At 65.3% G+C, this 113,188-nt stretch carries 99 protein-coding genes and 1 tRNA gene (2 of these 100 cut by a window edge); 56 read left to right on the top strand and 44 right to left on the bottom strand.

Annotated features, from left to right (window positions below; all coding sequences use genetic code 11):
- Positions 1–1,177: the 5' portion of a DNA recombination protein RmuC gene (locus tag ACYX4S_RS14525; protein WP_476360707.1), read on the bottom strand. 14 nt of this gene lie to the left of the window's left edge; 1,177 of the gene's 1,191 nt are visible here — the first part of the coding sequence; the start codon lies at positions 1,175–1,177; its stop codon lies off the left edge, out of view.
- Between the two features lie 81 nt (positions 1,178–1,258).
- On the opposite strand from ACYX4S_RS14525, the gene def reads away from it, so the two are divergent.
- The 4 genes from def to truA all read left to right on the top strand — a co-directional run bounded on the left by def (position 1,259) and on the right by truA (position 4,356).
- Positions 1,259–1,777 (top strand): peptide deformylase, encoded by a 519-nt coding sequence (gene def / locus ACYX4S_RS14520; protein ID WP_293721631.1) that lies wholly within the window; start codon positions 1,259–1,261, stop codon positions 1,775–1,777.
- A 147-nt stretch (positions 1,778–1,924) separates the two neighbouring features.
- Positions 1,925–2,881 (top strand): methionyl-tRNA formyltransferase, encoded by a 957-nt coding sequence (gene fmt, locus ACYX4S_RS14515; protein WP_476360706.1) that lies wholly within the window; start codon positions 1,925–1,927, stop codon positions 2,879–2,881.
- A 103-nt stretch (positions 2,882–2,984) separates the two neighbouring features.
- Entirely contained in the window at positions 2,985–3,512 is a 528-nt protein-coding gene (locus tag ACYX4S_RS14510; RefSeq protein ID WP_422067904.1) for a GNAT family N-acetyltransferase, read from the top strand.
- A gap of 31 nt (positions 3,513–3,543) precedes the next feature.
- Complete coding sequence (gene truA / locus ACYX4S_RS14505) at positions 3,544–4,356, top strand: tRNA pseudouridine(38-40) synthase TruA (RefSeq protein WP_476360705.1); 813 nt, start codon at positions 3,544–3,546, stop codon at positions 4,354–4,356.
- Between the two features lie 9 nt (positions 4,357–4,365).
- Here the strand turns inward: truA and ACYX4S_RS14500 are convergent, their stop codons facing one another.
- A complete protein-coding gene (locus ACYX4S_RS14500) occupies positions 4,366–5,199 on the bottom strand; it encodes a DUF2189 domain-containing protein (protein ID WP_476360704.1) in 834 nt (277 codons plus the stop codon).
- Between the two features lie 522 nt (positions 5,200–5,721).
- Between ACYX4S_RS14500 and ACYX4S_RS14495 the strand changes: the two genes are divergently transcribed.
- Positions 5,722–6,921, top strand: a complete 1,200-nt coding sequence (locus ACYX4S_RS14495) for an ABC transporter substrate-binding protein (protein WP_476360703.1) — start codon at positions 5,722–5,724, stop codon at positions 6,919–6,921.
- Between the two features lie 142 nt (positions 6,922–7,063).
- On the opposite strand, the gene ACYX4S_RS14490 is transcribed toward ACYX4S_RS14495, so the two are convergent.
- Together ACYX4S_RS14490 and ACYX4S_RS14485 are read right to left on the bottom strand one after the other, a co-directional pair.
- Positions 7,064–7,561 (bottom strand): Rrf2 family transcriptional regulator, encoded by a 498-nt coding sequence (locus tag ACYX4S_RS14490; RefSeq protein WP_476360702.1) that lies wholly within the window; start codon positions 7,559–7,561, stop codon positions 7,064–7,066.
- A 59-nt stretch (positions 7,562–7,620) separates the two neighbouring features.
- Positions 7,621–8,577: a LysR family transcriptional regulator gene (locus ACYX4S_RS14485; protein WP_476360701.1), complete on the bottom strand. Its 957-nt coding sequence runs from the start codon at positions 8,575–8,577 to the stop codon at positions 7,621–7,623.
- 164 nt (positions 8,578–8,741) lie between these two features.
- Here ACYX4S_RS14485 and ACYX4S_RS14480 point away from each other — a divergent pair, with 164 nt between their 5' ends.
- The 6 genes from ACYX4S_RS14480 to ACYX4S_RS14455 all read left to right on the top strand — a co-directional run bounded on the left by ACYX4S_RS14480 (position 8,742) and on the right by ACYX4S_RS14455 (position 13,454).
- Positions 8,742–9,392, top strand: a complete 651-nt coding sequence (locus ACYX4S_RS14480) for a pyridoxamine 5'-phosphate oxidase family protein (protein ID WP_476360700.1) — start codon at positions 8,742–8,744, stop codon at positions 9,390–9,392.
- A 262-nt stretch (positions 9,393–9,654) separates the two neighbouring features.
- Positions 9,655–10,263, top strand: coding sequence for a TetR/AcrR family transcriptional regulator (locus tag ACYX4S_RS14475; RefSeq protein ID WP_476360699.1), 609 nt, complete (start codon positions 9,655–9,657; stop codon positions 10,261–10,263).
- On the top strand, positions 10,256–11,047 hold the full coding sequence (locus tag ACYX4S_RS14470; RefSeq protein WP_476360698.1) for an enoyl-CoA hydratase/isomerase family protein: 792 nt from the start codon (positions 10,256–10,258) through the stop codon (positions 11,045–11,047). The genes ACYX4S_RS14475 and ACYX4S_RS14470 overlap by 8 nt, the downstream gene beginning before the upstream one ends.
- A 51-nt stretch (positions 11,048–11,098) precedes the next feature.
- Entirely contained in the window at positions 11,099–12,667 is a 1,569-nt protein-coding gene (locus tag ACYX4S_RS14465) for an AMP-binding protein (RefSeq protein ID WP_476360697.1), read from the top strand.
- Positions 12,664–13,077 carry a MaoC family dehydratase gene (locus tag ACYX4S_RS14460; RefSeq protein WP_476360696.1) on the top strand — a complete coding sequence of 138 codons (414 nt, stop codon included), beginning with the start codon at positions 12,664–12,666 and terminating at the stop codon, positions 13,075–13,077. The genes ACYX4S_RS14465 and ACYX4S_RS14460 overlap by 4 nt, the downstream gene beginning before the upstream one ends.
- Positions 13,074–13,454 (top strand): hotdog family protein, encoded by a 381-nt coding sequence (locus ACYX4S_RS14455; RefSeq protein WP_476360695.1) that lies wholly within the window; start codon positions 13,074–13,076, stop codon positions 13,452–13,454. Before ACYX4S_RS14460 ends, ACYX4S_RS14455 begins: the two co-directional genes overlap by 4 nt.
- 85 nt (positions 13,455–13,539) lie before the next feature.
- On the opposite strand, the gene ACYX4S_RS14450 is transcribed toward ACYX4S_RS14455, so the two are convergent.
- From ACYX4S_RS14450 to ACYX4S_RS14420, 7 genes are all read right to left on the bottom strand, one after another.
- The gene (locus ACYX4S_RS14450; RefSeq protein ID WP_293721664.1) at positions 13,540–13,752 is read right to left on the bottom strand and encodes a cold-shock protein; all 213 of its coding nucleotides are present in this window, start codon (positions 13,750–13,752) and stop codon (positions 13,540–13,542) included.
- A gap of 253 nt (positions 13,753–14,005) precedes the next feature.
- Entirely contained in the window at positions 14,006–14,752 is a 747-nt protein-coding gene (locus tag ACYX4S_RS14445; RefSeq protein WP_476362875.1) for an alpha/beta fold hydrolase, read from the bottom strand.
- A gap of 62 nt (positions 14,753–14,814) precedes the next feature.
- A complete protein-coding gene (locus tag ACYX4S_RS14440) occupies positions 14,815–15,873 on the bottom strand; it encodes a branched-chain amino acid ABC transporter permease (RefSeq protein ID WP_476360694.1) in 1,059 nt (352 codons plus the stop codon).
- A gap of 10 nt (positions 15,874–15,883) precedes the next feature.
- Positions 15,884–16,912 (bottom strand): branched-chain amino acid ABC transporter permease, encoded by a 1,029-nt coding sequence (locus ACYX4S_RS14435; protein ID WP_476360693.1) that lies wholly within the window; start codon positions 16,910–16,912, stop codon positions 15,884–15,886.
- Complete coding sequence (locus tag ACYX4S_RS14430) at positions 16,909–17,634, bottom strand: ABC transporter ATP-binding protein (RefSeq protein ID WP_476360692.1); 726 nt, start codon at positions 17,632–17,634, stop codon at positions 16,909–16,911. Before ACYX4S_RS14430 ends, ACYX4S_RS14435 begins: the two co-directional genes overlap by 4 nt.
- Positions 17,631–18,416, bottom strand: a complete 786-nt coding sequence (locus ACYX4S_RS14425) for an ABC transporter ATP-binding protein (RefSeq protein WP_476360691.1) — start codon at positions 18,414–18,416, stop codon at positions 17,631–17,633. Before ACYX4S_RS14425 ends, ACYX4S_RS14430 begins: the two co-directional genes overlap by 4 nt.
- A 99-nt stretch (positions 18,417–18,515) precedes the next feature.
- On the bottom strand, positions 18,516–19,697 hold the full coding sequence (locus ACYX4S_RS14420) for a substrate-binding domain-containing protein (protein WP_476360690.1): 1,182 nt from the start codon (positions 19,695–19,697) through the stop codon (positions 18,516–18,518).
- A gap of 470 nt (positions 19,698–20,167) precedes the next feature.
- On the opposite strand from ACYX4S_RS14420, the gene ACYX4S_RS14415 reads away from it, so the two are divergent.
- Positions 20,168–20,509, top strand: a complete 342-nt coding sequence (locus tag ACYX4S_RS14415) for a BA14K family protein (RefSeq protein WP_476360689.1) — start codon at positions 20,168–20,170, stop codon at positions 20,507–20,509.
- A gap of 62 nt (positions 20,510–20,571) precedes the next feature.
- Here the strand turns inward: ACYX4S_RS14415 and ACYX4S_RS14410 are convergent, their stop codons facing one another.
- Together ACYX4S_RS14410 and ACYX4S_RS14405 are read right to left on the bottom strand one after the other, a co-directional pair.
- Entirely contained in the window at positions 20,572–21,795 is a 1,224-nt protein-coding gene (locus ACYX4S_RS14410) for a BaiN/RdsA family NAD(P)/FAD-dependent oxidoreductase (protein ID WP_476360688.1), read from the bottom strand.
- Positions 21,792–22,589: a glycosyltransferase family 2 protein gene (locus tag ACYX4S_RS14405; protein WP_476360687.1), complete on the bottom strand. Its 798-nt coding sequence runs from the start codon at positions 22,587–22,589 to the stop codon at positions 21,792–21,794. The genes ACYX4S_RS14410 and ACYX4S_RS14405 overlap by 4 nt, the downstream gene beginning before the upstream one ends.
- 434 nt (positions 22,590–23,023) lie before the next feature.
- Between ACYX4S_RS14405 and ACYX4S_RS14400 the strand changes: the two genes are divergently transcribed.
- The gene (locus ACYX4S_RS14400; RefSeq protein WP_476360686.1) at positions 23,024–24,295 is read left to right on the top strand and encodes a porin; all 1,272 of its coding nucleotides are present in this window, start codon (positions 23,024–23,026) and stop codon (positions 24,293–24,295) included.
- Positions 24,296–24,587: 292 nt separating this feature from the next.
- On the opposite strand, the gene ACYX4S_RS14395 is transcribed toward ACYX4S_RS14400, so the two are convergent.
- Complete coding sequence (locus ACYX4S_RS14395; RefSeq protein ID WP_476360685.1) at positions 24,588–25,880, bottom strand: ABC transporter substrate-binding protein; 1,293 nt, start codon at positions 25,878–25,880, stop codon at positions 24,588–24,590.
- 471 nt (positions 25,881–26,351) lie between these two features.
- On the opposite strand from ACYX4S_RS14395, the gene ACYX4S_RS14390 reads away from it, so the two are divergent.
- Entirely contained in the window at positions 26,352–27,518 is a 1,167-nt protein-coding gene (locus ACYX4S_RS14390) for an acetyl-CoA acetyltransferase (RefSeq protein ID WP_476360684.1), read from the top strand.
- 109 nt (positions 27,519–27,627) lie between these two features.
- On the opposite strand, the gene ACYX4S_RS14385 is transcribed toward ACYX4S_RS14390, so the two are convergent.
- On the bottom strand, positions 27,628–28,626 hold the full coding sequence (locus ACYX4S_RS14385) for an HAD family hydrolase (RefSeq protein WP_476360683.1): 999 nt from the start codon (positions 28,624–28,626) through the stop codon (positions 27,628–27,630).
- Here ACYX4S_RS14385 and cysG point away from each other — a divergent pair.
- The 9 genes from cysG to ACYX4S_RS14340 all read left to right on the top strand — a co-directional run bounded on the left by cysG (position 28,591) and on the right by ACYX4S_RS14340 (position 37,485).
- A complete protein-coding gene (gene cysG, locus ACYX4S_RS14380; protein ID WP_476360682.1) occupies positions 28,591–30,063 on the top strand; it encodes a siroheme synthase CysG in 1,473 nt (490 codons plus the stop codon). The two genes, ACYX4S_RS14385 and cysG, sit on opposite strands and share 36 nt — an antisense overlap.
- A 29-nt stretch (positions 30,064–30,092) precedes the next feature.
- Positions 30,093–30,401: a DUF2849 domain-containing protein gene (locus ACYX4S_RS14375; protein ID WP_476360681.1), complete on the top strand. Its 309-nt coding sequence runs from the start codon at positions 30,093–30,095 to the stop codon at positions 30,399–30,401.
- A gap of 89 nt (positions 30,402–30,490) precedes the next feature.
- The gene (locus tag ACYX4S_RS14370; RefSeq protein ID WP_476360680.1) at positions 30,491–32,146 is read left to right on the top strand and encodes a nitrite/sulfite reductase; all 1,656 of its coding nucleotides are present in this window, start codon (positions 30,491–30,493) and stop codon (positions 32,144–32,146) included.
- Entirely contained in the window at positions 32,133–32,882 is a 750-nt protein-coding gene (locus ACYX4S_RS14365) for a phosphoadenylyl-sulfate reductase (protein ID WP_476360679.1), read from the top strand. The genes ACYX4S_RS14370 and ACYX4S_RS14365 overlap by 14 nt, the downstream gene beginning before the upstream one ends.
- 2 nt (positions 32,883–32,884) lie before the next feature.
- A complete protein-coding gene (locus ACYX4S_RS14360) occupies positions 32,885–33,415 on the top strand; it encodes a DUF934 domain-containing protein (protein WP_476360678.1) in 531 nt (176 codons plus the stop codon).
- Between the two features lie 98 nt (positions 33,416–33,513).
- On the top strand, positions 33,514–34,326 hold the full coding sequence (locus ACYX4S_RS14355; RefSeq protein WP_293721695.1) for a ferredoxin--NADP reductase: 813 nt from the start codon (positions 33,514–33,516) through the stop codon (positions 34,324–34,326).
- Between the two features lie 183 nt (positions 34,327–34,509).
- Entirely contained in the window at positions 34,510–35,112 is a 603-nt protein-coding gene (locus ACYX4S_RS14350) for an NUDIX domain-containing protein (protein ID WP_476360677.1), read from the top strand.
- Positions 35,113–35,148: 36 nt separating this feature from the next.
- Positions 35,149–36,153 (top strand): NADP-dependent oxidoreductase, encoded by a 1,005-nt coding sequence (locus tag ACYX4S_RS14345; protein WP_476360676.1) that lies wholly within the window; start codon positions 35,149–35,151, stop codon positions 36,151–36,153.
- 105 nt (positions 36,154–36,258) lie between these two features.
- Positions 36,259–37,485, top strand: coding sequence for a lytic murein transglycosylase (locus tag ACYX4S_RS14340; RefSeq protein ID WP_476360675.1), 1,227 nt, complete (start codon positions 36,259–36,261; stop codon positions 37,483–37,485).
- Positions 37,486–37,495: 10 nt separating this feature from the next.
- On the opposite strand, the gene ACYX4S_RS14335 is transcribed toward ACYX4S_RS14340, so the two are convergent.
- The 3 genes from ACYX4S_RS14335 to ACYX4S_RS14325 all read right to left on the bottom strand — a co-directional run bounded on the left by ACYX4S_RS14335 (position 37,496) and on the right by ACYX4S_RS14325 (position 40,440).
- Positions 37,496–38,785, bottom strand: a complete 1,290-nt coding sequence (locus tag ACYX4S_RS14335; RefSeq protein WP_422067931.1) for a diguanylate cyclase domain-containing protein — start codon at positions 38,783–38,785, stop codon at positions 37,496–37,498.
- A gap of 204 nt (positions 38,786–38,989) precedes the next feature.
- Entirely contained in the window at positions 38,990–39,625 is a 636-nt protein-coding gene (locus tag ACYX4S_RS14330) for a CoA transferase subunit B (RefSeq protein ID WP_293721702.1), read from the bottom strand.
- A 119-nt stretch (positions 39,626–39,744) separates the two neighbouring features.
- Entirely contained in the window at positions 39,745–40,440 is a 696-nt protein-coding gene (locus ACYX4S_RS14325) for a CoA transferase subunit A (protein WP_422067932.1), read from the bottom strand.
- Positions 40,441–40,691: 251 nt separating this feature from the next.
- On the opposite strand from ACYX4S_RS14325, the gene ACYX4S_RS14320 reads away from it, so the two are divergent.
- Positions 40,692–42,527, top strand: a complete 1,836-nt coding sequence (locus ACYX4S_RS14320) for an AsmA family protein (RefSeq protein WP_476360674.1) — start codon at positions 40,692–40,694, stop codon at positions 42,525–42,527.
- 11 nt (positions 42,528–42,538) lie between these two features.
- On the opposite strand, the gene ACYX4S_RS14315 is transcribed toward ACYX4S_RS14320, so the two are convergent.
- The 5 genes from ACYX4S_RS14315 to ACYX4S_RS14295 form a co-directional block, all read right to left on the bottom strand.
- Positions 42,539–43,360 carry an ABC transporter permease gene (locus ACYX4S_RS14315; protein ID WP_476360673.1) on the bottom strand — a complete coding sequence of 274 codons (822 nt, stop codon included), beginning with the start codon at positions 43,358–43,360 and terminating at the stop codon, positions 42,539–42,541.
- 23 nt (positions 43,361–43,383) lie between these two features.
- A complete protein-coding gene (locus ACYX4S_RS14310) occupies positions 43,384–44,376 on the bottom strand; it encodes an ABC transporter permease subunit (protein WP_476360672.1) in 993 nt (330 codons plus the stop codon).
- Between the two features lie 33 nt (positions 44,377–44,409).
- Positions 44,410–45,558 carry an ABC transporter ATP-binding protein gene (locus tag ACYX4S_RS14305; protein ID WP_476360671.1) on the bottom strand — a complete coding sequence of 383 codons (1,149 nt, stop codon included), beginning with the start codon at positions 45,556–45,558 and terminating at the stop codon, positions 44,410–44,412.
- Between the two features lie 128 nt (positions 45,559–45,686).
- Positions 45,687–46,778: a polyamine ABC transporter substrate-binding protein gene (locus ACYX4S_RS14300; RefSeq protein ID WP_293721713.1), complete on the bottom strand. Its 1,092-nt coding sequence runs from the start codon at positions 46,776–46,778 to the stop codon at positions 45,687–45,689.
- A 178-nt stretch (positions 46,779–46,956) separates the two neighbouring features.
- Entirely contained in the window at positions 46,957–48,348 is a 1,392-nt protein-coding gene (locus ACYX4S_RS14295; RefSeq protein ID WP_476360670.1) for a glutamine synthetase family protein, read from the bottom strand.
- Positions 48,349–48,497: 149 nt separating this feature from the next.
- Here ACYX4S_RS14295 and ACYX4S_RS14290 point away from each other — a divergent pair, with 149 nt between their 5' ends.
- From ACYX4S_RS14290 to ACYX4S_RS14275, 4 genes are all read left to right on the top strand, one after another.
- Entirely contained in the window at positions 48,498–49,214 is a 717-nt protein-coding gene (locus ACYX4S_RS14290) for a GntR family transcriptional regulator (RefSeq protein ID WP_476360669.1), read from the top strand.
- 119 nt (positions 49,215–49,333) lie between these two features.
- Positions 49,334–50,731, top strand: coding sequence for a glutamine synthetase family protein (locus tag ACYX4S_RS14285; protein ID WP_476360668.1), 1,398 nt, complete (start codon positions 49,334–49,336; stop codon positions 50,729–50,731).
- Positions 50,732–50,829: 98 nt separating this feature from the next.
- Positions 50,830–52,227, top strand: a complete 1,398-nt coding sequence (locus tag ACYX4S_RS14280; RefSeq protein ID WP_476360667.1) for an aspartate aminotransferase family protein — start codon at positions 50,830–50,832, stop codon at positions 52,225–52,227.
- 35 nt (positions 52,228–52,262) lie between these two features.
- A complete protein-coding gene (locus ACYX4S_RS14275; RefSeq protein ID WP_476360666.1) occupies positions 52,263–53,558 on the top strand; it encodes an NAD(P)/FAD-dependent oxidoreductase in 1,296 nt (431 codons plus the stop codon).
- A 9-nt stretch (positions 53,559–53,567) separates the two neighbouring features.
- On the opposite strand, the gene ACYX4S_RS14270 is transcribed toward ACYX4S_RS14275, so the two are convergent.
- From ACYX4S_RS14270 to ACYX4S_RS14255, 4 genes are all read right to left on the bottom strand, one after another.
- Positions 53,568–55,283 (bottom strand): ABC transporter permease, encoded by a 1,716-nt coding sequence (locus ACYX4S_RS14270; RefSeq protein ID WP_476360665.1) that lies wholly within the window; start codon positions 55,281–55,283, stop codon positions 53,568–53,570.
- 151 nt (positions 55,284–55,434) lie between these two features.
- Positions 55,435–56,484 (bottom strand): Fe(3+) ABC transporter substrate-binding protein, encoded by a 1,050-nt coding sequence (locus ACYX4S_RS14265; protein ID WP_476360664.1) that lies wholly within the window; start codon positions 56,482–56,484, stop codon positions 55,435–55,437.
- A 238-nt stretch (positions 56,485–56,722) separates the two neighbouring features.
- Positions 56,723–57,685 (bottom strand): threonine dehydratase, encoded by a 963-nt coding sequence (locus tag ACYX4S_RS14260; protein WP_476360663.1) that lies wholly within the window; start codon positions 57,683–57,685, stop codon positions 56,723–56,725.
- A 126-nt stretch (positions 57,686–57,811) separates the two neighbouring features.
- The gene (locus tag ACYX4S_RS14255) at positions 57,812–62,050 is read right to left on the bottom strand and encodes an ATP-binding protein (protein WP_476360662.1); all 4,239 of its coding nucleotides are present in this window, start codon (positions 62,048–62,050) and stop codon (positions 57,812–57,814) included.
- Positions 62,051–62,511: 461 nt separating this feature from the next.
- On the opposite strand from ACYX4S_RS14255, the gene ACYX4S_RS14250 reads away from it, so the two are divergent.
- From ACYX4S_RS14250 to ACYX4S_RS14215, 8 genes are all read left to right on the top strand, one after another.
- Positions 62,512–62,928 carry a phasin gene (locus tag ACYX4S_RS14250; RefSeq protein ID WP_293721732.1) on the top strand — a complete coding sequence of 139 codons (417 nt, stop codon included), beginning with the start codon at positions 62,512–62,514 and terminating at the stop codon, positions 62,926–62,928.
- Positions 62,929–63,168: 240 nt separating this feature from the next.
- Positions 63,169–63,684 carry a phasin gene (locus tag ACYX4S_RS14245; RefSeq protein WP_293721735.1) on the top strand — a complete coding sequence of 172 codons (516 nt, stop codon included), beginning with the start codon at positions 63,169–63,171 and terminating at the stop codon, positions 63,682–63,684.
- Between the two features lie 184 nt (positions 63,685–63,868).
- Positions 63,869–63,945 (top strand) — tRNA-His (locus ACYX4S_RS14240).
- Between the two features lie 182 nt (positions 63,946–64,127).
- Positions 64,128–64,541, top strand: coding sequence for a hypothetical protein (locus ACYX4S_RS14235; RefSeq protein ID WP_476360661.1), 414 nt, complete (start codon positions 64,128–64,130; stop codon positions 64,539–64,541).
- Between the two features lie 170 nt (positions 64,542–64,711).
- On the top strand, positions 64,712–65,134 hold the full coding sequence (locus ACYX4S_RS14230) for a helix-turn-helix domain-containing protein (protein ID WP_476360660.1): 423 nt from the start codon (positions 64,712–64,714) through the stop codon (positions 65,132–65,134).
- A gap of 255 nt (positions 65,135–65,389) precedes the next feature.
- On the top strand, positions 65,390–65,932 hold the full coding sequence (locus ACYX4S_RS14225) for a GcrA family cell cycle regulator (RefSeq protein ID WP_476360659.1): 543 nt from the start codon (positions 65,390–65,392) through the stop codon (positions 65,930–65,932).
- A 405-nt stretch (positions 65,933–66,337) separates the two neighbouring features.
- A complete protein-coding gene (locus ACYX4S_RS14220) occupies positions 66,338–66,718 on the top strand; it encodes a hypothetical protein (RefSeq protein ID WP_293721743.1) in 381 nt (126 codons plus the stop codon).
- 138 nt (positions 66,719–66,856) lie between these two features.
- Positions 66,857–68,527 carry a thiamine pyrophosphate-binding protein gene (locus tag ACYX4S_RS14215; protein WP_476360658.1) on the top strand — a complete coding sequence of 557 codons (1,671 nt, stop codon included), beginning with the start codon at positions 66,857–66,859 and terminating at the stop codon, positions 68,525–68,527.
- A 49-nt stretch (positions 68,528–68,576) separates the two neighbouring features.
- Here ACYX4S_RS14215 and ACYX4S_RS14210 read toward each other — a convergent pair whose 3' ends face one another.
- The 3 genes from ACYX4S_RS14210 to ACYX4S_RS14200 form a co-directional block, all read right to left on the bottom strand.
- Entirely contained in the window at positions 68,577–71,306 is a 2,730-nt protein-coding gene (locus tag ACYX4S_RS14210) for a bifunctional acetate--CoA ligase family protein/GNAT family N-acetyltransferase (RefSeq protein ID WP_476360657.1), read from the bottom strand.
- Between the two features lie 221 nt (positions 71,307–71,527).
- Positions 71,528–72,355: a universal stress protein gene (locus tag ACYX4S_RS14205; RefSeq protein ID WP_293721749.1), complete on the bottom strand. Its 828-nt coding sequence runs from the start codon at positions 72,353–72,355 to the stop codon at positions 71,528–71,530.
- 212 nt (positions 72,356–72,567) lie between these two features.
- Positions 72,568–73,722 (bottom strand): acyl-CoA dehydrogenase family protein, encoded by a 1,155-nt coding sequence (locus tag ACYX4S_RS14200; protein ID WP_476360656.1) that lies wholly within the window; start codon positions 73,720–73,722, stop codon positions 72,568–72,570.
- A gap of 53 nt (positions 73,723–73,775) precedes the next feature.
- Here ACYX4S_RS14200 and ACYX4S_RS14195 point away from each other — a divergent pair, with 53 nt between their 5' ends.
- The 5 genes from ACYX4S_RS14195 (at position 73,776) to ACYX4S_RS14175 (ending at position 80,593) form a co-directional block, all read left to right on the top strand.
- Positions 73,776–75,653 carry a sensor histidine kinase gene (locus ACYX4S_RS14195; RefSeq protein ID WP_476360655.1) on the top strand — a complete coding sequence of 626 codons (1,878 nt, stop codon included), beginning with the start codon at positions 73,776–73,778 and terminating at the stop codon, positions 75,651–75,653.
- Positions 75,650–77,074: a sigma-54-dependent transcriptional regulator gene (locus ACYX4S_RS14190; RefSeq protein WP_476360654.1), complete on the top strand. Its 1,425-nt coding sequence runs from the start codon at positions 75,650–75,652 to the stop codon at positions 77,072–77,074. The genes ACYX4S_RS14195 and ACYX4S_RS14190 overlap by 4 nt, the downstream gene beginning before the upstream one ends.
- Before the next feature lie 271 nt (positions 77,075–77,345).
- Positions 77,346–78,356 (top strand): C4-dicarboxylate TRAP transporter substrate-binding protein, encoded by a 1,011-nt coding sequence (locus tag ACYX4S_RS14185; RefSeq protein ID WP_476360653.1) that lies wholly within the window; start codon positions 77,346–77,348, stop codon positions 78,354–78,356.
- 195 nt (positions 78,357–78,551) lie between these two features.
- Positions 78,552–79,229: a TRAP transporter small permease subunit gene (locus ACYX4S_RS14180; protein WP_422067951.1), complete on the top strand. Its 678-nt coding sequence runs from the start codon at positions 78,552–78,554 to the stop codon at positions 79,227–79,229.
- Entirely contained in the window at positions 79,226–80,593 is a 1,368-nt protein-coding gene (locus ACYX4S_RS14175; RefSeq protein WP_422067952.1) for a TRAP transporter large permease, read from the top strand. Before ACYX4S_RS14180 ends, ACYX4S_RS14175 begins: the two co-directional genes overlap by 4 nt.
- A 321-nt stretch (positions 80,594–80,914) precedes the next feature.
- On the opposite strand, the gene xseA is transcribed toward ACYX4S_RS14175, so the two are convergent.
- Positions 80,915–82,348: an exodeoxyribonuclease VII large subunit gene (gene xseA, locus ACYX4S_RS14170; protein ID WP_476360652.1), complete on the bottom strand. Its 1,434-nt coding sequence runs from the start codon at positions 82,346–82,348 to the stop codon at positions 80,915–80,917.
- 153 nt (positions 82,349–82,501) lie between these two features.
- Between xseA and ACYX4S_RS14165 the strand changes: the two genes are divergently transcribed.
- The 3 genes from ACYX4S_RS14165 (at position 82,502) to ACYX4S_RS14155 (ending at position 85,648) form a co-directional block, all read left to right on the top strand.
- The gene (locus ACYX4S_RS14165; RefSeq protein ID WP_476360651.1) at positions 82,502–83,251 is read left to right on the top strand and encodes a 16S rRNA (uracil(1498)-N(3))-methyltransferase; all 750 of its coding nucleotides are present in this window, start codon (positions 82,502–82,504) and stop codon (positions 83,249–83,251) included.
- 134 nt (positions 83,252–83,385) lie between these two features.
- Positions 83,386–84,759, top strand: coding sequence for a glutamate--cysteine ligase (locus ACYX4S_RS14160; protein ID WP_476360650.1), 1,374 nt, complete (start codon positions 83,386–83,388; stop codon positions 84,757–84,759).
- A gap of 136 nt (positions 84,760–84,895) precedes the next feature.
- Positions 84,896–85,648 carry a DUF937 domain-containing protein gene (locus ACYX4S_RS14155; protein WP_476360649.1) on the top strand — a complete coding sequence of 251 codons (753 nt, stop codon included), beginning with the start codon at positions 84,896–84,898 and terminating at the stop codon, positions 85,646–85,648.
- Positions 85,649–85,782: 134 nt separating this feature from the next.
- Here the strand turns inward: ACYX4S_RS14155 and ACYX4S_RS14150 are convergent, their stop codons facing one another.
- The gene (locus tag ACYX4S_RS14150) at positions 85,783–86,088 is read right to left on the bottom strand and encodes a YjiS-like domain-containing protein (RefSeq protein ID WP_476360648.1); all 306 of its coding nucleotides are present in this window, start codon (positions 86,086–86,088) and stop codon (positions 85,783–85,785) included.
- 253 nt (positions 86,089–86,341) lie between these two features.
- Here ACYX4S_RS14150 and ACYX4S_RS14145 point away from each other — a divergent pair, with 253 nt between their 5' ends.
- On the top strand, positions 86,342–87,226 hold the full coding sequence (locus ACYX4S_RS14145) for a LysR substrate-binding domain-containing protein (RefSeq protein WP_476360647.1): 885 nt from the start codon (positions 86,342–86,344) through the stop codon (positions 87,224–87,226).
- A gap of 40 nt (positions 87,227–87,266) precedes the next feature.
- Here ACYX4S_RS14145 and ACYX4S_RS14140 read toward each other — a convergent pair whose 3' ends face one another.
- The 4 genes from ACYX4S_RS14140 to ACYX4S_RS14125 all read right to left on the bottom strand — a co-directional run bounded on the left by ACYX4S_RS14140 (position 87,267) and on the right by ACYX4S_RS14125 (position 90,502).
- A complete protein-coding gene (locus ACYX4S_RS14140) occupies positions 87,267–88,220 on the bottom strand; it encodes a DMT family transporter (protein ID WP_476360646.1) in 954 nt (317 codons plus the stop codon).
- Between the two features lie 146 nt (positions 88,221–88,366).
- Positions 88,367–88,987, bottom strand: a complete 621-nt coding sequence (locus ACYX4S_RS14135) for a hypothetical protein (protein ID WP_476360645.1) — start codon at positions 88,985–88,987, stop codon at positions 88,367–88,369.
- An 18-nt stretch (positions 88,988–89,005) separates the two neighbouring features.
- Complete coding sequence (locus ACYX4S_RS14130) at positions 89,006–89,626, bottom strand: thioredoxin family protein (protein ID WP_476360644.1); 621 nt, start codon at positions 89,624–89,626, stop codon at positions 89,006–89,008.
- A gap of 153 nt (positions 89,627–89,779) precedes the next feature.
- The gene (locus tag ACYX4S_RS14125) at positions 89,780–90,502 is read right to left on the bottom strand and encodes a protein phosphatase CheZ (protein ID WP_476360643.1); all 723 of its coding nucleotides are present in this window, start codon (positions 90,500–90,502) and stop codon (positions 89,780–89,782) included.
- 275 nt (positions 90,503–90,777) lie between these two features.
- On the opposite strand from ACYX4S_RS14125, the gene ACYX4S_RS14120 reads away from it, so the two are divergent.
- Positions 90,778–91,509, top strand: coding sequence for a DUF2927 domain-containing protein (locus ACYX4S_RS14120; protein ID WP_476360642.1), 732 nt, complete (start codon positions 90,778–90,780; stop codon positions 91,507–91,509).
- Between the two features lie 191 nt (positions 91,510–91,700).
- Entirely contained in the window at positions 91,701–92,438 is a 738-nt protein-coding gene (locus ACYX4S_RS14115; protein ID WP_293721789.1) for a L,D-transpeptidase, read from the top strand.
- A 97-nt stretch (positions 92,439–92,535) separates the two neighbouring features.
- Here the strand turns inward: ACYX4S_RS14115 and glcF are convergent, their stop codons facing one another.
- From glcF to ACYX4S_RS14100, 3 genes are read right to left on the bottom strand one after another with little or no spacing between them, the layout of a single operon-like run.
- The gene (gene glcF / locus ACYX4S_RS14110; RefSeq protein ID WP_476360641.1) at positions 92,536–93,864 is read right to left on the bottom strand and encodes a glycolate oxidase subunit GlcF; all 1,329 of its coding nucleotides are present in this window, start codon (positions 93,862–93,864) and stop codon (positions 92,536–92,538) included.
- A 4-nt stretch (positions 93,865–93,868) separates the two neighbouring features.
- Positions 93,869–95,080, bottom strand: coding sequence for an FAD-binding protein (locus ACYX4S_RS14105; protein ID WP_476360640.1), 1,212 nt, complete (start codon positions 95,078–95,080; stop codon positions 93,869–93,871).
- 29 nt (positions 95,081–95,109) lie between these two features.
- On the bottom strand, positions 95,110–96,606 hold the full coding sequence (locus ACYX4S_RS14100) for an FAD-linked oxidase C-terminal domain-containing protein (protein ID WP_293721795.1): 1,497 nt from the start codon (positions 96,604–96,606) through the stop codon (positions 95,110–95,112).
- 132 nt (positions 96,607–96,738) lie between these two features.
- Between ACYX4S_RS14100 and ACYX4S_RS14095 the strand changes: the two genes are divergently transcribed.
- Positions 96,739–97,686 (top strand): LysR family transcriptional regulator, encoded by a 948-nt coding sequence (locus tag ACYX4S_RS14095; protein WP_476360639.1) that lies wholly within the window; start codon positions 96,739–96,741, stop codon positions 97,684–97,686.
- A 131-nt stretch (positions 97,687–97,817) separates the two neighbouring features.
- A complete protein-coding gene (locus tag ACYX4S_RS14090; protein WP_476360638.1) occupies positions 97,818–98,222 on the top strand; it encodes a c-type cytochrome in 405 nt (134 codons plus the stop codon).
- A gap of 94 nt (positions 98,223–98,316) precedes the next feature.
- On the opposite strand, the gene ACYX4S_RS14085 is transcribed toward ACYX4S_RS14090, so the two are convergent.
- The 4 genes from ACYX4S_RS14085 to ACYX4S_RS14070 form a co-directional block, all read right to left on the bottom strand.
- Positions 98,317–99,609, bottom strand: a complete 1,293-nt coding sequence (locus tag ACYX4S_RS14085; RefSeq protein WP_476360637.1) for a DUF3422 family protein — start codon at positions 99,607–99,609, stop codon at positions 98,317–98,319.
- Between the two features lie 197 nt (positions 99,610–99,806).
- Positions 99,807–101,186: a TRAP transporter large permease gene (locus tag ACYX4S_RS14080; protein WP_422067968.1), complete on the bottom strand. Its 1,380-nt coding sequence runs from the start codon at positions 101,184–101,186 to the stop codon at positions 99,807–99,809.
- Between the two features lie 16 nt (positions 101,187–101,202).
- Entirely contained in the window at positions 101,203–102,165 is a 963-nt protein-coding gene (locus ACYX4S_RS14075; RefSeq protein ID WP_476360636.1) for a TRAP transporter small permease subunit, read from the bottom strand.
- 150 nt (positions 102,166–102,315) lie between these two features.
- Positions 102,316–103,359, bottom strand: coding sequence for a TRAP transporter substrate-binding protein (locus tag ACYX4S_RS14070; RefSeq protein ID WP_293721805.1), 1,044 nt, complete (start codon positions 103,357–103,359; stop codon positions 102,316–102,318).
- Between the two features lie 445 nt (positions 103,360–103,804).
- On the opposite strand from ACYX4S_RS14070, the gene ACYX4S_RS14065 reads away from it, so the two are divergent.
- From ACYX4S_RS14065 to ACYX4S_RS14050, 4 genes are read left to right on the top strand one after another with little or no spacing between them, the layout of a single operon-like run.
- On the top strand, positions 103,805–104,698 hold the full coding sequence (locus tag ACYX4S_RS14065; protein WP_476360635.1) for an FCD domain-containing protein: 894 nt from the start codon (positions 103,805–103,807) through the stop codon (positions 104,696–104,698).
- Complete coding sequence (locus ACYX4S_RS14060) at positions 104,695–105,498, top strand: (Fe-S)-binding protein (RefSeq protein WP_476360634.1); 804 nt, start codon at positions 104,695–104,697, stop codon at positions 105,496–105,498. The genes ACYX4S_RS14065 and ACYX4S_RS14060 overlap by 4 nt, the downstream gene beginning before the upstream one ends.
- A 21-nt stretch (positions 105,499–105,519) precedes the next feature.
- Positions 105,520–106,956 carry a LutB/LldF family L-lactate oxidation iron-sulfur protein gene (locus ACYX4S_RS14055; RefSeq protein ID WP_476360633.1) on the top strand — a complete coding sequence of 479 codons (1,437 nt, stop codon included), beginning with the start codon at positions 105,520–105,522 and terminating at the stop codon, positions 106,954–106,956.
- Positions 106,956–107,651 (top strand): LutC/YkgG family protein, encoded by a 696-nt coding sequence (locus ACYX4S_RS14050; RefSeq protein WP_293721812.1) that lies wholly within the window; start codon positions 106,956–106,958, stop codon positions 107,649–107,651. Before ACYX4S_RS14055 ends, ACYX4S_RS14050 begins: the two co-directional genes overlap by 1 nt.
- An 84-nt stretch (positions 107,652–107,735) precedes the next feature.
- Here the strand turns inward: ACYX4S_RS14050 and ACYX4S_RS14045 are convergent, their stop codons facing one another.
- The gene (locus ACYX4S_RS14045) at positions 107,736–109,412 is read right to left on the bottom strand and encodes a pilus assembly protein TadG-related protein (protein ID WP_476360632.1); all 1,677 of its coding nucleotides are present in this window, start codon (positions 109,410–109,412) and stop codon (positions 107,736–107,738) included.
- Between the two features lie 271 nt (positions 109,413–109,683).
- Between ACYX4S_RS14045 and groES the strand changes: the two genes are divergently transcribed.
- The 3 genes from groES to ACYX4S_RS14030 form a co-directional block, all read left to right on the top strand.
- Positions 109,684–109,971 carry a co-chaperone GroES gene (gene groES / locus ACYX4S_RS14040; protein ID WP_293721817.1) on the top strand — a complete coding sequence of 96 codons (288 nt, stop codon included), beginning with the start codon at positions 109,684–109,686 and terminating at the stop codon, positions 109,969–109,971.
- 145 nt (positions 109,972–110,116) lie between these two features.
- Complete coding sequence (gene groL / locus ACYX4S_RS14035; protein ID WP_293721820.1) at positions 110,117–111,760, top strand: chaperonin GroEL; 1,644 nt, start codon at positions 110,117–110,119, stop codon at positions 111,758–111,760.
- A gap of 275 nt (positions 111,761–112,035) precedes the next feature.
- Positions 112,036–113,188: the 5' portion of an efflux RND transporter periplasmic adaptor subunit gene (locus tag ACYX4S_RS14030; protein ID WP_422067978.1), read on the top strand. The gene runs 20 nt beyond the window's last position; the window shows 1,153 of its 1,173 coding nt (coding positions 1–1,153); the start codon lies at positions 112,036–112,038; its stop codon lies off the right edge, out of view.

Genomic DNA, 113,188 nt, shown 5'->3' with positions numbered 1-113,188 from the left:
CCGCGCCATTGGCGTCCGGCGCTGCCCGGGCTTCGTTCGGGCCGGTTCCGGACACCTCGTCAAGATCGAGTTCGCCGATATTGCGACCTCGCCGGGTGATCTTCTCACTCGAGATCAGGATTTGCTCGATGTCGCGCTCAGCTTGCCCGAAGTGCGTTTGGAGCTTGCGCACCCGCTCGTCGAGCCGGGATACATCGTCAACCAGATGTGCGACTTCGATCTGGATGCGGTGGGCTTCCTCTCGCATTCGCGCATCGCGCAGTACCGATTGCACCACCTGTATCGACAGCAGCAAAAGCGAGGGCGACACGATCACCACCCTTGCACGGTGCGCGCGCTGGACCAGATCGTCGAAACGCTCGTGGATTTCGGCAAAAACACTTTCCGAAGGCACGAAGAGGAAGGCTGTGTCGAGTGTCTCTCCGGGAAGAAGATAGCGGTCGTGAATGTCCGAGATGTGCTTCGCGATGTCGCGGCGAAAGCGTGCCTGCGCCTGCTTCAGGCTTTCGGCATCGCCCGCCGCCCGCAAGGCTGTGTGCGCTTCCAGGGGAAACTTGGCGTCGATGACGAGCGGAGGTGCTCCGCCGGGCAGGTGGATCAGGCAGTCCGGCCGCGAGCCGCTGGAGAGCGTGGCCTGGAACGAATAGGAGCTTTCCGGCAAGGCATCCTTCACGATGGCTTCCATCCGGCCCTGACCGAAGGCGCCGCGCGTCTGCTTGTTGTCCAGAATTGCCTGAAGCTGACCGACCTGTCCCGACAAGGAGGAAATGGTGGATTGCGCCCGGTCGATGACTGCCAGACGCTCGTGCAGATGGCGAAGGCCATCGTGGGTGCGCCGCGTCGTCTCGGCAAGCGACTGGCCGAGCTTGTGGCTCATGCCGTCGAGGCGGTCGTTGAGTGCTCGCGCGAGATCTCCCTGCCGTGAGCCGAAGATTTCGGCCATTGTCTGCATTCGACCGGTCATCTCGGCCTGCACCTTGAGCAGATCGGCGACACGTTCCTCCAGTTCCCAGGCCTGTTCCGCACTGCGAGCATCCGCCGCACGGCGCGCCCGCGCCTGTCCGGCCGCGATGAGAACGAGCACGAGAAGAAGGGCTGTGATGGCGATGCCTGCGCCCGCCAGAGCTTCGGCGACGGTGAGCGGGTGACCCGCGATCGTGACAAGAATCGTCGTCATGGAAACAAATATAGAACATCCGGCTGTGTCACGAAACGAGCGTGCGTTGACGCCCGCGCGCCTTTCACATATCTCAGCGGCATGACGAAGCGCGATATCATTATCCTCCCCGATCCCCGGCTCCGGCTTGTGAGCGAGCCCGTCGCGACGGTCGATGCGGAGGTCCGCCAGCTTGCCGACGACATGCTGGAAACCATGTACGAGGCTCCCGGCATCGGCCTGGCCGCGATTCAGATCGGCGTGCCGAAGCGCATGCTGGTGCTCGATGTCGCACGCGAGGGGGAAGAGCCTGATCCCCTGGTCGTCATCAATCCCGAGGTGGTGTGGGAATCGCCCGAGCTGTCCGCGTATCAGGAGGGATGCCTGTCGATCCCGGACTACTACGAGGACGTTGAGCGCCCGCAGCGTATCGGTCTGCGTTTCCTGGACCGCGAAGGCGCGGCGCGCGAGATCGAGGCCGACGGATTGCTCGCCACCTGCCTGCAGCACGAGATCGATCACCTGAATGGTGTTCTCTTCATCGATCACATCTCGCGACTGAAGCGGGATCGGGTCATGAAGAAATTTCAGAAACAGGCTCGCTTCGCGGAGAAGGGCTGAGGTCCGGACGCCCACCGCACCACGATCACGGTTCGTCGAACGCGTCGCGAGAGACCTGCGTGCGAGATTGTACGGTGACCTTGTCCGTTGTGGCGGTTCGCACGGAGCGGCGCGATTGGACTTCGAATACGAAAGGGACGGCACCAGATGAGCCTTCGCATCGTCTTCATGGGGACGCCCGACTTCGCGGTTCCCACGCTGATGGAGATCGTCGGGCAGGGCCACGATGTCGTCGCCTGCTATAGCCAGCCGCCGCGCCGGGCGGGACGCGGGATGGAGGAACGCCGACAGGCGGTACACCAGGCAGCGGACACGCTTGGCATAGAGGTACGCACCCCGCTCACCCTGAAGGATGCGGACGAGCAGGCCCGCTTCGCCGAACTCGAGGCGGATGTCGCCGTCGTGGTCGCCTACGGGTTGATCCTGCCGCGTCCCGTTCTCGAGGCACCTGCCTTCGGTTGCCTCAACCTTCATGCCTCTCTTCTTCCGCGCTGGCGCGGGGCAGCTCCCATCAATCGGGCGATCATGGCCGGTGATGCGGAGACGGGCGTCGAGGTGATGCGCATGGAGGCCGGCCTCGACACGGGGCCAGTGTACATGGCTGAGAAGGTCGCGATCGACGATGCCATGACCGTTGGTGACCTGCATGACCGTCTTGCGGTGCTCGGTGCCGACCTGATGGCTCGTGCGCTTGCCGCTTTGCCGCGTGGCGGCCTTGCGGCCACGCCCCAGGCGGAGGACGGCGTGACCTATGCCCGCAAGATAGAAAAGGGCGAGACCCGGATCGACTGGACGCGGCCCGCCCGCGAAGTCCACAATCACATCCGCGGCCTGTCCCCTTTTCCCGGTGCATGGTGCGAGATGCCACTCGGCTCTTCTCCCGAGCGGGTAAAGGTACTGCGCTCGGCGATTGCTGCGCAGGACGTTGCAGGTGATGCGGCGCCGGGAAGTGTCCTTGTCGCCAATGCTGACGGTGGCGTTGTGATTGCCTGCGGGAGCGGAGCAGTGCGTCTCATGCAGGTTCAGCGGGCGGGGCGCAAGCCCATGGGCGTGGGAGACTTCCTGCGCGGTGCCCAGCTTGCGCCGGGTGCGACGTTGGCCTGATCCGATGTTTGGTGCCGGTCGGCAAGAGAACAAAAGCAGCGTTGCGAGAGAAAAGCCAGATGCGGGATATGCCGCCAGTGAGCACGAGGAACCGGACCCAGTCATGACCCATCCTGCTCTCGAGCCCGTGTTGAGGCCTTTCGCGTCCGCTGACGCTGAAGCCGTCTCGACGCTTCTTGGCGCCGCCTTCGGTCAGGATGCCGAGGCACGTCTGGTCCACGACCTCAGGGGATGCGGTGCCTTCCTGTGTGAGCTGGTTGCCGTTGACCCCGACGGTCGCATCGTCGGGTATGTCGGGTTCTCGCGCGTCACGGGGGCCGGAGCTGCCCATCGCATTTCCATTGCCTGCTTGGCGCCGGTTGCGGTTTCTCCTGATCGGCAGAAGAGCGGGATCGGAGAAGCCCTCATTCGCGCCGGTCTCAAGGAGCTTGGCGAACAGGGCATCGATCTCGTGCTTGTTCTGGGGCCACCGTCCTACTATCCGCGCTTTGGTTTTGATGCCGGGCTCGCTCGCCAGGTCACCGCGCCCTATGCCGGAGCAGCCTTTCAGGCACTCGCCCTGACGCCTGCGGCTCGCGCCGCGCTGCCCATCGAGGTGACTTTCGCCACGCCTTTCGAAGCCTTCGAGTAAAGGGCCACCCAAAGGTCGCGACGGACAGGACATGCCCCGCTACAAGCTCGTTATCGACTACGACGGTCGCCCTTTCGTTGGCTGGCAGCGCCAGGACAACGGTCCCTCCGTCCAGGCGGTGATCGAACGTGCCGTCAAGGCGTTCTCGGGTGAGAGCGTGACAATCGGCGGCGCCGGACGCACGGACGCCGGCGTGCACGCGACCGGGCAGGTCGCCCATGTCGACCTCGCCAGGGAATGGCCCGAGTCGACGATCTACGGGGCGCTTAACTTTCATTGCCAACCCGACCCCGTGGCGATCCTGTCGGTCGCGAAGATGCACGAGGGCTTTGACGCGCGGTTTTCGGCGATCCGTCGTCACTATCGCTTCCGGATTGCCAATCGCCTGCCGCCGCTCACCCACGAGCGCGGTCTCGCCTGGCATGTGAAGAAGCCACTCGACGCCAGTGCCATGCACGAAGCCGCGCAGGCTTTTGTCGGCCACCACGATTTCACCACCTTCCGGCACTCGCGCTGCCAGGCGAAGAGCCCGTGGAAGACCCTTGAGGCCTTCTCCGTGCGCCGTGAGGGCGAGATCGTCATCGCCGAATGCTCCTCACGTTCCTTTCTGCACAATCAGGTTCGCTCGATGGTTGGAACCTTGCGGCTTGTGGGCGAGGGGCGCTGGTCGGCCGCCGACGTCGCGAATGCGCTTGCCGCGTGCGACCGCGAGGCCTGCGGTCCGGTGGCGCCACCGGACGGGCTGTATCTGACCCAGGTCGATTATCGCTCCGCGGAAGAGGACCTCGCCTCGCGCGCCGCCTATCTGGCGGAGGTCGCCGAAACCACTGGCAAGCCTGTCTAGGGCGGCACCCTAGCTGACCTCGCTCGTGTCGGCCTCTGGTACGATCGCGCGGTAGAGGTGCCATGTCGTATGGCCGAGCACGGGAAGTGTCGCCAGCAGACCGATGAAGAACGGCAGCATGGAGACGAGAAGCGTGACGGTAACGACCAGGGCCCAGCCGATCATGGGCACGGGGCTGGTCACGACGGCGCGAACGCTGGTGATCATGGCGGTGATGAAGTCCACCTCCCGGTCAAGGAGCATTGGGAAGGAAACAACGGTCAGGGAAAACAGCACGACCGAGAGCACCGCGCCGACCACGTGACCGATCAGAAGGAACATGAGCCCCTCCGGCGTGGAGACGATTACCTCCACGAACTCACCGAAGCTCGCGAACGACTGAAATCCAAGGAAGAGGGCCAGCAGGAGCCGAACCTGGTACATCCACATGATCTGCACAAACAGGACGACGAACGCCATCCAGGCGATTTCGCGACTGCGCTGCGCCCAGATGACGCCGAGCACGCCACTCCAGGTCAGGGGACGGTCCGCTTCAAGGCGCCGGCTGACCTCATAGAGGCCAACCGCGATAAAGGGGCCGATGAGGCAGAAGCCGACTGCGAGGGGGTAGCTTAGGTAGCTCATCTGGAGCGCGGAAGCCGTCAGCAGCACGAGGTTGCCCCCAAGCGCGAAGACCGCTCCGAAGAACAGGCCGAAAGCCGGGGCCTTGCGAAAATCGCGCATCCCGGCGGCGAGCGCGTCAACGATGTCGCTGACCGTGATTGCGTTTACGCGCGTGGGATCCGGCGGGCGCACGAAAGTGTCCGCATCGCTCTCAGCCGCAGGTGTCGTATTGGACGCCATGATTTCCTCCCTGAACCGGTCCTCCGATCCCAGTGAAGCAAGAACAGCCGTGGACGTCACCTCCGGAAAGCTACGGGCTGGGTCATCTCCCCACAAACGGGACGCTTTGGTGCGGAAACGGCTTTTGATCCGCAGCGTCGCAGCCTCCGGTCGGACAAGATCTTCAGGTCCTGAAGAGCAAACCGGATGTGCCTTGCCTGCAAGGGTGCCGGTTGGCGCACATCGGAGACGCGGTCGTCCGCAGTGCATCTTGTCGGAGAACATGAGGGGCTTTCGGGGGACAGCAGAGCCTGCTTGAGACGGCGGGCTTGAAGGGTCTCACGTTTCGGTTGAAACTGGCGATCAGACGGGGCTGACATCCCGCGAAAGCATGGTTGGGCAAGGCCTTCGGGCATCCCGGCCAGAACCGCAAGGCTTGGCGACGTGCGAGAGGTACGCGACGTCCGACGGCTTTGCGCGCCAGTCATGACACGTGGCAATCCAGCCACGGAAAATGGCGATCATGATTAGTGGAGGTGAGTGATGACCAAGTTTTCTGCCGCCCTCGCGGCTGTGCTGCTCGGAGCGACCGCGCTCGCGGCGCCGGCAAAGGCCGACGTCAAGATCGGTCTCGTCGGTGGCGTGTCCGGTCCGATCGCGGCAATGGCTCCGGCCATGATCGATGCGGCCAACCTGGCGATCAAGCAGGTCAACGACAATGGCGGCATTCTGGATGGCGAGAAGCTCGTGGCGTCTGTGGGTGACAGCGCGTGCAACCCGCAGAACGGTACGGATGCTGCCACCAAGGCGGTCAACATCGAGAACGTGGTTGCCATCGTCGGTCCGCATTGCTCGGGCGCCGTTCTCGCCGCTGCCAACTCGGTGACCATTCCGGCCGGCGTCACCATTGTCTCGCCGTCCGGCACGTCCCCGGAGATCACCGCCCTGAAGGACAACGACACCGTTTTCCGGACCGTGCCTTCCGATGACTATCAGGGGCGTGCCCTGGCCCGCACCCTGCTCGACCGTGGAACCAAGAAGGTGGCGGTGGCCTACCTCAACAACGACTATGGCAAGGGGCTCGCGGAGTCCTTCAAGGCCGAGTTCGAGGAGAAGGGCGGCGAGATCGCCGGCTTCGCGGCACATGAGGGCGAGAAAGCCAGCTACCGTTCGAACCTCGCCGAGCTTGCCTTCGGCGGTGCCGACACGCTCGTCATCTTCGACTATGGCGACGGTTCGGGTCTGACCATGCTGCGTCAGTCCCTGGAAAACGGCTTCTTCGAGAACTTCGTGGGCGGTGACGGCATGAAGTCCGACGCTCCGATCAAGGAGCTGGGCGCGGAAAACCTGACCACGTTCCTTGCCTCGGCTCCGGTCGGCGAGCAGTCCGATGCGCTGGAGATGTTCAACAAGGCCTTCTCCGACGTGGGCGGTGACCCGAGTGCGATCTTCGTGACCACGTCCTATGACGCTGCCTTCATGCTGGCGCTTGCCATCGAGAAGGCCGGTGGCGACAAGGCCAAGGTGCACGAGGCGTTGCGCGAGATTTCCAACGGTGACGGCGAGCCGATCCGTCCGGGTGAGTGGGCCAAGGCCAAGGAGTTGATCGCGGCCGGAAAGGCCATCGACTACAAGGGCGCGGCCGGTGATCACAACTTCGATGAAAACGGCGATGTCCCGGGGAACTATTCGTTGTTCAAGGTGTCTGGTGACGCTTTCGAGGTTGTCTCCGAGATGAAGTAAAAACAGTCCGGCGCGCGGTTGCTTTTCCGCGCGTCGGACACGTCGTCCCCGTTGGGGCGCCTGATCCCGGCGCGCCGAAATAAAAAGGGCCGATCCTGCAAGGAACGGCCCTTCTGTCTTGAACCTGGGAAAACCGGAGACGCTACTGCTGGATCGCGGCGGCCTGTGACGGTGTCTTGGCCGCGCTCGTGCCGGGCGCTGTCACGTCATCCATCTTGAGAAGGAAGCGGATCTCGCTGCGTTGTTCGGCAAGTTCGGCAATCGTGTGGGCATCCAGTACGTTCATGAACGCCTCGAGCGCCTCGTGGAGTAGGCCGTTGAAGCCGCAGGACGTGATAAGCGGACAGTCGCGCCTGCCGGAGTCGAAGCACTCCGCAAGAAGAAAGCTCTCCTCGGCGGCGCGAACCACTTCCCCAACGGTGATGCGTTCAGCCGGGCGTGCCAGCATGATGCCACCGTTGCGTCCTCGAAGCGTTCGGACGAAGTTGTTGCTGACGAGCACCTTCAGGATCTTGAAGAGATGTGCTTCCGACATCTCGAAACTGGCAGCCACATCGGCAACACGGCTCGGGCTGTCCGGGTTTGCCGCACAGTAGATGAGGGTGCGGACCGCGTAGTTGGTTTGCTGTGTCAGGCGCATGAGAACCTATATGCGTCCTGTCGCGCGTTACGTCAACCGGCCCGTACAATAAACTTGCGTCATTCACTCATGTTTTTGTGAGCCGGGTGTACATTTCCGTCGAGTCTGTGTCTCTGCCGTGCAAGAGCGGCGGTGGTGAAGTCGATGAATGTTCGCACCCGCGCCGGCGTGCGTTGTCCGTATCTGTGCACCAGATTCACCGGCTGTCGGCGCGTCTCGAAGGAGGCGAGCAACTCCATCAGCTCGCCCGACATCAGCGGGTCGGCCACCTGATAGGACAGCACGCGCGCAATGCCGAAGCCGGCGCGTGCCGCATCGATGGCGGATCGGATGGATGAGACCGTAAGCCTGGGCATGAGGAGGGCGGTTTCGCGATCGCTTTCGTTCTCGAATGACCATGATAGCGGCCCGGTCGCGCCTGGAAGATCGCCTCCGGTTTCGGTTGCGACAATGCGGTGGCGGGAGAGATCAGCGGGTGTCTCGGGCAACCCGAAACGGGCTAGGTAGTCGGGAGATGCCACAACGACAGCTCTCACGCTGCCGACTTTGCGTGCGGTGAGCCCCGCTTGCGAAAGCGTGCCGATGCGCAGTGCCAGGTCGACCCCCTCTTCAAGCATGTCCACGACACGGTCGGTGAGGACCAGTTTTGCTCGGACGTCGGGCCAGCGCTCAAGATAGTCACGCAGAAGGGGGGCAACGAACATTTCGCCGAAGAGCACCGGCGCGGTGAGCGTGAAGTTCCCGGCTATCCGGCCGGACGCTCCACGAGCTGCATCTTCCGCTTCCATCATGGCGGTGAGTACCCGTCGTGCCTCGCCGACGAAACGTTCGCCCGGCTCGGTGAGGGCCACGCGACGTGTCGAGCGCGCGACGAGGCTCAGATCGAGACGCGCTTCCAGACTGGCGATGAGCCGGGTCATGGTCGCGGGAGAGCGGTTCAGTTGGCGGGCGGCGGCGCTGAAACTGCCTGTCTCCGCAAGCGCTACAAGCGCTTCAAGTTCGGTTATTCGATCCATTATTGCATTATAAGGAATTATATTTTTCAAATAATCATTATTATCAAAATATGTGAAATAATTATATCGGGATCAGGATGTCGTCAGTGGTCTGATCCGGGATGTTACGGCAGGAATTGGCCCTGCTCCCGATGTCGACAGGATCCCCTCAAGGAGTGGTTGTCTTGGCCCGTGCCTTTGCCGAAATCGCTTTCACGCCCTCCGTGCTTGCCGCTCAGGCGGTCAATGGATCACGTTCCGCCTACGCGCGTCTGCTGCAGCCCGAGACCGGGCGTGGTGATCGGCTCGGCGAGATCGAAGCGGCTTTCATCTCCCTGCGGGATGGCTTTTACCAGGCAAGCGTCAGCGAGACTGGCTGGCCCTATGTTCAGTTTCGCGGCGGCCCGTGCGGTTTCTTGAAGGTGCTCGATGCGACCCGCATCGCCTATGCGGACTATCGCGGCAACCGGCAGTACCTGAGCGCCGGAAACATCGCATCTGATGGCCGGGTGGCCTTGATCCTCGTGGACTATCCCAACCGCAGACGGTTGAAGATATGGGGGAGGGCGAGCCTTGTGGAGGCGGCGCAGGACCCGGGCCTGCTCACCAGGCTCATGCCGCGGGAGTATCCGGCCCGCCCCGAGCGGGCCGTGGTGATCGATGTCGAGGCTTTCGACTGGAACTGTCCGGCGCATATCCCTGAACGGTTTACCCTAGAGGAGTTGGAAACGGTGATTGCGCCTGTGCGGGAGGAAATGGAGACACTTCGTACCGAGAATGACCGGCTGAAGCGGGAAGTCGCCAGGCTGTCCTCCGGCGTCGAAGGGGGCGGCTGATCCGGTTGGGGCTGGCGGAGGCAAAACCCGAGGTCGCCTCACTTTCCGTCTCGCCTCTTGCAAATACACCTCGAACATGAATTATGATTCATAATTCATGTTCGAGGGAGGATGCGACGTGAAGAAGCCTTCGAGGCGACACGGCGGCACAAGCGGTGACACGCCTGTGAAAGCGGCGGGCAAGGCAGCCGGAAGGGTGGCCCGCCAGACAGGCAAAGCGTCTGCGAAAGCGACCGCCTCTGCAAGGGGGCAGTCTGATCCTTTGCGGCCCAAGACCGCGCGAGGAGAGGCCACGCGACGCGCCATCCTTGGCGCTGCGGAGATCGTCATCGGCCGTCAGGGCTACAGCGAGGCTTCCATCGGGTCGATCACGCGCCAGGCGGGGGTGGCTCAGGGGACTTTCTACATCTATTTCGCCGGCAAGGACGAGGTGTTCTCCGAGCTTGTCGCGGAGATGGGGCGGATGTTGCGCCATGTGATCGCCGAAGCGACGTCCGGTTTCGACGATCGCCTGGAGGCCGAACGGGAGGGATTGCGCGCTTTTCTCACTTTCGTTTCCGCTCATCCCGAGTTGTACAGGATCGTGCAGGAGGCGCAGTTCGTCGATCCGGAAGCCTATCGCGCCTACTTCAGCACGTTTGCGCAAGGTTATCGCGAGGGCCTGGAAAAGGCCGCGCGGGAGGAAACGATCAGTGCCGGTGATGCGGAGATCCGCGCCTGGGCACTGATGGGGGTCGCCCGCGCTCTCGGCGAGCTTCAGGTCGTCTTCAACGGAGGCCATTCCATCGATGCGCTGGTGGAAACGGCGCACGACCTGATCGAGAACGGTTTGCGTGCCGGGACACCGTCCGGCGGGGGTGGTCGTGGCTGAGCGGGAGGATTCGTTTGTCGCGGTCGAGCGCGTTGGAAACGCCGTGCGCCTGGTTCTCGACCGGCCCGGCCGTGGCAATGCGCTCGTGCCGGAACTGCTGCGTGACTTGCGCGAGGCAATTGAGCGGGCGTCGACGCTTCATCCTCCGGCCTTGATTCTCACGGGACGCGGGCGAGCTTTTTCAGCCGGTGGCGATGTGTCCGCCTTTGCCGATGCCGCCGGTGATCCGGACAGGTTGCAGGCGTTTTCTTCCGAGATTGTTGGTGAGCTGAATGGTACGATCCTTGATCTTCTCGCCTTTCCGGCGCCGGTCATCGCGCTCGTCAACGGGCCTGTCACCGGTGGGTCGGCGGGGCTTGTTCTCGCCTCCGACATTGTTCTCATGAGCGAGAGCGCCTTTCTTCAGCCCTGGTACGCCGAGGTGGGCTTTTGTCCCGATGGCGGGTGGACCGCGCTTCTGCCCGAGCGCATCGGCGCGGCCCGGGCGATGGCCGCACAGATTTTCAACACGCGCTGTTCGCCTGCCGACTGCCTGTCACTTGGTCTGGCGCACGCTCTGGCAGCGCCCGAGGATCTCGAGGCGCTTCTTCAAACGACTGTCGCCCAGATCACGCAAAAGGATGCGGGTACGCTTGCCATGGCGCGTTCCCTCATTTGGTCGCCTGAACGCAGGGAGCGGGTGGCGTCGGCGCTTGAACGCGAGAGGCAGGGCTTCCTGCAGCTTGTCGGCCGTGCGGAGACCGCTCGGAGAATGAAGGCTTTCCTGGGAAAAGGCTCCGCGTGAGCGAATGGAAGCCGCTTGCATGGAACATGCGGTGCATCGGGGAGGGGTGTTATGGCGTTCGTGACGGACATGGCGGCGAAGCGGGCGGAAATATCTCCCGACCGGACTGCGTTCATCGACGTGGCCAGCGGAAGCCGGTTGACGTTTGAAGGGGTCGAGGCACGTGCAAATCGCATGGCCCGGGCCTTGTTGGAACTTGGGGTGAGACGCGGTGACCGGGTCGCGTTGCTCGCCCGCAATCATGCCGATGTCTTCGTCCTGCTTTTCGCGGCCCAGAAGACAGGCATCCTCCTGTTGCCGCTCAACTGGCGCCAGCCGGCTGCCGAGTTGGCGGCGACCATGACGTTGGCAGCGCCCGTGATGCTCCTGCATGACGAGGCAAGCCGGGAAACCGCCGAGGGGCTCGGGAGCTTGAACGGACTGGAGCCGCTCGCCTTCGCCGACGCACGGCCTGAAGCCGGAACCAACGCCGCGCGTTTTCTGGAGGCGGTGGAGGCTGCCGCCTCATTGCCGACGGGCGACACCCGTGTCGATGGTGAGGCCCCCTGGTATCTTCTGGCGACGTCCGGAACGACCGGTACGCCGAAACTGGTCATCCAGACCGCAGACATGGCCTGGGCAAATGCCGTCAACTACACGCAGGCAACGGACCTGACCGGCACCGACCGGTCTGTCAATTTCCTGCCGCTGTTTCACACTGCGGGTATCAATCTTTTGACCTTGCCCCTGTTTCTCGCCGGTGGCGCGTCCCGCGTGCTGGCGAAGTTCGAAGCGGCAAGCGTCCTGTCGCTCATCGGGTCGGGCGAAATCACGGCCTTCTTCGGCGTTCCCGCCATCTATCAGGCTCTGGCGCTCGAGGAGGCATTCGACGCAACGGATTTCTCGCGCGTGAGAAGTCTCGGCTGTGGCGGCGCACCCATGCCCGCGCCGCTTCTGGAGCGCTATCTGGCGCGCGGTGTGACGGTATGTAACGGCATGGGAATGACCGAGACCGGGCCGACTGTGTTTCTTTCCGACCCGGAGCGGGCGGCGGAGAAGATCGGATCGGTCGGCAAGGCGCAGATGCTTGCCGACGTGAGGCTCGTCGATGCGGCCGGTAAGGTGATCGAGGGAGAAGGCGAAGGCGAGCTTCAGATCCGTGGCCCCGGTGTGACCCCGGGCTATTTCGCGAATGAGCGCGCGACAGCCGAGGCCTTTGCCGAAGGTGGCTGGCTGCGGTCCGGCGATGTGGCGCGGCGCGATGCGGATGGCTATTTCTCCATCGTGGACCGGATCAAGGACATGTACATCTCCGGTGGCGAAAACGTCTATCCGGCGGAGGTCGAGCGGGTTCTCGTCGCTCATCCGGATGTCCTGGAAGCGGTCGTCGTGGGTGTGCCCGACGAGCGGTGGGGCGAAACCGGCGCGGCATGGCTGATCCCGCGACCGGGCGCGCGGCCGGATGGCGACGAACTGGTCGCCTGGTGCCGTGAGCGGCTCGCCGGGTACAAGGTGCCCCGATACATCGAGATCGCTGGCGATCTGCCTCGCACCGCTGCAGGCAAGGTGCAGAAACATGTCCTCAAGGACCGTCTTGAGGGCACGCACGCTCAGCACATGACAGGGAAAGGAAAGACATGAGCGACAAGCCCGTGCCGCGAGGCCGTGAGCCCGTGGTGATGGAGTGGACGCCGTCCCAGAACGAGTTCGACCGCTTCGCGGTCCTTTCGGGGGACGACAACCCGATCCATGTGGATCCTGAGTTTTCGGCGAGAACCCGCTTCGGGCGCACCGTCTCGCACGGAATGCTGCTCTACACCAAGGTCTATGGCCTGATCCGCCGGGCGTGGCCGGAAGCTGACCATGTTGCCCAGTCACTGATGTTTCCCCATCCGGCTTTCGCCGGCGAACCGCTGAGCATCGTGGTCACGCCAACTGACGATGACCCGGGGCTGCTCAACATCGAGGTCAAACGCAAGGCGGATGGAACGCAGGTGCTTCTTGCCGAGTGCCGCCTTGAGCAATCTGGAAACGCGGGGGACGGACAATGAGCCTTGAGATCGGACAGATCGCGGAGACGACCGCGAGCTTCTCCAGGGAAGACGCTGCGGAGTTCGCGGCTCTCGCGGGCCTTGAAGACGTACCCTCGACAGTGCCTGAGCCACTGGTTGGCGGACTTTTTTCCTATCTGCTTGGAGTGAGACTGCCCGGATCGGGCACCAACTACCTTAAGCAGGAGATGACCTTTCATGCAAAAGCGGGTCTTGATGTGCCGCTGGTGGCCACGGTAACCGTGACCCGATTGCGTCCGGAAAAGCATCTCGTCGACCTTGAAACGGTCTGTACCGATGCGCGTGGCCGCAAGATCGCAAGCGGTCGGGCACTTGTCTACGTGCGGGACGTGGCCAACGCCTTTGACGCGACCTGAACAGCGGCACAAAAAAACGCCGCCGGGTGACCGGCGGCGTTCGTGTTCTTTCACGGAGCGTGCGAGACGCCCTGTGCCTGGGTAATCAGGCCAGCTCGAGCTGGGCAGCCTGCAGGCCGCGACCGCGACGGTCTTCCTCGGCGATGAAGGAGAGCGCGGTGCCCTCGGCCGGAACGGCCAGGCCCGAACGCTCGAAAGCGGTGATGTGGACAAAGATGTCCTTGCCGCCCTCGGCCGGGGTGACGAAGCCGAAACCACGCTCGTGGTTGAAGAACTTGAGGGTGCCGGTCTGGCGCATGGGAAACTCCTATCCCGTAGTCTGTTAGTCCAAAAAGAGCGCAAGTAAGCGCACTTGCTTGCGCGAGCGTTGCATTCAGAAACGGGAAAGGCAGTTCTTCTCGACATTCCCGGCTCTATGGCCGGTTATGCGCCGTATACCGAAACTTTCTTAACCGGGATTCGAATCTTCAAGCCCGCTGGGCGAAAAACAATTTCACCCACCTCAATATAGGCGAAAGAGAGAATTCCAGCAAGTGAAGAAATTGTGGCGATTACGCAGTGTTATTCTGCAGCAGGTCGCGGAGAATCTGGCTGAAAAGCGCGCTTTCTTCCAGATGTGGCGCGTGACCGGAATTGGCGAATGTGGCGAGACGCGCGTGCGCGACGTGCTTCTTTTGCCAAAGAGCGGCTTCGGCATCGTAGAGTTGACTGTCGGTTCCGCACGCCAGAACCACCGGCAGTGTCAGGCGCGGCAGGAGGGGGCGAAAGTCCTGTTGTGTAAGGGAGGCCCACATCTCGCACAGCGCCTCGCCGTCGGCCTTGCGGATTTCGTTTTCCATCCACGAGGCAAGCTCTGGATCGGGATCCTTCCTGAGGCAGCGGCGCGCGGTGGCGCCGGCAAGGCGTGGCCACTGGGCGACAAGGGCGCGCATGAACACCTTGTTGCGTGCGGCGTCGAGCCCGTTGCGCGTGCCAAGCGCCCAGTCCGGTCCGTTGAGCACTTTCGGCGACATGTCCTCGATCACGAGTGCGGCCAACCGGTCCTCGCCATGGCGCTCGATCAGCGACCAGGCGACCAGCGCGCCCATGGACCAGCCGACGACGATCACCTCCTGCAGATCTTCCGCGACGAGCAGTGCGTGAATCGCGTCCGCCGCGGCCTCGATGGTCCGCGCCCGCATGTCACTGCTGCGGCCGTGACCCGGCAGATCCGGTGCGAGCACGAGAGTCTCCCGTCCAAGACTTTCCATTTGTGGCCCGAAGAACCCTCCATGGCAGGACCACCCGTGCAGCAACACGATCGGTCGCACGCCCGGGCGCAGCCGTCCGGCGCGGCGCACGTGAAGCGAACCGTTGGTGTTCACCGGCGGGACCTCAGCCGCCCGACGATGCCGTCCGGGAAGAAGTAGACGGACAGGACAAAGAGCACTCCGAGCCACAGAAGCCAGCGCTCCGGGGCAAGCAGCACAGGGATCAGGGGCAAGGCTTCCGTCGCCTTTTCCGCAGCACCCATCAGCGTCTGCAGGTAGGTTTGCGCGAGCACGAAGAGTGTTGCGCCGATCATTGCGCCATACATGGTGCCCATGCCGCCGATAACGACCATCAGCAGGATATCGATCATGATTTCCATGGACAGCGTTGTCGCCGGTCCGGTGTAGCGAAGCCAGATGGCGAGCAGGGCACCGGCAAGCGCGGCGACGACGGCGGACAGGACACTCGCGGTGGTGCGATACCAGACCACGCGATAGCCGATGGCCTCGGCGCGAAAGGCATTGTCGCGAACGGCCTTCAGGGTGCGCCCGAAGGGCGAATTGACGATCCGCAACAACACAAGAAAGAGCAACGTCGCGCTGACGAAGACCAGATAGTAGGCCAGCAGCCGTCCGTCGAGCCGCACGTCGAGGATGCGGAAATCGGCGAAGCGGAATGCAGGCGTCAAGGCCCGGGGAATACGATAGGTGAGACCGTCCTCGCCGCCGGTCAGCCAGGAAAGCTGCGAGGCGAGAACGGCGAAGGCGCTCGCGACCGCGAGGGTCACCATGGCGAAGAAGATTGCCTTCACCCGAAGCGAGAACAGGCCGATCGCGAGCGCCAGAAGGCCTGCGAGTGCCGCGCCGCCGAGCGTGCCGAGCGCGATTGCGGCAAAGGAGGCGCCAAATGCGGAGAGCGTCAGCGCCACTCCATAGGCACCGATGCCGAAGAACATCGTGTGGGCGAAGGAAACGATGCCTGTATAGCCCAGCAACAGGTCGTAGCTTGCCACTAGCACGATGAAGATCGAGATCCGTGCCGCCGTGTCGAGTGACTTGGTGCCGGGAAACAGGAACGGCGCGAAGGCGAGCCCCAGCGCGATGAGAAGCAGGACGACGCCCAGCGTGCGGCTTTGCGGGCGGTCCCCGGAAACGAGCTTGTCGAACATGTTGCGGCCCCTACTTCGCCTTGACCACGGGATAGAGCCCTTGTGGCCGCCACATGAGCACGCAGACCATCAGCGCGATGGTGGACACGAGAGCCGCCTTGGGCGCGAGGAAGGCCATGTAGTTTGACAAGAGTCCGACAAGCAGGGCGCCGATGAAGCAGCCCTCGACGGAGCCAAGGCCTCCGATGATGACCACGACGAAAACGAGGACCATGATCTCCGAGCCCATGTGCGAGGTGATCGTTTCCTGGTAGAGGCCCCACATGACGCCGCCGAGGCCGGCGAGAGCCGAGCCTGTCATGAAAACCAGCAGAAACAGGCGACGGATGCGGTAGCCGAGCGCTTCCACCATCTCGCCGTTCTCCACCCCCGCGCGCACCAGAAGGCCGATGCGGGTCGCCTTCAGCACGTGACGCATGGCCAGGAACAGCACGAGGCCGACCGCCACGGCGAACAGTCGGTATTTTTCGATGATGGCGTCGGCGACGACCAGTGAGCCCTGGAAGAGCGGCGGGCGCGCCACGTGGATCGCGTCCGGGCCCCAGATCACGTGGATCATCTGCTGTGCCACGATCAGCCCGCCCATGGTGACGAGGATTTGCTTGAGGTGGTGCCCGTAGACCGGCTGCACGATGATGCGCTCGAAACCGAGCCCTAGAAGCGCGGTGATCACCATCGCCGCAAGGATGGCAAGGAAAACCGCCGCAAGATTGGCGAAGGCCGCCTCCGACTGGCCGAGGCCGGACATCCACGCGAGCACAGAGAAGCCGACGAAGGCTCCAACCGTGACGAAGGCTCCGTGTCCGAAGTTGATGACGTCCATCAGTCCGAAGACCACGGTCAGGCCGGAAGCCATGATGAAGATCATCAGGCCCATGGCGAGACCGGCTACGGTGAGTGTCAGCCAGGTCGAGAGCGAGCCTATGGCCAGCAGGCCGAGGAGCGCCAGCGCGGGTGCGAGGAGCACCGGCGTCGCATTGACGAGCCGTTCGCGCGGAGTCGCGGCGACAAGCTTGGGGCGGATTGCGGTCTCGCTCATTGGTGCATCTCCAGACTGAGGCCCATGAGCCGTTCCTGAAGGACGGCGTCGCCAGCGAGGTCTTTCATGTCACCCGCATGCACGATGCGCCCGTCGTCCATGACGGCGACGGTGTCGCCGAGGGCGGCGGCCATGGAAAAGTTCTGCTCGACGAGAAGGATGGTCGTATCGGTACGCTTGAGTTCCTGCAGTGCTTCGGTCATTGCCGCGATGATCGCGGGCGCGAGGCCTTTGGACGGCTCGTCGATGAGGATCATGCGCCGGGGCTCGATGATCGCGCGTGCGACGGAGAGCATCTGCTTCTGTCCGCCTGAAAGCGTGCCCGCCGCCTTCTCCCAGAAGGTGCCGATCGGGGGAAAAAGGTCCTTGATCCAGCGCAGGCGCTTCTCGTCCATCGGGCCGGAGCAGGCGGCAAGCCGCATGTTTTCCGCCACCGTGAGGTCGGAGAAGATCCCCATGTTTTCGGGCACGTAGGCGAGGCCGGAGCGTGAGATGTCCGGGGTGGCCTTGCCCGAGATCCGGTTCCCATCGAAGACAATCTCGCCGGCCCCCGGCTTCCAGAGCCCCATGATGGTGCGCAAGGTGGTGGATTTGCCTGCTCCGTTGCGTCCGAGCAGCACGGTGACGCCGCCGCGCGGGACGTTGAGATCCACGCCCTGAAGGATGTGATAGGGGCCGATGTGGGTGTGTATGCCGGAAAGCGTCAGCAGCATGTCGGTCATGGACGTGCCTCCGCTCCCTCAGCCGGCGCTCGCCCGAGATACGCCTCCTGCACCACATCCATTTTCATGACCTCACCCGGGTCGCCCTCGGCGACAAGTGCGCCGTTGTGCAGGACCACGATGCGATCGGCGAGCGAGCGGATCACATCCATCTTGTGCTCCACCAGGAGAATGGTGCGGTCGTGATCGGCCTTGAGATCGCGGATGAGATCCAGGATCACCGGGACTTCATCCACGCTCATGCCGGCGGTGGGTTCGTCGAACATGAGAACTTGCGGAGCAAGCGCGATCATCATGGCGACCTCGAGCTTGCGCTGATCGCCATGAGGCAGGGCCGAGACGGTCATGTCGCGCTTGTCGGAGAGCCGGACCTCGGCGAGCACGTGCTCTGCACGTTCGGCCAGTTCCACGTGGGAATCTGCCCGCGAGAACAGGTCGAAACCGCGCCTCGCCCGGGACTGCACCACCAGCCGCACGTTTTCGCGAACGCTGAGGCTCGGAAACAGGCTCGTGAGCTGAAAGGCGCGCCCGATGCCACGGTCGCAACGAGCGGCCGGTCCGAGACGGGTGATGTCCTCTGCGTTGAGGTGAACGCGCCCCGCGCTCGCGGTGAGCTGGCCCGAGATCAGATTGAAATAGGTGGTTTTTCCAGCACCGTTCGGACCGACGATCGCCGTCAGCGTCCCCCGGTCGAAGGCGCATGAAACCGCGTCGACGGCGACATGTCCGCCAAAGCGGATCGTCAGGTCCTGCGTTGCGAGAACGGGTGGTTCGCGCGTCACGTGGGCACTCCCGGTCGTGGGTGAAGGGGAAAATGCTGGCCGGGGACGATGAGGGGGCGGTGGCCCGAGCCTCGCTCCCTCGTCGCCCTGCTGTCATCTTCAGTTCCCGGTGCGCACCGGGATCTGCATATCCTCGATCTTCAACTCACGCACGAGTTCGGGAATGCCCCATTCGACATCGTCTTCGACGCGGATCTTGAAGTGATACATGGCCTGCAGCGCCTGATGATCCTCCGGGCGGAAGGTCATGGTGCCCTTCGGCGTCTCGAAGGACATGCCCTCCATGGCCGCGATCAGGTCGTCGGTCTCGGTGGACCCCGCGGTTCGGATGCCCTCGACAATGGCGATCGCGGCCGACATGCCGCCTGCGGTAAAGAAGTCCGGGGGCGTGCCGAAACGCTTCATGTGCTCGGAGACGAGCCAGTCATTGGCCGGATTCTGCGGGATGTCGTGATAATAGTAGGTCGCGCCCTCCATGCCGGGCAGTGCCTTGTAGGCCTTCATCGCGGCAAGGATGTTGCCTCCCGTGGCGATCTCGATGCCGAGCCGCTCCGGCTCCATCGCCTTGATCTTGCCGATCGGGTTGTTGCCGCCGGCCCAGATCACAAAGAGGAACTTGCGGCCTTCCGCGTCCTTCAGGGCATCGAAGATGCGCTGGGCGCTTGCCGTGAAGTCCTGCGTGTCGGTGGGGGCATATTCCTCGAAGACGAGCCTGGCTCCGGTCGGGGCCAGTGCCTCGCGGAAGGCGGCGACACCGTCGCGACCAAAAGCGTAGTCCTGCGCCAGCGTCGCGATGGTCACGCCCTCGGCGCCGAGGGCGACGGCGTTGGCGATCGCGTCCTGCGAGGAATTGCGGCCCGTGCGGAAGATGTAGCGGTTCCAGTTCTCGCCGGTGATCGAGTCGGCGACAGCCGGTTCCACCAGGAGTATCTTGCCGTATTCCTCGGCGACCGGAAGCATGGCCAGTGCCACTCCCGAGGAAACGGGACCGACCGCAAGGTCCACCTCGTCGTCGCCATAGGCTTCCGCAAGCACCGCGCGGCCGATATCGGGTTTGCCCTGGGTGTCCTTCTCGATGACGGTGATCTTTCGTCCGTCGATCTCCATGGAGCCGTCCGTGGCGTACTCGAAGCCCATCATGAGACCGGTATGCGACTGCTTGGCATAGGCCTCGAGTGCACCGGTCTTGCCGTACACATGAGCGATGGTGATGTCGTCTGCGGCCTGGGCGGCCGTCATGCCGACCGCGACGAGCGCGACGGCGGCGAGAATGCGTTTCATTCCCATCTCCTCCCTGAAAGTCCCGTCCCGGAAACAGACGTGCGGCCCGAGCCGGGTATGCGCCGGTTCTCCCGTACCGGCGGTCCGCCGTGTCCCGGCGAGCCTGCCGGTGCCTGGGACGCACGCGAGAGGCTGCCAGTCGGCAACGACAATTATATGACGCATGATTCATGTTTCATGTCAACGAGCGGCCCTGAAAGGAGGCCGGATGCCCGGTCGGCATGGTGAGGGGCGGCACCCTGGATTGTTGGGCCTGAGGTCTATTCAAGAATTATGGGAAGCTGATTTTTGAAATTACCTTGAGGAAAAATCTGATTTTAACGCATTCTGATAATTTTAGATCTTCGTGATTCCGGTCACACATCGATTTCAGGAGTTTCGTTACAGATAAGGATATGGACGCGAGCAAGGTCGTCCTGAATACGAGAACAAGAAAACCCTTCTCAGGGTCCTTTAGAGGGATTGTCGTCATGTTCAAGAAGATCGCAATGACCGGATGTGCCGTGGCATTGAGCACGGGCGCCCTGATGAGTGTCTCCACCACGGGAGCCGAAGCCAAGAAGGGGTGGCACCACAACAACGGCTGGGCCGCCGCCGGTGGTTTTGTCGCCGGCGCGCTGGTCGGTTCGGCGCTGACCCAGCCGCGCTACTACGAGCCGGCTCCCGAGTATGTTCCGGCGCCAGCCTACTACGGTCGCCCCGAGCCCTGGACGCCTGCGTGGTATCGCTACTGCTCGTCGAAATATCGTTCGTTCAACCCGGACACGGGCTATTTCGTCACCTATTCGGGGCGCCAGCGTTTCTGTCGCTGACACAGGAACTCTGCCTGATCGAGAAAGGCCGGCTTCGTGCCGGCCTTTTCCGCGTTTGCAGGTCAGATACCCAGGCGATGCGCGATAGCCGTTGCTGCCCGCGCTCCGGTCGCGAAGCTCGCCTGAAGTAGATAACCGCCCGTCGGCGCCTCCCAGTCCAGCATCTCACCTGCGACGAATGTTCCCGGCATCACCTTCAGCATGAGGTCGTCGTCAACGGCGTCGAAAGCGACGCCACCGGCACTGGAAATGGCCCGTTCCATGTCTGCGTGCCCGGTGACGGGGATGTCGAGTGCCTTGATTCTCCCGGCAAGCTCTACCGGCTCACCCGGCCGCGGCGAGAATTCCGACAGAAGCGCCACCGCGACCGGAGGCAGTCCGGCTGCCTTGCGCAGATGGGTCGAAAGGGACCTTTTGCCACGCGGTGCCGAAAGCCGGCGGCTCAACTCCTCAAGGGAGAGATCGGGGCGCAGGTCGACGGTGAGTGAGACGCGTTCTCCTCGCGTCAGCATTTCCCGGATGCCGGAAAAGAGCGCGTAGATCGCTCCGCCCTCCAATCCGCTTGCGCTGACCATGGCTTCGCCGGAGACGGTTTCTCCGGCAGCCGAGACGACAATGCGTTTAAGCGGCACGCCTGCGAAGCGCTCGCGGAAGAAGTCCGACCAGGCGACGGTCACGCCGGCGTTTGCGGGGCGCAAGGGCGAGAGGGCGACCCCTTGCGGGGCAAGCAGATCCCGCCAGCTCCCGTCGCTGCCAAGACGCGGCCAGCTCGCTCCGCCAAGAGCGAGAAGCACGGCGTCGGGGCGTGGAAGTTCCAGCCGTCCGTCGGGAGTCTCGAATGCAAGGGAGTCGCCTTCAAGGCCGACAAGTCGCCATCGGGTGCGAATCGTCACGCCACGGGTGCCGAGCCTGGCAAGCAGCGCCCGCACCAGCGGCGATGCCTTCAGTGCCCTGGGGAACACACGGCCACTGGTCCCGGTGAAGGTCTCGATGCCGAGGTCCTTGCACCAGGCAACCAGTTCTGCGGGGTTGAAGGCGTCCAGCATGGGCGCGAGCAGCGGCTCCGCCTCCCGGTAGCGAGCATGAAATGTTTCACGGTCTTCGCTATGGGTGAGATTGAGCCCGCCGCGTCCCGCCATCAGCAGCTTGCGCGCCACCGAAGGCATGCGCTCATATATCGTGACGCGTGCGCCACGTGCGCTGAGGAGGTCGGCGGCGATCAGGCCGGCCGGTCCCGCACCCACTATGGCGACGGTCGGAGCGTCGCGATTCTCAGGCATGTTCATGTCTGGCTGTTTTTCCTGGTGCACGCGAGGAGTTCGCGTTCGTAGGCCTTTGCGACGCGCAGGAAGCGCGAGTAGGCGTAGTTGGTTGCAATGACCAGCCCCCACCAGCCGTAGAGCGCATAGCGCCGCAGCACATAGGCCTTGAGAAAGGCAAGCGGGAACTCGCCCGGGATTCGCCAGCGGGCCAGGCGCCGTCCGCGCTGCTCCAGGTCATCGGCCTGCATCGTGGAATAACGGTTCATCTTCTCGACCTGAAAGGCGACCGAGCGGATCGAACGGTGGGACATCGCACCTTTGAGCCTGGCGAGCCTCGCGTCCTTCGGGGGGCGGACGGTGTCATGCACCGACGATTCGGAGAATCGCCCTGCGCGCCGGTCATAGAGGCGAATCTGGATGTAGCCGTAGGCCCATGGCGCGGGGCGGCTCTCATGGGCGAAGACATCGCGGATCGCCACCTGCCAGAACGCGCAATCCGTCATCCGGCCCGAATCGCGCAGTTTGAGGATTTCCGCCGCAAGTTCCGGTGTGACGGCCTCGTCCGCATCGAGATTGAAGAGCCAGTCGTTGGCGCAGGCGTCTTCCCCGAACCGTTTCTGCGGACCATAGCCGGGCCACGAATTGTAAAGGACGCGCGCACCGCGCGCCTCGGCGACCGCACAGGTCTCGTCCCGTGAGCCGCTGTCGATGACAATCACCTCGTCTGCAAAGGTGGAAACGCTGTCGATCGCGGCGCCGATCCGGTCCGCCTCGTCGCGCGCGATAATAAAGACGGAGATCGAGGGCCGTTGTGGCATCCCGTTTTCCTTCGCTCCTGTCTGTTTCGCGTGTCGGCGCTGGCGGATGATTCCCCCAGGTCCGATTCTCCACGGTACGCATGGCGCGCCCGTGTGCGCGTCTTTACTGTACCCTCTGGTGGAAGGACAGGGAGCGGGAGGTGGCCTGTGCAGGCTGTTCGCCGCGATTTTTGCGCCGGGACGACCGAAATCGCGCAATTCAGCGGGAAAACGGGCCAATTCCTAACGGGAGGTAAATGAAGTCCTAACGGCGTCTTAACAAGGTGTCACCGCAAAGACACAGTGTGTCCGTTCAGTGCCGTGCAGGGGCATTTGCCGGTTGCGACCCGGGAGGGGGGTGGCTTAGAACCAAACTCGAGCTCGCGGGGAAGCTTGCTCAACTCATCACTCCCTCGGCCACAAGGTCATACAGGGAAAAACGACGAGGTCAGGAAATGAACATCAAGAGCATCCTGCTCGGCGCTTCCGCTGCCGCCCTGGCGGCCACGGGCGCTCAGGCCGCCGATCTCCCGGTGGCTCCGGAGCCGGTCGACTACGTTCGCGTTTGCGACGCCTTCGGCACCGGCTACTTCTACATCCCGGGCACCGAGACCTGCCTGAAGATCGGCGGCGGCGTTCGCGTCGAGGCCCGCATGAACGACGTCCTCTCGGACGGCGGCAGCAACTGGGACGCTCGCACCGACGAGTCGACCCGCTTCCGTGCTCGTGGCTACTTCAACTTCGACAGCCGCACCAACACCGAGTATGGCCTGCTGCGCACCTACGTGGCTGCCTACATCACGGCTGACAACCTGAACGGCGAGGTTCTGACCCTCGACGAGGCGTTCATCCAGCTCGGCGGTTTCGTCGCTGGTCGTACCGCTTCGTACTTCCAGTTCTACACGGGTGACAACTGGGGTGCGGTTCTCGATCAGGGCTTCGCTGACTACGGCGAGACCAACCTGTTCGCTTACACGGCTCAGTTCGGCAACGGCCTTTCGGCCTCGGTGTCGGTCGAAGCTCCGAACAAGCGTGGCCAGATCGGCGTGACCGGCCTGCAGCTCGCGACCCCGGCTTCGGCGACCGCTCTGCAGACCAACATCGACGGCTACGGCGGCATGAAGGTGCCGGACTTCGTCGCCAACCTGCGTGTTGACCAGGGTTGGGGTTCGGCTCAGATCATGGGTGCCCTGCACCACGTCTACGGCCGTTCGCTGGCTCCGACCGACCTCGCTGGCGGCGCTCCTCTCGGCGTTGGCATCCCGGGTAAGGGCAAGCTCGGCTGGGCGATCGGCGCTGGCGCCACGTTCAACCTGCCGATGATCGCTGCTGGTGACAGCTTCTCGATCCAGGCGACCTACGCTTCGGGTGCTGTCGGCTACGTTTCGTCCGCTTGGGACGGCGTCGGTGGTGCGTCTGATGGTTCCTACAACGCGGCTGGCCAGCTGAAGCTGTCCAACGCTTGGGGCATCGGCGCTGGCTTCACGCACTTCTGGACCCCGGCGATCTCCTCGTCGCTGACCGCGTCCTACAACAAGATCGACCAGGCTGCCTCGCAGGCTGACTTCGCCGATCTGAACGTCCAGGGTAACCTGGTGTGGCGTCCGGTTGCTGGTCTGTCGACCGGCATCGAGCTCGAGTACCGCAACCGCAACTTCAAGGCCGCTTCCGGCCTCGCGGACCAGGACACTCTGGCTGGTATCTTCCGCGTGCAGCGCACGTTCTAATCTGATCCTTCACAGGATTTGATGGGAGAGACCCGGTGGGAAACCACCGGGTCTTTTCTTTTGTGAATGCTGTTTCTGTTTGGGCAGGGGGCGTGTGTCCCGGTTGCGACGGGGCGTGTTCGCAGCGCGGTACGGAAAAGCTCCGCTCGAAGCCATTGAGGCTTGGCGGGCCGACAGGTGTGAGGGGGCGCTTTCACACAAGAGCGGCTGGTACAGCCAGTCGTTTTTTACTCCGCCGCCACGACGCCGAGTGCTCGGCAACGCGCCCTGCAAAGCCTGTTCGTAAAATTCCCTACCAGCCGTCGCGGCGAAGTGCCTTGAGGTCACGTGCAAGCGTGGCAATGGTCTCGCGTGGGGTCGAGCGACCGCTTAGCGCGTCGTGTATTCTTGTGAAGATTGCTTGGGAGACCTGGGGGTAGCGTGTTCCTGTCACGCCTGACGGTCGGGCAAAGGTCATGTCGAACGTATCGCGCAGCTTTTCGAGAAACGGTACTGCAGCCAGCACGTCGGGATCCCGGTAAAGGGCCGGGATCGTCGGATTGAAGCTTGCACGTAGGGCGCGGCGTTTCTGCTCGGCCCTGCCTGTGAGGTACAGGACGAGGTCGGCAGCCTCGCGCGGGTAGATCGTGTTTCTGGCGACGGCCAACTGCCAGCCGCCGAGCGTTCCGCCGGCGGGTGCGCCATCCGCGCCACGTGGCAGATGGGCGACACCCACCTTGTTCCGAACGGTACTGTCCTCGCCGTTGACGAGTGCCCAGGCATAAGGCCAGTTGCGCATGAAGACGGCGTTCCCGGACTGGAAGACCCGACGGCTTTCTTCTTCCGTGTAGTTGAGTACGCCAACCGGGGCGATGTGCCCTATCCAGGATGCGGCAAGCGCAAGAGCCTGCTCGGCTGCGGGGTTGTCGATGGAGATCTCTCCGTCGGAGGCAATGAACATTCCGCCACCGAAGCTTGCCACCCATTCCAGGGCGACACACGTTAGCCCCTCGTAGGCCCGTGCCTGAAAGACAAAACCCCAAAGATGAGGCTGACCGTCCAGCCGTTCCGAGCGCTGGACAGCCTCAGCCGTCGAGGTCAGTTCCTGCCAGGTGGTCGGGACAGGTTTGCCGTATTTTTCCAGCAGGTCCTTGCGATAGTACAGGAGCCCGGCGTCGCCGAACCAGGGCATGGCGACCAGGCGCCCCTCGACGGTATTGTTGGCTATGCTTGCAGGGAAATGTTCTGCTACGGCGTCTTGCGCGTAGGGTGAGAGATCCATCAGCCCGCCGGCAAGGAGCCCCGGCCAGTAGACATCGATCTGAAAAACATCGATGTCACTCGTGCCGCCGGAGAGGATCTGCTGATACAGGGCCAGGCGCTCGGTGCTGGAATTCGGCGCCGGAATCACCGTGACATTGTGGCCGGTCTCGCGCTCCCAGGCCTGCACACCCTCGCGGCATACCCGATATTCCATCGCAACGGCGCCGCAGGAGATGGTCAGTGTCGCGGCCAGGGCGGGTGATGAGATGGGCAGGCCCGGGAACCCTGGCAGAGAGACGCCGGCAGCAAGCACCGTAGCCAAAAGCGCCAGCCGACGGGTCACGGGTCCATTCCTCCCAGTGTTCCCCTTTGCCTGCATGTGGTTTCATGCAAACCGGAACTTTTTTCCATCGCGACAGTAAAAAGCAGGCCGCCGAAGGTGAGCGACGCGCTTCACGATGCATTCTTGATACAAAGCGTGAGGGACGCGCTTTGCCAAGTCAATATTTCGCTGGGTGGAACAGGTTCGGGAAAATACGGTTATCGTCCCTGATGTGAAGTTCCAAAGGCCAGTGTGGGGTCGTCACCGGGTACCTCGAGCGAAAGAGGATTTCGTAAAAAATCAATATAATACATTGTAATATAATATAAAAATGAGATTGATTGACGTATTAGTCAATAAACTTCTTGCCCGTCATGCGATGAAGTGGAATCGTGGAGGTCGAAATGTGTGATCCCGGCTGTCCCGAACGGATGAAGGGGCGCCAGGAACAAGGCCGGCGAAGCGGTCGGTGACGGGAAGGGAGAAACGGTCATGACAGCTGCAATTGTGGGATGGGCGCACACGCCTTTCGGCAAGCATGCCGACGAGACGGTCGAGAGCCTCATCGTGTCGGTGGCGCGCGATGCCATCGCCGATGCCGGCTTCGAGCCGGGCGATATTGACGAGATCGTTCTTGGCCACTTCAACGCGGGCTTTTCGGCCCAGGATTTTACGGCGTCGCTGGTGCTGCAGGCGGATCCGGGTCTGCGGTTCAAGCCCGCAACGCGCGTGGAGAACGCCTGCGCGACTGGCTCGGCCGCCGTACAGCAAGGCGTGCGTGCGGTTTCAAGCGGTGATGCGCGCGTGGTTCTGGTCGTGGGCGTGGAGCAGATGACCACGTCTCCCGGTCCGGAGATCGGCAAGAACCTCCTCAAGGCATCTTATCTGGCGGAGGAAGGCGATACGCCAGCCGGTTTCGCCGGCGTTTTCGGCAAGATCGCCCAGTCCTATTTCCAGAAATACGGTGACCGTTCGGATGCGCTGGCCGCCATTGCCGCCAAGAACCACAAGAACGGTGTCAACAATCCTTACGCGCAGATGCGCAAGGACCTCGGCTTCGACTTCTGCCGAAACGAGAGCGAAAAGAACCCCTTCGTTGCAGGCCCCCTGAAGCGCACGGACTGCTCGCTCGTCTCCGATGGCGCGGCAGCACTTGTTCTGACGGACATTCCCACGGCGCTCGGTCGAGACAAGGCGATCGCGTTCCGTGCCACGTCTCACGTGCAGGATTACCTGCCCATGTCCAAGCGCGATATCCTGGCCTTCGAGGGATGCTCCGCCGCATGGCGCAAGGCGCTTGCCGATGCGGGGGTGACGCTCGACGACCTGTCCTTCGTCGAAACCCATGACTGCTTCACCATCGCCGAACTGCTGGAATACGAGGCCATGGGCCTTACGGCGCCGGGCGAGGGGCATCGCGCCATCCTCGAGGGCTGGACACAGATGGATGGCAAGCTGCCGGTCAATCCGTCCGGAGGGCTCAAGTCCAAGGGTCATCCCATTGGCGCCACGGGCGTGTCCATGCACGTGCTCTCCGCCATGCAGCTCAGCCAGCGGGCCGGCGACATCCAGGTCAGGGATGCGGAACTTGGTGGCATCTTCAACATGGGCGGCGCTGCGGTCGCCAACTACGTGTCGGTCCTTCAGGCCCTCAAGTAGGAACAACACGGGAGGCTGAAGCTCCTGCCGGTTTCAGCCTGAATACGCAAGGAAGGGGCGCGAGCGCGAATGCGCTGGCGCCCTTTATTCGTTTGCGTCGCCGGCCGGCTCAGTAGAGCGCTGCCTCCAGATGGCGGGCGAGGTCGAGCAGATCGAACGCCACGATATCCCACGCTTCCTCTGGTGCCAGATCGGCCTCCTGATGGGGGCCGTGCTCCCGTGGCCTGGAGAAGAACCCGGTCCGGAACCCGCTGGCCCGGGCAACCGCGAGATCGGCATTGTGGGCCGAAACGATCATGATCTGTTCGGGGTCAAGCGCAACGAGGCGCGCCGACGCCAGATAGTGCTCGGGGTCCGGAAGGCGAGTGCCGGTTATGTCCGGTCCGATGATCATGTCCCACGGCAGGCCCGCGGTCTTGGCGAGCCAGGTCATGGTCGAGACGGGAGCATCGCAGCAGGGGGCGATGACATACTCGCGGCGCAGCGCCCGCAAGCCTGGCACGGCATCCGGCCAGGCCGGAAGGCGCTCCCATGCCCGCACCAGCGTCTCGTAGTCCCGTTCCGTCAGCGGCAGCTCACCTGCGTGAACACGAAGTGCTGCCTCGAGACCGGCGCGGCAGCTTGTTTTCCAGGAGCAGGATGACGTTCCGGCCCTTGCCTGCTCCTGCCTTATCTGGTCGACCCAAGTCCCGGTCAGCGCGGGTATGTCGATGTCGGCGCCGAAACGGGCGAGTCCGCGTCCCAGTCCCTCCGTCAGACCCTTGCGCCAATCCACGATGGTTCCGAAAACATCAAAGAAAATTGCTTTCACCACAGCATGCACCCAGCTTGAAACTGTCCGAGTGTGGCGGGCCTGACGGGGTTGTTCAACCTGTTGAATCAACCGAGGGTATCGGCGCGTGCTCCGGCATCCGCCTTTTCGGCGGGATGCTCCATCCGATGCGCACAGAATGCGTTGCCTCGGCCGCGCCTTCCGGCGCGGGATGTTTTTTCTCCCCCATGCCCCGGCTTTGAAAAGCCATGCCCGGCACACTTCCCCCCAAGCCCTTATGTCTTTGGCATGCTCGACGCAATGCCGGAGACGATTGGCATGGACCGGATGGCGCATAAAGATGATGCCGCGCGCGACGACCGCAAGCTTGCGGTGTTTCCGACCTTCCACAAGGTCGAGGGGCGACGAGTCGTGGTCGTCGGCGAGGGCGAGGAGGCAGCGGCGAAACTGCGGCTCTTGAATGAGACCCGCGCCCGCCTCGTGGTCATTGCCGAGTCTCCTGAAAGAGCGCTTCTGTCCGCGATCGAGAAATCCGGGGCCGAACTGGTCGCGGAGCCCTTCGTGCCCGCACATCTCCAAGACGCAGCGCTTGTTTTCGCCGCAAGTGGTGACGAAGCCGCGGACACAGGCGTGGTCAGGGCCGCGCGTGCGGCCGGCATTCCCGTGAACGCCGTCGACCGGCCCGAGATCTGCGACTTCTACGTGGGCGCGCTGGTCAACCGCGCCCCCGTTGCCATTGCCATTACCTCGACGGGCGTCGGGCCGGTTCTGGCGCGCCACATTCGTGCGCGCATCGAAGCGATGTTGCCACGCGAGACCGGAGATCTGGCGCGCCTCGCGGAGAGTTTCCGAACCACGGTCGCGCGCGTTCTGACCGACGGATCCTCTCGCCGGCGTTTCTGGGCGCGGTTCTTTTCCGGAGCCGTGGCGGCCAATGTCGAGGCAGGACAGCCGGGAGCCGCGCGCGCCGAGGCGCAGAAGCTGCTCAACGGTACGGCGGAGGATGCCGGCTTCGTCTGGCTGGTGGGGGCAGGGCCTGGCGCGGAAGACCTTCTCACGCTCCGTGCTCAGCGTCTGCTTCAGGAAGCTGACGTGATCGTGCATGACGCGCTGGTGCCCGATGTCGTGGTCGCGATGGGGCGGCGTGATGCGGAGCGTATTGCCGTTGGAAAGCGCAAGGGAGCGCATTCGGTCTCCCAGCGTGAGATCAACCGCATTCTCGTGGATGAGGCCGGAAAGGGACGCCGCGTTGTGCGTCTCAAGGCTGGTGATCCAATGATCTTCGGGCGTGCGGGAGAGGAGCTGGACGCCCTGCGTGCCGCAGGTGTCGCACATGACGTGGTGCCCGGCGTTACCGCCGCGCTGGCGGCCGCCGCCAGCCTGCGCCTGCCGCTGTCGCTGCGCGGTGTCGCCTCGAGTATCGTTTTTGCCACGGGTCACGACCGGGATGGCGAGACCCTTCCCGCGTGGGGCGATCTAGCGCTGAAGGGAGCGACGGTCGCTGTCTACATGGGGCGCACCGTCGCTGGTCGTGTCGCTGCGCGTTTGAGCGAGGCCGGGCTTTCAGCGGGGACACCCGTCGCGGTGGTCGAGAATGCGGCCCATGCGGACGAGGTCGTTCTGGCCGGGTCCCTTGCCGACCTTGGAGCACTGTCCGAGCGCGAGGACGTGAACGGTCCCGTCCTCATCATTATCGGCGATGTGGTCGGCGCGGCGGATCTTGCCGCCGCCGGACCGCTTGCCGCGTCCGCGCGCGCGGTGGCTGCGGCGTGACGCATGACGTGAAAGGAAGGCTTGGAAGCATGAAGGCACTGACGGCAAACCGTTTGATCGATGGCGAGGTCGTCTGGCTCGGGCGCACCGGCGGCTGGGTCGAGACCCTCGATCTGGCCCGTGTCCTGGAGACGAAGGATGGCGAGGAAGAGGCGCTTGGCATCGGTGCCGAGGCCGTCGCCGCACGTGAGATCGTGGACCCTTATCTGATCGACCTGCGTCGCAACGGCGATGCCGCTGTCGAGCCCGTCCGCTTTCGCGAGAGAATTCGGGCGCAAGGCCCCACGAACCGCCAGGACCTCGGCAAGCAGGCCCGGCGGGAAAGTTCCGCTGCCTGACAGGTGGCCGCCGCTGCCCGTTTCATCCGGCAGGGCAACGTCCGGCGCACGGCACAGGCGCGCCGGCCTGCCCGAGGGAGAGTGAAGACATGTACCGATATGATGAGTTCGACACCCAGTTCGTGTCTGCCCGTGTCGATCAGTTTCGTGATCAGGTCAGGCGGCGCCTCGCTGGCGACTTGACCGAGGAGCAGTTCAAGCCGCTGCGCCTGATGAACGGGGTCTACCTCCAGCTTCATGCCTACATGCTGCGCGTTGCGGTGCCCTATGGCACGCTTAATGGTGCGCAGATGCGCCGGCTTGCCCATGTTGCGCGCACGTATGATCGCGGGTACGGGCATTTCACCACGCGACAGAACATCCAGTTCAACTGGCCGCGGCTCAAGGACATTCCCGACATCCTGGCAGAGCTTGCCGAGGTGGAGATGCACGCGATCCAGACCTCGGGCAACTGCATCCGCAATGTGACTGCGGACCATTTCTCGGGTGCCGCCGCCGACGAGATCGTTGACCCGCGTCCCTATGCCGAGATCCTGCGCCAGTGGTCGTCGCTCCACCCCGAGTTCACCTTCCTGCCGCGCAAGTTCAAGATCGCGGTCACCGGCGCGCCGCACGACCGGGCGGCGGTCCAGGTGCATGACATCGGCCTGCAGGCGGTTCGCGCCGAGGATGGTGGTGTCGGTTTCGCGGTTTATGTCGGCGGGGGACTGGGGCGCACGCCGATGATCGGACGCAAGGTGCGCGATTTCCTGCCCGAAGAGGACCTTCTGGCTTATTGCGAGGCCATTCTTCGCGTCTACAATCGCTATGGACGGCGCGACAACAAGTACAAGGCGCGTATCAAGATCCTCGTGCACGAAACGGGGCTCGAGGCCCTGAAGGCGGACATCGAGGACGAGTTTGCCGAGACGCGCGGCGGCGTGCTGACCCTGCCGCAATCGGAGATCGACCGGATCGTGGCCTATTTCGCCCCGCCAACTCTTGACGGGAATGCGGGCACCGGAGCGTTCGATGCGGCCTGCGCCTCCGATCGCGCGTTTGCCGCGTTCGCCGAGCGGAATGTGCATGCCCACCACGCCGCGGGACACGCCAGCGTGACGATCTCGCTGAAGCCGGTCGGCAAGGCTCCGGGCGATGCCAGCGCCGACCAGATGGATGTTGTCGCGGATCTGGCCGAGACCTACGGGCACGACGAGATCCGTGTCAGCCATGAGCAGAACCTGGTGCTGCCGCATGTCCGCAAGGACGATATTCCGGCCATCTTCGCAAGGCTTGCGGAAGCGGGACTCGCAGAGGCAAACGCGGGGCTCGTGACCGACATCATTGCCTGTCCGGGCATGGACTATTGCGCGCTTGCCACCGCACGTTCGATCCCGGTTGCAGAGCGTATTTCCGAGCGGTTCGCGAGCCAGGACCGCCAGCGGGAGATCGGCGATCTGAAGATCAAGATCTCCGGCTGCATCAATGCCTGCGGTCATCACCACGTGGGCCACATCGGCATCCTGGGCGTGGAGAAGAAGGGCGAGGAATTCTACCAGATCACACTCGGCGGCTCGGCCGACGAGAACACCTCCATCGGTGAGATCATCGGACGCGGCTTTGCCTACGATGAAGTCGTGGATGCGATCGAGAAGCTGGTCGATACCTATATCGACTTGCGTGAAAGCCGTGACGAGGACTTCCTCGCGGCCTACCGCCGGGTTGGCGAGGCTCCCTTCAAGGAGGCGCTTTATGGCACGGCTTGAGACATTCGCCGATGGTGCCGATGGACTTGTCGCGGAAGCGGCAAGGCTTGACCGGCTCTACCGTGGCGCACGGGCGCGGGAAATTCTCTCGGTCGCACGCGATCGCTATGGCGACGGGCTGGCACTGGTCTCCTCCTTCGGCGCCGAGTCGGCGGTACTCCTGCATCTGGCGGCCGAGGTCGACCCGACGATTCCCGTGTTGTTCATCGACACGCGCAAGCTTTTTCCCGACACGCTGCGCTACCGCGACACGCTGGTCGAGCGTTTCGGCCTCACGGACGTACGCACGCTCGGCCCGGATCGGGACGACCTTGCCGAACGCGATCCGGGTGGATCGCTTTGGATGTCGGACACCGATACCTGCTGCGACATTCGAAAGGTGCGTCCGCTGGCGCGCGGACTTGCAGGGTTTTCCGCATGGATTTCCGGGCGAAAGCGCTTTCAGGCAAGTTCGCGTTCCGACATTCCCGTCTTCGAAAGTGACGGTCTGCGGATCAAGGTGAACCCGCTTGCGGATTGGGATCCGTCGGATCTCCGCGCGCATGTGGTCGAACATGACCTTCCCGCCCATCCGCTGGTGGCAAAGGGGTACCCCTCGATCGGCTGCATGCCGTGCACCAGCCCGGTGGCCGAGGGAGAGGACCCGCGTGCCGGACGCTGGCGGGGCAAGGACAAGACGGAATGCGGCATCCATCTCGCGCTGCCGCTCGAGAATGAGCAGGGAGCGGGGATCTGACCATGACTGTGACGCTTTACCGCGACGGGACCTTTGTGCCCGATGACTGGACCTTTCTCGACCACGAGGCTCCCGTTCCCGACGCGGGCGAGGCGATCGTGCTTCCGCTCGAGCGGTTTCTGGAGGTCGTTTCCGACCTTGGCCCGGACCTGCGGCTTGGTGTCCTCGTGGCAAGCGGCGAGGATGTCTCCAGGCTCGTCCCGCATCTCGACCGGGTTGAGATGGTCGCGGTCGATTTCCCCGTGTTTTCAGACGGTCGCGGCTATTCGAGTGCCCGTCTCCTGCGTCAGCGCATGGCGTTTTCCGGAGAGATCCGTGCGGTTGGCGATGTCCTTCTCGACCAGATTCCGCTCATGAAGCGGGTTGGTTTCACGGCATTCTCCATAACTCATGAGCCGACGCGGCGCGCGCTGGAGGCTGGTCAGGACGTCGGCGTCCCGCTATATCTCCAACCCGCCGGATGCACGCGTGAAGTGCCCGGCGGCGCCCGGTCATGGGCGCGGCGCCCCTCCGCCGGTGCGCAGCAATACTGAAGCCGGATCGCCCGGATGCGGTTATTTTGGCCAGCACGTGCAGTGCAAGCTGATTGAGTTTCAAGAAGACCCGAGATCTTGACGTCAAGGATAGAGCCATGAACCTGGTCAACGTTGCCGCGGACCCGAGCACGGTCGTGCCGGCTGGCGCCACCGCCGAGACCGTCACCGAGGTGCAGCATTACACCGACGCGCTGTTTCGCTTCCGTATCACGCGTCCGGCGAGCTTCCGCTTCCGGTCGGGCGAATTCGTGATGATCGGTCTGATGGTCGGTGAGAAACCGGTTTTCCGGGCGTACTCCATTGCCTCGCCATCCTGGGACGAGGAATTGGAGTTCTTCTCGATCAAGGTTCAGGACGGACCCTTGACCCAGCACCTGCAGAAGATCAGGCCGGGCGATACGGTCCTCATGAAGAAGAAGCCGACCGGAACGCTCGTCAACGACGCGCTCGTGCCCGGCAAGCGGGTCTACATGTTCTCCACCGGCACCGGTTTTGCGCCGTTTGCAAGCCTGATCCGGGATCCGGAGACTTACGAGAAGTTCGAGGAAGTGATCGTCACGCACACCTGCCGGAACGTGGCCGACCTTGCCTATTCCCGCGAGCTTGTTGCGGCGATCAAGGAAGATCCGCTCATCGGCGAGTTGGCTGCCGACAAGCTCAAGCTCTTCACCTCGACGACCCGCGAACCCTACGAGACCATGGGACGCATCACCACGCTGATCGAGAACGGCGAACTGTTCGAGAAACTCGGTGTGCCGCCGCTCGATCCGGCCGTCGACCGTGCGATGATCTGCGGTTCCATGGCCATGCTCAAGGACACCAAGGTGCTTCTCGAGGAGCGGGGGCTGACCGAGGGCGCCAACAACAAGCCTGCGGAGTTCGTCATCGAGCGCGCCTTCGTCGGCTGATTGCAGACAACCGACTGATATGCGGACGCGGGAAGGCGAAACGCCTTTCCGCGTTCTTGCGTTTTCCGGAAGGCATGACGGCGCTTGCCCCGGCATTGCTTTCATGGACCGGTGCCTCGACAATTTGCGCGGGATTTCGTCAGTTCCGTCCCGAACGCGGGACAGATCCGGGAGAACGACAGCATGACCAAATCTTCCCGTAGCGCCCGTGTTATCGCTCATCGGGTCCTCTATCAGGGCTTCGGCGCCTACGAGGAAATGGACGTGGAGCAGGAGAGGGTGAACGGCGACACCTTCCGGATTTCACGCGAGTACCAGACACGCTCGGACGTGGTTGCGGTGCTGCCGTTCGATCCGGTGCGAAAGTGCGTGCGTCTTGCCCGCCAGCTCCGGGTGCCACTGATGGCTCGGGGCGACCAGGACGGCTTTCTGATTGAGGTCCCGGCAGGGCATATCGACGAGGGGGAGACGCCCGAGGAGAGTGCACGTCGGGAAGCCTTCGAGGAGGTTGGCGTGCGGCTTGCGCGGCTCGATCCCGTTGGTGAGGTGTTCGTGTCGCCAGGGGCGATTACGGAGCGCCTGTCTCTTTTTCTGGCCGAGTTCGGTGAGGAGGACGTCCACGATGGCGAAGGCGGCGGCCTTGACCACGAGGGCGAGGAGATCGAAATCCTCGAGATGCCTCTTGTCGGGCTGGAGGAGGCCCTTTCCAGGGATGGCGGCATCGATGCCAAGACGCTGCTTCTTCTCCAGGCCCTGCGCCTGAAGCGGCCCGAACTCTTCTGCTGAACCCGAAACTGCCACGACTTCACAGGAAGGTTTCACATGACACGGAACACGACCGTCCGCCTGGCCCGCCGCCCCGCGCCGGGATTGCTTACGCCCGACGTGTTCGAGATCCGGGACGAGCCGCTGCCCGAACCCGGGGAGGGGGAGTTCCGTGTGCGCATCGAGTATGTCTCGCTCGATCCGGCCATGCGCGGCTGGGTCAACGAGGGCAAGTCGTACATTTCCCCGGTCGGCATCGGCGAGGTGATGCGCGCCTTCTCGGCCGGCTACGTTGAAACCTCCCGTCATCCGGACTTTCGCGAGGGAGACGCGGTGGCGGGTCTGCTCGGGGCACAAAGCCATGCCGTTTCCGACGGCCGAAACGTACAGCGTGCCGATACGTCCATCGCGCCGCTCCAGACCTGGATCGGAGGTCTGGGAATGCCGGGATGGACGGCCTATTTCGGCTTGCTGCGCGTGGGCGAGCTGAAGGAGGGCGACACCGCGGTCGTTTCCGCGGCTTCTGGTGCCGTTGGCCAGATTGTCGGGCAGATCGCACGCATCAAGGGCGCGCTCGCAGTCGGCATTGCCGGTGGCGCGAAGAAATGCCGTGCTCTCGTGGAGGAGCATGGTTTCGACGCCGCGGTCGACTACAAGGCGGGGAACCTCTTCAAGGATCTTGGCACGGCCTGCCCCGAGGGTATCGACGTCTATTTCGAGAATGTCGGCGGCGAGGTGCTTGATGCGGTCCTGCCGAACATGAACACGTTCGGCCGTATTGCCGTGTGCGGCCTGATCTCCGCTTACAACGCCACGACGCCGCCTCCGGGGCCGCAGAACCTGCGCCATGTTCTGACGTCCCGTCTAAAGATGCAGGGGTTCATCGTCTTTGATTTCGCTTCGGAGATCCCGATCGCGCTCGCCGATCTTTCGCAGTGGGTTGCCCAGGAGAAGCTCACCTTCCGCGAGGATGTGCGCGAAGGCGGACTGAAGGCCTTCCCCGAAACCCTGAACCTTCTCTTCTCGGGCGAGAACTTCGGCAAGCTCAGCCTCAAGGTCTGAGTTCTCGCCCCTGCTGTGTGGAGGAGCCGCCATCATGGTGACAAGATGGCGCGGTGAACTTCCGCTGCAAAATGGTGCATGTGCGTGGAGCGGGGAGGGAGGCCAATGGGCGTTTTCGGGACGAGGCCCGGGTGCTGGCGGCAAAGCCGGCGCCCGTTTCTACGGACGCTGCTTCTGCCTTTCGTGCTCGCCGCCATGGTGCTTCCCGCCTCGGCTGCCGGTTTCGACACCTGTCTGTCCCGTCTGCGCCAGCAGGCGGTAAAGGCCGGCGTGAGCGAGCGTACCGTGAATGCGGCGCTCCGGTCCGTGGCCTTCGATGAAAAGGCGGTGCGCTTCTCCCGTGCCCAGCCCGAATACAAGACCCCGATCTGGGACTACCTCGCGTTTCTGGTGGACAAGGAGCGTATTGCCGACGGCAAGGCGATGCTCAGGAAGCACGCCAACACCCTGGCCGCCGTTGAAAAGGCCTATGGGGTTGACCGGTACATCGTGCTGGCCGTGTGGGGCGTGGAAAGCGACTATGGCCAGTTCCATGGAGACTTCCACGTGCCGCATGCGCTGGCCAATGTCGCCTGCGCGGGACGGAGGGCGAAATACTTCCGATCCGAACTCATTGAGGTGCTGAAGATCGTGGACCGTGGCGATGTACGCCTGTCAGACCTGAAGGGGTCCTGGGCGGGAGCGTTCGGCCAGACCCAGTTCATGCCCTCCACCTATCGTCGGCTTGCGGTCGATCACGATGGCGACGGGCGAAAGGATCTCGTCAACTCCGTTCCCGACGCACTGGCCTCGACGGCCAACTATCTGAAGAAGGCCGGCTGGGTCACCGGCATGCCCTGGGGATATGAGGTCAAGCTACCCAAGGGCTACAAGGGGCCTTCAGGGCGAAAGCGGAAGGCGAGCGTGACATCCTGGGGCAAGCGCGGGGTGACCCATCTCGATGGTGGCAGGCTTCAGGGGGATGCGAGTGCCGGGCTGCTGCTGCCTGCCGGAGAGAATGGTCCGGCTTTCCTCGTGTTCCGGAATTTCGACGCCATCTACTCCTACAATGTGGCCGAGAGTTACGCCCTGGCGATCTCCCATCTCTCGGACCGCCTGCGGGGAGCGGGGGCCTTCGCGACAGACTGGCCGACCGACGATTCGGGGCTGTCGCGCGCCGAGCGGCTCGGATTGCAGAAGCTCCTGCTGCGCGCGGGGTTCGATATTGGCGAGGCTGACGGACGCGTCGGGCAGGCCACGCGCGAGGGTATTCGCAAGGCGGAGGCGCGCCACGGCCTCCCTGTCACCGGTCGTCCCGGGCGCAAGATCTATGAGGCGCTCGGCGGACGATAGGGACCACACCCTAGTTGGTATTGACCAGAACCCGGCTCGTCTCCTCGCCAAAGCCGACCATGCGGTTGCGACCGGCGTTCTTGGCCTCATAGAGGCGTGCGTCGGCCTTGCGCAGGGCTTCGTCCAGACTGGATTCCGTGCCGTTCGAGACGCCGGCACTCATGGTGATCGGGCCGATGTCCTCCAGTCCGCCACCCGGGTGGCCGAGGCCTGGAAGGGCCTCGACGACGGACCGCACGAACGCATGGCGCTCCCGGGGGCCGATTTCCGGCAGGATCACGCAGAATTCGTCGCCACCGAGACGCGCCGGAAAGGCGCCGGCAGGCGCCATGCGTGCCAGGAGTTCACCAAAGGCGCGGATCAGTGCGTCGCCGCGTTCGTGACCGTGGCGATCGTTCACGGCCTTGAGCATGTCGAGGTCGAGTGCCGCGACCGCGATCTGCGAGCCTGCGCGGCGCGTCTGATCGTAGAGGGCCCGGCCTTGTGAAAACAGATGGCGACGATTCGAAAGCCCTGTCAGTTCATCGCGATGAGCCATGCGGGACAGGTCGTCGAGCCGGTCGAGCATGTCCAGGTTCTGCGAGATGCGCAGCATGAACTCTTCCGGCGAGCACGACTTCATCATGAAATCGTTCGCGCCTGACTTGAGAAAGCGCGCGACCGCGCCAGGCTCCGCATGTCCGGAGAGGCCGACGACGGCGAGATCCTCCGGGGCGAAGCGACGCCTCAAGGTTTGAAGAAGCGAGAAGCCGTCGACCTTGGGCATCACATAGTCGAGGATGACGAGGCGAAGGTTTTCGGTTGCTTCGATGTGGGCAAGCGCCGCCTCGAAACCGTTCGCCACATGGACCCTCAGGCGATAGCGGCGCAGTCTGCGCACAATCACTTCCGCATCGACCTTGCTGTCATCGACAACCAGGGCGTCCACTTCCCTGTTCCTGTAGATCCGCTTCACCAGCGAGGTGAGATAGGTGAGGCTCGCAGGATTTTCCTTGAGGATGTAGTCGACGACGCCCTTGGCCAGCAGCGTATGACGCATGCGCTCGTCGAAACGTCCGGAAAAGACGATTGTCGGAAGGTCGGCGGCGAGCACGAGATCCACGATCTCGCCGTCCGGTGCATCGGGCAGCGTGAGGTCAACGAGTGCCAGGACCGGGTTTACATCCGGTCGCGCCAACAGCTCCCGAGCCTCCTCATGTGAGGCGGCCGACAGGACCGTCAGGCCGGGAAGTTCGGAGAGCTGGCGCCGGATGACGCGTTCGAAGAACGCGGTGTCCTCGACAAGCAAAACCTGCGACATGGCGATTGCTCCAGAAATGCGATGTAATTCATGTAGTTAATGCAGGGGTGAAGTAAAATGGATGATAATACCGATGTGGACGGAATCCGGTCGGAGAGCGGCTAAGTTGCTTTCCGCGCTGCGTCAATAAAAGCCTCCCGCCGGAGGTCCGGCGGGAGGCGCGACGATTGGTCCCGTTGTGACGGAGGCTTCAAGCCCCCGACGTCAGGCGGGAATGGTGAGCTTTGCCTTGGTTGCCGCCTTCACTTCATCCACCGTTACGTCAGGGGCGAGTTCGACCAGCAGAAGTCCGTCATCTGTCACATCGAAGACGCCGAGATTGGTGATGATGCGGTTGACGCAGTGCACGCCGGTAAGCGGCAGCGTGCACTCGGGCAGAAGCTTCGGATCGCCCGCCTTGGACGTGTGGTCCATGAGGATGACGACACGCTTGACGCCGGCGACGAGATCCATCGCGCCACCCATGCCCTTGACCATCTTGCCCGGGATCATCCAGTTGGCGAGATCGCCCTTCTCCGACACTTCCATGGCGCCGAGAATGGCCATGTCGATGTGGCCGCCGCGGATCATCGCAAAGCTGTCGGCGGAGGAGAAGAAGCTCGTCTGCGGCAGTTCGGTGATGGTCTGCTTGCCGGCATTGATGAGATCGGGGTCGACCTCGTCCTCGGTCGGGAAGGGGCCCATGCCGAGCATTCCGTTCTCCGACTGAAGCGTGACGCTCACGCCATCGGGAATGTAGTTGGAAACGAGTGTCGGGATCCCGATGCCGAGATTGACGTAAAATCCGTCCTCGAGTTCCTGCGCGGCCCTGCGGGCCATGTCGTCGCGTGTCCAGGCCATGTCCGTATCCTCCTTGCTGCCGCGGGGCCGCCAGCGCCTTCAGGACGCGGCGCCACCGGGGCGCCGGCCGACGCGTGCAAGCACGGGTCGGCCCATCTGTCGATCGTTCGGGTTACGCCTCAGGCGGCGCGGGTCGTGCGCTTTTCGATCCGCTTTTCGTGGCTGCCCACGATGATACGGTCGACATAGATGCCCGGCGTGTGGATGGCGTTGGAATCGAGCTCGCCGGCCTCGACCACTTCCTCGACCTCGACCACGGTGACCTTGCCGGCGGTTGCCATCATCGGATTGAAGTTCCGCGCGGTCTTCCGGTAGATCAGGTTGCCTTCGGTGTCCGCCTTCCACGCCTTGACCAGTGACAGGTCGGCGACGAGGCCGGTCTCGAGGATGTAGGTTTCGCCGTTGAAATCCTTGTGCTCCTTGCCTTCACCGATCAGCGTGCCGACGCCGGTCTTGGTGTAGAAGCCGGGAATGCCCGCGCCGCCCGCGCGAATGCGCTCGGCCATGGTGCCCTGCGGGTTGAACTCGAGCTCGAGTTCACCGTTGAGGTACTGGCGCTCGAAGGTGGCGTTCTCGCCGACGTAGGACGAGATCATCTTGCTGATCTGGCGCGTCTGCAACAGCAGGCCGAGACCGAAATCGTCCACACCGGCGTTGTTGGAAATGGCGGTCATGTTCTTCGCGCCGCTGTCGCGAAGCGCGGCGATGAGATTCTCTGGGATGCCGCACAGGCCGAACCCGCCGGCCATCACCGTCATGCCGTCGAAGGTCAATCCCGAAAGCGCGGCGGCCGCGTCGGGGTAGATCTTATTCATCAGCGTCTCCTCGCAAGAACCTCTCCCTGTGCCCGCGGTTGCGACGCGGGCACCTCCCGCCAGGCCGGCGGGAGCGTGACCCCGTGATACCGCTGATACCCGCTTTCCTCAAGCGCCAACCCCGCACCTGGCGGATGGCTGAGGCCTTTCGGCTTGAACGCGGTTCAAAGAGCGCCTATTCCCGGGCCGGGAAGGCTGAACGCGCGGTGTCGGCCATGAGAACCCGCTCCAGCGGCGCGTGAACACCAATGATGAGACGCCTCTTCTTGGGGATGGTGGTGCTTGCCGCCGTCCTGGCAATCGGTTTCGTATCGCTGTCCGCTTTCGTCACGGGCGAGAGCACCCGTGCGCGCGTCGAATCGGAGTTGTCGCGCTGGCTTGGGGCCAGCGTCAGCGTCGGATCGCCGGTTGCGTTGACCCTGCGCACGACGCCTGTGCTTACCCTGCGCGATGTGGATCTCGAGAACACGCGTGGGGGGTGGTCGCTTCATGGAGCGACGATCGACGTTGACCTGGCCCTGTCGGGGCTTGTGTCCGGGGAGGCGCGGGTTTCGTCCATCTCGATCTCCGGTGGACGCATCATTCTGCCCGACTGGCATAGCGACAATGGCGTGTTCGCCGATGCAGGCGCACTTGCGTCCCCCCTCTCCGAAGAGCTCCGGCGTCTCCTGCGCCATCCGCTGACGGTTGGTGGTATCACGCTTGTGCAAGTGAATCCGGAGGGCAGGGAAAGCGTTCTGGCACGTGACGTTTCCTTGCGGCTGTCCGCGTCCGGTGCAGGCGCCGTCACCCTGCGCGGTTCACTCAATGCCGGCGACCAGACCTTGCAGTGGACGGCAACCCTTTCCGATCGGGCGGTTCTGGAGGGGCCAGGCGAAGCGGCGCTTCTCGTCAATCTTGCATCGCCGCTCGCGACCTTGCGTCTCGATGGCACACTGTTGCGCGCGGACATGGCCTGGTTTCGCGGCAACATGGAGTTTGCCGCCAGCGATCTGCGCGGACTTGTCGAGCGCTTCGGCCATGATCTCGGTGGAGACGGGGCGACCTTTGGAGCGGTCCGCCTCGCGGGGACTGGAGAGATCTCCGCAACCGCCCTTTCCATGACACGTGCGGACATCGAATTCGACGGAAACTCCGGCGACGGACGGCTGGTTCTTGACCTCGCCGGTCCACGCCCGCGCCTGGAGGGGACACTGGCGTTCGACACGCTGGATCTCTCCGCGCATGTGACTGAAGGTATTGCCGGGGTCGGCGATGAAGCGGCCGCGGCGGGTTGGCTGCGACAGCCTCTGCAAGAGGTGCTTGCGCCTGCCGACATCGACCTGCGGTTGTCGGCCACGCGCCTTGTCACCGGCGATGTCTCCATCGGTCCGACCGCCGTTTCCATCTTGTTGCGCGACCGTGACCTGAGCGTCGATGTGGGCGAGACCCGGGTCGATGGTGGCGGGCTCGATCTCTCCGCGCGGCTGCGCCCCGACCCGGAGGGGGAAGGTTTCCTTGGAGCGGCGACCCTGGTGCTCGACGCCATCCCGGCCGGACGCCTGCCGCTTCCCGAGGAAGGACCTGTCCCGGTCGCCGGTACCCTCTCCGGGCGAACACAATGGAACGGCCGGGGGAAGAACCTTGATGCTCTCCTCACCTCCGCGAGCGGCACGGCACTCCTGAAGGCCTCTGGCCTTCGGTTTTCCCGGGGTGGCGCGGATACGCTGCTTGCCGGCCTTCTGGGTTCGGACACGGTGGCGGATCCCAATCTGCCGAGCAGCTTCGATTTCGTGTCCGTGGAGCTGGTCGGGTCGGCTGAAACGCTTGACCTTTCGTCCGCCAAGGCTTTCACGCCGGACCATGCCCTGAGCGCAAGTGGACGCGTGAGCCTGCCCTCGGGAACGCTTTCCCTGCGAGGGCACCTGAGGAAACGCCTTCCCGGAGATGGTCCTGCACAAACCAGTGGCGGGACCTCCGCTAGCGCGTCGGCGGAGCCGGACGGCTCAGAAGAGACGGCAGGCTTGCCCGTGCTCGTGCGCGGTACGGTGTTCCAGCCGCTGATCGTCCCTGACCTTACGCGCGTGGACGAGCGGCCCACGCGGTAGCGGGGTGGGTCTCAGGCCTGGGCTTCGGCCTGACGCATGTCGCGTTCGCGGCGCATCTCCTGGCGCTTGGTGACGATCGACGCGGCGATCACCACGAGCGAGACAAGCCCCACGAGAATGGTACAGACCGCGTTGATCTCGGGTGTCACGCCGAGGCGTACCTGCGAATAGATCTTCATCGGCAATGTGGTGGCTTCCGGCCCCGTGGTGAAGCTCGCGATCACCAGATCGTCGAGCGAGAGCGTGAAGGCCAGCATCCATCCGGCTATGACGCCCGGCAGGATGATCGGCAGCGTGATGGAAAAAAACGTCTGAAGCGGCGGGCAGCCGAGGTCGAGGGCGGCCTCTTCCAGCGAACGGTCGAAGCCGGCGAGTCGCGACTGGACGACGACCGCCACATAGCACATGGCGAATGTCGTATGTGCGATCATGATGGTCCAGAAGCCGCGCGCCTGGTCAACGGCCACGAAAAGCAGCAGCAGGGACAGGCCGAGGATCACTTCCGGCATCACGAGCGGCGCATAGACCATGCCTGAAAAGACCGACCGGCCGATAAAGCGCCCCGAACGGGACAGCACCAATGCCGCCAGCGTGCCCAGAACGGTGGCGAGCGATGCCGAGACGAAGGCGATGCGCAGCGTCACCCAGGCCGCATCGAGAAGCTGCTGGTTGTTGAGCAGTTCCGCATACCATTTTGTCGAGAACCCGCCCCATACGGTCACGAGCCGGGATTCGTTGAACGAATAGACCACAAGCAGGACGATCGGCAGGTAGAGGAACGAAAAGCCCAGCACCAGCGACGTCACGTTGAACCAGCTTGGACCCTGGCGCATCTACCTGTTCCCCTTCTTGCCGCTCATGTGCTCTTCTCCTGGGCTTTCTGCTGCTGGTTCTGGAACAGCACGATCGGCACCACGAGAATGAGGAGCAGAACCACGGCGACCGCTGAGGACACCGGCCAGTCGCGGTTGGTGAAGAACTCCATCCACAACGTCTTGCCGATCATGAGCGTTTCGGAGCCGCCGAGTAGATCGGGAATGACAAATTCGCCCACCGCTGGAATGAACACCAGGAAGCAACCGGCGATGACGCCGGGCAGCGACAGTGGCACCGTGATGGTCCAGAACGCGCGCCAGGGAGGGCAGCCTAGGTCACCTGCGGCCTCGAGCAGCGAGGTGTCGAGCTTCTCCAGGCTTGCGTAGAGCGGCAGGACCAGAAACGGCAGGTAGGAGTAGACGATGCCGATATAGACCGCGGCATTGGTGTTCAGGATCGTCAGCGGTTGGTCGATCACGCCCAGCCAGAGCAGGGCCTGGTTCAGAAGTCCCTCGTTCTTGAGGATGCCGATCCAAGCGTAGACGCGGATCAGGAAGCTTGTCCAGAACGGCAGGATGACGAGCATCAGCAGTGTCGCACGCCAAGCCTTGGGCGCCCGTGCCATCCCGTAGGCGAGCGGATAACCGACGATCAGGGTGATGAGCGTCGAGATGGCCGCGATCGACACGCTTGAGAGATAGGACCGCCAGTAGAGGTCGTCCTCTGTCAGCCACAGGTAGTTGTCGAAGGAGAAGGCGGCGAACATGGCCTTGATGCCTTCCCAGCCGGCGGCCGGGTCGAACACCGGGGCATACGGCGGGATCGCCACGGCGATCTCGGAAAAGGAGATCTTGAAGACGATGAAGAACGGCAGAAGAAAGAAGAAGAGCAGCCACGCATAGGGCATGGCGATGAGAAGTATGCCGCCAAGCGACCGGCGCCGGCGCACGGGTCGAGCCACGACGCGGCGCTCCGGGTCCTCGCCCGTCGGCTCCGTTGCAGGAACTGCGGCAACCTGCTCCACATTGCTCATGGCCGTTCCCCGTGTCCTTCGCCCTTCACCTGCCTAGCGCGTCAGGACCAGGCCCGCGTCCCGGTCCCAGCTCAGCCAGACTTTGTCGTCCCAGCCCACCGGCTTCTCGACCGTACGGCTTCGGTTTGCGACCGTGGCGCGGACCGTTTCCTCTTCGGCGATGTGCGTATGATAGATCGAGACGTCGCCCAGGTAGGCGATGTCCCAGACCTCGCCATGCACGGCGTTGACCTTGCTGTCCGGCTCGTCGAAGGAGATCCGCACCTTCTCCGGTCGAATGGCGAACCACACGGTCTCGCCAATGCCGGCCTCAACCTTTTGCGCCACGTCGATGTCGCAGGAAAACAGCGGGCAGTGCAGCCGCATCCCGTCCTCGGCATGCGCGACGACCTTGCATTCCATCATGTTGATATCGCCGATGAAGTCCGCAACGAACCGGGAGTTGGGGACCTCGTAGATCTCCGCCGGCGTGGCGATCTGGATGATGCGACCCTTGTCCATCACCGCGATGCGGTCGGCCACCGTCATGGCCTCTTCCTGGTCGTGGGTGACGATCAGGAATGTCATGCCGAGCTCGTACTGCAGATCCATGAGCTCGAACTGGGTATCCTCGCGCAGCTTGCGGTCGAGAGCACCGAGCGGCTCGTCGAGAAGGAGCACTTTCGGCTTCTTGGCAAGGGAACGCGCCAGGGCCACACGCTGGCGCTGGCCGCCGGAAAGCTGGTGCGGCTTGCGTTTGGCGAATTGCTCGAGCCGCACGAGCTTGAGCATTTCCGACACGCGCACGGCGATATCGGCCCGGGGCATGCCCTCCTGCTTGAGACCGAAGGCGACATTCGCCTCCACGCTCATGTGCGGAAACAGGGCATAGGACTGGAACATCATGTTCACCGGCCGCCGGTAGGGGGGCACGCCGGCGAGGTTCTGTCCGTCGAGAAGGATCTCTCCGGCATTCGGCGTCTCGAAGCCGGCGAGCATGCGCATCATCGTCGTCTTGCCGCAGCCGGACCCGCCGAGAAGAGCGAAGAACTCCCGCTCGTGGATTTTCAGGCTGAGGTCGTCGACGGCGGTGAAGTCGCCGAAGGTCTTCGTCACGTTTCGGAATTCGATGAACGGTCGTGCCGCTGGGTCCTCCCAGGGCGCAAAGTCGCGACGGACGGGTCCAACCGGTTTCTTCGCCAAGATCACCCCCTCTGAGATCTCCGGCGGGCCTCTTCGGGAGGGCGACCGGACTGCGGCGAAACGAAAGAGAAACGCGAAAGATCCGGAAAGGCGAAGGGCCGGCGCTCAGGCCGGCCCTTGCCCGGGCATCACTGGCCGGTCTTCACCTTGGTCCACTCGCGGGTGCGGGACCGCAGCGCCTTCGGCGACTTGGTGGTGGTGGAGAACAGCTTGTCGATCGTGGACTGGGGCGGATAGATCGCCGGGTCGTCCAGGACGTCCTTGCTGACGAACTCCTGGCTGGCCTTGTTGCCGTTGGCGTAGAAGACGTAGTCGGTCGCCTTGGCGATCACTTCCGGCTTCATGATATAGTTGAGGAAGGCGTGAGCCTCCTCGACATGCGGAGCGTCCGCCGGGATGGCCATGTTGTCGAACCACATCATCGCGCCTTCCTTCGGGATCGAATAGGCAACGGTGACGCCGTTGTCGGCCTCCGCCGCGCGATCACGCGCCTGCAGCACGTCGCCGGACCAGCCGATGGCGATGCAGATGTCTCCGTTCGCCAGCGCGTTGATGTACTCCGAGGAGTGGAACTTCTGGATATAGGGGCGGACCTTCAGCAGGAGTTCCGTCGCCTTGGCGAAGTCTTCCGGATCGCTGCTGTCCGGGTCCAGCCCCAGGTAGTTGAGTGCGGCCGGGAAAATCTCGTCGGCGGTGTCGAGGAAATGGATGCCGCAGTCGGCGAACTTGGCCGCGATCTCCGGGTCGAACACCATGTCCCAGCTGTCGACCGGCGCGTCGGGCATGCGCTCCTTGATCTTCTCGACGTTGTAGCCGATGCCGGTCGTGCCCCACATGTAGTTGATGGCATGCTCGTTGCCCGGATCGAACTTCTCGATGCGCTGCATGATCTGCGGCCACAGGTTGTCGATGTTCGGAAGCTTGGACTTGTCGAGCTTCTGGAACACGCCGGCCTGGATCTGCCGGCCCAGGAACGTGCCCGTCGGCACCACGACGTCATAGCCCGTGCCGCCCGCGAGCAGCTTCGTCTCCAGCATCTCGTTGCTGTCGAACACGTCGTAGACGACCTTGATCCCGGTTTCCTTGGTGAAATCCTCCAGGATGGATTCGTCGATATAGTCCGACCAGTTGTAGACGCGGACCGTCTTCTCCTGGGCGCTGGCCCCTGAAATGCCGGCGATCGTTGCAAGGGCAATGCCCGTCAACAAGAGCTTCTTCATTCTTCCTGCCTCCGTTCTGGCGATCCGCGCCCCTCGTCCGCGCGATGGTCGTACGGGCGAAGTCTGGGGGCCTTTCGTGACGCGTCTTGCGATGCGCGATGATCTCGTGGACGTAGCGTAGAAGCGATGGGCGGCCGGCTCAAGTGCATGATTGCGTTGCAGGAGCCCCAACTCCCCATCAAAGATACGTCTGACGTTCCAGAGAGGAAATCTCGCGGCCGAATGCGAAGAGCTCATGACGCTTGATGTCGGTCAGGACCTTGTGCATGTCCGTGCCGACAGCGTCGACCATGCGCCGGGAGGCCGAGAAGGCGTCGATCGCCTCGTCCATCCAGGGCGTCAGGTGCGGGGCGGTCTTTTCATAGGCATTGCCTTCGACCGGCGGCGGCGGAGCGACCTTGCCGAGCACGCCCTGCAGCATTCCCGCCAGGACTCCCGTCAGTACCAGATAGGGATTGGCGTCCGCGCCCGCGATCCGGTGCTCGATACGCGCCGATTCCGGCGTGCCGGCTGGAACGCGCAGGGCCACGGACCGGTTGTCGTGTCCCCAGCAGATCGACGTGGGGGCGTAGGAGCCCGGCTGCATGCGGCGAAAGCCGTTGAACGTGGACACGAAGAGAAGGTGGGCCTCCTGCATCGTGTCGAGCAGGCCCTTGATGGCATGGCCGAGACGGGCTTCTCCCTGCTCGGGGTCGGCGAAGATGTTGCCCGATCCGTCCTCCATGGAGACATGCACATGCATTCCGTTGCCCGGCCATTCCACGAAGGGCTTGGCCATGAAGGAGGCTTTGAGATTGTGCTTGCGTGCCACGCCCGCGACGAGCCTTCGCAGCAGAACGGCATCGTCGGCTGCCAGCAGCGGGTCGCGCCGATAGTGCAGATTGAGCTCGAACTGGCCGGGCGCGGCCTCCGAGACGGCCGCATCTGCCGGGATCCCTTGCGCATCGGCGGAGCGGCGCAGTTCGTCCACCACCCCCATCAGCGCTTCGAGGTCGGACAGCGCATACATGTTCTGGCGGGCAGGGCCGAGGTGGGTCGCGAAGACCGGAGTCGGCGCGCCCGACCAGTCGCCGTCGTCCTGATCCTCGAAGAGGTAGAACTCGAGCTCGAAGGCCGCCGTCGCGCTCAGTCCGTGTTCGGCGAGCCTGTCGCGCATTCGCGCCAGAACGTGGCGCGGGTCGCACAGAAACGCCTTGCCGTCCCGGTCGTGCATGGAAAGCAGGACCTGTGCCGTGGGCCGGTCCATCCAGGGTACGAGATTGAGCGTTCCCGGCACCGGCCAGCACACCCCGTCCTTGTCGCCGGTCTCGATGTGCATTCCCGTTTCCTCGACCTCGCGGCCCCAGACATCGAGGCCGAAGAGGGAGAACGGCAACGCGACTCCGTTTTCGAAGACCTTGCGCAGGGCGCTTCCAGGAAGCCACTTGCCACGCAGCACGCCGTTGCTGTCTGGCAGGATGACCTCAAGCGTGTCGAGATCGCCGTGACGCTCCTCGAAGCGTCGCACCTCCTCCTCCCAGTTCTCGCAACTGGCCGGCCGGCTCCAGGCCGCGCGCCGGGTGTGCAACATGAATGCCTCCGAGGTCGATTGCCGAAACTGTGAAAATGTGATCACTTGTCGGCAAAGCTGTCAAGCGAGGCCGGAGACGGATGGTGGATGAAAGGGGCCGGATATCGCGGCGCACGCCGTCGCCAGCCCGGCGTGAGGCGGCGGCCGGGATGACCGGGCCGGGCGCGGACGCGGTGGGCGAGCAGGCGATATCCGGTGAGGTGCCCGGGCCGAACGGTTCCCCCCAAAGAGGCGTGAGGCGGGGCGAGGTGGAGCGCGCCCTGCGCGATGCACTGTTGACCGGGCGCTTCGTTCCCGGACGGCCTGTGACCTTGCGCGGGCTCGCCGGAGAGCTGGGTGTGAGCCCGATGCCGGTGCGGGAGGCCTTGCGGACGGTGGCTGCGGGCAATGCGCTGGAGATCCGCGAGAACGGGCGCATCCAGGTGCCGCGCATGACGGCGGAGCGGTTTGGCGAAATCCTTGATGCACGGTTGCTTCTGGAGCCGGAACTGGCGCGCCGGGCGGCACCGGCCCTGGGGCGCGGGGATGCGGCGGAGCTGGAGGCGATCGACAGTGAGATCGACGCCAGTCTCGAGAACGGCGATGTGGACACCTACATGCGCCTCAACCACGCCTTCCATTTTCGCATCTATTCCGCCGCCGGTTCGAGTGTCATCCTGCCGCTGGTGGAAACCCTTTGGCTGCAGTTCGGCCCCTTCATGCGTACGGTCTACGGTCGGCTCGGAACGGCCGCCCTGGTGGACCATCACAAGGAAGCGGTGTCCGCGATCCGTGCGGCGGACCCCGAGGCGCTGGCGGCGGCGGTCGCGGGAGACATCCGCTGCGGGATGACGCTTCTGGCGGATGCCGGTCTGGCCGCAGATTGACAATGGACGGTATGTGATCACAAGATTGGCGCGTTGAGGTCGAGGCGCGCGATCGGTCCTGCCCGGGACCGGCGGCTTCGTCAGGTGCATCCCACGCGCGCCGGAAAGGCAGGACTGTCGTGAGCAAGAAGAAGAAAGTCGCGCGCCAGATCGAAAGCCGGCGCGGCGTCGCCTCCCTGGACGAGGCGCGCATGTGGCTTTCGGAGCGTGGCATCGAGGACATCGAGTGCATCGTGCCGGATCTTGCCGGCGTCGCGCGTGGCAAGATGATGCCGACGGAGAAGTTCTTCTCCGGTCCGGTCATGACCATGCCCTCGTCGATCTTCGCCCAGACCATTTCGGGCGATTATCCGCCCGACGACGAGCGCTTTCAGCACAATCCCACCGACGGCGACCTCTTCTTCCGTGCCGACTATGCGACGCTGACGCGCGTTCCGTGGGAGAGCGATCCGACCGCCCAGCTTATTCACGACGCCTACACCCGCGATGGCATCCCCGTCGAGACCTCGCCGCGCAACGTGCTCAAGCGTGTGCTGGCGCTCTACGAGGACGAGGGCTGGGATCCGGTGGTCGCGCCGGAAATGGAATTCTACCTCGTGCGCCCCAACACCGACCCCGACTATCCGCTGGAGCCGCCCACGGGCCGCTCGGGCCGCCCGGAAGTTGGCCGGCAGTCCTATTCCATTTCGGCGCTCAACGAGTTCGACGACCTCATCGACGACATCTACGACCTTTCCGAGGCGCAGGGTCTGGAGATCGACACGCTGATCCACGAGGAGGGAGCGGCGCAGATGGAGATCAACCTGCGTCACGGCCACCCGCTGGAGCTGGCCGACCAGGTGTTCCTGTTCAAGCGCACCATCCGAGAGGCGGCGCTTCGGCACGAGATGTATGCGACCTTCATGGCCAAGCCGATGACCAACCAGCCCGGCTCGTCCATGCATATCCACCAGTCGGTCATGGACAAGGAGACCGGCGGCAACATCTTCTCGCGTGACGACGGAGAGGCGAGCCGAGAGTTCCTGTCCTTCATTGCCGGTCATCAGGCCTATCTTCCCGCCGTGACCTGCATCCTGGCTCCCTACGTGAATTCCTATCGCCGCTATACCCGCGGGACCACGGCGCCGGTGAACGTGCACTGGGGATACGACAATCGCACGGTGGGCCTGCGTGTGCCCAATTCGAAGCCGGCCGCGCGTCGGCTCGAGAACCGCGTGCCCTCGTCGGACACGAACCCTTATCTCGCCATCGCGGCGTCACTCGCCTGCGGTTATCTCGGCATCAAGCAGAAGCTGACCCCGGGAGAGCCGATCGCCGGGAACTTCAGCGAGCACATGCACGCGCTGCCGCGTGGCCTGCTGGAGGCGGTCGACCTGTTCGGCGAGTGCGATGATCTCATCGATGTCTTCGGCGAGAAGTTCGTCGCGACCTACCGGGCGGTGAAGCAGGAGGAATTCGAGACCTTCATGAGCGTCATCAGTCCGTGGGAGCGCGAGTACCTGCTGCTCAACGTTTGAGGACATGCGTGCCCGGGTGATCAGCCTCCCGGGCATGTGTTCACAACCAGGCCCCGCAAGATCGGGTCATCAACAACAAGATCGGGAGACGCGCCGCCATGACCGCTGCCTCGAACCGTTATCCGACCGCCGACTATCGCGCCCGCGACGCGGCTCACCACATGCACCCCTTCACCGACACGGGCGAACTGAACCGGGAGGGCGCCCGCGTCATCACGTCGGCACGTGGCGTGTGGCTCACCGACAGCGAGGGCAAGCAGTACCTCGACGGAATGGCCGGTCTCTGGTGCAGCCAGGTGGGCCACGGGCGGGAGGAGATCGTCGAGGCGGTCGAGAAGCAGATGCGCGAGCTCGACTACTACAACACCTTCTTCAAGACGACCCATCCGCCGGTCGTTGAGCTTGCCGACAAGCTCGCCAGTATCGCGCCTGACAATTTCAATCGGGTCTTTTTCTGCTCCTCCGGGTCCGAGGCCAATGACACCGTGTTCCGCATGGTGCGCACCTACTGGGACCTCATGGGCAAGCCGGAGAAGAAGGCGATCATCGGCCGCTGGAACGGCTACCACGGCTCAACACTCGCCGGAACGAGCCTTGGCGGCATGACCGCAATGCATGGTCAGGGCGATCTGCCGGTGCCGGGCGTCCATCACGTCGCGCAGCCCTACTGGTTCGGTGAGGGGGCAGCCATGGATCCGGGCGAGTTCGGCATCTGGGCGGCGCGCGAACTGGAACGCAAGATCGACGAACTGGGCGAGGGCGCGGTGGCGGCCTTCATCGCGGAGCCGATCCAGGGCGCGGGCGGCGTGATCATTCCGCCCGACACCTATTGGCCGGAGATCATGCGCATCTGTCGCGAGCGGGACATCCTGCTTGTCGCCGATGAGGTGATCTGCGGTTTCGGCCGTCTCGGACGCTGGTTCGGTTCGCAATACTACGGCATCGAGCCGGATCTGATGCCGATCGCCAAGGGCGTCTCCTCCGGCTATCTGCCGATCGGCGGGGTTATGGTGTCCGACCGCGTGGCCGACGCCTTTATCGAAAAGGGAGGCGAGTTCTTTCACGGCTACACCTATTCCGGCCATCCGGCCTGTTGTGCGGCCGCGCTTGCCAACCTGGAGATCATGCAGCGCGAGAAGCTGGTGGAGCGCGTCGCCGATGACATCGGCCCCTACCTGCAGAAGAAGTGGATCGCGCTGGGCGACCATCCCCTGGTTGGCGAGGCGCGCATGGTGGGACTGGTCGGGGCTCTGGAGCTCGTGCCCGACAAGGGGGCGCTGGCGACGCGCTTTGCTCCCGTGGGCGAGGTCGGGACGCTTGCCCGCGACATCTCCTTCGACAACGGTCTGGTCATGCGGGCGGTGCGTGACAGCATGATCATCTCGCCACCGCTCGTGCTGACGCATGAGGAGGCGGACGAACTGGTCGAACGCGCTGAAAAGACGCTCGACGAGACCTATTCCGCATTGAAGAAACAGGGCCGTATCGCGGCGTGACGCCGCGCCCGTCCGTCGTTCCGGAGACCAGGTCTTTGGCACCCGTTCGCAGCCGCCATGCGGCGTCCTACTACGCGGCAACCGTGCCCGAGCAACCGCCGCGCCCGTCCCTTTCGGGAGGTGCGCGGGCGGATGTGGCGATTGTCGGCGCCGGCTTCACGGGCCTCAACGCGGCGCTGACCCTTGCCGAGGCGGGGCGCAGCGTCGTCGTTCTGGAGGCGGAACGGGTCGGCTGGGGCGCGAGCGGGCGCAACGGCGGGCAGCTTCACTCCGGCCAGCGGCGCGACCAGCACTACCTGCATGACACCTACGGCCCCGAAATGGCGCGTCGTCTCTGGGAAATGGCGGAAGAGGCGAAGAGCCTGTTGCACGGACGTGCGGCCCGCTACGGCATCGACATGGACTGGATGCCGGGGCTCATCGAGGCGGCGCACAAGCCTCGGTTTGTCCAGGAAGAGTGGGACTACGCCGATTTTCTTGCCCGTGAATACGGCTACGAGGGGATCGAGCGACTGGAAAGCGACGAGCTTGCCGCCGCGATCGGCACGGATCTCTATCATGGTGGCGTGCGGGATCCAGGGGCCGGGCACCTTCACCCGCTCAAGCTTGCCCAGGGGCTGGCACGGGCGTTGGAGAAGACAGGGGGTGTCATCCACGAGGAGAGCCCTGTCACGCGGCTGGAGGACCTCGCCGGCGGGCGCGTCCGGGTCGTGACCGAAGGCGGCTTCGTGGAGGCGGACACGGTGCTCCTTGCCGGAAACGGCTACCTCTCGGGCCTTGATGCGGACAGCGAGGCCCGCGTCATGCCGATCAGCAACTACATCCTGACCAGTGAACCTCTCGATGAGGCTGCGGCCGATGCCCTTATCCCCGGGCGTGAAGCGGTTTCGGACAGCCGTTTCGTCGTCTACTACTGGCGCCTGACGAAGGATCGCCGGTTGCTGTTTGGCGGTGGCGAAACCTATCGCAAGGGTGGTCCGCGCGATGTGGCGGCCTTTGTGCGCGGGCATCTGGCCAATGTCTATCCGGAGCTCACGGGGCTGAAGGTGTCGCACGCCTGGGGCGGAACCCTCGCCGTCACCCAGACGCGCCTGCCGTGTCTGCGCCGCACCCGGCCCGGTGTGTATGTGGCCGCGGGCTTTTCCGGCCATGGCGTCGCCATCTCGGGGTTCGCGGGCCATGCCGCAGCGCTCGCCATGCTGGGCGAGAGCGAGCGTTTCGACGTCTTTGCGAAACTGAAAACACCGGCATTCCCCGGCGGGCGCCTCTTCCGCTGGCCGATCCTTGTCCTTGCCATGAGCTGGTTTGCCCTGCGCGACCGGATCGGCTGAGACCGGGTATCAGCCTGCCTGGCGGGCCGATCCCCTGTCGCGGAAGCTTCTGGCCGAGGTTCGTGCCAGAAGGATCGCCGGCACAAGTCCCACCAGAACGATGACGAGCGCGGGCAGGGCGCCATCTCCGAAGGCCTCCCGCGATGCGGCGTTGTAGACGGTGGTCGCCAGGGTCTCGAAATTGAAGGGCCGCAGCAGGATCGTTGCCGGCAGCTCCTTCATGCAGTCGACGAAGGCGAGAAGCAGGGCTGTCAGCAGAACCGGCCGGATCATCGGCACATGGACTTCCCAGAGCACCTTGCCTGAGGTACGCCCGAGCGTTCGCGCGGCCATGTCGAGGTGGGGCGTCACCTTGCCGAGGCCACCCTCGATCTGACCGTGGGCGACGGCCAGGAAGCGGACCATGTAGGCATAGACGAGTGCCGTTCCCGTGCCGACCAGCAGGAGTCCCGTCGAGACGCCGAAGGTGGAGCGTGCGAAGGCGTCCACCATATTGTCGAAGCGTGCGAGCGGGATAAGGATGCCGACGGCCAGAACGGTTCCTGGAATGGCGTAGCCGATGGCGGCAATCCGCCCGCAAACGCGAGTGAGCGCGTTGTGTTGCACCCGCTGGGCGAAAACCAGCACGATCGCGATCACCACGGTCATCACCGAAGCGATCACGGACAGCGTGAGCGTGTTGGTCATCGCGGAGACCAGCGCCGGCGAGGTCAGTTCGTCGAGCCGGCGGCTAGCGTAGTCCGCAAGCAGCATCGCGGGAAACACGAAGCCGACGAGGATCGGCACCGCGCAGGCGATCATGGCGCCGAGCGCGCGCGCGCCACCGAGACGGTATCCGGGCAATGCCTGATAGCGGGAGGAGGTGACGTGGAAGCGCTGACGCCGGCGGGCATGGCGCTCGATCCACAACAACGCGAAAACCAGCGCCAGCATCGCGACCGCAAGCTGGGAGGCACCGGCCAGGCTCGAGCGGTTGATCCAGGTATCATAGACCGAGAACGTCATGGTCTGGACGCCGAAGAAGGTCACCGCGCCGATGTCGTTCAGGCACTCCATCAGTGCAAGCGATACGCCGACGACGATCGCCGGGCGGGCAAGCGGCAGCGCCACGCGGAAGAACAGCCGCATGGGGCCCGCGCCCAGCGTGCGTGACACATCCAGCGCGCAGGCGGACTGGAGCAGGAAGGATGCTCGTGTCGTCAGGTAGACGTAAGGGTAGAGCACGAAGCCCATGACGAAGATGGCGCCGCCAAGGGAACGCACCTCGGGAAACCAGTAGTCCCGTGAGGTGGTGAAGCCGAAGATCGCGCGGATCGCGGACTGGACCGGACCCGTGTAGTCGAGAATTTCGACGTATGTGTAGGCGATGATGTAGGTGGGCACCGCCAGCGGAACGAGCAGCGCCCAGTCGAAGAAGGCGCGTCCGGGGAAGCGGCACATGGTCACGAGCCAGGCCGTGCCCACCCCGAGGGTAAGTGTAAGCGCGCCGACACCGGCCATCAGCAGGACAGTCGTCCACAGCGAGCGCGGGAGCACGGTGCCGACCAGATGCGTCCAGACGTCTCCCGTCGGCTGGGCGGCCAGAAGCGCGAGCGACAGCACGGGAAGCAGGGTGAGGGCGGCGACGATGACGCCCGCCAGGGTCCACAGCCGGTCGGAGCGTGTCGCGGCTGAGCGCGGTGCCTGCGCGGCGTCGGACCGCAAGGGATGGGACAGGTCGGTCATGTCTGCTCGGTATGGCCGGTCCCGTCGCCCGTCGGCAGGCCGGTCCGTTCACTCATCGGTGTGTCATGTCCGTTTACCGTCCTCTCCGGAAAACGGCAAAGGCGCCCGGTCATGGACCGGGCGCCGGAAGCTTGCGGGGATCGCGCCAGGATCAGCTCGCGGGACCGTCGTTGTAGCCGACCTTGTCGACCAGCTCACTGGCGGTCTTGCGGTTCTTGGCGATCTCCTCGAGCGGCAGCGTGTCGGGCTTGAACGTGCCCCAGGACGCGACGAGCTCGGACGGCTCGATACCCGGCTCGACCGGATATTCGTTGTTGGCCTCCGCGTAGATCTTCTGCGCCTCGTCCGAGCTGAGGAACTCGATGAGCTTCATCGCTTCGGCCTTGTTCGGCGCGTGCTTGGCCAGAACCATGCCCGAGATGTTCACATGGGTGGAACCGTCCTCGAAGGTCGGGAACAGGATCTTGGCGGAGTTCGCCCATTCCTTCTGTTCCGGCTCCTTCTCGTTCTGGAGCATGGCGCCCATGTAGTAGGTGTTGCCGATCGAAATGTCGCACTCGCCCGAATAGATGCCCTGGACCTGGGCGCGATCGTTGCCGGCGGGCTTGCGGGCGAGATTGTCGCGCAGACCCTCGAGCCACGTCTCGGTGGCTTCCTCACCCTTGTGGGCGACCATGGCGGCGAACAGGGCAACGTTGTAGACGTGCTGACCGCTGCGGGTGCAGATGCGTCCCTTCCACTTCGGATCGGCCAGCTCCTCGTAGGTGATGGCGTCCTGCTCGACGCGGTCCTTCGAGGCGTAGACCACGCGGGCGCGGGTGGTGACACCGACCCAGTGGCCTTCGGAGTCACGGTACTGCGCAGGGATGTTCTCGTTGACCACGTCCGACTCGATCGGCTGGGTGATGCCCAGCTGCTTGGCGCCGTCGAGGCGGCCGATGTCGACGGTCAGCAGCACGTCGGCCGGCGAGTTCTCGCCCTCGGCCTGGATGCGCTCGCTGAGGCCGCTCGAGGCGAAGATCACGTTCGTCTTGATACCGGTTTCCTCGGTGAACGCCTTCAGCAGCGGCTCGATGAGGAACGGCTGGCGATAGGAATAGATGTTCACCTCGCCGTCGGCGAAGGCCGGCGTGGCGCCAACTGCGGCGAGCACGAGGCCCGAGACCAGGGTCTTGCGGGTCTTGTCGAGGAAGCGTGTCATCACTGTCTCCAAACGGTCAGGGGTCAAGACCCTGACGTGGGGGGATATGCTCGAGATGACGTTAGGACACTCAAGCGCGCGTATCTTAAAAACAGGAGTGTCCGTGTCAAGATATATCGGGTGCGAAATCAATAGTTTGGAATGATTATAAAGTCGCGGGTTTCCGTGCGCGTGGGCCGCTGGCGGGAAATGCGGCGCGTCCGCCGCATCCAGGAGGCCACTTCGTGTCGACGCGGCTTTAGACGCGCGGCGTTTCGCCGGCAAGGACACGGGCCATCAGATCCGCGTCGATGTTCTGCCCGCTCAGGATGACGCCGGCGGTTTCGCCTCTGTGCGTGTCGTTCATGAGCGCGGCGAGGGCGGCGGCGCCGGCGCCTTCAGCCAGCGAGTGGGTGGCGCGATAGTAGAGACGCGTCGCCTCGGCGATCTGGTCGTCGCTGACGCGCACGACGTCTTCCGCGCCTGCGCGGATCACGGCAAGTGCGGCCTCGTCCGGGCAGCGGACGGCCATGCCGTCCGCGAAGGTTGCCGCGCTTGCGGTGTCCGTGAGCGTGCCGCTCTCGAAGGAGCGGGCATAGGCATCGGCCTGGTCGGACACGACGCCGACGACCTTCGTCTTGCGGTTCAGCACGTCGCGCGCGGAAATCACGCCGCAGATGCCCGATCCGAGCCCGATTGGAACGTAGATCACGTCGAGATCCTTGACGGCGCGCAGGAACTCGGTCGCGTAGGTCGCGACGCCGCGTACGAGGTCCACATGGAAACTTGGCACCATGGTCAGCCCGCGCTCCTCCGACAGCATGACGGCGTGCGCCTTGGCTGCATCGAAGTCCTCGCCGTGCTCGATCAGTTCCGCGCCGAAAGCGCGCATGGCGGCGTTCTTCTCGCGCGAGTTTCCTTCCGGCACGACGATGGTGCAGGCAAGCCCGTAACGCGCGGCCGCAAAGGCCATGCTCTGTCCATGGTTGCCGCGCGTTGCCGAAATGATGCCGGAGCCGCTCGGCAGCCTTTCCGCAAGCCCCTTCATCATGACGAGACCGCCGCGCACCTTGAAGGCCCCGGTCGGCGTGTGGTTCTCGTGCTTGACCCAGACCTCGCGTCCGATGGCTTCCCCGAGCAGCGGCCAGGCATATTGCGGGGTCGGGTTCATGGCGCGGTAGACGATGTCCGCGGCATCCTCGATGGCAGCGAGTGTCAGCATGGCAGGTCCGGCGTGAAGGCCGCGCACACCGGTTGCGTGCGCGTCGTTTGGAATGGGCGTCCAAGACTGGCCCGGCGGCCACGCGCGGTCAATGCCCGCGCTGGCCCCGCGTGCCAGTGGGCTTGCCTATTCGGCGAGTACGCGCTGGGGCGGGAAGGTGATCTCGATCAGCGTGCCGTGATTGAGCTCGGAGTCGATGCGGAAGCTCGCCCTGTTTGCCTCCACCAGAGCCTTGGTCAACGGCAGGCCGAGGCCCGTGCCGCCGCCGTGGCGGGCGGTGTGCAACTGACGGAAGGGCTCCATCGCCGCCGCGAGATCCTGATTGCTCATGCCGAGCCCCGTGTCCCGCACGCGCAGGATCACCTCACCGCTGTCTTCCAGCGCCGTCGACACGATCACCTGTCCGCCCGGCTGGTTGAACTTGATCGCGTTGGACAGGAGGTTGAGCACGATCTGGCGCACCGAGCGTCCGTCGGCGACGACCTTGGGAACCGACGTCGGCAGGCTGGCGCGAATGATGACGCGCTCGCGGTTGGCCTGCGGTTGCATCAGCGCCACACACTCGCGGATGATGTCGTTGGCGCAGACCGCCTCGAAGGTCAGGTCCAGCTTTCCCGCCTCGATCTTCGACAGGTCGAGAAGGTCGTTGATCAGGCTCATGATGTGCGAGCCCGAATTGTGGATGTCGCGCAGGTAGCCCTTGTAGCGGTCGTTGCCCACGGGGCCGAAGCGCTCCTCCATCATCACCTCGGAAAACCCGATGATGGCGTTGAGCGGCGTGCGGATCTCGTGGCTGATCTTGGCCAGAAAGTCGGACTTCTTGGAGCTGGCGCTTTCCGCCTGGCGCTTGGCGTCGGTGAGTTCCTCCTCCGCCTTCTTCCACTGGGTGATGTCGCGCAGGACCGTGCAGAAGCGCGGCCCGTCCGCGCCATGGCCGACCCGGCCGATGGTCATGAACAGCGGAATGAGGCCGCCCGATCCCACTTGGCCGATCACCTCGCGTCCGTCGTTGAGCACGCTCGCGACCCCGTTGCGGGCGAGCCCATCGAGATAGTCGAGCGCGTCGCGGTGGCTTTCCGGCGCCAGGTAATTGATGAGAGGCGCACCGTTCATCTCGTCGCGGGAGGCATTGAACAGGGCTTCCGCCGAGCGGTTCACCTTCACGATGGCACCGTTCTCGTCGAGAATGAGCACGCCGTCGGTCGCGGTCTCGAGCACGGCGTCCATTTCGGCGACCTGCTCTTCCGAAAGGGCCAGTGCGGTCTGTACCTCGTGCAGCCGGTCGAGCGCGGCTTCCTGCGCCGGATCGTGACGGTCGACGAGCGACATCATCAGTGCCGTGTCGTCGTTCCACTCCACGCTGTGCAGGCGGGCCTTCACCGGCTTGGCGCCGCCGTCGGCGAGCCGCAGGCGCATGGTGCGCTCGGTCATGGAGCCGGGCAGGGAGCTGGGCCAGTCCTCCGGTTCGGCAAACAGGGCGTCGAGACCGCCGGCCTCCTGCAGGGCGGCGAGATTGGCGTATCCCGACAGCGTGAGCAGCGTCGTATTGGCGTAGATGACGGTATCGTCGGCGATGATCGCGACGCCAACCGGCAGCTTGTCGAGAAGCGAGGTGCGCGGCGTGCGCTTTGCCGGTTCGACCGGACGCGCGATGATGCCAAGCGGTTCCACCACACCATGGCCGGCACGCTCTGGCGCCCGGGGAGCGGCGTGTCCGTCCGTCGCATGGGGTTCGGGTTCGGCCTCGTCCGCCGTGCGGGCACCCAGCGCCTCGGCGATCTTGCGGAAGGCGTCCCGCTCCGGCTTCGACAGGCGCGAGGTCTCCAGCGCCGTGTCGACCGGCGTCCCCGTATCGTCCCTCATTGACGCCGGGAGGTCGGGCATGTCTCGCTCGGAGACGGCTTCCTCAACCTCGACGGGATCGGCTTGCTGGTCGTCCGGCTCGATCTCCTCGAACTCGGTTTCCAGGAACTCTTCCACCTCCGCCTCGGGCTGCTGCCGGGGCGCGTCGTCGTCGGTTTCCGACAGGACCACGGCCGCTGCCGCCGAAGCCGCCGCAGCAGCGGCGGGAGCGAAAAGATCCTCATCCATCTCCAGAACGGAGGAGGGCTCCGCGTTGTCGTCCGTGTCCGTCAGGCCGGCATCGGCAGGGGACGCCGAAATCTCGTCGGATGCTTCTTGCGGCTTCTCTTCGGCACCTGAGACGTCTTCAACGTCCTCGTCCACCGCGTCGATGGCGGCCTCGTCCTCGGGCTCTGCCTCCTCGAGGGAGACGTTCTCATCGACCGTTGCCTCATCCGCATCGAATGCATGGTCGGCGCGTTCCGGCTCGGTCTCCTCGAGCTCGTCCTGTCCGGCTTCCGGCTCGACAACCGCAGCCTCGTCGTCCGCGTCCTCTTCGGCGGCTTCGGCCGCGTCTGATTCTGGCGTTTCAGACACCTCAGGCTCCGGAGTCTCCCCGGCGTTGTCCGGGGCGTCTTCCAGGTCCGATGCGAGCGCAACCGCCGCGCCACCGGCTGCGGAGGTTGCCGCGATGGCCGCTGCCGCGCCGCTCTCATCGGGATCGCCCGCGGCCTGAGGCTCATCCTGGGCGGGCTGGTCTTCGGGCTGCGCCGGCGTGTCCTCGATGGCCAGGCGAATGCCAAGGGCCTCCGGATCCGTCTCCGCCTCGCCGGTGCGGCACACGCCGAACCCGCGGAAGCCTTCGAATACCCGTTGCCGGTCGAAGGCCGGCAGGGCGGCCATGTCCACCGGAACGCGCAGTGCATGGCCGCTTACCGGCCACAGCACGGTGCGGCCGCTCCACGTGTCGCGGCGCTTCAGCGCGGCGGCGACGCGTCCATCGGTATCGATCTCGAAGCGTTCGGCGATCTCGTCCCAGCTCTTGCCAACGATATCGGCGGCAAGCGGTCCGAGCGCGTCCTCGAACTCCGGCGAGAGGAAGGTGAACCGGCGCTCCACATCCATCTTCCATGCAAAGCGGATGGCTCGGTCGCGCGGTTCGAAGACGAAATCGTCATCGGCATGAGCGGCGAGCGCCGGCGCGGCACATGGCTCATCGACCGTTTCCTCGTCGCCAGTCCGGGCCTCCTCCGTGCGCGGGTCGTCTGCCTCCAGGGGACGGGATTGGGCTGCCTCCTCGATGGAGGCCCCGACAGGTTCTTCCGCTTCGGCGGGCGCTTCCGCACTCTCCCCGACTGAGACCTCGGGATCGGTTGGGTCGACTTCCGTGCCGGACTGCTCATCCTGCGAAGGTGCCTCCTCCGCCGGGGGCTCTTTACCCAGAAGTTCCTCCGCGAGCATTTCCTCGGCCGCAAGCGTCTCTGCCGAGAGTGTGTCCTCGCGCTCCGTTTCCAGCAGGTGCGGACCGGAAACACTCTCCTGGGGCGAAGCGGCGTCCGCGGTGGACTCCTCCGGGGCGTCGGGCTCGTTGGCCTCTTGGCTTTCCGAGGTCACGGGCTCGGCGGCAGGCTCCTTGCGTGCCAGAAACCGTGTCGCGCTGGCGAAGGCGAAGAGACCCGTGGCGTTTGCAATGCGTTGCCGCACGGGCGACCCATCACGGGCATCCGGCACGGTCTCCTCGTCGGTTTCCGGTTCGGATGCACTGTCGGCAACGTCCTCGCCCGGGGCCTCGTCCGCCGCGATGGCATCTGCGGCGTCGATCACCGAGATGGCATCCGGCGCGTCAGGGGTTGCGGTTTCATCGACGCCGGCCTGTGCCTCATTGTCGAGAAGCACGAGGGTCTCGCCGCTGTCGAGCATCAGCAGAACACTCGCGTGATCGCCGTCGCCAAGCGAAAGCATGGCGCGCGCCGGGGCATGTTTGGCCGCGCGCAGGGCCCTGGACACATCGTCGAAGTCCGGAGTGCCGAGCGTTGAGGAGCTTGCGGCGACCTGACCCTTCGCGTCGAAGACGATCGCGGAGGTTTCGCGTGCGGCGGCCCCGCCCGACACGAGGTCGACAAGTGCCTGCGAGAGCGGCGTGGTCACGGAGGTGCCGGCGTCGAGGGCGACGATGAGCGCTCCGCTTTCCCCATCGGGAAGCGTGATGCGGCGGCAGGAGCAGGTCACCAGCATGACGCGCAGGCCACGATAGAAGCGAAGCCGGTCCGTCGTGTCGCGGTCGACCGGGCCGCTTTCAGCGACGCGCATGATGTGCGGGCGCGCGGGAGCACGCTCATGGCCGGACAGGTCGGACAGGGCTGCCAGGGAGCGCACGCCGAAGAAGGCGGCTCCGGCCGGATTCGCCCAGAGCACCGTCTTTCCGTCCCGTGCCCAGATCCAGGCCGGTCTTTGATCACCCAGATGCAGGCTCGCGGCCGCGAAGCCGCTCAATGTCATGAAGGTGCTCAACTGGCTGTCCATTGGCATGTCGCCTCCGCCTTTCAGCCCGTCTGGCTCCGCTGTCCCGGCCGCCGCGACTGTTGCACGCGAACAAGGTCGCGGAAATGGCCGTCCCTTGGCCTCACTGCGCCCGGTGCGGTAAACAGAGTGTAAATATCGTCTTGCCCACGAGTCGTCCACGTTCCGGGCGGTTGATTGGCCGATTCTTTCCCGCAGTGGTTAACCTGACGTCTGCCCGCTCGAAGTCCCGACGATAGACGGGGCTCCATTTCATCGCGATTTCATCTAGGATCGCTAAGGGTTGCATCCAGGGCGAAAGTGCTCCCGGCGCGGTTGTGTGCCCCCAGACGGAGGCATGCGGTGTTCGGGCGCTCCGGCTTGTGATGTGACCATGTGACGTTTCCAGGGTCGCTGCGATGAATGCCCATTGCAGCCGACGACCAGTGCAACGAACGACCACCGGCAATGCAAGGAGAGGCGACATGACGACGGGCAAGACACCTGGCTTCGAGATCCCCGACCAGATGCGCGATCTCGCCGACCGCAGCGTCGAGCAGGCCCGCAAGGCCTTCGATGACTATATGGTGGCCGCGCGCAAGGCGGTCGGCACGGTCGAGGACCAGGCGAAAACGGCCAAGGCGGACGCGGACAACATCCAGCGCACGGCGCTGGAGTACAGCGAGGAAAACATCGCCGCCGCCTTCGAACTGGCGCAGAAGATGGTGCGCGCTGGAGATGTCAACGAGATGGTGAAGCTTCAGAGCGACTACCTGCGCAAGCAGATGGAGTCGCTGGGCGAGCAGGTGCGCGATCTCGGCGACAAGGCGACCAAGGCGGCGCAGACGGCGGCCCAGTCCGCCGCCCAGTCGGCCACGCGCGGCGGATCCTCTGGCGACTGAGCCAGTCCGTAGGCTTGTATATCCAGGGCGGAAGGAGGGCGCGCATCATGCACCGCCCCCTTCCGCCCGATCTTTTTGTGCGTCGCAATAATTATGTTGCAATGCACAAGAGGTGCTCCTATATTGGAAGTCGTACAACGGCGATCGGAGCATGTGTTGCTTGGCGATCGCACGACCTCTTCCCGCACCGCCGGGCAGGCCCCTGCCGGGCGGTCTGGAGCGGAACAAGGAGTTGCAAGCATGACCGAGACGCAGACCAAGACCGCCGCGCCGAAAGCACCGCGCGCCAAGACCACCAAGACCGCTGACGAGACTGTCGTCGCGTTCCCGAATTTCGAGGCTTTTGCCATGCCGAAGATGGAAATCCCCGCCGCCACCCGCGAGATGGCCGAGAAGGGCATCGAGCAGGCGCGTGAGACCTACGCACGCATGAAGACCATGGCCGAGGACGCCACGGACATGATGGAAGACAGCTTCGAGACCAGCCGTCGCGGTGTTCTCGACCTGAACCACAAGGCCCTCGACGCCGCCAAGGCCAACTCCGACGCGACCTTCCAGTTCGCGAAGGACCTGTTCGAGGTGAAGTCGCTGGCCGAGGCGATCGAGCTGCAGACCGGCTTCATCCGCAGCCAGTTCGACGCCTTCACGGCGCAGGCCAAGGACATGCAGGAGCTTGCCACCAAGCTCTCCGGCGAGGTGTCGGACACGGTCAAGGGCGCCGTCGAGAAGGCGTCCAAGGACTTCAAGGTCGCGTAAATCGCGCCCTGAACACAGCACCTGTGAAGGGGCCCGCCGCGAGACCGTGGCGGGCCCCTTCGCGCTTGGCGGTTTGTGGTGTCGCGCCCGCTTTCCCTCACCTGTGGACGAGCGTGGGCGCGGCGTGTCGCGGGCTCTTGCATTCCCGCTGAATTGGCACTAGGTTCCGCCACCGAATTGACGTGCAGACGTAGCTCAGTTGGTTAGAGCGTCGGATTGTGGCTCCGAAGGTCGTTGGTTCAACTCCAACCGTCTGTACCATTCGCCTCCTTCCTGAAAATCAACCTCGGTGACAAGCGCTCTTCGCGGTCCATCGCGATAGCTGACACCTCTCCTGCGTTCCCTGCGCGGCACGTTGCGTGTTGTGTGCCCTTCGGGCAGTCTTGTGGAAGGGCTGCGCGGGAGGCGTGCCCGCGAGGTCTGAACGGGAGCGGTCGGGAGCGGTGCCCAGAAAACGACAGGAACCGCAGTCAGGCGGTCCGTCGGGATGCGGAGGAGCTTCCTTCCGCACGCGCCGTCTGCTCGAAAGCTATTTCGACCTGACACTCCAGATCCAGGATCACCTCGGCATCGAGGATGTCTCCGATGTGCTCATGCTTGTGCTCATCGGTATCGCCGATCTGCGCGGCGCACCCATGGATGCCGAACTCCTCGCCGAGAAGCTCCTTTCCTCCCGTTCGACCGTGGAGCGTCGGCTGCGCTCCTATCTGACGTCGGGTCGCGTGCTCAAGGAGCGGCGCGGAAAGTCCGTCGTCTACCTTCTCTCCTTCGACCAGCACGAAAAGCCGGAGCCGGACATGAGCGTGGACATGGTTCGCTCCGTCATGGCCATGGTTCTCGACATTTCCAACGATTGACATGGCGTAACAACGCTGCTGCCAAAACATGTGGAAAACTGAAACAAGCATGGAATTACGTGCGAATCGAAAGCCGTGCCGATTCCCCGAATGCATGGGGCTGGCCAATAAGACCGAAAAATGGCGTACTTTTCGTCAAATTGACGAAGTTTGGGCGGAGGAACTGGGCCATGACGCTGGGAGATGGAACGCTTTCAACCGAGTCTCACCGTATTTTGAGAATTTACGAGATGTTTTTCGCGCTCATGTTCCGCTTTATGGAAGAGTATGGGGTGAAAGATCTCGGAAACTTGATGATAATAACAACTATTTCCATCGCGAATGCCAACCGTATACATCCAGATATCGAAACAATATCAGAGGAAACGGATATTCCGTACTCGACCGTCAGGAGGAAGGTCGAGAAATTGTGCGAAGATGGCGTCCTGATCTCGAAGAAAGAAGCGGGCAAGATCTATTTTTCGATATCCGATGATGTCGGTTTCGCTCATCCCGATCAGGGTGATGGAGATGTAAATAATATTTTCCAGAGAGACGTATTGGATGCGGTCGTAAAATCCCTTACCGCAATAATATTGGAAAGAAGTAAGTAAAAATCATTCTGAAAAATAGATTAAATTGACTTGTTAAACATTGATTAATTATATTCTACGCATACTCGATCACGACATCGAGCACGTGACCCGGAAGCAGATATAAAGCGACACCCCGGGTCGACCCATCGGCGATCTCGATCGCACAGTGAGGACGAAGCTTGGCATTGGGCCGCATTACCCTGCGGAACCAAACGGGACCCTTGTATCCGCGTCTCGGTCACTGGCCGGCTATAACAAGAAGCGAGGCAGACCATGTCTTGGAACCAGGAACGCGAAGATTTGCTCCGTAAGCTGTGGCTGCAGGGCTTGAGTGCCAGCCAGATCGCCTATGTCATGTCGGGTATCACGCGCAACGCAGTGATCGGCAAGGCTCATCGAATGGGGCTTCCCAAGCGTTCTCCGGCGACGAGCCAGCGTCCCAAGGTCCGCGTGCAGCGCGGAAAGCCCTCTCTTGCCTGCGTCGGCGGTCGTCCGTCCACCCGTCCCGACGTTCGGGAAGCTCCGGTGCGCGACGAATTTGCATTCGCTCTGGCGAAGGCCAATTTCGAGGCTGTTCAGGGTCCTCGCGATGCCAGCGAGCGCGTCACGCTGATGACGCTGACGAGCCGCACCTGCAAGTGGCCGATCGGTGATCCGGCGGATCCCGACTTCCACTTCTGCAGTGTGGATGCCGAAAGCGGCCGTTCCTACTGCGAGTTCCATCACCGCCTTGCCTATCGCGGCCAGCGCCGCCGGGCCGAGACGGTCGAGACCGCTCCGGCGCGCCAGGCGCGCATCGAAGCCATCGCGGTCTGACCGAACGCGACCGGGTCACATACCCGGTCGTATCCCCCCACGCATTGGGTCGAACGACGCTCGACCTCCCCCCTCCCGGGTCCTGCGTTGTTTGCCCCGGCGGGACCGGCTTGCCGGTCCCGCCTTTTTGTTTCCACGTGGCAGGGACCGGCTTGCCGGTCCCGCCTCTTTTTTGTCTCTCATGGCAGGGGTCGGCTAGCCGGTCCCATCCTTCCCGTTTCCGGCGCTGGGGCGTTTGCCGCGTCCTCTTGCGTCTGTCCCGTTGACCTTGCTCAATGTTTTCCTCCGCGCCTGTGTCAGGGTACCCTGAATGCGGTTCGTTCCTTCCCGGTGTGGCGGGAGTGAGCCGGACACAAGACGACAAGGGCCGGCTCGATCAGCCGGCGGCAAGGGAGTGAAGCCTTCATGAGCGATTCCGTGGACCTGAAGCTGATCCGGCTCAACCTCGCCCGGACGAAGGAGTTCCCCGGCGGCTCCGCGCGGCACGGATACGAGTTCACCGCCCCGCTCGACGCGGACGGGCACATCGATGCGGCAGCCTGGAAAAAGCTGCGCGAGAAGTGCCGCGTGCGCCGGTTCTGGGCGGACGAGGAGGAGGATATCGGCCACCTCATGCACCGGCCGGGCGGGTCCTGGGCGTTCCACTACGACATCGGTGGCGACGAGGATGACGAGGCCGGCTACCGGTTTGGAAGTCATGCCTTCAACGTCGGCGAGTATGTCTCGATCCGCGACGAGGATGGCGAACTCCACACGTTCCAGGTAGTCACCGTCCAGGACGTGTAGGCTCGCGCGGCAGGGCGTGCCGACCGTCCGGAGTCATTCCATTTCGGAATTGGTTGGCGATGTTCCCGGCTTTGCACGGGGCCTTTCCCGTCGCTATACCCGGATCAGTCAGTTTCTTGATGGATCGGGGTAATCGACATGGCCAACCGGGGTGAACGGCACAGCGGCACGGGCGGCGCGCTCATTGTGCGCGCGCTGGAGGAACTGGGCGCGGAGCGCGTGTTCTGCGTTCCGGGCGAAAGCTACCTGCCCGTGCTCGATGCGCTTCACGATGCCAGCATTCCGGTGACGCTGTGCCGCCAGGAAGGCGGCGCGGCCATGATGGCGGATGCCTGGGGGAAGATGACCGGCAAGCCCGGCATCTGCATGGTCACCCGAGGGCCCGGTGCCACCAATGCGGCCGCCGGCGTGCATGTGGCCCAGCAGGATTCCACGCCGATGATCCTCTTCGTCGGCCAGATCGAGACCGGAATGCGTGGCCGCGACGCCTTCCAGGAGGTGGACTACGTCCAGGTCTTCGGCTCGATCGCGAAGTGGGTCGCCGAGGTCGAGGATGCGGCCCGTATCCCGGAGATGATCGCCCGCGCCTATGCGATCGCCACCTCGGGCCGGCCGGGGCCGGTGGTGCTGGCATTGCCCGAGGATGTGCTGGCCGAGGTTGCGGAGGTCGCGAGCCTGTCCGCGCACCAGCCGCTTGAGACCCATCCCTCTCTTGCCCAGATGGCGGACCTGCAAAAGCGCCTGTGGGCCGCGAAACGTCCGCTGGCGATCCTGGGCGGCAGCCGCTGGAGCGAGCAGGCCCGCGCGGCCTTCACCCGCTTTGCCGAGCGTTTCCGGCTTCCCGTCGCCTGCTCCTTCCGCCGGCAGATGCTGTTCGACAACCTTCACGAGAACTACGCCGGCGACGTCGGCATCGGCATCAACCCGAAGCTTGCCGCACGGGTGCGCGAGGCGGATCTTCTGCTTCTCGTCGGCGGACGCATGTCGGAGATGCCGAGCCAGTCCTATGCGTTGCTCGACATTCCCCGGCCCGGTCAGACCCTCGTGCATGTTCATGCCGGTGCGGAGGAGCTTGGCCGCGTCTATCAGGCGGATCTGCCGGTCAACGCGACGCCGAACGGATTTTGTGCGGCGCTCGAGGCCGTGCAGCCGCCCAATGCCTGCCCGTGGGAAGGTGCCGTCGCCGAGGCCCACGCGGATTATCTCGTCTGGTCGGGCGCGCGGCCGAAGGTGCCGGGCGTGCTTCAGATGGCGGAGGTCATGGACTGGTTGGAGGGCAATCTTCCCGAGGACGCGATCCTGACCAATGGCGCGGGCAATTACGCCACCTGGGTGCATCGTTTCCACCGGTTCCGCAGGCTCAACACCCAGCTTGCGCCGACCAGCGGCTCCATGGGCTATGGCCTTCCGGCGGCGGTTGCCGGCAAGCTCAAGTATCCCGAGCGCGAGGTCGTGTGCTTTGCCGGAGACGGCTGCCTGCAGATGACCATGCAGGAGTTCGGCACCGCCTGCCAGGAGAAGGCGAACATCATCCTCGTGGTGGTGGACAACGGCATGTACGGCACCATCCGGATGCATCAGGAGCGCGAGTTCCCGGGGCGAGTCTCGGCGACAACCCTTGTGAACCCGGACTTCGCGGCCCTTGCGCGGGCCTATGGCGCCCATGCGGAAACGGTCGAGCGGGCGGAGGACTTCGGTCCGGCCTTCGAGCGGGCGCGGGCGTCCGGGACGCCGGCGCTCCTGCACCTCAAGCTCGACCCGGAAGCCATCACGCCGGTGCGCAGCCTGAGCGAGATCCGCGCCGGCTGAGGCCGCTTGGGGAGCGTGGGGCGCCTCCCGTCCGGCCTTTCCCATCACATCAGTCCGCGGCGGTGTGACCGGCCGCCACGGGCAGGGTTACCTCGGCGATCGACTCGTCGTCGGGCGAGGGATGCACGGAAAAGCCGAGCGCGCCGCACATGGCGAGCATGGTCGTGTTTTCCTTCAGAACCTCGCCCTTGATCGTGGCGATTCCGTCGGCGGCGGCATAGTCGATGATGAGCTGCATCAGCGCCCAGCCCAGCCCTTTGCCCTTCAGGCCTGACTGCACGATGATCGCGTACTCGCCGGTCTGGTGGTCCGGATCGGCGTGCAGGCGCACGACGCCGAGGATCTCGCCGCTCGCCGGATCCGACGCGGCGAAGGCCATGGCGCGCGCATAGTCGAGTTGCACCAGGCGGGCCATGAACGCGTGGCTGAACTCCTTGACGGGCGCGAAGAAACGAAGACGGAGGTCCTCGGGCGTCACCTTTTCCTCGAAGAAGCGGCGATAGCGGTCCTCGTCCTCGGGCTTCACCGGCGACACCTTGACCGTGCTGCCGTCCTTGAGCGTGAGCATCCGCTCCCATTCCTGCGGATAGGGCAGGACGGCAAGCCGCGAGCGTCCGCTACGGCCCGGATGCACGACCGGCTCGGCGACGGCGATGCGTCCGTCGAGAGCCAGTGCGCCGCGGTGGTCGGCGGCCAGCGGGTTGAGGTCCATCTCGCGGATCTCGGGAATGTCGATGGCGATTTGCGACACCTTCACCAGCGTGAGGGCGATGGCATGCATGTCGGCGCGCGGACGGTCGCGAAACCCCTCCAGCAGGCGGCTGACCCGCGTTCGGCGAATGAGCGCCTCGGCAAGGTTGAGGTCGAGCGGGGGGAGGGCAAGGGCCACGTCTCCCATGACCTCGACCCCCGTTCCGCCGTGGCCGAAGGCGATGACGGGGCCGAAGGTCGCATCGTCCGCGAGACCGATGAAGATCTCGCTCGCATGGGCGTGGCGCACCATGGGTTGAAGCACGATGCCCGTGACCCGGGCTTGCGGGTGGGTCGTCGCGATGCGGGCCAGCAGGTCGCCGGCCGCGGCCTCCACGGCCTCGGGCGTGGTCAGGTCGAGCACCACGCCACCCACGTCGGACTTGAAGGGCAACTCGGGCGAGACGAGTTTCAGCGCCAACCGGCCCGCGGCCGGCAGCATCTCGGCGGCAACCGCGGCGGCCTGTGCCGGGTCGCTGGCGAAACGGCTTTCCACCTGCGCGATGTCGTAGGCGGCAAGCACCTTGCGCACGTCGGGTGGCGTCAGCCAGGTCTCGCCACGGTCCAGGGTCGCGCGAACGACGGCGCGCGCGCTTTCCACATCGGGTGAAAAATCGGTGGGCAGGCTGGGCGGAGCGGCCATGAGCTGGTCGCGGGCTTCCGCATAGCGTGCCAGATGCATGAAGGCGCGAACGGATTCCGACGCGGTGCCGTGGCAGGGCACGCGGGCCGCGTCCAGCGCCTTGCGGGGAAGGGGTGCGCCGGCGGTCAATGCCACGAGCAACGGCTTGCGTCGCGCATGTCCGCCCCGCCCTGGCGTGGCCAGCGAGGCGAGCGCGTTTGCCGTTTCGCTCATGTCCACGAAGGGGGAGGGGGCGACGACCGTCAGAACCGCGTCGACGTTCCTGTCACCTAGCATCGTCGAGGCCGCACTCGCATAGCGTTCGGAGGGGGCGGTCTCGTCGAGCGTGAGCGGATTGGCCTCCGTAAGGCCCGGCCTTTGCAGGGACGCGAGTGCCCCGGTGGTTTCCTCGGACAGGCTGGCGAGTTCGCCGCCGAGCCGCTTGAGATGGTCGCCGGCGAGTGTCGCGAGGGAGCCGCCCGTGGCGACGATGCCGAGCCGCCGTCCCGTGACGGGCTTGAGCCGGCTCACGGTCTCCGCCGCCTCGAACATCTCGTCCAGCGTGTCGACCCTGAGCACGCCGGCGCGGGCGAGCGCCGCATCGAAGACCGCGTCGGGGCGCGCGATGCGCCCTGCGTGGGTGATGCCGTCATGGGAGCGCTCACGGCTGGCGCCGGAGCGCAGCACCACCACCGGCTTGGACCGCGCCGCGGCCCGGGCGGCGGACAGGAACTTGCGCGGGTGCACGATGGTTTCGAGGTGCAGCAGAATCGCCCGGGTGCGGTAGTCGAGGGCGAACCAGTCGAGAAGGTCGGAGGCATCCACGTCCGAGCGCTGGCCGAGCGAGACGATGCCGGAGAATCCGGTTCCGTTCGCCCTGGCCCAGGAGAGCGTGGCGTTCACCACCGTGCCCGAACGGGCGACGAAGGCGAGGTCACCCGCTCCGGCCTCGCAGGCGCCCAGATGTGCGGCAAGCCGGCTTGCCGGTGCCGCGACCCCGAGGCTGCCCGGCCCCAGAAGGCGCAGAAGGTGAGGCCGCGCGGCCAGAAGGGCGGAACGTGAATCCTCCGCGCTCCACCGGTCGTAGCCGGCCGAAAGCGCAATCGCCGCACGGGTCCCGGCGGCACCGGCGGCGGAAACGAGAGAGGCCGCCTCGCCCGGAGCCCCGGTCAGGATCAGCAGGTCGGGAGGTGTCGCGAGATCCTCGATCGCGCGCGCGTGCGAGAACCGTTCGGGCATGTCGGCAAGATCGGACTCGCTGCCGCCAACGAGCGACAACGGCCCCGTGAAGCCGCTTTGTGCCAGCCGGTCGAGAAGGAGCTTCAGCGCGCCGCCGGGCAATCTGCTTGGCCCCGCGACGGCGATGGAGGTCGGACGAAACAGTCCTTCGAGGTTTCGGATCGTCACGGTGGGTCCTTTCCTTCCGCGGTCCATCCTCCCCGAAGTCTGTGTCAGCCTTGCGGTCGTTGCTACCCCGTTACGGCATTTCCCCGCCACGGGTGGTAGGCGGGACGCCGCCATCCCCCCGAACGGCGGCGTCCCCGTGCCTGTCGCATCCCCTCAGGATACCCCCCAGGCACGTTGGCTTGCGAAAAGGGCGCCGATACATGGCGCCCTTTCCGTCTGTGTCAGTGGGCCATCAGCACCGGTACGGTCATGGCCGCGAGAATCTCGCGCGTTGCGCCGCCGAACAGGAACTCGCGCATCCGCGAATGGCCGTAGCCGCCCATCGCAACGAGATCGATCGACTTGTCGGACACGTAGTTGAGGATCGCGTCGGCGACACCGCCGCTCGGGCGCGGAACCACGTCGATGGTCACGTCGAGGCCGTGACGGGCGAGATAGGTGGCGATGTCGCTGCCCGGCTCGCCGTGGGCACGCCGGCCGTTCTCGACGATCATCACGGTGACCTTGTCGGCCATCTGCAGCATCGGCATCGCCGCATGCACGGCGCGGCTCGCGGTCGGGCTGCCGTCCCAGGCGACCATGACGTTCTTCAGCGGAAGCTGCCCGCCGATATAGGGCACCATGAGAACCGGCACGCCGGACTCGAACAGGATCGATTCGATGAGCATCTCACGCATCGGCTCCGGCTCGTCCGGGTTTTCCTGGCCGACGACGACCAGATCCGTGAGCCGGCAATGGGCAAGCACCGTCTCCGCCGATCCGCCGGTGATCATCTCGGCGGTGCGCACTTCCGCCTTCACACCGGCCATGCGGGCCATGTCGTTGAAGGTCTTGCCCGCGTCCTGTGCGGCCTTGAGCGCCTGGTTGCGCGCCAGTTCGATGTAGTCGGCCGGCATGGGCGCCGCGACGAAGCCGGGAACGACCGGCTCGAAGGCAATGGTCAGGCCGGTGGCATGGGCGTCGCAGCGCGACGCGAAGTCCAGGGCCGCACGCGCCGCGTGCTGCTTGCCGGCAAGATCGACCAGCGTGAGAATGTCCTTGATTGCCATTGGGTAGTCCCTCCTTTGCGTGACACGGATCCGAAGCGTGTCCGCTGATCCGCTCACCGTTGAATGCAGGTTAGGCGGATCGGGATCACCGGTCCTTGACCGGAATCAAACGGGTTCGTTTCGCGTCGCTTCCAGTTAACGCAATGAAGGGCAAGGCATTCAATAGGTGGATTTCCCATGCCGTAGCGACAGTTTCGCCGTTCGTGCCGCTCTCACACCATCTTCATCGTCTCGCGGGCGATGATCAGGCGCTGGATCTCGGAGGTGCCCTCGTAGATCGTCGTGATGCGCGCGTCGCGTGCATGGCGCTCCAGCGGATAGTCCTGCACATAGCCGGCTCCGCCGTGGAGCTGCAGCGCGGTGTAGGTTGCGCGCTGGGCCGCCTCGGAGGCAAACAGCTTGGCCATGGAGGCCTCGCGGGCGAAGGGCTTGCCCTGATCCTTGAGGGCGGCGGCCTGCAGGATCAGCAGGCGGGCGGCCTCGAGCTCCGTCTCCCGGTCGGCGATCATCCACTGGATGCCCTGCATGTCGGCGATCGCCCGGCCGAACTGGCGACGCTCCTTCACGAAGGCCTTGGCCCGCTCCATCGCCGCGCGGGCGATGCCGAGCGCGAGGGAGGCGACACCGATGCGGCCCCCGGCGAGCTCTCCAACGGCGATGCGGAAGCCGTCGTTCAGCTTGCCCATGACCGCGCTCGCGGGCACGCGGCAGTTCTGGAACAGCACCTCGTTGGTCGCCGATCCGGTCTGCCCCATTTTCTTTTCCGCCTTGCCGATGACCAGGCCCGGCGTGCCGGCTTCCACCAGGAAGCAGGTGATGCCCTTGCCCTGCGGTGCGTCCGGATCCGTCACCGCCCAGACCACGAAGATGCCCGCGTATTCGGCCGAGGTGATGTAGAGCTTGGCGCCGTCGAGCACGTAGGAGTCACCGTCGGCGACGGCGCGCGTGCGCATGGAAGCCGGGTCGGATCCCGCTCCGGCCTCCGTCAGGCAGAAGGCGCCGGCGGGATAGTCGCCTCCGGTCAGGCGCGGCAGATAGGTCTCGCGCTGCGTGTCGGAGCCGACCGCCTGGATCACTTCCGCGACCATGTTGGAGACCGACACGGTGACGCCCGTCGATGCGCAGGCGCGGGCGATCTCCTCCACCGCCAGCGCGAATGCGACGGTTCCGGCACCCGTTCCGCCATAATTGGGAGAGACATTCAGCCCCATGAAGCCGTTTTCGGCCAGAAGCCCGAGATTGGACAGGAAGGCCTCGCGGCCCTCGCCCCGGTCGAGCGTTTCGGCAAGCGGTTCGATCCGGTCGGCGGCAAGCTTTCGTGCCGTGTCCCGAATGAGATACTCTTCCTCGCTGAGGGCAAAATCCATCCCGTCCTCCCAATCATCTTTCAGCCGGATCCCGAGGGGCGCTGGACACGGTTATGGCAAGGAATACGGCCTCTGGCGAGGCTTCTTCGGGCGTGTCGCCATCCACCACCGTTGCGGAAGGCGGTGACGTGCCCTCGGGCCTATGGAGGTCACTGGCACGCTGGAGCCTGTTCCTGCTCCCCGTTGCCGGGCTTCTCGTCCTTGCCATGCTTGTCGCCGGCCTCGTCGAGAGGGATGCGGTCGAGGAGGGCGAACTGCGGGCGCGGGAACGCCTCTCCCTTTATCGCGAGACCGTGCTGCGCGAACTGGAGAAGTTTCGCTATCTACCGCATGTGCTGGCCCGCGATCCGCGCGCGGCGGCGGTGATCGAGGATCCCGCCATGATGCTTGCGTCGAGCCGCTTCCTCAAGGACATGGCGGCGACCACCGGTGCCGACGCGCTCTACGTGATGAACGAGGAAGGTCTTACGGTCGCGGCGAGCAACTACGACAGTCTCGGCTCCTTCGTCGGGCGCAACTACTCCTTCCGTCCCTATTTCAGCGCGGCGCTGGACGATGAACTCGGCCAGTTCTACGCGGTCGGCGCGACGACGGGAAAGCCGGGCTTCTTCTTCGCCCGCGCCACGCCGCCCGGTGAGGGGCCGCGCGGGGTCTTCGTGGTCAAGGTGGATCTCGCCGGTCTCCAGCAGAGCTGGCGTGACGCGGGCGAGACGGTCTTCCTCACCGATCGCAACGGGGTGATTTTCCTCGGCACCCGGCCCGACTGGCTCTACTCCTCCCTTGAGCCCCTCTCGGACATGGTGGTGGCCGCGATCCGTTCGAACCGCCAGTACGGCGGCGTCCCGCTGCCGAGCCTTCAGGACGGGCCGGCGGACGCGGAGGTGCTCTCCCTCGATGGCGAGGCCTGGCGCCAGGGGCAGCTCAAGGTCGGCGTGCTGGGGTGGACCGTGCACTATCTCACGCCCGAGGCGCGGCTTCACGCCGGTCGCGACATTGTCTGGCTGTCGGCCGTGGCCCTGATCCTCCTTTACGCTCTGGTGTTTCTGCTCCTGCGCAGCCGCGCGCTCGGGCGTGCGACCCGCAGGCTGCAACGTCACGCGGCCGACCTGCGCGGTCTGAACCGCCGCCTGAGCGCGGAGATCGAGGAGCGCCGTCGCGTGGAGCGGGAGTTGCGCGAAACGCAGGCCGGTCTCGCGCGTGCGAGCCGCCTCGCGGCCGTCGGCGAGATGTCGGCGGCGGTCGCGCATGAACTCAACCAGCCGCTGGCCGCGCTCGGCATGTTCGTGTCCGGGGCGCGGCTGTTCGAGGAACGTGGCGATGGGGAGGGGCTGCGCGAGAACCTGGACGAGATCGATGCGCTGCGCCACCGCATGGCGACGCTGACGCAGGAACTCAAGCGGTTCGCCCGACCCGGTGAATCCCGCATCGAGAATGTGGATCTGCGCGAGTGTCTCAAGACGAGCGCCAAACTGCTGCGTCCGCGCGTGGAGGAAACCGGCACGTCCCTCGCGCTGCATCTTCCCGGCGAGGCGGTGGTTGCGTCCACCGCGCCGCTGCGGCTCGAGCAGGTGCTGGTGAATCTTCTGCGCAATGCCGTCGACGCCTGTCAGGCTGCCCCGTCGCCGCGTGTTGAGGGGAGGCTGGGCCGCGAGGACGGATTTGCGGTGATCCGCATCTCCGACAATGGCCTCGGCGTGCCGGAGGACCTGCGCGACCGTATCTTCGAGCCGTTTTTCTCCACCAAGCCCGCGTCCGGCGGACTGGGTCTGGGCCTTGCGATTTCGGCGCGGATCGTCGAAGACCTTGGCGGAACGCTGACGATCGGCACCGGGGAGGACGGTGGCGCCTGCTTCGTGCTCCGCGTGCCGCTGGAGGTGGAGCAGCGACAGGCGGTGTCTGAAGCGCGTGCGGAGGAATGCGGGGAGACATGAACAGGGCAACCGCGAAGCAGGATCGAGCGGGTACGGAGACGCCCGGGGGTCCGGGCGGCGAGGGAGAGCCGCGTCCTCCCGTTCTGGTCATAGACGATGATCCCGCCATGCGTGCGGGCCTGCGCCAGTGGATGCGTCTCGGTGGCTTCGAGCCGCTGGAGGCGGTCGACGCGGAAGGCGGGCTTGCCCATGTGAACGAGCGTTTTCCCGGCTGCATCGTCACCGACGTGCTGTTGCCGGGCATGAGCGGCGTGGAGCTCCTGCGCAAGGTGAAGGCGATAGATCCCGACCTTCCGGTGATCCTTCTGACCGGGCATGGCGATGTGCCCATGGCGGTGGAGGCCATGCGCGAGGGGGCTGCGGACTTCATCGAGAAGCCCTTCGATCCGGACGTGCTGGCCGCCGTCGTGCGCCGGTCCGCCGCGCACCGCCGCCTGGTTCTGGAAAACCGTGCCCTGTCGCGCAGGCTCGATGACATGGAGGGGCTCGAGGCGCGGCTGCTGGGCGAATGTGCCGAGATGCGGCGCCTGCGCGCCGAGATCAGCCACTACGCGGCGACCGACGCCTCGGTGATGGTGGTCGGCGAGACCGGAACCGGCAAGGAAGTGGTTGCCCGTGCCATTGCCGACCTGTCGCCCGTCCGCGAGGGGGCGTTCGTCGCGCTCAACTGTGCGGCCCTGCCCGAGAGCATGGTGGAGGCGGAACTCTTCGGCCACGAGGCGGGGGCCTTCACCGGCGCGGACCGCGAGCGCATGGGGCGTGTGGAGCAGGCGGACGGCGGCGTGCTGTTTCTCGACGAGATTTCCGCCATGCCCATGGCGTTGCAGCCCAAGCTGCTGCGCGTGCTTCAGGAGCGCGAGGTCGACCGCATCGGTGGCCGCGCGCCCGTTCCGGTCGACATTCGCGTCGTGAGCGCGGTGAACATCGAGCCGCGCGAGGCGGTCGAGCGGAACCTCCTGCGTCAGGACCTGCTTTACCGCCTAAACACGATCGAGCTTCGCATACCGCCCCTGCGTGAGCGCGGAGGCGATGCGCGCCTGCTCTTCGACAGTTTCGCCAACCGGTTCGGTGCCGACTACCGCATCGATCCGCCGCGGCTGTCGGCGGACGACGCGGAGGTCCTGGCGGCCTACCGCTGGCCGGGAAACGTGCGCGAGCTGCGCAACGCGGCCGAACGCTTCGTGCTGTCCTCCGCTCTCGAGCGTCCGAGCCTGCGGGCTCTCGTCACCGGTGGCGAGCCCGGCCGGGAGGCGCCCGCGCGTGGACGCCTCCGCGTCCTGATGGAAGACTACGAGCGGCGCGTCATCGCCGACGCGCTTGCCCGTCACGAGGGGCGCGTCATCGACGTGATGGCCGAACTCGACCTGCCGCGCCGCACCCTCAACGAGAAGATGAGCCGTCTGGGCCTGAGCCGTCCCTGATCGTCGGAAAACGAGATTTCGGCAAGATCTTGCCGATCGGCTCCGTTCGTTCAGCGGGATTCCGCTCACTTCGTTTGTTTTTCAGGGGAGCAACCGGTGCGTTGCCGCGGCGTTCCGCCGTCCGGACGGGGCGTGATGTATGGCACGTGGCTTGCTACTCTCTTGTCGGCCGTCATCCGGGAGGGATGACGCGTGTTGTTGTCTGGCCGTTCGGGGGAGATCGCGTCGCGCGAGACGGGACGCCCGGAGGGCTTTCTTGGGAGGACTTACCATGACCTTGCGTCGCAAGATGGTCGTGCTCGGCACGGCTGCCTGCCTTGGCCTCGGCTTTGCCGGCGAGGCTTTCGCGCTCGAGTGGAACGTGTCCGTGTGGGGCAAGCGCCGGGCCTTCACCGAGCACATCGAGAAGCTGGCCGAGCTGGTCAAGGAAAAGACCAACGGCGAATTCACGCTCAACCTCGCCTATGGCGAGGCCCTGTCGAAGTCGCGTGAGAACCTCGACGGCATTTCCATCGGCGCCTTCGAGATGGCGCAGTTCTGCGCGTCCTATCACACCGACAAGAACCCGACCCTGAGCGTTCTGGAGCTGCCGTTCCTGGGTGTTCCGGACCTTGAGACCCAGGTCGAGCTGGACCGTGCCGTCTACGCCCACCCGGCGGTGGAGAAGGACCTGGCGCGCTGGAACGCCAAGCTGATCATGTCCTCGCCGATGCCGCAGTACAATTTCGTCGGTAAGGGCGAGGCCCCGACCGAGGTGGCGGACTTCGATGGCATGCGCGTGCGCGCGCTCGGCGGCGTCGGCAAGGCGATGGAGACCATCGGTGCCGTTCCCACCACCGTGACGGCGTCCGAGACCTTCCAGGCGATCGATTCCGGCACGGTGCGGGCCGCGTCCTTCGCCCCGCACGCCCACCTTGCGTTCAAGACCGTCGAGGCGGGCAACTGGTGGACCACCAATCTGAACCCGGGCACCGTGAACTGCCCGGTGGTGGTCAACATGGACGCCTATGCGGCGCTTCCCGACAACTTCCGCGAGGCGCTTGATTCCTCCATCGAGCCGGCGATCGACCACTATCTGGCGACCTACGCCAAGGTCTACGACAAGTGGTATCCGACGCTCGAGGAGATGAACATCGAGCAGATCACCTTCCCCAAGGAGCAGCTCGACGCGTTCAAGGAGAAGGCGGGCAAGCCGCTCTGGGATGCCTGGGTCGCCGAGATGGATGCCAAGGGCATTCCGGGACAGGAACTTCTCGACCTGGTCCAGTCCAAGCTGAACTGAGTGCCGCGCCGGCTTCCGGCGCATGACGGCCGGCGTGCAATGCGCCGGCCGTCCCTCATCGGCCACACGGGCACCACCGCCTGACGGTGGGTACGCCCCTTACGCCGTGGCCGCGCCCGGCTGCCACGTCACTTGCGTCCGGATCCCTGTTTTTCCGCCCCGTCTCCCCGTCGAGCGGGCTGGTCGGAGTTCGTCATGACATCCACCTCCACGACGCGTGGACGGCCCGAGACCTACATTCGTTTTGACGGATGGCTGGGTCGGGTCGAAAACGCGTTCAATATTGTCGCGGCCGCCAGCATCCTGTTGCTGATGCTGCTTGCCGTCGCGCAAATCGTCGGGCGCAACGGTTTCGACATGCCGGTGCCCGGTTTCATCGACATCGCCGAGCAGGCGATGGCCGTCTTCGCCTTCATGGGCATTGCCTATTGCCAGCGCCTTGGCGGCCACATCCGCATGGAGCTCTTCCTCGGCAAGCTGTCCGGGCGCCCGCTCTGGATCGCCGAAACGCTTGGCGTGGTGCTGATCTGGCTGGTCGTCGCGACGCTGATCTACGGCTCCTGGTTCCACTTCATGCGCTCGTGGGAGCTGGGCGACAGCTCGATGGACATCGGCCTGCCGACCTGGCCCTCCAAGCTGGTGATCCCCGTGGCGCTCACCTTGCTGCTGCTGCGCCTCACCCTGCAGATCTACGGCTACCTGCGTCTCGTGCGTGATCCCGAGGCCGAGCCGATCGCCGTTCCCGTGCTGGCCGACATCGAGACCCAGGCGCGTCACGAGATCGAGGAAACCCTCGACGGTGACGAGGAGGACGGAAACGGCAGTGACACATCCGGCGGCAAACCCGGCAACACGGGAGGAGCACGCGGATGACCCCCTTTGAAATCGGCCTGATCATGTCCGGCGTTCTGCTGGTCCTGGTCGTTCTTGGAATGCGCGTCGCCTTTGCCGCGGCCTTCGTCGGCGTCGTCGGCCTGATCGCGATTTTCACCCAGAAGCTCGGTTTCGAGCGTGGTGTGGTCGTGGCGATCAAGATGGCGGGCACCATTCCGCATTCGAAATCGGTGACCTATTCCCTGTCGGTGCTGCCGACCTTCATCCTGATCGGCTTCCTGGCCTTCTACGCGGGGTTCACGCGGCAGCTCTTCGAGGCGGCAAAGCGCTGGCTCGGCTGGCTGCCGGGGGGCATGGCCGTGGGCACGGTCTTCGCCACCGCGGGCTTCGCCGCCGTTTCCGGTGCCTCGGTCGCCACGGCGGCCGTCTTCGCCCGCGTCGCGATCCCCGAGATGCTGGCGGTGGGCTACTCCAAGCGGCTCTCCTCGGCGGTCGTGGCCGCCGGCGGCACGCTGGCCTCGCTCATCCCGCCCTCGGCGATCCTGGTCATCTACGCGATCCTGGTGGAGCAGTCGGTCGCCAAGCTGCTGATCGCGGGCTTCCTGCCGGGCATTTTCTCCGCCGTTGTCTACGTCGCGATCATCGTCGGCATGGCCATGTGGAAGGGGGACGCTCCCCCGGTGCGCGGCTTCACCTGGAGCCAGCGTTTCGCCTCGATTCCGGGGACCCTGCCGATCGTCGCGGTGGTGGTGATCATCTTCGGCTCGCTCTACTTCGGCTACGCGACGCCGACGGAAGCGGGAGCGCTGGGCGCCTTCGTCGTGCTGATCTCCGCCTTCGTCAACGGAATGCGGGGCAAGCAGCTCTGGCAGGCCCTGCACGAAACCGCGAAGCTGACGGTCATGATCTTCACGCTCATCTGGGGCGTGTTGGTCTACGTCCGTTTCCTCGGCTTCGCCCAGCTTCCTGAGGCGTTCCGCGATTTCGTGGTGTCGCTGGAGTTCTCGCCCTGGCTGGTGCTCGTGCTCATCCTGTGCGCCTACGCGGTGCTGGGCATGTTCATGGACGCCATCGGCATGCTGATCCTGACGCTTCCGGTCGTCTATCCGGCCGTCATGGCGCTCAACGGAGGCGAAGGCGTTTCGGCCGTCGACAGCACCTTCGGCATGTCGGGCGAGCTTTGCGCGATCTGGTTCGGCATCCTGGTTGTGAAGATGGCGGAGCTTTGTCTCATAACGCCACCCATCGGCCTGAACTGCTTCGTGGTGGCGGGCGTTCGCGAGGACATCCCCGTGCAGGAAGTGTTTCGGGGCTGCACGCCGTTCTTCGTCGCCGACATCCTGACCATCGCGGGGCTGGTTGCCTTCCCGGCGATCGTGACCTTCCTGCCGTCGATCATGTGATGGCCCGGGGCCGGCGCGCCATGTGCCGGCCCCACCAACAATTCTCCGCTGCTCGTGAGCCCTCCTGAGCCGAAGTCCCGGCGCGGGCCACCTCCTCACAGCCCATCTCCGTAACTGCTTGCGAGAGGCGCGCGGTTGCCCCGTGTTTCGGCGCTGGCCGGGGTTGCCAATGGGTCCCGGGTCGCGGGCTTCCAGCCCTTGCCCGGGATGACGGCAACGCGGGATGAAACCTCTGGCGCGATATTCTCGGGTCACTGGCTGCGTTGCATGCCGTTCTTGGGGCTCGGCAAGAGCGCGCGGGGGCAATTCCCTCTCCACCCCCTAGAACAGCGAGCCCTGGTCCTTCGGCGTTGCGGTGGCTTTGGGCCTGGTCTTGCGCGGCTTCCTGACCGTCGGCGCGGCGGCGCCGTCCGACACGGCCAGCGCGTCGAGCCGCGTGTCGTCGCCGAACTCGATGGCAAGACGGGCTCCCGGCGCCACCTGGCCGGCGGAGCGCACCGGGGTGCCCGCATCGTCGCGCACCAGCGCGTAACCGCGCGCCAGAACGTTCTTGTAGGATAGGCTGTCGAGCAGCTTTGCCGTCGAATCGAGCCGGGCGCGTTCACGTGCCAGACGGTTGGCATGGGCGCGGGTCGCTCGCGCCGAAAGCCCGTCGAGGCGCTCGCGGGCGATCGAGACGCTCCTGGCCAGCATGTGTGGCGACAGGCGCTGGGCGGCGGCCTGCTGGCGCGAGCGCCGGTCGCGCAGGCTGGAGCGCAGCGCCGGGGCCAGGCGTTCGCCGTAGGTGTCGAGGCGCTGGCGCGGCAGCGCGAGAAGGTCGCGCGGAGAGGGCAGGGCGGCGGCGGCCGCGCGCAGTTCCGTTCGCCGCGCGGTGACATAGCGCAGCAACCCGGCGATCTGGCGGCGTTTGAGGTCGTCGACGCTGGCCAGAAGCTCGCCACGCACGGGAACGGCGATTTCCGCCGCGCCCGTCGGGGTCGGCGCGCGCAGGTCGGCGGCAAGGTCGATCAGGGTCCAGTCGGTCTCGTGGCCGACGGCGGAGACCAGCGGGATCCCGGAGGCCGCGGCGGCCCTGACGACAACTTCCTCGTTGAACCCCCAAAGATCCTCAAGCGAGCCGCCGCCGCGCGCCACGATGATCAGGTCCGGGCGCGGGATCGCCCCGCCCGGCTCCAGCCGGTTGAACCCGGCGATGCCGTTCGCCACCTCGCGCGCGGAGGTCTCGCCCTGCACCCGAACGGGCCAGACGAGGACATGCAGCGGGAACCGGTCCGAGATCCGGTGGAGGATGTCGCGGATCACCGCGCCGGTGGGGGAGGTGACGACGCCGATGACGCGCGGCAGATAGGGCAGCGGACGCTTCGCGCTTTCGGCGAAGAGCCCCTCGGCGGCGAGCTTCTTGCGCCGTTCCTCCAGCAGCGCCATCAGCGCGCCGACGCCGGCGGGCTCGATGGAGTCGATCACCATCTGGTACTTGGACTGCCCCGGGAAGGTGGTGATCTTGCCGGTGGCGATCACCTCGAGACCCTGTTCGGGCTGGATTTTCAGCCGGGAGGCATTGCCGCGCCAGATGACGCCCGCCAGCACCGACTGGGCGTCCTTCAGGTCGAGATAGATGTGTCCCGACGCCGGCCGGGAGATGCGCCCCAGTTCACCGCGCACGCGCACGAAGCCGAAGGTGTCCTCCATCGTGCGCTTGATCGCGCCGGAGAGTTCCGACACCGAGTATTCGGCGATGTTGCTGGTCTCGCTCAATGCGTTCGCTTCCTCGCGCAGGGGATCAGGGGCGTGTCGCGGAAGGGGAGCCCACGCGGCCGGCCGCGTCAAGGCCCGCTGCGGGCTTGTCGACAGCCGCCTGCTGGTTTACCCGGTGGCGCGTGCGTCCCGCTCATGCGCGGAAAGGACCCCATGCCCCGCTACGAATTCCGAATGCAGCGCCTGTTTCTCGACGCGGCGATCAGCAGGGACACCCCGATTGCCCTCGATCGCGCCCAGGCCAACTACCTGCTGAACGTCCTTCGGCTCAAGTCGGACGACGAGGTTCTGGTCTTCAACGGCCGCGACGGTGAATGGCGCGCGCGCATCGCCGTCGAGGGGCGCAAGGCGGCGAGCCTGGTGCCGGTCGGGGAAACCCGCGCGCAGGCACCGCTGCCGGATCTGCTCTATCTCTTCGCCCCACTCAAGCATGCGCGGCTGGACTACATGATCCAGAAGGCGGTGGAGATGGGCGCCGGGCGGCTGGCGCCCGTCCTCACGCAGCACACCCAGACGAACCGGCTGAACCTGGAGCGCGCCCGGGCGAACGCGGTGGAGGCGTGCGAGCAATGCGGCGTTCTTTCCGTGCCGGAGATCGGCGATCCGGTGCCGCTCGAGGCCGTGCTCGCCGGCTGGGAGGAGAACGAGCCCGGTCGCCGGCTGATTTTTTGCGACGAGGGGGAGGCGGGCCAGAACCCGCTGGACCCGCTTCAGGCACTGGAGCGCGGGCCGTTCGCGGTTCTTATTGGACCTGAGGGCGGCTTCTCGGAAGAGGAGCGCGCGCGCCTCAGGGCGCTTCCTTTTGTCACGCCGGTGCCGCTGGGTCCGCGCGTTCTGCGCGCCGACACGGCGGCGGTCGCCGCGCTCGCGGTGGTGCAGGCGGTGCTTGGCGACTGGCGCTAGAACGACGGTCGCTTGGCGGGATTCGCCATGCGATCAAGCCCGAAACCTTGATCTATCATCACAAAAAAACGCGTTTGTTTTGACCGGACCGCCTGAGTAAGGTGCGCGCCAACACCGCGAAGGAACCTGTTCTCATGGCCCGCGATACCATCGATACCACCCCCGTTTCCGGGGTGTCTGAACTTGCCGCGACCCTCGAGGCGGGGTGCAAGCCGGAGAGCGATTTCCGCATCGGCACCGAGCACGAGAAGTTCGGCTTCAATCTCTCCGACAACTCCCCGATTCCCTATGAGGGTCCGCGCGGCATCGAGGCCGTCCTGACCGGCATGGAGAAGCTCCTCGGCTGGGAGCGCATCGAGGACAACGGGCTCATCATCGGCCTGGCCGATCCCGTCGGCGGTGGAGCGATCTCCATCGAGCCCGGCGGACAGTTCGAGCTCTCCGGCGCGCCGCTGGAGAGCCTTCACCAGACCTGCCGCGAGACCAACTGCCACCTCGCGCAGGTGCGCGAGGTGGCCGAGCCGCTGGGCATCGGTTTCCTCGGCCTCGGCATGACGCCGAACTGGAGCCGGGAAGAGGTTCCGGTGATGCCCAAGTCGCGCTACCAGATCATGGCGCGCTACATGCCCAAGGTCGGCACGCTGGGCCTGGACATGATGTTCCGCACCTCGACCATCCAGGTGAACCTGGATTTCTCGAGCGAGGCCGACATGCGGCGCAAGATGCAGGTGAGCCTGGCGCTCCAGCCGGTCGCCACCGCCATCTTCGCCAACTCGCCCTTCACGGAGGGCAAGCCGAACGGCTTCCGGTCCTTTCGCGCGGAAGTCTGGAAGGACACGGACAACAACCGCTCCGGCAACCTGCCGATCGCCTTCGATCAAGGCTTCGGCTTCGAAGCCTACGTGGAGTGGGCGCTCGACGTTCCGATGTATTTCGTCAAGCGCGGCACGACCTATTACGACGTCACCGGCACCACCTTCCGTGCCTTCATGAACGGCGCCCTGAAGGACACGGTGCCCGACGGCCTGCCCACCATCGGCGACTGGAACAACCACCTGTCGACGCTGTTCCCGGACGTGCGCCTCAAGAAGTACCTCGAGATGCGTGGCGCGGACGGCGGTCCGTGGCGGCGGATCTGCGCGCTGCCCGCGCTCTGGGTCGGCCTGCTCTACGACCAGGGCATGCTTGAGCAGGCGGAGGAGATGGTGCGCGACTGGACGCAGGAAGAGCGTGACGGCCTGCGCAACGATGTCCCGCGCGAGGGGCTTGCCACGCGCTTCCGCAACCGCACGGTTCTCGACCTTGCCAGGGACATGGTGGCCCTGTCGCGCGAAGGCCTCAAGCGCCGCGCCCGCCTCAACGACGGTGGTCAGGACGAGCGCGTGCATCTGGCGGCCGTCGAGGAGACGCTTGCCAGCGGCATGAGCCCGGCCGATGTCATGCTCGCCCGCTACGAGGGGGCATGGGGCGGCGATCTTTCGCGCGTCTTCAAGGATTACGCCTACTGAGGACGAGCGTCCGGCGCGCGGCGCCCCCCTTGGGCCGTCGCGCGCTTGCTTGCCGGCATCCGCGCGCAAGCGCGGGTTTGACCCGGCCTGCGTGAAGGTCGATGATACGGCGTCAGCAGGCAGAAAAGGGCCCGGGATGTCGGACGAATTTCCCCGTTTCACCGCCTTCGATCCCGCTTCGGTCAGCGAGGCGATGCAGCGCCAGTTCGGCTGGAGCGAGGTGGAGATCCGCAAGGCAGCCGAGGCGCTGATGCCCGCGGCCCTTGCCGGAATTCGCCATTTCGGATCCACTCCATCGGGCTTCGAGGCGCTCATGGCGCTGATGCCGGGCCCCGGACGCGCTGCCTCTGCGCCACCGCAAAACTTCGTCGGCGAGCCGCTTGCCTTCGTCTTCGGTCCCGAGGATGTCCGCCGCAGGATTGCCCGTCACGTGGCCGAGCAGACCGGGCTGGAGCTTCCCGGCGTCGAGACCATGATGCCCGTCGCCGCGACGCTGGCACTGGGTCAGGTCGCGCGCCAGTTCACGTTCGGGCCCGCACGCGATCTTCTCGACGCCTTCCTGGCCGGCTATGCCCGTGGCCGTCCGAAGCCCGTGCCCAATCCCATGCGCATGATGGCTCCCTACACGGACGCCGTGCGTTCGTTCTGGGACGGCTACATGGGGCTGTTCCAGCCGCCCGCCTCTGAGGACGAGGCTCCGGAGCCGGAGGACGCCGGCCAGGCGAGCGAACAGGCATCCGCCGAGGCGTCCCCGGGTGACGGCGAGGAACGGGCGGGCGCCGGTCTCGTTGAAGGGTGGCTCGAGCTTGGCCGCAACATCCAGGAAAGTCAGGTGCGCCACTTCGAGACCCTGTTCGACCGGGCTGATCGCGACACCCGCAAGACCTGATCCGGGCGCGTTTCCTTCTGAAACCCCGAATAAAAAAAGCCCGCCTCCGAAGAGGCGGGCCAGGTGTGTCGGCGAGGGGCCGACAGGGCCTCTGGTGCGCCGGGCAGGTTTCCACCCGGCGCGAATGGGATGGCTCAGGCGCGGCGCCGGCGACGCTGGGCGAGTATGGTTCCGGAGCGCTCGTTGCGCAGGTGGCAGAGCCGGGAACTGGGATCGACGAAATCGCCCGACATCAGGGATGAGGCGACGTCGTCGCGGGTGATTCCCATGTCCGCGAGCATGAAGTCGTCGTAGGTCAGCAGTTCGGCGATCTCGCGACGCTTGCGACGGCGTTCGAAGGCCTCGACGAGGAGGCTCGCAAGACCCGACAGGCCGGCGAAGAGCGACGCGGCAACGGCGCGGTTGGATCTTGCACTCGCGGGTGTGACGACCTGGGTCATGGCGGCACTCTCCTTTCCGGTCCCACTGGACCTTTTGGTTGGGCAGGGAAGGCGGTATTGCTCCCTACGTCTTTCGTATGATGATATCTATCGATCAGGTACGCATTTAACAAACGAATGTTTTTTATGGAAACCCATACGGTATTGTGATGTATTGGTCGAAAGTCGCCGAAAACCGCGCCATCGCGGGGTGACGTGAGGCGCTTGCCGGTCTCCGGCGGCGCGCAGGCCCTGAAGGAAGCAGGAGGCCGGCATGGCCCATGCCCTGGACATCGACCAACTGAGAACCTTTCTCGCCATTGCGGAGCTCGGCAGCTTCACCAAGGCAGCGGATGCGGTGAACAAGACCCAGTCCGCCGTCTCCATGCAGATGAAACGGCTCGAGGAGCGCATCGAACGCCCGATCTTCGTCAAGGACGGGCGTCAGTCGCGGCTTTCGGAAGACGGCCACCGGCTCGTCGAATACGCCCAGCGGATGATCCGGCTGAACGACGAGACCATGAGCGCCTTCAGCGAGGCCAGCATTGTCGGGCGTGTGCGCCTTGGGCTTCCCGATGATTATGCGGAGCGGCTGCTGCCCCAGGTCCTCGCGGCCTTCGCCCGCCTCAACCCGGCCATAGAAACCTCGGTGCAGTGCCAGGGCTCGATCTTCACCGGCCAGATGGTGGAACGCGGCGATCTCGACATCGCCATCGTGACCTCGGGCGATTGCGTGCGATTGCCCGGCGAGGTGATCCGGCGCGAGCCGCTGCACTGGGTGGCGCCGGCCAATCTGTGCATCCATTGCGAGGAGACCGTGCGCCTGGCGCTCGGGCCGACCACCTGTTCGTGGCGGCGCGATGCCACGACGCTGCTTGATCGGATCAACCGCCCCTATTGCGTCTCCTACACGTCATCCAGCGCGGCGGCCCTTATCGGCGCGGTCCAGGCCGGGCTTGCGGTCGCCGTGCTGCCCGAAAGCGCGATCCGCTCCGGGATGCGGATTTTGGGCGAGAGCGACGGCTTTCCCGCGTTGCCGCCCTGCGACATCACGCTCCTGCGCGCGGCGAGTGCCACGGACCCGGTGCATGACGCGCTTTGCGCGCATATTCGCGCCGCCATCGGCAATGTGAGCACGGAGCTCATGGCGGCGGAGTGATCCGCGCTCCGGTCGCTCGGGAGGCGGTAAGGCGTGACCTTCAGCCCGTCTCGGGTGCCGGTCGGGTGCGGGACCGGCGCAGCACCAGAAGGTTGCCGGCGAGCACGCAGCCAAGCCCGGCGAGCGCCCCCGGGCCCCATTCGAAGCCTTCCATCACCGTCGAGACAAGCAGCGCCACGACCGGGAACATGACCGTGGAATAGCCCGCCCGCGCGGAACCGATCCGCCCGATCAGGGTGAGGTAGCAGGCGAAGGCGATCACCGAGGCGACGATGGCCAGATAGGCCAGCCCGCCCAGATAGGGGAGCGTCATCGGCACGGTGAAGGAGTGACCGCGCGCGAGCGAAAAGGCGCCCAGAAGCAGCGCGCCATAGGTCATGCCCCAGGCGCTGGCGGACAGGACCGGGATGCCGATCCGCTGGTTGGAGGCGGAAACCATGCTGCCGAAGCAGAAGGACAGCGTGCCCGCGATGCAGAAGCCGAGGCCGATGAAGGCCTGGGCGTCGAAGGCCGCGCCGGTGCCCATGATCTGCGGGCGAAACAGCAGCGCCACGCCGATGAAGCCGAGGGCCGCGCCGCCCATTACCCGGCGGCTGATTCTCTGCCCGAAGATCAGGAAGGCCAGCAGGATGTTGAAGACGGCGGTGAGAGAGAACACCACCGACAAAAGCCCCGAGGGAACCGTTGCCCCGCCGTAGTAGAACAGGGTGAAGTTGGTGGAGAAGATCAGCGCGCCGAGAGCGGCGAAGCGCAGGTGGGTCTTCGGCGCGAACCGCAGCCGCGCCCCGCGCAGCATGGCCCAGCCCATGGTGACGGCGGCCGCGAGCACGAAACGCCAGAACACCGAGACCTCCGGCGGGACGCTGCCGACCTGGAGCTTGATTGCGTACCAGGAGAATCCCCAGGCAAGCACGGTCAGGCCGTAGAGCCCCAGGTCGCCCGCGTCGAGGCCGGACTCGTCGCGAAGGGGAGCGGTGTCGCCGAGGGAAGTCATGTCACGATCCTGATGCGAAAGGCCGGGAAATGGCGGGCTCCACGGTCGAAAGGCCTGCGGGCCGCGAACGGCATAGCCGATGCCGTTTCAGGCGACCAGTTCCGATTTTTGATGGGTCCCGGTGCGCGGCGCTGATCGGTCACCCGTCAGGGGTGTGCGCTTTCATGCCAGACGGGGCGGTACCCGGCGCCAAGCACACGCACGACGGCCGGCGGGGTCAGCACGTCGACGCTCCCGGAAAGGCTGACTTCGCGAACCTCGCGGTATCCCGCAAAACCCCAGCGGAGCAGGCGCCCGGCGTTCTTCACCAGCACGTCTTCGCCCGATCGAAACATCGCGCCGTCGGGGAGCGCCGCGAACGCCATCGGGTGAACGCGCTTGGCACGCCCGCACCGCCGCTCGGCGTCGAGAACCGCATCAATCCCGCCGGCGCGGGGCATGTCGGGTGAGATCCCGGCCCTCGCCCAGGCCGCCTGAAAGGCGCGCGCCTCGGTCCGCCTGCATTCGAAGCAGGGCCTGTGACCGGCGGCAAGGGCGCTCACCTCGTCCAGGAAGAAGAGCTCCGTGTAGCCCTGGCCCATCACCTGCCGGTGGCGGCCGCGAAAGGCGGTCCGGCAGCAGATCCAGGCACGCGAACGCCAGCGCGCACGAGCGAGTTCGCGGGTGTGCGGGTCGTGGAAACGCCCGCCACGGTTGCCCATGAACATGCCGCGCATGGGATCCGCGTGGATTTCGCCATCGGGGGAGACCCGGTTCCGCAAGGTCATTCCGGCGTCTCCCGCCGTTCAGCCCCGCCGCCAGGTCTCGCGCGTCTGACCCTTCGCCCGCATCTCCTCCAGCTTCGCGTTGGAATACCGCTGGAACCCTTCCTCGGCATGGGCACCCGAGCGCACCCATTCGAAGAAATGGTAGAAATAGAAGGGCGGGAGATAGCCCTGGATGCGGGCGATCTCGGCACTGTGTCCGTCCTTGCCCGCGACCGCGGCCGGATCGGCGGGGAAGAACACGATGGTCGGCGTGAAGTTGACCAGCCACTTGCGCCCCAGCGCGCGCTCCTCCAGCGCCTCGCCGTCGAAATCGGTTGTTTCGCGGGCGCCGAACAGGTCGAGCTGAACGAAGGTGAAATTCTCCTTCAGCCAGGGCACATAGTCCTCGCGCGTGAGGTTCACCTCGTGCGTCTGGCGGCAGAAGGGGCAGCCGGCCTGCTCGAACATCACCACGAAATGCTTCCCGGCCGCATGGGCCTCGGCGAGGTCGTCGCCCATGTCGAGGAAGCTGTCGAGAAACCAGTCCTGCTTGTAGAGCCCGTCGTCGCCGAGCGTCGCCGCGCGCCCCGGCGCCATGCCAAGGGCGGTGGCGGCCCCTGCCGCCAGCGAGGCGGCGGCGAATTGTCTGCGGTTCAGCATGGATCCCTCCCGGTCACATTCTTTGCGATGAATGTATCACCAGGCGCGCACGCGCGCATCAGCACGTTCTCGTGTGCGCCTCCCGCGTGGCGGGAAGGCGGAATCGGCAAAAGCTGCGGTTTGCGTGTTCCGGGGACGGGCCTCAGGAAAACATCAGGCGAACAGCGCGTCGATGTCGTCCTGGCTCGCCACGCCCTCGTCCGTCTCGAGCGAGGGGCCGTTGAGCAGGCTCGCGTCGCCTTCGCGCGTGGGCATGGTGTCCGGCTCGATGGTCTGGAAACTCTCGATGCCGCCCCAGATGTCCATCATCTTGATGATGCGGTCCTCGATGAACCGCAGCGTGTTGATGACCTTGGTGATGCGCTGGCCGGTAAGGTCCTGGAAGTTGCACGCCTCGAAGATGTGCAGGACCTTTTCCTGGATGTCGTTGGCCAGCTCGGCGTCCTGACCGGCAAGGCGCGCGCTCAGGGTATTGGCGGTTTCGTCGATGTACTCGGCCGAGGAGAGAATCGTCTCCGTCGCGCCCTCGGTGCCCAGCACCACGGCGTCGAGCTCGTTGGTGACGCGGCTCATGTCGCGGCTGTCGGCGCTGGTCGTGCTGTGCAGCGTGGCGATCTCGTGCTTGGTCTTGGCGATCGCCTCGTAGATCGAATCCAGCTCGGACTTCAGCTTCGCGGCCTCGCCCAGCTCCTTGCGGAACTTGGACAGCATCTGGTCGCTGATGTCCTCGACCGGACGGATCAGGTCCTTGATGGAGGCGATTTCCGCCATCAGCTCCTGATGCTGCGCCCGGGAGGCGGCTCCCTCGGGCGCGCCGGCAACCTGAGCCTTCTGCAAAAGGCTCTCGGCTCGGAAAGCTCGTTTAGTTGCCGTCATGATCGTGTCCGTCTCCCCGGTGGCTGGCCTGGAGGTTCTCGTTTGGTCGCGACAATCTATAGCTTGCGAGATTTAAGGAATTGTTCCTGTTGCGGACCGGTCGCCGGCGATGATTTTGTCGTTCCTCCCGGCAGTCCGGTTCTATATGCTTGCCCGGCCTGGAACATACGCGTTCAGGGCCGGAATGCCGGGCCGCTCCGGCAGGGAAATCAGGGGGTTCCGGCTCGATGGGGCGGGGCCGCTGGGTTGAAGAAGTGCCAGGACGTCGAACAAAAGTGCGCCGAGTTCTCCCCCTCCTGTTCGTTTTCCTTGTCGCCGTCGCGCTGTCGTTCCCGCTCGCGCGCGAGACGCGGGCCGCGTCCTACACCTTCTCCACCGAGGAACTGATCGACGGCTTCATGAAGACCGTGTTCGGGCTCGAATACCGTTCGTGGAGCTGGCAGCCCTATCTGGTGAAGAAATACGTCGGCCCGGTGCGTTTCCACGTGCACAACCTGGCTCGCAAGAACCGCAAGCCCATGGTCTATCGCTTCATCGAGACGCTGGGCAGCAGCGTGCGCGGTCTTGCGACGACGATCGTCGCCAACCCGGCCGAGGCGAACTTCCATGTCTATGTGGTCGATCGGGACCAGTACACGGACGTCGTCCGGCGTTCGATCTACAAGGACTCGCGCGCCGATGCGCCGGGCCGTTGTCTGGTGCGCGTGGTGTCGGACAGCTCCGGCATTTCCCAGTCGGCGGCGGTGATCGTCTCGGACGAAGGCGATTTCCTGTTCCGCCGCTGCATGGTGGAGGAGATCCTCCAGGGGCTCGGCCCCATGAACGACGACCCGTCGCTCTCCCACTCGGTCTTCAACGACAAGTCCCGGCACAGCCGCTTCACGTCCTTCGACCGGATGCTGCTGAACATGCTGTACGATTCGCGCATCAAGCCGGGGATGCGGCCCGACGTGGTGCGCCCCATGCTGCCCTCCATCGTGCGCACCGTGCGCCCGCTGGTGCACTAGTTCGTTCACGCTTTCTTCACCAGCTTTGGAAACCGCGCGCTAACCACGCGACCAGATTCCCTCGTCCCGGGCGGAAGGGTTTACGAAATCCTGCCGGAGCCTGCCTAGGCTCTTCCTTCGCGTCCATCTTTCGTCAACCGGGGAGGGACGCGTGTCAGTCCCGTTCGACGAAACAGGTTGCGAGTACGTCGATGCGAAAAAGAGCGTTTCTTGTCCTCGCGCTGGCCGCCGGTCTGGCGGGCGCGATCACTCCGGCTTCCGCCGGCAGCCGTGGCGCCGGAGCGCCGCCGCTTATGCTGTCCCCCGATCTGACCGAGCCCTGGGTGCTCCAGCTTCGGCCCGAGCGTCGTGCGGTGCGTCCGCAGGTGTCCCAGCGTCCGCTGCTGCAGCCGCGCACGCAGACCCGGCGGCAGGCCGTCTATGCCACGACGCCGCGCCTTGCCGCGCCGGGCAAGCCTCGTCGCCAGAGCGTGGCGCGGCGGATCGATCCGCGTTTCCTGCCGACCACCGTTTCCTGGAACGGCGGCGAGAGGCCCGGCACGATCGTCATCGATACCAACGCCCGCTATCTCTATCTGGTGGAGAAGAACGGCTTTGCCCGCCGCTATGGCGTCGGCGTGGGCCGTCCCGGCTTCGAGTGGGCCGGCACCCACAAGGTCACGCGCAAGGCGGAGTGGCCGGACTGGCGTCCGCCGGCGGAGATGCGCAAGCGTCAGCCGGGTCTGCCGGCGTTCATGCCCGGCGGTCCGAAGAACCCGCTCGGCGCGCGCGCGCTCTACCTCGGGTCGACGCTCTACCGCATTCACGGCTCCAACGAGCCCTGGACCATCGGCAAGGCGGTTTCCTCGGGCTGCATCCGGATGCGCAACGAGGACGTGATCGATCTCTACGGCCGCGTCGGCGTGGGCACCTCGGTGCGCGTCATCTGACGACCCGCCGCGCGATGGTGTGAAAGAACGAAAGCCCCCGCGCCGGTCAGGTGCGGGGGCTTTTTTCGTGGTCTCGTGCGGCCTGCCGCCTGTCGCGTCACGCCGCTCCGGCGTGGCGTTCCGAAAGGGCGGACGGCATGGGGCCGCCGTAGGCCCAGTCGAGAAGCTCGGCCGTATGCACGATCGGCAGGTCCGTGCCGCCGCCGATCTGCGTCATGCAGCCGATGTTGCCGGTGGCGATCAGGTCGGGGGTCGTCTTCTCGATGTTGGCGACCTTGCGGTCGCGCAGGCGCTTTGCCAGCTCCGGCTGCAGGATGTTGTAGGTGCCCGCCGATCCGCAGCACAGGTGCCCCTCGGGCACGTCGCGCACGGTGAAGCCGGCCGCCGTGAGGAGCTGCTTGGGCAGGGTCGTGATCTTCTGTCCGTGCTGCATGGAGCAGGCCGAGTGATAGGCGACCGTCAGCTCCGGTCGAACCGCCGGCTCGCCGAGGTCGAGTGTCGCCAGGTATTCCGTCACGTCCTTGGCGAGGCTCGAGACCCGGGCCGCCTTGTCCGCATAGGCCGGATCCTCGCGCAGCATGAAGCCATAGTCCTTGATCGTTGTGCCGCAGCCCGAGGCGGTGATGAGGATGGCGTCGAGACCCTTGGTCTCGATCTCGCGCGTCCACACGTCCACGTTCCGCTTGGCGTCGGCAAGCGCATCCGCCTCGCGGCCCATGTGGTGCACCAGCGCGCCGCAGCAGCCTTCGCCCTTAGGCAGCACCACCTCGATGCCGAGGCGCGTGAGCAGCGCGATGGTCGCATCGTTGATGCCGGGCTTGAGCACCGGCTGGGCGCAGCCCGAAAGCAGCGCCACGCGGCCCGTTGTCGTGCCGCTATCGGGCGCATGGGTCGCCGGCGCGGCGTAGCGCGCACGCTCGGGCGCGCGGGTGGGCGCAAGCGAGAGCATGGCGCCGAGCGGCTTCAGCGGGCCGCCGATCGCCTTGAACAGCGGCGCGAGCGGCCGGGCGTAGAAGGCGGCCATGAGGGAGGCACGGAAGCGCGCCGGCCTGGGAAGCACGAAGGCCAGCAGCCTGCGGGTCAGCCGGTCGGCGAGGGGGCGCTTGTAAGTCTCCTCGATATGGGCGCGCGCATGATCGACCAGATGCATGTAGTGCACGCCGGAGGGGCAGGTGGTCATGCAGGACAGGCAGGACAGGCAGCGGTCGATGTGCTTGACCGTGCGCGCGTCCGCCGGCCGGTCGTTCTCGAGCATGTCCTTGATGAGATAGATGCGCCCGCGCGGGCTGTCGAGTTCGTCGCCAAGCAGCGCGAACGTCGGGCAGGTGGCCGTGCAGAAGCCGCAATGCACGCATTTGCGCAGGATCGACTCGGCCTCGGCCACATTCGGGTCGGCAAGCTGATGGATCGAGAAATTGGTCTGCATCGGCTCAGGCTCCCATCCGGCCCGGATTGAGGATCCCCTTGGGGTCGAACTGCGCCTTGATGCGCGCGTTGAGGGCCGCAAGGGGCGCGGGCTGGGGGTGGAACACCGGCACCGAGGCACGCATGGGCGCCGGTGCGCGCACCAGCGTGGCGTGACCGCCGCCTGCCGCCGTCACCGCCGCACGCACCTCGTCGGCGCGCGGGTCATCGCCCTCGACCGCCAGCCAGACAAGCCCGCCCGACCAGTCGTAATAGACCTCGCCCGCAAGCGTTTCGCGGAGCGTCTCCACGAAACGGGTACCGGCGGCGGGCGCCACCGAGACGCGCCAGACCAGGCCCGATGTGCCGGCAAAGGGAAGCACGTCCCGCACCGCCTGCCACAGCGCGCGCGAGGCGTCGACGTCAAGCCGCGTGATCCGCCCGGCACCGCCGAGCCGCTTTTCCAGCAGCGCGAAACGATAGTCGACGGACGGGCCGAAGCCTTCGAGGCGCAACAGGGTTGCCGGGCCGGACAGCGCGTGTCCCTCAGCCGCCAGCCGTGCGGCGACGGGGTCCGGCAGGTGGGCGGCGGCGGAAACCTCCGCCGACGACCCCATGGCCGAACACATGGCCTCCACGGCGGCGGCATCGCCGAGGCCGGAAACGACCAGTGTCGCTTCGGTTTCCGCGCGCGGCTGCACCTTGAGCGTGATGCGCGTGGAGACGGCGAGCGTGCCCCAGGAGCCCGTGAGCGCGCGCGGCAGGTCGTAGCCGGTGACGTTCTTCACCACGCGTCCGCCGGACTTGAAGATCTCGCCGCGTCCCGACACCGCCTCGAGCCCGAGAATATGGTCGCGCGCGGCGCCGAACTTCAGCCGCTTGGAGCCCGCGAAATTGGCGGCGATCACGCCGCCGACTGTACCTTCTCCCGCCGGCTGGCCGAGCAGCGGCCCGTAGTCGATGGGGTCGAAGGCGAGTTCCTGGTTCTTGTCCGCAAGGGCTGCCTCGATCTCGGCCATCGGCGTTCCCGCAAGCGCGGTCATCACCAGTTCGGCCGGCTCGTAGAGCTCGATGCCGGACAGGCCGGAGAGATCCAGCACATGCGCGGCCTGCACGGGGCGTCCGAGAGCGCGCCTGGAGCCGGTGCCCAGGATCTCGAGAGGTTGGTCTTCTGCCATGGCCCAGAGCACGGCGTCGCGTGCCTCCTCGGGGTGGCGGGGCTTGAAGGTGTCGGCCATCGTGATCGGCGTGTCCTGCTGATGCGAGGTCAGAAGCGCGGAATGTCGGGGAAGGGAAGCTGCCCCTTGTGGACGTGCATGCGCCCGAGCTCGGCGCAGCGGTGCAGCACCGGAAACACCTTGCCCGGATTGAGGAGCTGCGCCGGATCGAAGGCGCATTTCACCCGCTGCTGCTGCTTGAGGTCGTCCTCGGAGAACATCTCCGGCATGAGGTCGCGCTTCTCGATGCCGACCCCGTGCTCGCCGGTCAGCACGCCGCCGAACTCGACGCAAAGCCGCAGGATGTCCGCGCCGAAGGCTTCCGCGGCCTCCAGCTCGCCGGGCTTGTTGGCGTCGTAGAGGATGAGCGGATGCAGGTTGCCGTCGCCGGCGTGGAAGACATTGGCGCAGCGCAGACCGTGCTTTTCGCCAAGCTCGCGCATCCGCGTGAGCACCTGCGGCAGCGCCTTGCGCGGGATCGTTCCGTCCATGCACAGGTAGTCGGGCGAGATGCGTCCCACCGCCGGGAAGGCCGCCTTGCGGCCGGCCCAGAAGTTCAGCCGTTCCTCCTCGCTGGTGGAGACGCGCACCGACGTCGCCTTGTTGTCGGCGGCGATGGCCTCGATGCTCGCGAGCAGGTGGTCGACCTCCGCCTCCGGTCCGTCCAGCTCGACGATGAGCAGCGCGCCGGCCTCGCGCGGATAGCCCGCGTTGACGAAGTCCTCGGCCGCGTTGATGGCCAGTTCGTCCATCATCTCCATGCCGCCGGGAATGATGCCGGCGCCGATGATGTCGGCGACGCAGCGCCCGCCGTCCTCGCTGGTGGGAAAGCCGATCAGCGCCGCGCGTGCCGTTTCCGGCTTCTGCAGCATGCGCACGGTCACCTCGGTGACGACCCCCAGAAGCCCTTCCGATCCGGTCATGAGCGCCAGCAGGTCGTAGCCCTCGCTGTCGAGGTGCTTGCCGCCCAGCCGGATGACCTCGCCCGTGACGAGCACCATCTCCAGGCCCAGCACGTTGTTGGTGGTGAGACCGTATTTCAGGCAGTGCACGCCGCCGGAGTTCTCGGCGATGTTGCCGCCGATCGAACAGGCGATCTGGGACGAGGGATCGGGCGCGTAATAGAAGCCCAGATGCTCCACGGCGCGGGTGATGCCGAGGTTGGTGACGCCGGGCTGCACCACCGCCGCACGGTTGGCCACGTCGATGTCGAGCACCTGGTTGAACTTCATCATCGACAGCAGCACGCCGTCGCCAACGGGCAGCGCTCCGCCGGACAGCGAGGTTCCCGCGCCGCGCGGCACCACCTTCACCTCGTTCTCGTGGCAATAGCGCAGCACCTTCGAGACCTGCTCCACCGTTTCGGGCAGCACGACCACGAGCGGAAGCTGGCGATAGGCGGTGAGCGCATCCGTCTCGTAGGCGCGCATCTCGACCTCGGTGTCGATCACGCCCTCGCCCGGCACGATGGCCCTGAGCGCCTTGACGATGTCGGCGCGCCGCGCGATCACGTCCGCGTCCGGCGCGGGCATGGCGATGCCTGTCATGGCAGGTTCCTCCCTCCGCGCGGCACCCTGCCGGGCGGCGCGATCCTGAAAGCTACGTCATCCAGTCTGGCAGGGGATGCGTATCGGTAAAATAGTCTAAAGTGGACAAGAATAAACTCCGGGACGTTGAAAATGAGCAGCTTTCCCGACATGGAGATTTTCGCCCGCGTGGTCGGGGCCGGCAGTATGTCAGCCGCCGGGCGCGAGATGGGGCTGTCTCCCGCCGTCGTCTCCAAGCGCCTGCGCCGCCTCGAGGACAGGCTCGGCACGCGCCTTCTCCAGCGCACGACCCGCCAGCTCGCGCTGACCGAGGCGGGGCAGGGCTACTACGAGCGCGTCGTTGCGATTCTCGCTTCGGTCGAGGAGGCGGAGGCGTTCGTCTCGCGGCGTTCGGCGGTCGCGCGCGGCACGCTCAAGGTCAGCGCCCCCACGTCCTTCGGCCGGATGCACATCGCGCCGCACCTGTCGTCGTTCCTTGAGGCCCACCCCGAGCTTGCCTGCAATCTGGACCTGACCGACGCGCTGGTCGACATCGTCGGCGAGGGCTACGACCTGGCGATCCGCATCGCGGAGCTGGAGGATTCGAGCCTCGTCGCGCGGCGTCTCGCGCCCGTGCACCGCGTTCTGTGCGCGGCGCCCTCCTATCTGGAGCGCGCCGGCGCGCCGGGCTCCATCGCGGATCTCGAGACGAACCACGTCTGCCTGTCCACCACCCAGCAGGAGGTGTGGCGGCTGGAGGGGCCCGACGGCGTGCGGCTCGTGCGCACGGGCGGACCGATCCGCACCAACTCCAGCGAGGTGGTGCGCGAGGCGGTCCTGTCCGGGCTCGGCATCGCGCTGCGGTCCACCTGGGACGTGGGGCCAGAGCTGCGCGCCGGCAAGCTGGCGCTGGTGCTTCCCGACTACCGCGCCTCCAAGGATGTCGGCCTGTTCGCGGTCTATCCCAGCCGCCGGTTCCTGCCCGCCAAGGTGCGGGTCCTGATCGACTTCCTGGCCGATCTTTACGGGCCGTCCCCCTATTGGGACGAGGGGCTCGACGCGAACCTTCTGGGCGCGGGAGGACGGGCGACCGCGACGTGAGCGCCACGAGCGATCCTGCGACAAAGTGCCATCTCGGGGTGACGCCACGTATCAACGTGTTAGTGTCCCGGATTGCGAAACAAGGTGGCGACGAGCGGCCACCGGGAGAGCCCAGGACATCGGGAGACAGAATGATGAAACGAGTGATGATGCTGGTCGGCGCCGCCGCCGTTGCGCTCACCGCGGGCCAGGCTTTGGCCGACGGCGACGCGGCCAAGGGCAAGAAGGTCTTCAGGAAGTGCGCCGCCTGCCATGCCGTTGGAGAGGGCGCGAAGAACCGGGTCGGGCCCGAGCTCAACGGGATCGTCGGCCGCAAGGTGGCCAGCGTTGGGGACTACAAGTACTCCAAGGCGATGACGTCGTTCGGCGAGGAGCACCCGGAGTGGACCGACGAACTGCTGCATTCCTATCTGGAGAAGCCGCGCAAGGTCGTGAAGGGCACCAAGATGGCCTTCGCCGGCCTGCGCAAGGAGTCCGAGCGCGACGACGTGATCGCCTATCTCGAGCAGTTCAACGCGGACGGCACCGAGAAGTGACGCGAGGGACACGAGCGGCCCCAGGCCGTCGTGTCCCGTCATGGTTTGCAGGCCGGGCCTCGTGCCCGGCCTTTTCGTTTCCGGAGAGGGGCCGTCAGCCTTCGCCGTCCGCCTCGCCGTGATGCCTGCGGATGCGGCGGACTGTGAGGAAGACGACGACGAGCACCACCGGCACGGCAAGGGCGGTCAGCGTTTCCGGTCCCGGAAGGAGGCCCTTCAGCGGCCCCGCCTTCGCGCCCTTGGCCAGATAGGCGATTAGCCCCACGACATAGTAGCTCACGGCGGCGACGGAGAGCCCCTCCACCGTCTGCTGCAGCCGCAGTTGCAGTCGCGCACGCCGGTTCATGGCTTCAAGCTGTCCGCGTGCCTGTTCCTGCAGCTCCACGTCCACGCGCGTCCTGAGCAGCGTTGCGGCCCGGGCCAGCTTGCGTGACAGGTTCGCCTGGCGTTCCTCCAGCGTCTCGCAGGTGCGCATGGCCGGCGCGAGACGGCGGGAAAGGAACTGGGTGAAGGTGAAGTGGCCCTGGCGCGAGGTCTCGCCGATGGTCTCCAGCCGCTGGCGCACGATCTGGTAGTAGGCGCGGCTGGCGCCGAAACGGTAGGCGCTCCGGGCGGCACCCGCTTCCAGATCGCCGGCGAGGCGGGTCAGGTCGGTCAGAAGCGCGCGGTTGGCCTCCAGCCCCTCGCTCTGGCGCATCCGCTCGGTGAGCGAGAGGAGCGTGGCCTCGATGCTCGAAACGCTGGGCGACTGCCGGTTCGCCTCGGCCAGGCCGAGCATGGCGAAGGTGCGGTAGGTTTCCAGTTCTAGCAGCCGCTGCACCAGTGCGCCCGCCTGAACATCGGTGAGGTCGCGCGCGCCCACCAGCAGGCGCGTGAGCCCGTCCCGGTCCTGGCGGAAATCCGTAGCGATGGTCGCAGCCCCCCTGTCGACGTCCGAGGCGGAGAGACTGGTGCCGTCGAACGCGGCCAGGCGCTCGGCGAAGGCCGGCGTGTCGGCATCCACGAAATCGAGCCGCGCTGCGACGAGCAGCGGCCCGGCGGCGCGAAAGCCGGCGCCGAAGGGATGGTCCGGCGGCGGCGCGTCACGCGGTGCGGCCGGGTCCAGCGGGCCGTCCCAGGTGTAGGTGACGAACTCGCCGTGGCGCTCGCGCTGAAGCACCGTGTCGCCGATGCGGACCATGTGGTGCCGCGAGGCGGGTTCGGGGCCGGCCGCCCCGCTGGCCCGGCAGTGACCGGCGAACCACTGCCGGTCGGCTTCCGCGCCGGCGTCATCCACCTGGAAGCCGTAGCGCAGGAAGGTTCGCGTGCCGGTGACAGGATGGAACGGACGCGCGTGGATCTCGCCGAGCACGAGGTCGCGCGCGGGATGAGGCGCGAAGGCCGGCATGGCCGTCGCCCGAGGCCCGGGCTGATCCTGTCTGCCGGACCGCTCCCCGCCGTCCTCGTCCTGTGTCATCGATGCGCGCCTTCGTGCCGTTGCGTCTGCGTGGTGAAAGCTTCGGCCAGCCAAGGGGCTCTTGGCAATCCTCGCGAGGCGCCTGCGACCGGTCGCCGCGCGCGCGGCGGGGCGACCGGGGCCTTTCCCTAGTTCAGCAGCACCTGCGGCAGCCACAGCACGATGCCGGGGAACAGGATGCAAAGCGCCAGTCCGATGAGCTGCAGGATCACGAAGGGGATGATGCCCTTGTAGATGTGCTGGATCGTGACGCCGGGAGGCGCGACGCCCTTCATGTAGAACAGCGCGAAGCCGAAGGGCGGTGTCAGGAACGAGGTCTGCAGGTTTGTCGAGACCAGGATCGTGAACCAGATCAGCGCCACTTCGCCGACACCCTCGAAGCCGGCCAGATGGGTGCCGAAGTCGAGGCCGGACACGATCGGTCCGAACACCGGCAGCACGATCAGCGTGATCTCCACCCAGTCGAAGAAGAAGCCGAGGAAGAAGATCATGCCCATCAGCACGAACAGGATGCCCCAGGGCCCCACGCCCGCCCAGGCGATGAACTCGTCGATCAGCGTCTCGCCGCCGAGCCAGCGGAACACCAGCGAAAAGCAGGTTGCGCCTAGGAAGATGCCGAACAGCATCGCCGAGGTCAGCGCCGAGCGGTGACACACGTCCTGCATCACCTTGAAGGTGAGCTGCCGGTTGAGGACGGCAAGCAGGGTCGCACCGAGCGCGCCCACGCCGGCGGCCTCGGTCGGTGTCGCCACGCCGGCGAAGATCGAGCCGAGCACGATGACGATCAGGAACACGGGCGGCACGAAGCTCTTGAAGATCATCGTCCAGAACTCGCCCCGGTTGGTGGGACCGATGTCGTCGGGCAGCGGCGGGGCGAGATGCGGCTTTAGCCGGCACAGCACGATGATGTAGAGCGCGTAGAGCCCCGCGAGCAGCAGGCCCGGCAGGATCGCGGCGATGAACACCGTGCCGACCGGGATCGACATCAGGTCCGACATGATCACCAGCATGATCGACGGCGGGATGAGGATGCCGAGCGTTCCCGAGGAGGCGATGGTGCCGGTCGCCAGCGGAATGTTGTAGTTGCGCTCCAGCATCACCGGCAGGGCGAGCAGGGTGATCATCACCACCGACGCGCCGATGATGCCCGTGGTGGCGGCCATGATCGTGCCCATCAGCGTGACGGACAGGGCCAGGCCGCCGGGCACGCGCCGGGTGAGCACCTGCAGGCAGTGCAGCAGGTCCTTCGCCACGCCGGATTTCTCCAGCATCGTTCCCATGAAGATGAACATGGGGATCGCGACGAGCACCGGATTTTCCATGGTGCCGCCGAAGATGCGGTTGGGAATGATGACCAGCCGGGCGACGTTGAAGGCGCCCAGCTCCTGGGCGAGGAAGGCGAAGCCGAGGCCGACGCCGCCGAGAATGAAGGCGACGGGAAAGCCGGAAAACAGCAGCAGCGCGAGCGCCACGAACATGAAGACCGGGAGCAGTTCGACGAATGTCATGAGGCGGGGTCTCCGGTCAGTCCGTGATCGGGCCGGTGGATTTCACGTCGTCCGGCAGGTCGGCGTGATGGGTTCCGGCATAGTCGCCCGCTTCCTCGCGCAGGTAGCTCGGGCCGAACAGGAACGCGAGGCAGCGCAGCGCGGCCGAAACGCCGGCGGCGAACAGCAGCGCGAAGCCGAAGGGAAGCATGGCCTTGATGATCCAGCGGTGGGACAGGCCCGTCTGGGCCGCCGAAACCTCGTTGAGGGAGTAGGACTTGGAGGAGAACACCCAGCCGAACTCGACGATCAGGTAGCAGTAGGTCAGCAGGAACAGCACGATGCCCGCCAGTTCCGTCCAGACCCGGCCGCGCCGGCTCATGCGGTCGCGCACCAGTTCGATGCGCACATGCGCGTCCTTGCGGTAGGCAAAGCCCAGGCAAAGCAGGAACAGCGTCGCATGAAGGTGCCACTCGAGCTCCTGCAGCTTGGTGCTGTCGATGTAGAAGGGCGTGTCGATGAGGCCGGTGTCGTAGTTGAGCCACTGGCGCTGGCTGACGTCGTAGAAGATAGCGATCATCATCGGCACGAAGAGCCAGGAGGCGAGCTTGCCGACACCGTTGACGACACGGTCGATATCGTCGGAAGCCCCCAGCATCGTCTCGAAGGATCGCGGCGCGCGGCTGCGCAGGATCGCCAGCGTCAGTCCGAGCACCAGAAGCGCGCCGATCAGGCCCGACAGGCCGTCGTAGATCTTGAAGAAGCGCCGGGGATTGGCGCCGTTCATCTCGATTATGGCGCTCATGCCGTCGGGCAGGACCGCGAAGACGAAGGCGCAGAACACCATGCCGAAGATGGCAAGCGAGAGCCGTCCGCCAAGGAAACCGCCGACGACGCAGACCGCGAAGCCGGCGAGGCAAAGCACGTAGCCGGGAATGCCCGGGCCGATGATGCCCAGGGCCGCGAGTGCGATGCCGAACACGCAAAGCAGGGTTGACATGAAAAATGGATCTCCGCGCCGGTCACGCTCCCCCGTTCCGTGGAAGGGGGCGCTCCGGGTCCCGGCCGCGTTGCGGCCCGGGACCGGGAAGGAAAGGCCCGCGCGGCCTTGTCCGGCCGCGCGGGAGACGTTTCCGTCACATGACCGGGATCAGCGCAGGTAGCCGAGCTCGGACCAGGTCTTGTAGTTCTCGCGGAACGTGGACAGCGATTCCCAGACCTTGGCGAAGTTCGGGTTCGCGGCCTTCTCCTCTTCCACGACCTCGAGCCACGCGGTGCGGAGCTGGTCGAGGATCGCCGGGTCCCAGGACTTGATGTTGACGCCGTTCTTCTCCAACTCGGCGAGCGCGGCCGGCTGGATCGCCTCGCCCTCGGCGATGCCGTAGGTGATGTTGGCGTCGCACACCGTCTCGAAGATCGCCTTGGTCTGGTCGTCGAGCGCGTCCCACTCGTCCCTGTTCAGCATCAGCTCGAAGATGGTCGACTGCTGGTGCCAGCCGGGGAAGTAGTAGTACTTCGCCACCTGATAGAAGCCGAGCTTGAGGTCGATGGCGGGCATGGAGAACTCGGTCGCGTCGATCGTGCCGAGCTCCAGCGCCGGGAAGATGTCGCCGCCGGCGAGAAGCTGCGTCGAGACGCCAAGCTTCTGCATGACCTTCGCGCCAAGGCCGAAGAAGCGCATCTTCAGGCCCTTGAGGTCATCGGCGGAGTTGATCTCCTTGCGGAACCAGCCGGAGGCTTCCGGCGCGATGACCGCGCAGGGTAGCGACTTGATGCCATAGGCGGAATAGACCTCGTCGAAGAGCTCGTTGCCGCCGCCGAACTTCATCCATGCGATGTACTCGGACGCGCGCGGACCGAAGGGAACCGCCGCGAACAGCGCCAGCGAGGTGTCCTTGCCGGTCCAGTAGCCCGGCGTCGACCAGGCCGCCTGGACGGCGCCGGAGGCGACCGCGTCGAAGGCCTCGAGAGCGGGCACGATGGCGCCCGGTTCCTGGAACTTGAGGTTGATTTCTCCACCGGAAACGGCGTTCAGACGCTCCGAAAGGACCTTGCCGAGCGTGCCGAGCTGGGTCAGCGTACCCGGATAGGTTGACTGCATGTCCCAGTCGATCTGATCGAGCGCATTCGCGGAGCCGGCCACGCCGACGACGAGAGACGCCGCGATGGCGACGGACGAAAGCAATGATTTCACGTGGATTCCTCCCAGATAGAGACGCCATCCGGGTCGTTGCCGACCAGGCGACACCTGCCGTGGCGCTCCTTTCGCCGTCGGCAGTCTCTCCTTTCAAAGGGCACCGCTCCCGGCGGTGCCGGCCCCTCTTCACCGTGGCGCGCGCCGCTTTTTGCTTCCGTGAGCCCCTGCAGTCCCGATTGTCCGGCGGTGCCGTTTCCGGGGCCTCTCCCAAGGCGCCTTTGCATCGTCCGATCGTTCGGGCAGGGGGCACGCAACGTCGCGCCCGGCCGCTTGTGGCGGTGCGTGGCCTGCCTCCCAAACAGGTCACCTGCCGCACAGACTGGATAACAATATTGACCACTTGACGCAATAACCAAGGCGAAAGGCGTTCTGTAACTCTCGGGAAAGGGGTTGTTTTTATTAGTACAAAAGTATGATATCGCGTGTTCGGGAGGGTATTTGTATGATTTTTAGAAAGATCCGGCACAACCGGACGTCGGACGCCGTCATCGGGCAGCTGGAGAGGTTGATCCTGCATGGTGTCCTGCGTCCGGGAGACAGGCTTCCCGCGGAGCGGGAGCTTGCGGGCATGGTCGACGTGTCGCGTCCGATCCTGCGCGAGGCGCTGAAGGAACTGGAGGACCGGAACCTCATCTACTCGCGCCATGGTGGTGGAACCTTCGTGGCCGATGTGATCGGTCCGGTTTTTTCACCCGCGACGGCGGAACTGTTCCGCAGGCACCCTCCCGCGATCGCCGATTACCTGGAATACCGCCGCGAGATCGAACGGCTGACGGCACGTCTCGCCGCCGAACGGGCGACGGATGCGGACCGGCACATCATCACCACCGTTTTCACGGCCATGCGCGCGGCCCATGACGCCGGGGACACGGAGCGTGAGGTGGACCTGGATGTCGAGTTTCATCAGGCCATTGGCGAGGCGGCGCATAACATCGTCTTGCTGCACACGCTGCGCTCCTGCTACCGTCTGCTCGTCGATGACGTGTTCTACAATCGGGCGGCGTTCTATCGCTATTCCGGCGCCAGCGAGAAGATCTTCGGTCAGCATCAGGTGATCTTCGATGCCGTGATGCGGGGGGATGCCGATGCGGCCGGAGACGCCGCCATGGCCCATATGGATTTTGTCGGACAGGTCGTGCACGAGGTGGTGCGCGCGGGCGACCGGGATATGGTCTCCGCGCTTCGTCTCGAGCAGAGACAGGCCGGAGCGCGCCGCGAGGCGGCTCCGGGGACGGGCCGGGTCGAGGGAGACCGGACCGCCGGTGTCGAGGAGGGCGGCGAGGGCCGCAAGCGCCGTTCCACGCGGCGAGTGAGGGAGGACGAGGAATCGTCATGAGTGAGAATGCGCCCGCAAGGGCTTCCGGGGGGCAGGGCACAGCGCCTCTCCGGGTCGGACTTTTCGTCACCTGTCTCGTCGACCTGTTTCGCCCCAGCGTGGGATTTGCCGCGGTCAAGCTGATGGAAGACGCCGGCTGCACCGTGGAGGTGCCGGCCGCGCAGACCTGTTGCGGCCAGCCGGCCTTCAATTCCGGCGACCGGGCCGATGCCCGCGCCATCGCCGAGCAGGTGATACGGGCCTTCGAGGGCTACGATTATGTCGTCGCCCCGTCCGGCTCCTGCGCCGGGATGCTGAAGAAGCACTACCCGGAGCTTTTCGCCGGCGACGAGGCGGCGCTCGCGCGGGCCGAGGCCTTCGCGGGCCGCGTGCACGAACTGGTCAGCTTCCTGACCGACGTGCTTGGCGTGACCGGTGTCGAGGCCGCGTTCTCCGGCAAGGTCACCTATCACGACAGTTGCTCGGGCCTGCGCGAACTCGGCATCCAGGCCCAGCCGCGCAAGCTGCTCGCCTCGGTGGAGGGGCTGGAGCTTGCCGAGATGCGGGATCCCGACGTGTGCTGCGGCTTCGGCGGCACCTTCTGCGTCAAGTATCCCGACATTTCCGACAAGATCGTCACCGAAAAGACCGCCGACATTGCCGGAACCGGTGCCGACCTGCTGCTGGCGGGCGACCTCGGCTGCCTGATGAACATGGCCGGAAAGCTCAAGCGCGAGGGCAAGGCGATAGAGGTCCGCCATGTCGCCGAGGTGCTGGCGGGCATGACCGACCAGCCGGCCATCGGCGAACGGCGCCGCTAGGCGTCGGGGAGGGAGAGAGCCTTGCAGATCACATCACCCCGGTTCAAGAGCAACGCCCGCGAGGCGCTTGACGATCCCGCGCTCCAGCGCGCGCTCGGCAACGTGCGCTCCGGCTTCATCGGCAAGCGCGCCAAGGCGGCCGCCGCGCTGCCCGAGTTCGATGCGCTGCGCGACAATGCCCGCGACATCAAGAACCACGTGCTCGCGCACCTGGATCTCTATCTTGAAGCCTATTCGGAGAAGGTCGAGGCGGCCGGTGGCCATGTCCATTTCGCGCGCGACGCGGAAGAGGCACGCAACATCATCCTCGGCATCTGCCGCGACACCGACGCGCGCACGGTGACCAAGGGCAAGTCGATGATCACCGAGGAGATCGGGCTCAACGCCTTCCTCGAGGAGCATTCGGTGGCACCGGTCGAGACGGACCTCGGCGAATACATCATCCAGCTTCGCGGCGAGCATCCGAGCCACATCATCGCGCCGGCCGTGCACGTCAACAAGGATCAGGTCGAGGCGGATTTCCGCCGCGCCCACACCCATCTCGATCCGCAGCGCAATCTCGAGGAGCCGACCACGCTGCTCGCGGAGGCGCGCGGCGTATTGCGCGAGAAATACTTCCAGGCGGATCTCGGGATCACGGGCGCCAATTTCCTCGTCGCGGAGACGGGAAGCTCGGTGATCGTGACCAACGAGGGCAACGGCGATCTCACCCAGATCCTGCCGAAGACCCATGTGGTGGTCGCCTCGATCGAGAAGATCGTGCCAACGCTCGAGGACCTGTCGCAGATCCTGCGCGTGCTGGCCCGCTCGGCCACGGGGCAGGACATGTCGGTCTATACCACCGTCTCCACCGGGCCGCGCCGGGAGGAGGATCCGGACGGGCCGGAGAACTACCACGTGGTGCTGCTCGACAACGGCCGTTCGTCCATGCTCGGCACCGAGTTCGAGGAGATGCTGCGCTGCATCCGCTGCGGTGCCTGCATGAACCACTGTCCGGTCTATCACGCGGTCGGCGGCCACGCGTACGGCTGGGTCTATCCTGGGCCCATGGGCGCGGTGCTGACACCGTCGCTCGTCGGCGTCGACCAGTCCGGGCACCTGCCCAATGCCTCCACGTTCTGCGGGCGTTGCGAGAGCGTGTGTCCCATGCACATCCCGCTGCCGAAGATGATGCGCCACTGGCGCGAGCGGGAGTTCTCGCGAAACCTCAATCCGGCGACGGCCCGCTACGGGCTGGCGCTGTGGGCCTGGTTCGCCCGACGCCCCGCGCTCTACCGGCGCGCGGCCGGGCTCGCGGCCGGCGTGCTTGGCTGGCTCGGGCGCGGACGCGGTCGCTTCGCCTCGCTGCCGCTTGCCGGCGGCTGGACGAAACACCGGGATCTTCCGGCTCCCGAAGGCGGCACCTTCCAGGCCCAGTGGGCGAGACGCCAGGCCGAAGCGGCGGCGGGGAGGGGATGATGAGCGACGCAAGAACGGCAATCCTGGCACGGATGCGCGCCTCCATGGGCCGCAAGGCGGATGACGCGGAACGCCGTGCCGCCGTGGCGGAACGTCTGGGCGCGAGCCCGCGCGGGCTGATCCCCGCGCGCGGGCGCCTCGATCCGAAGGAGCGTCTCGATCTCTTCTGCCGCATGGCGGAAGGCGTGCAGGCAAGCGTCGCACGCGTGTCGTCGGCCTCCGACATTCCCCATGCGGTCGCCGATTACCTCAAGGAGAAGAACCTTCCCGCGCGCATCCGTTTCGGCGAGGACCAACTGCTGGCCGGCCTGCCGTGGGATCGCGAGAGGCACGTGGAGGTCCTGCGCGGTCGCGCGGTGAACGAGGATTTCGCGACGCTGTCCCATGCGCTGGGCGGCGTTGCGGAAACGGGCACCTTGATGCTGACCTCGGGGCCGGACAATCCCACCACGCTGAACTTCCTGCCCGAGCATCACATCGTGGTGCTGGAGGCCTCGGACGTCGCCGGCGACTACGAGAGCCTGTGGGACCGTGTCCGCGCCCGCTTCGGCAAGGGTGTGATGCCGCGCACGGTGAACATGATCACCGGCCCGTCTCGCTCCGCCGACATCGAGCAGACGCTGCTGCTCGGCGCTCACGGGCCGCGCGCCCTGCACATCATCGTGGTGGGCTCGCCGGAGACCGGCACGGCCTGAGCGGGTTGGCATGGATTGAGTTGAGGAAAAGGCCCGGTCGGGATCCCCGGCCGGGCCTTTTCGTGTCTGGAAGACCTGTCCGCCTTACCTGTTGAGGCGCAACCGGGTGATCTCGTCGGCGATACGCTTGAACGCGTCGACCAGATCCGAGTTCGAGCGGGCGTCGAAGGCCATGGCAGCCTTGGACGCGCAGTTCCGCATCATGTTGACGGTGTTCTGGTCGGAGATCTGGAAGGCGATGGTGTAGACCTGAACGCCGTCAGCCTTCGCGTTGGTGCAGGTGGTCGCCAGTCGCGAGTCCATCGTGTTGGCGATCGACCAGGACGAATTGATGCCGGGCCCGAGACGCTCCTCCGCGCCGTAGCCATAGGCTTCCGGTTCGGTGTTCATGAACCAGCGGTAGCGGCTGCCATAGGTGTTCTGGCCATCCGTCATGACGATGAGGATGCGAACGTGCTCGCCGTCCTCATTGTCCTCCTCCGTGCGCGCGGAGTTGAACGGCGCGCCCTTGGACAGCAGCCGCCAGCCCCACACGGCGCCCATGTGGATGTTGGTGTTGCCGTCGGCGCGCAGGTTCCGGATCGCCTGCAGCACGGTCGACTTGTTCTCGGTGAGCTCGGTCAGCGGCTCGGTGCGGCAGTTGTAGTTCGGCCCCTTCTGCCATGTGGTGCCGAAGTTCTGCGGCTGGTTCTTGTACTTGCAAAGCCGCTTCTGGGCGTATTCCCAGCGGTCCATGCCCTTGGACGAGTAGACGTATTTGGCGTCGCGCGTGCAGGCGCCCTTGTCGTCGTTGAGATAGGAATTGTAGACGTCGTCGTACCACTTCTTGTTCTGGCTGTCCGGTTCGTCGGGTGAGAACTGGGGCACGAAGAGCGTGGCCGGGTTGCCGGTTCCAGGTGGTGTGTTGGTCACGTCATAGGGCGAGGGCCTCGCCTCGACACAGCCGCGCCAGTCCGTGCCACGGAGCTGCTTGAACAGGGTGAAGCGGCTCGGGCGGCCGTTGGTCATATAGCGGGAATCGAATTCCTTCGGATCGGGTGTCCCGTCCGCGCGGACCTCGAAGTTCTTCCAGTGGATCGGTGAGAGCCCCTCCTGGTCCATCCAGGCCGCGCCCGACTTGTCCGAGCCGACGTTGACGAAGGACGTGAAGGGAACGAGCCCGATCTTCACCCGGTCCTTCTTGTCGCTGACCTGGTTGACCTCGAGCAGAGTTTCGGCGAGATCCTTCGCCGCGTTCTTGAGTGTCGTCAGCTTGCTGCCGCGCATGGAGCCGGAGTTGTCGAGCACCATGGCGACGTCGAAGGTCGCCTTGCCGACCACCGTCTGGGACTGGACGCCGATCTCCATCGAGCTCATGCCGAGGATGCCGCCGAAGTTGGCGGGCAGGTCCAGCGTGCCGTTGACCGTGACCGTGCCCTTCTCCACCGAGACGTCGAGCTTGGGGGTCGCGCCGGGCGGCGGGGTGTAGATGGAGTTGAAATAGTCGACGGCATTCTGCCGGATCTTGCCGTCGGACAGGCCGTTGCTGTCGTAGTTCGCCGCGAGCGCGGTCGCGTCCACCGCCGCCTGAAGGCTTACCTTGGCATTGTAGCCCCGCGCGAAATCGATGCCCGCTCCGATGATCAGCACCATGAGCGCCACGCAGATCGCCAGCGGAATCACGATGTTGCCACGCCGGTCGCGGGCAAGCATCCGCAGCAGCGACGGAATGCGGATCGCGCGAAGGCGTCCGCCAAGCATGGGGCGGTGATCGGATTTCATGCGGGCAGGCTATGCGCGCAAGGTTTCGAAATCCTTGCAATACCGTACGTTTTTCGCACTTGCGAACGTGAAAAAAATCGCGCTTGCGAGTCATTGACAGCCCGCCGGGGCCATCTTACATCAGGCGCGCTGTTAGCACTCTCGTTCACAGAGTGCCAACGTGGTCCGCGGCTTCCGTCGTCGGATCCGCGCTACCGGGGATCGATGTTCCCGGGAAGCGTGAACGCGGCGGAGGAAGTACCACGCTGGCCAGGAAAGGAAAGAGCAAGACATGAAATTCCGCCCTTTGCATGACCGCGTCGTTGTCCGCCGCGTCGATTCCGAGGCCAAGACCGCCGGCGGCATCATCATCCCGGACACCGCCAAGGAGAAGCCGCAGGAAGGCGAAGTCGTCGCTGTCGGTCCCGGCGCACGCAAGGACAACGGCGAGCTGATCTCGCTCGACGTCAAGGCTGGCGATCGTGTCCTCTTCGGCAAGTGGTCCGGCACCGAGGTCAAGATCGACGGCGAAGACCTGCTGATCATGAAGGAAAGCGACATCATGGGCGTTGTCGGCTGAGCCGCACCCCTTTCTGACGCTTGAAAGACCGGCCGCATCGGGCGGTGACCGGATCGAGACGCGGCCCCTGCGGGGGCATGACGGCCCTCCGGCCTGCTTTTTCCGCCGCCTGGCGGCCACGACACTCTTTTAGGAGACCTGAAGAATGGCGAAAGAAGTCAAGTTTTCCTCCGACGCTCGCGACCGGATGCTGCGCGGCGTGGACATCCTGGCCAACGCGGTCAAGGTGACGCTGGGTCCGAAGGGCCGCAACGTCGTCATCGAGAAGTCCTTCGGCGCTCCGCGCATCACCAAGGACGGCGTCTCCGTCGCCAAGGAGATCGAGCTCGAGGACAAGTTCGAGAACATGGGCGCGCAGATGGTGCGCGAGGTCGCGTCGAAGACCAACGACATCGCCGGTGACGGCACGACCACCGCGACCGTTCTTGCCCAGTCGATCGTCCGCGAGGGTGCCAAGGCCGTTGCCGCCGGCATGAACCCGATGGACCTGAAGCGTGGCGTCGACATGGCTGCCGCCGCTGCCGTGAAGGACCTTGAGTCCCGCTCCAAGAAGATCTCCACCTCGGGCGAGGTTGCCCAGGTCGGCACGATCTCCGCGAATGGCGACACGCAGATCGGCAAGGACATTGCCGAGGCCATGCAGCGCGTCGGCAACGAGGGTGTGATCACCGTCGAGGAGGCCAAGTCGCTCGAGACCGAGCTCGAGGTCGTCGAGGGCATGCAGTTCGACCGCGGCTACCTGTCGCCGTACTTCGTGACCAACGCCGAGAAGATGGTCGCCGACCTGGAGAAGCCGTACATCCTTCTCCACGAGAAGAAGCTCTCCAACCTGCAGGCGATGCTTCCGATCCTCGAGTCCGTCGTCCAGTCGTCGCGTCCGCTGCTCATCATCGCCGAGGACGTCGAGGGCGAGGCTCTTGCCACGCTCGTGGTCAACAAGCTGCGTGGCGGCCTGAAGATCGCCGCCGTCAAGGCTCCGGGCTTCGGTGACCGCCGCAAGGCCATGCTTGAGGACATCGCCATCCTGACGGGCGGCACGGTGATCTCCGAGGATCTCGGCATCAAGCTCGAGAACGTGACGCTCGACATGCTCGGCACCGCCGAGAAGGTCGAGATCACCAAGGAGAACACGACGATCGTCGACGGTGCCGGCGACAAGGCCGACATCGAGGGCCGCGTCGCGCAGATCAAGGCGCAGATCGAGGAGACCTCCTCGGACTACGACCGCGAGAAGCTCCAGGAGCGTCTGGCCAAGCTCGCCGGTGGCGTCGCGGTGATCCGCGTCGGCGGTGCGACCGAGGTCGAGGTGAAGGAGAAGAAGGACCGCGTCGACGACGCCCTCAACGCGACCCGTGCGGCCGTCGAGGAAGGCATCGTCCCGGGTGGCGGCACCGCTCTCCTGCGTGCCAAGAAGGCCGTCGAGGGTCTGTCCTCGGACAACCCGGACATCATGGCCGGCATCAAGATCGTGCTGCGCGCCCTTGAGGCTCCGATCCGCCAGATCGCCTCGAACGCCGGTGTCGAGGGCTCGATCGTGGTCGGCAAGATCCTCGAGAACGCGGACGAGGTCTTCGGCTTCAACGCCCAGACGGAAGAGTTCGTCAACATGGTCGAGGCCGGCATCATCGATCCGACCAAGGTCGTGCGCACGGCTCTCCAGGACGCGGCTTCGGTCGCCGGCCTGCTCATCACCACCGAGGCCATGGTCGCGGAGCTTCCGAAGAAGGAAGGCGCCGCTCCGGCCATGCCGGGTGGCGGCATGGGTGGCATGGGCGGCATGGACTTCTAAGAAGTCTGTCGCGAACTGTCGCAGGAACACCGGAGCCGGTTTCGGCCGGCCCGGATTTCTGGATCAGCCCCGCCGGGTCTCCGGCGGGGCTTTTCTTTTGCGCGGCCCCGTCCGGCGTGGGTGGCGGCGAAGCTGTGACAGCGCCGGACGCTTGTCATATTCTGATACAAAAGAACCCTTGCAGTTCGGTCGCGGCCTGCGTCTTCTGCAAGGCGTGAGCCACCGGGCCCGGAGGGGCGGACGGTGCGCAGGACGGTCAGCAAACTGGAGTATCGATGTCGATCTGGAGGCAGATAGCCCTGACTCTGGTCGTGGTCCTCGTGGCCGCGACGGTCTGGGCCCGTTTCTATCCCGGGGCGGGCGACCAGCTCGCGCGCTGGGGCGTTGACTGGCTGCCGTTCGCGACCGCCGGATCGCCACCGCAGGAAACGGCTGGCGCACAGGCGCCGCGCCGCGCGCCCAGCAGCGGTGTCGTGACCGCGCCGGTCGTCGAGGTCACCATCAACGACCGCCTCCAGGCCATCGGCACCGGGCGCGCCGTGCGCTCGGTCGAGGTGACGCCCTATGCCAGTGGCCGCATGGTCGAGCTGCTCGCCCGGTCCGGCACGCCGGTCAAGCGCGGCGACGTGATCGCCAAGCTCGATTCCGAGGCCGAGCAGATCGCGGCGGAACGCGCCGCCATTGCGCTCAAGGACACGGAAGCGCGCCTGGAGCGCATGCAGGCTTTGCGCAAGTCGCGGACGGCGACGCTCGTGCAGGTCACCGATGCCGAGCTTGCCGTCGGCAATGCAAGGCTCGAGTTGCGCGAGGCGGAACTGGCGCTGTCGCGGCGCTCGGTCGAATCTCCCATCGACGGCATCGTGGGCATCCTGCCGATCACCGCCGGAAACTACGTCACTTCCTCCACGGTGATCGCCACCGTGGACGACCGCTCCGAGATCCTGATCGATTTCTGGGTGCCGGAACGCTACGCCTCCTCCGTTACCGTGGGTGCGCCGCTGACCGCGTCCTCCGTGGCCCGTCCGGGCGAAACCTTCCCCGGCGAGGTCAGCGCGGTCGACAACCGCATCGATTCCGCCAGCCGCACGCTTCAGGTGCAGGCGCGTATCGACAACACCGCCGACCGCCTGCGTGCCGGCATGTCCTTCCAGGTCAACATGCGCTTCGCCGGCGACCGGTTCCGGGCGGTCAGCCCGCTCGCGGTCCAATGGGGTACGGACGGAGCCTATGTGTGGGCCGTGCGGGAGGGACGCGCGCACCGGGTGCCGGTCGCCATCATCCAGCGCAACGCCAACGCGGTTCTCGTCGATGCGCAACTCTCCGTGGGTGAGCCCATCGTGATCGAGGGGCTGCATCTTGTGCGCGAGGGAAGCGAGGTCACCGTGATCGGCCAGGAGAGCGGCAGCGCGGTCTCGCGCAAGCCCGCCC

This window comes from Stappia sp. ABD4_338 (assembly GCF_056312175.1).
Note: the sequence above shows the minus strand (reverse complement) of the source record. Positions and strands in the feature narration are given on the sequence as shown.

What these genes read in the sequence shown, in the direction of transcription:
- ACYX4S_RS14220 (WP_293721743.1), top strand. Translation starts at nt 66,338, where the DNA reads ATGAGCGATTCCGTGGACCTGAAGCTGATCCGGCTCAACCTCGCCCGG.
- ACYX4S_RS14225 (WP_476360659.1), top strand. Translation starts at nt 65,390, where the DNA reads ATGTCTTGGAACCAGGAACGCGAAGATTTGCTCCGTAAGCTGTGGCTG.
- ACYX4S_RS14295 (WP_476360670.1), bottom strand. Translation starts at nt 48,348, where the DNA reads ATGTTGCACACCCGGCGCGCGGCCTGGAGCCGGCCGGCCAGTTGCGAG.
- ACYX4S_RS14400 (WP_476360686.1), top strand. Translation starts at nt 23,024, where the DNA reads ATGAACATCAAGAGCATCCTGCTCGGCGCTTCCGCTGCCGCCCTGGCG.
- fmt (WP_476360706.1), top strand. Translation starts at nt 1,925, where the DNA reads ATGAGCCTTCGCATCGTCTTCATGGGGACGCCCGACTTCGCGGTTCCC.
- ACYX4S_RS14375 (WP_476360681.1), top strand. Translation starts at nt 30,093, where the DNA reads ATGAAGGCACTGACGGCAAACCGTTTGATCGATGGCGAGGTCGTCTGG.
- ACYX4S_RS14090 (WP_476360638.1), top strand. Translation starts at nt 97,818, where the DNA reads ATGATGAAACGAGTGATGATGCTGGTCGGCGCCGCCGCCGTTGCGCTC.
- ACYX4S_RS14455 (WP_476360695.1), top strand. Translation starts at nt 13,074, where the DNA reads ATGAGCCTTGAGATCGGACAGATCGCGGAGACGACCGCGAGCTTCTCC.
- ACYX4S_RS14370 (WP_476360680.1), top strand. Translation starts at nt 30,491, where the DNA reads ATGTACCGATATGATGAGTTCGACACCCAGTTCGTGTCTGCCCGTGTC.
- ACYX4S_RS14325 (WP_422067932.1), bottom strand. Translation starts at nt 40,440, where the DNA reads ATGAATAAGATCTACCCCGACGCGGCCGCCGCGCTTTCGGGATTGACC.
- ACYX4S_RS14385 (WP_476360683.1), bottom strand. Translation starts at nt 28,626, where the DNA reads ATGCGCCATCCGGTCCATGCCAATCGTCTCCGGCATTGCGTCGAGCAT.
- ACYX4S_RS14430 (WP_476360692.1), bottom strand. Translation starts at nt 17,634, where the DNA reads ATGACCGACATGCTGCTGACGCTTTCCGGCATACACACCCACATCGGC.
- ACYX4S_RS14085 (WP_476360637.1), bottom strand. Translation starts at nt 99,609, where the DNA reads ATGCCGGCCTTCGCGCCTCATCCCGCGCGCGACCTCGTGCTCGGCGAG.
- ACYX4S_RS14330 (WP_293721702.1), bottom strand. Translation starts at nt 39,625, where the DNA reads ATGGCCTGGACACGCGACGACATGGCCCGCAGGGCCGCGCAGGAACTC.
- ACYX4S_RS14255 (WP_476360662.1), bottom strand. Translation starts at nt 62,050, where the DNA reads ATGGACAGCCAGTTGAGCACCTTCATGACATTGAGCGGCTTCGCGGCC.
- ACYX4S_RS14075 (WP_476360636.1), bottom strand. Translation starts at nt 102,165, where the DNA reads ATGTCAACCCTGCTTTGCGTGTTCGGCATCGCACTCGCGGCCCTGGGC.
- ACYX4S_RS14065 (WP_476360635.1), top strand. Translation starts at nt 103,805, where the DNA reads ATGATTTTTAGAAAGATCCGGCACAACCGGACGTCGGACGCCGTCATC.
- ACYX4S_RS14465 (WP_476360697.1), top strand. Translation starts at nt 11,099, where the DNA reads ATGGCGTTCGTGACGGACATGGCGGCGAAGCGGGCGGAAATATCTCCC.
- ACYX4S_RS14435 (WP_476360693.1), bottom strand. Translation starts at nt 16,912, where the DNA reads ATGAGCGAGACCGCAATCCGCCCCAAGCTTGTCGCCGCGACTCCGCGC.
- ACYX4S_RS14185 (WP_476360653.1), top strand. Translation starts at nt 77,346, where the DNA reads ATGACCTTGCGTCGCAAGATGGTCGTGCTCGGCACGGCTGCCTGCCTT.
- ACYX4S_RS14095 (WP_476360639.1), top strand. Translation starts at nt 96,739, where the DNA reads ATGAGCAGCTTTCCCGACATGGAGATTTTCGCCCGCGTGGTCGGGGCC.
- ACYX4S_RS14195 (WP_476360655.1), top strand. Translation starts at nt 73,776, where the DNA reads ATGGCAAGGAATACGGCCTCTGGCGAGGCTTCTTCGGGCGTGTCGCCA.
- ACYX4S_RS14360 (WP_476360678.1), top strand. Translation starts at nt 32,885, where the DNA reads ATGACTGTGACGCTTTACCGCGACGGGACCTTTGTGCCCGATGACTGG.
- ACYX4S_RS14345 (WP_476360676.1), top strand. Translation starts at nt 35,149, where the DNA reads ATGACACGGAACACGACCGTCCGCCTGGCCCGCCGCCCCGCGCCGGGA.
- ACYX4S_RS14420 (WP_476360690.1), bottom strand. Translation starts at nt 19,697, where the DNA reads ATGAAACGCATTCTCGCCGCCGTCGCGCTCGTCGCGGTCGGCATGACG.
- ACYX4S_RS14145 (WP_476360647.1), top strand. Translation starts at nt 86,342, where the DNA reads ATGGCCCATGCCCTGGACATCGACCAACTGAGAACCTTTCTCGCCATT.
- groES (WP_293721817.1), top strand. Translation starts at nt 109,684, where the DNA reads ATGAAATTCCGCCCTTTGCATGACCGCGTCGTTGTCCGCCGCGTCGAT.
- ACYX4S_RS14130 (WP_476360644.1), bottom strand. Translation starts at nt 89,626, where the DNA reads ATGCTGAACCGCAGACAATTCGCCGCCGCCTCGCTGGCGGCAGGGGCC.
- glcF (WP_476360641.1), bottom strand. Translation starts at nt 93,864, where the DNA reads ATGCAGACCAATTTCTCGATCCATCAGCTTGCCGACCCGAATGTGGCC.
- ACYX4S_RS14045 (WP_476360632.1), bottom strand. Translation starts at nt 109,412, where the DNA reads ATGAAATCCGATCACCGCCCCATGCTTGGCGGACGCCTTCGCGCGATC.
- ACYX4S_RS14335 (WP_422067931.1), bottom strand. Translation starts at nt 38,785, where the DNA reads ATGTCGCAGGTTTTGCTTGTCGAGGACACCGCGTTCTTCGAACGCGTC.
- ACYX4S_RS14200 (WP_476360656.1), bottom strand. Translation starts at nt 73,722, where the DNA reads ATGGATTTTGCCCTCAGCGAGGAAGAGTATCTCATTCGGGACACGGCA.
- ACYX4S_RS14155 (WP_476360649.1), top strand. Translation starts at nt 84,896, where the DNA reads ATGTCGGACGAATTTCCCCGTTTCACCGCCTTCGATCCCGCTTCGGTC.
- ACYX4S_RS14485 (WP_476360701.1), bottom strand. Translation starts at nt 8,577, where the DNA reads ATGGATCGAATAACCGAACTTGAAGCGCTTGTAGCGCTTGCGGAGACA.
- ACYX4S_RS14100 (WP_293721795.1), bottom strand. Translation starts at nt 96,606, where the DNA reads ATGACAGGCATCGCCATGCCCGCGCCGGACGCGGACGTGATCGCGCGG.
- ACYX4S_RS14125 (WP_476360643.1), bottom strand. Translation starts at nt 90,502, where the DNA reads ATGACGGCAACTAAACGAGCTTTCCGAGCCGAGAGCCTTTTGCAGAAG.
- ACYX4S_RS14500 (WP_476360704.1), bottom strand. Translation starts at nt 5,199, where the DNA reads ATGGCGTCCAATACGACACCTGCGGCTGAGAGCGATGCGGACACTTTC.
- ACYX4S_RS14160 (WP_476360650.1), top strand. Translation starts at nt 83,386, where the DNA reads ATGGCCCGCGATACCATCGATACCACCCCCGTTTCCGGGGTGTCTGAA.
- ACYX4S_RS14135 (WP_476360645.1), bottom strand. Translation starts at nt 88,987, where the DNA reads ATGACCTTGCGGAACCGGGTCTCCCCCGATGGCGAAATCCACGCGGAT.
- ACYX4S_RS14495 (WP_476360703.1), top strand. Translation starts at nt 5,722, where the DNA reads ATGACCAAGTTTTCTGCCGCCCTCGCGGCTGTGCTGCTCGGAGCGACC.
- ACYX4S_RS14340 (WP_476360675.1), top strand. Translation starts at nt 36,259, where the DNA reads ATGGGCGTTTTCGGGACGAGGCCCGGGTGCTGGCGGCAAAGCCGGCGC.
- ACYX4S_RS14250 (WP_293721732.1), top strand. Translation starts at nt 62,512, where the DNA reads ATGACGACGGGCAAGACACCTGGCTTCGAGATCCCCGACCAGATGCGC.
- ACYX4S_RS14355 (WP_293721695.1), top strand. Translation starts at nt 33,514, where the DNA reads ATGAACCTGGTCAACGTTGCCGCGGACCCGAGCACGGTCGTGCCGGCT.
- ACYX4S_RS14230 (WP_476360660.1), top strand. Translation starts at nt 64,712, where the DNA reads ATGACGCTGGGAGATGGAACGCTTTCAACCGAGTCTCACCGTATTTTG.
- ACYX4S_RS14245 (WP_293721735.1), top strand. Translation starts at nt 63,169, where the DNA reads ATGACCGAGACGCAGACCAAGACCGCCGCGCCGAAAGCACCGCGCGCC.
- ACYX4S_RS14105 (WP_476360640.1), bottom strand. Translation starts at nt 95,080, where the DNA reads ATGGCCGACACCTTCAAGCCCCGCCACCCCGAGGAGGCACGCGACGCC.
- groL (WP_293721820.1), top strand. Translation starts at nt 110,117, where the DNA reads ATGGCGAAAGAAGTCAAGTTTTCCTCCGACGCTCGCGACCGGATGCTG.
- truA (WP_476360705.1), top strand. Translation starts at nt 3,544, where the DNA reads ATGCCCCGCTACAAGCTCGTTATCGACTACGACGGTCGCCCTTTCGTT.
- ACYX4S_RS14265 (WP_476360664.1), bottom strand. Translation starts at nt 56,484, where the DNA reads ATGACACGCTTCCTCGACAAGACCCGCAAGACCCTGGTCTCGGGCCTC.
- ACYX4S_RS14510 (WP_422067904.1), top strand. Translation starts at nt 2,985, where the DNA reads ATGACCCATCCTGCTCTCGAGCCCGTGTTGAGGCCTTTCGCGTCCGCT.
- ACYX4S_RS14440 (WP_476360694.1), bottom strand. Translation starts at nt 15,873, where the DNA reads ATGTTCGACAAGCTCGTTTCCGGGGACCGCCCGCAAAGCCGCACGCTG.
- ACYX4S_RS14115 (WP_293721789.1), top strand. Translation starts at nt 91,701, where the DNA reads ATGCGAAAAAGAGCGTTTCTTGTCCTCGCGCTGGCCGCCGGTCTGGCG.
- ACYX4S_RS14060 (WP_476360634.1), top strand. Translation starts at nt 104,695, where the DNA reads ATGAGTGAGAATGCGCCCGCAAGGGCTTCCGGGGGGCAGGGCACAGCG.
- ACYX4S_RS14175 (WP_422067952.1), top strand. Translation starts at nt 79,226, where the DNA reads ATGACCCCCTTTGAAATCGGCCTGATCATGTCCGGCGTTCTGCTGGTC.
- ACYX4S_RS14190 (WP_476360654.1), top strand. Translation starts at nt 75,650, where the DNA reads ATGAACAGGGCAACCGCGAAGCAGGATCGAGCGGGTACGGAGACGCCC.
- ACYX4S_RS14050 (WP_293721812.1), top strand. Translation starts at nt 106,956, where the DNA reads ATGAGCGACGCAAGAACGGCAATCCTGGCACGGATGCGCGCCTCCATG.
- ACYX4S_RS14260 (WP_476360663.1), bottom strand. Translation starts at nt 57,685, where the DNA reads ATGCTGACACTCGCTGCCATCGAGGATGCCGCGGACATCGTCTACCGC.
- ACYX4S_RS14450 (WP_293721664.1), bottom strand. Translation starts at nt 13,752, where the DNA reads ATGCGCCAGACCGGCACCCTCAAGTTCTTCAACCACGAGCGTGGTTTC.
- ACYX4S_RS14300 (WP_293721713.1), bottom strand. Translation starts at nt 46,778, where the DNA reads ATGAAGAAGCTCTTGTTGACGGGCATTGCCCTTGCAACGATCGCCGGC.
- ACYX4S_RS14150 (WP_476360648.1), bottom strand. Translation starts at nt 86,088, where the DNA reads ATGACCCAGGTCGTCACACCCGCGAGTGCAAGATCCAACCGCGCCGTT.
- ACYX4S_RS14205 (WP_293721749.1), bottom strand. Translation starts at nt 72,355, where the DNA reads ATGGCAATCAAGGACATTCTCACGCTGGTCGATCTTGCCGGCAAGCAG.
- cysG (WP_476360682.1), top strand. Translation starts at nt 28,591, where the DNA reads ATGCCGGAGACGATTGGCATGGACCGGATGGCGCATAAAGATGATGCC.
- ACYX4S_RS14080 (WP_422067968.1), bottom strand. Translation starts at nt 101,186, where the DNA reads ATGACATTCGTCGAACTGCTCCCGGTCTTCATGTTCGTGGCGCTCGCG.
- ACYX4S_RS14140 (WP_476360646.1), bottom strand. Translation starts at nt 88,220, where the DNA reads ATGACTTCCCTCGGCGACACCGCTCCCCTTCGCGACGAGTCCGGCCTC.
- ACYX4S_RS14280 (WP_476360667.1), top strand. Translation starts at nt 50,830, where the DNA reads ATGACCGCTGCCTCGAACCGTTATCCGACCGCCGACTATCGCGCCCGC.
- ACYX4S_RS14405 (WP_476360687.1), bottom strand. Translation starts at nt 22,589, where the DNA reads ATGCCACAACGGCCCTCGATCTCCGTCTTTATTATCGCGCGCGACGAG.
- ACYX4S_RS14270 (WP_476360665.1), bottom strand. Translation starts at nt 55,283, where the DNA reads ATGACCGACCTGTCCCATCCCTTGCGGTCCGACGCCGCGCAGGCACCG.
- ACYX4S_RS14490 (WP_476360702.1), bottom strand. Translation starts at nt 7,561, where the DNA reads ATGCGCCTGACACAGCAAACCAACTACGCGGTCCGCACCCTCATCTAC.
- ACYX4S_RS14310 (WP_476360672.1), bottom strand. Translation starts at nt 44,376, where the DNA reads ATGAGCAATGTGGAGCAGGTTGCCGCAGTTCCTGCAACGGAGCCGACG.
- ACYX4S_RS14320 (WP_476360674.1), top strand. Translation starts at nt 40,692, where the DNA reads ATGAGACGCCTCTTCTTGGGGATGGTGGTGCTTGCCGCCGTCCTGGCA.
- ACYX4S_RS14315 (WP_476360673.1), bottom strand. Translation starts at nt 43,360, where the DNA reads ATGCGCCAGGGTCCAAGCTGGTTCAACGTGACGTCGCTGGTGCTGGGC.
- ACYX4S_RS14290 (WP_476360669.1), top strand. Translation starts at nt 48,498, where the DNA reads ATGACCGGGCCGGGCGCGGACGCGGTGGGCGAGCAGGCGATATCCGGT.
- ACYX4S_RS14365 (WP_476360679.1), top strand. Translation starts at nt 32,133, where the DNA reads ATGGCACGGCTTGAGACATTCGCCGATGGTGCCGATGGACTTGTCGCG.
- def (WP_293721631.1), top strand. Translation starts at nt 1,259, where the DNA reads ATGACGAAGCGCGATATCATTATCCTCCCCGATCCCCGGCTCCGGCTT.
- ACYX4S_RS14415 (WP_476360689.1), top strand. Translation starts at nt 20,168, where the DNA reads ATGTTCAAGAAGATCGCAATGACCGGATGTGCCGTGGCATTGAGCACG.
- ACYX4S_RS14410 (WP_476360688.1), bottom strand. Translation starts at nt 21,795, where the DNA reads ATGAACATGCCTGAGAATCGCGACGCTCCGACCGTCGCCATAGTGGGT.
- ACYX4S_RS14390 (WP_476360684.1), top strand. Translation starts at nt 26,352, where the DNA reads ATGACAGCTGCAATTGTGGGATGGGCGCACACGCCTTTCGGCAAGCAT.
- ACYX4S_RS14165 (WP_476360651.1), top strand. Translation starts at nt 82,502, where the DNA reads ATGCCCCGCTACGAATTCCGAATGCAGCGCCTGTTTCTCGACGCGGCG.
- ACYX4S_RS14180 (WP_422067951.1), top strand. Translation starts at nt 78,552, where the DNA reads ATGACATCCACCTCCACGACGCGTGGACGGCCCGAGACCTACATTCGT.
- ACYX4S_RS14460 (WP_476360696.1), top strand. Translation starts at nt 12,664, where the DNA reads ATGAGCGACAAGCCCGTGCCGCGAGGCCGTGAGCCCGTGGTGATGGAG.
- ACYX4S_RS14350 (WP_476360677.1), top strand. Translation starts at nt 34,510, where the DNA reads ATGACCAAATCTTCCCGTAGCGCCCGTGTTATCGCTCATCGGGTCCTC.
- ACYX4S_RS14215 (WP_476360658.1), top strand. Translation starts at nt 66,857, where the DNA reads ATGGCCAACCGGGGTGAACGGCACAGCGGCACGGGCGGCGCGCTCATT.